Source organism: candidate division WOR-3 bacterium (assembly GCA_039803545.1).
GTDB lineage: Bacteria > Hydrothermota > Hydrothermia > UBA1063 > UBA1063 > UBA1063.
In genome coordinates this window covers 288,358-403,700 of sequence record JBDRYS010000001.1, presented here as the reverse complement: position 1 = coordinate 403,700, position 115,343 = coordinate 288,358, and the positions used below count along the sequence as shown (strand labels likewise).

Sequence of the window (115,343 nt, the reverse complement as noted above, 5' to 3'; positions counted from 1 at the left end):
AAAGACGTAAGCCAAATATCCCTTAACCTTTTTATCTTTGAAGATCTTTTTCATAACGTCAATATATCTCTTTATCTGATTCCTGTCCTCCGGCCGTGGATCACCGGTTTTGAAATCTATCACTTCAACCAAATCTCCGGAAACAATTATCCTGTCAACCCTTTCGAAACTTCCATCGGGTAAACCGATCTCCCTTTCTCTATAAAGTTCACCCCCCTCTCTCCTTGCAAGAAGCCTAAATCTTTCATCCTTAGTGAAATAATCTACTAAGATTTTTAAATTACCTTCCAACTCAGAAGGATCTAAGTAATACTTATTTGCAATAGCAGCCAATCGATCCCTATAACTAAACAGCTGTTCCGGCGTCTCAATAAAATCAATGGAGCGGAGAAACTCATGCACCGCATCACCAAACATGCTCGCTTTTAATCCCGAAATAACATCATAGGTATGAGCTTGCTCATACTGTTTTTCTCCGAAAAGCTTAATTTCGCTTTTCCTTTCCTTAAAACTCAAAGAAATTCTGGCAGGGGATTCTAAAACCGCTTCAACCTTTTCAGGAACCGCTTCACCGTATTCCTTTTCGTCGGCACCGACCTTCTTCAATAGACTGTGGAATAATTCACCTTCAACATATATGTTATACATCCTTTTTTGCGCCCGTGTTAAAGCAACATATATTGTGTTTATTTCCTGTACAAAATCGTCGATTAACTCATCAAAGTATCTGTTCATCATTTGTTTGGTGTAATTTTTCTTATCCTTCATCAAGTTACTATCAATGACCTTCAGATGGTCTTTCTTAATTTTGAAAGGATATAAAAGTCTTTTGCAATAATCCCTATCAAAGTACAGGTTTTCATGCTTACCTTTTGAATCTACAAAAACATTAACAACTACGGGGAAACCAAGCCCTTTGGCTTTGTGAAAGGTCATAACCTTTATAGCATTGATTTCGGTATTTTGCGGAATAGTTAAATCTTCATTTTGCGACTCACTGTTTCCGTTAAGAAATCGTGTAAAAACTCCCTCAATCTTGTCAATAGTAAGGTGACCTTCGCTCCCTTCCGCAGAATAGAGATAATTTAGAAACCTTAAAATACCACTTCGTGATTCATCCTCAGTTAAAAACTTAAATTCTCTTAAAAATTCCGAAAACAACCTCGCTAAAGACCCTTTTTCAACGTAACTGTGATAGCGCTTCCGCAGTTGATTAAGGAATTGAGCAAGCCCATTTTCTGCCTTGAATCCTTTTCCCTTAAACTCATAAAATTCCAGTAGAAGATCATCAGAGCTCTTTTTCAGAACCTTTTGGGCAATTTCACCTGTACTGAAAATAAGAGCAGACATCAGGTCACTTTCATCCTTCAAAAATTTTGCAAGGCAAAGGAGTTCCCACAATACTTTTTGACTCCTTATATCTAAGGACGAATAACAAACCACAGGCAGCTTTAGTTCAAGTTCAATAGTGCTCGCTATTTGAATTACCATATCATTATCCCGCGTAAGAATAGTTATATCGCCGGGACTAAACTCTTTAAGTAAATTTTGCACCAAATCTTTCAAGGTCGTGAGGGCGCTGTTAAGTTTTCCTTCCTTACTCTTTGTTTCTTCCGGCAAAGTTATTTTAATATTTTTAACGTATCCCCTATCAGGCTTTGCCACGTCCTGTTGAATAGGAATCCATATGTTCTTGTAAGTATTAACAATTTCTTGAACCTTAGAGTTGACTTTATCTTCACAAATTGTATTTTCGAGCTTTTTTCTTATTTCTTCCTTCAGAAATTCCACAAATTTATCCTGGCTAAATACAACCTCATTTACAAACTTGACAATAGCTTCCGCACTCCTGAAGTTTTTATCCTGACACCTTGGTACAAACGGGGCTACATTGAGATCATAGTTTTTATAGCCATCTTTGGTCATAAGATTGTACATAATTTTGTAATCAGCCTTTCTAAAGCCGTAAATCGCTTGCTTAACATCTCCCACTACGAAAAGCGTTCCTACAGAACTCAGCGGTTCTTTAATCAAGTAAAGCAGGATTTCCCATTGCTGTGGATCGGTATCCTGGAACTCATCAATCAAAACATGCCTTATATTGTAAAAAAATCGGATCAATCTATCGCTGTAAGATTCAGGTTTTGAGAGGTATTTCCTTATTATTCTACTGGTGTCCGAGATCGTCATAATTCCCATAGTATTGAGAATCTTTTCATACTCAGGCTTGTAAAAAGTGTCATAAAATTTCGCAACCTTCGTCTCAAGCTTATTGTAAGCCTCAAAAGCGCATAATAATCCCGATTGAACCTTTTCAATCAAATCCCCCTTTCCCAATAGCTCATTTGCAAATTTATATGCATTACCTCCAGAGGATAAGCGATCCAATAAGTAAGAATAACTTTCATTTGCTTGAAATCTCTTTCTTACACCCTTCACATTATTTAGAGCCCTCGCTACATCCTCCCCAATTCTAAAATCTTCACAATAAACTGAAGTAAAAAGTGGATGGGGTTTGATATCGTACAACAATTTATCTTCTTCTTCCTTCATATCCAACATCTTCTTATTGAAAGCGTTCAGCAAATCCCAAGCAAAGGTGTTACCACTTCTTGCCAATTCAATAACCAGTTCCTGAACCTCAGACAACCTCTCTGGAGAGTTTAGCAGATTTTCTACAGCAAGATTCAACACTTCCACATCAACATCATATTGAACCTTTATAGCGAATTTTAAGCCCAGTTCGTGGAGCAAGAGGCGCCTTAGCCTCTCCATAAAGCTATCAATGGTTCCAATCTGAAGTCGAGGGTAGTTCTCGAGGATGATCTGATAAACTTCACTAACTCTCTTTTGAACAAAATCTTCGTCAAAAACCTCCAATAAACCAGGAAATCTTTGATAGTTTTCTTTTCTTAAGTCATCCAGAATATTAAGCACTCTCCTCTTCATCTCCTTTGCTGCTTCTCTTGTAAAGGTAATGGCAAGGAATTTTCTAAGATCTTCCTTAGAATAGCACTCCCTTATAAGTAAATAGACCAACCTCTTTGCAAGGAGTTCCGTTTTTCCAGAACCTGCGGAAGTAGGAACAACTATAAAGGGAGCATCCTCGAAGTCCATCAATACAACAGACTCTAAGTCCTTGGGACTAATCTTCATAATAAAATAGCGTTAAATTTCATGTGCAAGTATAGAATTCTCATTAAGATCAACAAATTTCACATAATTCGAATATCTCTCAAGGAGATAATTTTTCACCTCTTCTTTGCAACTAAAGTACAAAATCTGCCAGCCTTCCTTAGAAATTGTTACGAGCAAATCCAATTCCCTTCTCAACCTTTCATGATCGCTTTTTACAAATGGGTCATCGAGCACAAAAAAGCCGCTTCTTCCTTCCAGTACCTTGATTCCAAGCCCGAGCCTTATAGCAAAAAATAGCTGATCTATGGTCCCGCCAGAAAGCTTAGAGACCCCTATAACATTCCCCTTTCGATCTTCCGCTTTTATAGTTCTCGCACCCAGATCATACCGGATACTCTTGTACCTACCACCGGTAATAAGTTCAAAAAATTCTGAAGTCTGCGTCAAATCGCTAAATAAGTCGTTAAATCTATTTTTACTTCTTTCAATCTCACCATCGAGAATTTTAACCAAAATCTTGCTAAGATTTATTCTCTTTTCCTGCTCTTCGATAAAATTTTCAAGACTCTTTTTACACTCAATAAGATCACTTATGCTTTTAACGTCAATAGGACTATACAGAATATTCTGCACCTCGTTCTCTATCTTTGCGAACTCTGCCCTCAAACTCTGTAGACTTTTTTCAACTTCTTCCTTAACTTGAATCAATTTCTTCCTTTTTTCTTCAACCTCCTCCAGATTCTGAAGACCATAATCACCCAGTGGCTCTTCCTCACCCCTCTGAATCCTCAAGTTCCTCAGCCTCTCCTGAAGTTTAGCGAAGAAGTCATTCTCGTCCTGGTAATCGCTAATCTCATCGTGCCATAAACCTTCTAACTCTTTGAAAAACTCCCTCATTTTACTTTCATTACTCTTCTTTTCTTTCAGCTTTTCCTCAAATTCGTTCAGACTTTTAATTTCAAATCTCTCATTCTCTACTTCGATTTTAGCCTCAATTTCGCCTCGCCTCCTCTCCAGATTTTTAAGCTCTTCCTCTTTTTGCTTTTTAACCTGCTCAAGGGTCTCTTTTTCTTTGTTTAATCCATCTAACTCTTTTTCCTTTTCGACCAACTCACTCTTTACCCTTTCTATCTCCTCAGAAAGCCCTTCTATTTCTGAGGACTTAAATCCCACACTCTTCGCTCTATCAAAAATTTCATTCTTTAAAAGGATAAAATCTTTCACAAAACCAAGGGCCTTAGAATATAAGTAAACAAAGAGAGAAGTAAGGGCAAAAAACAGAAAAGATACAATAAAAAGTAGGTTATTTTTTAGTATGGTGCTTCCCCCTAAGAAACCTACGAAAAGCAGGCCTGAAATTATGTACAAAATTTGCATCAGCTTTTTATTTTTGACATTTTTCTCATAATCGGGAAGCATTAACTTATATTTAACTATCTTTTCACTCAAAAGTTTTTCGGTCAGCTCAATCCTCTGGATTTCACTCTTGATTTTGTTGAGATTAACTAAGTTTTGAGTAAGCGAAGAAATTTTCTCTTCCAGGGATTTCAAATCCTTTTCTTTGATCGTTTCAATCCCTTTAATGACATCTTCCAGGTCTTTATGCAATTTTCTGTAGTTTTCTAACGCCTCTTCAGTGTAATTTCTATACATCTCATTCCGGGCCTTGTAATCGAAATATAAGTTCATTAATTCTTCTGTCCTTTCTGCTAATTTTTCTGACTTTTTTCTCTTTAAACCCTCTTCAATCTTCATCACTTTCTCGAGTTCGCGCTTCACCTCTCCCGCAATATATTCGAGCTCTTCGTAATTCTTACTCTCTATCTCCTTAAGAAGGTGTTCGATTTTTGGCAAAGCTTGTTTCGCCCTCTCATATCGATCTGCAAGATAATTATCCCCCTGCGTATTCTTTAAACTTAGGGTCTCCGTCAACTTGTTCATCTCCAAAAGTTTCTTTTTTACACTTTGCAGAATATCTATGTATGTACTGCTCAACCTATCCAGCGCAGAACGAAAAACTTCTTCATCCTTTGTATAACTTAGGGAACTATTTACAACAAAAAAGAGATTATAAATTTCACTTTTATTTAGGTTAAGCTTCAGAAGCCTCTTGAGAGCGTTACTATATATCTTTCCATTTTCTTCAAGTTCTATGATAACGCCTTCATTACATGAAGTCCGAAAGATCTTCTTGTCAAAACCCTTTTCACTTACATCAAGGGGAAGGCCGCAAAGAATAGCCTCTATTACAAGAGTCTTACCCTTCTCGTTCAATCCCCAAACCAGGGTAAAATCACCCGGCTCAATGGGGTTCTTTAAACTTAGTGGCCCAAAATTCTTTATATCGATCTTCGTTATTCTCATATTTTACCCTTTGGAGAATAAACCTGACTAAGGGCTGATAAAAACCACTGTTTTAAGGTTCTCTTATCTTCTTCACTAATATCATTATCATTAAGCCCGTCTATTTGCTCGAGTATACTCTGACTAAAGGGCTTATCCAGTAAAAAGCCAACATCTAAAACCAAAAACCAATTTTCTGAAAAAACCACTCTCCTCGTCCATTTCTCTTCGCAATATCTTTTTACCGCTTCCTTTAAATTTAACTCACTCATTCCTTGCTCTTTGCTACTAATGTACCCTTTCAGTTCTAATATTAGAGTTTTGCTTGGACTCATACTAAGAGAGCTTTCAATTTCGGATAAGACATAATTTTCTATGGACCCCCCACTTGTTGGTGTTAAATATATTTCAAGCTTTTCAAAGTAGAAAGTTTCTAAAGGATATTTGTTTAAAACCACTTTTTTAGTATCGGGGTCTACATCGTAAATTACCAGATATCTCGTTCCCAAATCGTTTCGTGTTATTGAAACGGGTGCTCCTGAATAAACTATTAATCTACTGCTATCGCCGATGGAAATAGGTTCACCGAAAGTATGATAATGTCCGGAAAGAACCAATTGCACCGATGGAAATTTCTGCAATACCTTTAATGAGAGCGAAAAGGCGGTTTCTTCTTCTGCACCTGCAATTTCCTTTCTGTGCTTAATCTTCTTTAGTACCTCATCAAGGTCACCGTGGAAAACAAAAATATTGAACCAAGAAGGATCAACGTTTTTAGAGATATACGCCAGCTTTTCGTAAAAATATTCATTTGTTGCTCCAACTAAGTACGGAACGGTAAAAAAGGAAATCCTATTGGAAGGATCACTATGGATGGGATCATTTTTAGAAAGCACCACAACATTATCACCTAAATCCCTTTCGGTTTCGAAGGCTAAGAAGTCATGGTTCCCCGGTATAACGATCGTCTTAAATGGTGATCCGGAAAAGTAACTTCTCAACTTAGCAATATTTTCATTAGCAGATGCAACATCATCAAATAAATCGCCAGCAATCACGAGATAATCTACCTTCTCACCCTTTGCCTTTTCCAGGACCAGTTTTAGTGCATCCCATCTTTCGGGATGTTCAGAATCAATGTGAAGGTCTGAAGTATGAGCAATTCTCATATTGTTATATTGTATAAAGGATGTTACGAAAAGTCAAGCATCAAGGATTTATGATGTTAGCAGGATTTGTCTTTGCAAGCCTGGCTTTCTAACTGAAGAGTAGAATGAGTTATATTAAGCTTTTCCTGTAAAAGTTTGTTTACTTTTTCAACAATTTCTTTTGTTTCTGAAACGTACATGTCGTCCACTTCCAGATGGGCCTCTAAATGAATCTTTCCATCCTTTAAACTCCAAATATGTACATGGTGAATCCCCCGAAGCCCCGGAACATCCTTGAGTAACTCAAAAATTTCTTCTTCATGTACGGGAAAGGGTGCAGCTTGAAGCATTATCCTAAGTGACTCTATTACAACCTGAATACCTTCTTTTAGAATTAATAATCCAATAAGAATCGCCATTAATCCATCTACCCAGAAAATTTTAAAGAATAGCATCAAAAAGCCACCCACAATTACACCAATCGAGGAAAGTGCATCACCCAGTAAATGAAGGTAAGTGGACTTTATGTTCAGACTCTCTTTGGAGTGGCTATGGAGTAAGGATAAAGAGAGCAGGTTGGCAAATAGCCCAATTATACTTACAGGCAATAGAATGGAAAGTTTAATCACTTCGGGGTTAAAAACCCTTTTAAAACCACTTACGATCATCAAAAAAGATAAGACAGAGACAATGGTTGCATTAATAAGAGCGGCAAGGATTTCGAACCTTGCGAAACCAAAAGTATACTTACTGGTTCTCCCTTTTTCACTCAAAATCAATGCAATTAGGGAAAACAACTGTGAAAGAGAGTCCTGGAAATTATGAAGTGCATCAGAAAGCAGAGAGTAACTTTTTGAGAAAACTCCACCAATGGTTTCAGATACAGCAATAAGTAAATTGAGTAAAAAGACAAAGCCCAATTTTCTTTTCATTTTTAATAATGTTAAAGGAACAAAGGCGTATTCAAAAGCAATTAAACTATAGCACTAATTGAATAAACACAAATATGGCTTCATATTTATAAAATAATGGAGGGGTGGCCGAGCGGCTGAAGGCGCACGATTCGAAATCGTGTATCCCCGTAACAGGGGATCGTGGGTTCAAATCCCACCCCCTCCGTAGCGATTATTATGAGGATATTTACAGCTTTTGAACTTCCGGAAAAAATCAAAGACGAAATCTACAAAATTGTAAGCGAGAAAAGCCCCAAAATTATCGGAGTAAAATGGGTAGAGAAAGAAAATCTCCACATCACATGCAAATTCCTGGGTGAAATTAACGAGAAACAACTGGAAGAGCTTATTTCCAAACTTCAGGAAAAACTAAACAGGGGCGAAAAAGTTAGGATCTCGATAACGAATTTTGGCTGTTTCCCAAATTTCAGGAATCCGAGGGTATTGTGGTTAGGAGTTCAGGGCGAAGTAGACAGGTTACAAAAAATATGGGCAACATTAGAAGAAATTTCAAAAAATTTAAAAATCGGTGAACGAGAAAAAGATTACGTGCCCCATGTAACCCTTGGTAGAGTAAAGTCGCAAATATCCTTGGATAAAGATTGGATAAAATACAGTTCAAAGGAGTTTGAAATTACCCACTTGACGGTATTCCAGAGCACATTGACGCCGTCAGGTCCAATTTATAAAAGCATTGCAAAAATTGGATTATGAAAGAAAAAATACTAAACAGAGCAAGGGAAATAATCGATATAGAACTTGAGGGATTAAAATCCCTGAAAGACTCCTTAGATGAGAGTTTTTATCGAGCTATAATACTCCTTCTCCAATGTAAAGGTAGAATTGTGGTTTCAGGAGTTGGAAAATCAGGGATCGTGGGGAGAAAAATCTCATCGACTCTCAACGGAGTGGGAATTCCATCAGTTTTCTTACACCCCTCTGAATCCCTCCATGGCGAATTGGGGATGATACAAAAGGATGACGTTTTCTTAGCAATATCGAAAAGTGGACAGTCTGAGGAATTTAGCATTATCCTTCCCTTTGTGAAAAGGATTAATATTCCAGTTATAGGAATGACCTCCAACCCGAATTCAGATTTAGCAAGGCAGTCAGATGTGGTTATTCTCGTAAAAGTCGATAAGGAGGCATGCCCCTACAATATTGTCCCTACAACATCTACCACTGCAATGATGGCACTTGGCGACGCCATAGCAATTATATTAGCAGAATTAAAAGGGCTAAAACTGGAACAACTTGCAACACTCCATCCAGGCGGTACTATTGGCAAAAAATACTGGCTCAAGGTTGAGGACATGATGCTTACTGGCCCCCAACATGTGCCAATCGTACATAAAGAAGCCCCAATGAAGGAAGTGATCCTCGAAATGACACAGAAAAGGGGCATAACAAGTGTAGTGGATGACGATGGAAGAGTGATAGGCGTTATAACTGATGGAGACCTTAGAAGACTGCTTGAAAAAACCCAGGATATATTTAACCTCAAAGCAAAGGAAGTTATGACCACGAACCCTAAAACCATTAAAAAGGACGAACTGGCAGCTGCTGCCGCGTCCAGGATGGAACATTACGGTATCACCGCACTAATTGTAGTTGACGACCAGAATAAGCCCATTGGAATAATCCACTTACACGACCTAATGAGAGCAAAAGTAATATGAAGCTTAGAAAAGCTATTCCACTTATTTTTTTAGCCTCCATAATTATGTCCTGTGCAAGAGAAAAGGATAAAACAATTCAAGAAGATACGTCTTCAGCCCCACAGCAAGAAACCTACAACATCCATTTGCAGGTAAAAGAATTTGAAGCTAAACGAATTGAAGTTTTTTCTGAAAAAGCCACCTACTCAGGAGATACCATCAACTTGATAAATTTCAAGGTCAACTTCTTTGATAAAGGCGAAGTAACTGCCACCATGGTGGGCGATACCGGAACCATCGTCGAGAACTCGGGTTTTATGGAGGCGCGCGGAAAGGTTAAATTAGTAAGCACCAGCGGTGATTCCCTAATTTCCAATGTCCTGATATGGAACCAAAAGTTAAATCTAATTTATAGCCCAACAGAATCCTACTTATACAAAGAAAACAAAATAATCCGCTCATCGGGACTCGAATCTGATCCGGGGCTAAAAACCATAAAATTCAAGGGAAAGGTCTATGTTGAATGAAGACTTAACCACAAAGACGCCATCCAATTTTGAAGAGAAAGAGCTTGATGAGTTCATAGACAAATTTTCTGAGAAAATTGTAAGCTTAAACCTTTCTGTAATAGCGGTAGTTACCCTTGAATCAATAAAGCCCCTTTCCTTCTTCGCAAGTCAGGCAATGGTTTTCCTCGAGCCCTTGGTAAAAGCCTTTTTCACTGCAAGAGATTATGATAAACTTTACAGAATTCTGGAAGACAGGAAGCTCTTGGAAAAGCTTATAACCACTATTGAAGAAAAAGCAAATAGGTAATGTTCTTTTCTACCATCCTTCTTTTAGGTTTCATCTTTCAGCCATTAAGAATCAAATACAACGGCGGTGGAGATTGGTACAACGATCCCGAAATTTTACCAAATCTTTGTAATGAACTTGCAAAAAGAGTACCGTCAGTAAAGGTTAAACCAGAAGAAGTTGTATTAACCTTTGAAGACGATAAGATTTTCAGATATCCTTTTCTTTTCATTACCGGTCACGGCAACATATCCTTAAGCCAATCCGAAATAGAAAATTTACGGAAATATGTTTTTAATGGAGGCTTCGTTTATATTGACGACGATTTTGGAATGGACGAATACTTTCGAAAAGAGTTTAAAAAATGGTTTCCAGAATACGAACTCAAAGAAGTCCCGCTCAACCATCCCATTTACAATCTTTATTACAAATTTCCGAAAGGGCTTCCTAAAATTCATGAGCACTATGAAGGAAGGCCCGTAGCTTTGGGACTTTTTATAGGAGGAAGACTCTCTTTACTTTACACTTACAACTCAAATATTTCTGATGGCTGGACAGACCGATACAACGACCCAGATTCTTTAAGAGAAGAGGCTTTTAAATTCGGAATTAACTTGATTCTTTACTCGCTACTCTATTGAAAATCAGGTTAAGACCCTGTATTTGAGGGCGCTGATTATGAGTTCCTTAACATCCTTACCGTCTTCCGGGTAATTGGAGATATAAAAACGCTTTGTAGCGAACATCTCGTCTATTTTTCCCTTAAGTCTGTTGAGTACCGCCTCGAGTCCATATTTATTTGTTTCAGGGAGAATGATAAAGATCCACCGATACCCAATAGAATACATATCGGACTCTCTTAACATCTTCTTAAAGATTTCTAGTATCTGGACTTTTTTGTCCTGAACAAGAATTTTATCGAACTCAATCAATATGATGGAGAACTCCCGTTGATATCTTTCTGATCTGGCTATTTCTTTTCTCATAAGGGCGAAGAAGGCTGGATAATTGGGTTCCTTAGAAATCTCCGCTAAGATATTCTGAACCTGCGTATCGGACAGCAAGAACTGGTATTTGCCTAAGAGGTACTTTTCGAGCCCTTCGTTTTTCATCCGCAATAGAAATTTCTTTGCATCATTAACTTTCCCGGCCTTAATGAGTTGATTAATAAATTCTCCATAATAAACAGCAGCCTTTTCATCGTTATTCAACTCCTTGTAAAGGCGGCCGAGAATTTCAAGGATTTCCATGTCATTGGGTGTAAGAGCTCTAATTTTCTCAGCTACAGAAATGGCCTGAGATTTCTTCCCCGCCTCGAGAAAGAGATTAAAAGCTTGACGGAGTTCCCCAACAGCAAGTTGCTTCATTCCCATGTTGAGATAAATGTCTGCTCCTATAAGCCTGAGAGAGGGGTCATCAGCCTGCTGATTCACGGCAATGTGATAAAATTCCATTGCCTCTTGAAAATTCTTTTTCTGGATTGCCCTAAAAAGACCTTTTTTAACATCCTGTAAGTTCAACATATTTATATTATACTCTCATACAATAGCCCAGTCAAGAACTCGGCGTTCCTCAAAATTAACCAACTTTATTTAGCACTTCTCTACGTTCTGTTTCCTGACTAAATTTCTGCATCTTTTAGGTTTCTCCTAATAGAATTTTAATAAAAGCCTTTAATGCTGGGTATTTTATTTTTGACAATGTCCCAAATGATCTCGGGTTCTATTCCGAAATATTCGTGAATTAATATATTCCGTTAATCCACTATTTTACGCCATTCGATATTTGAATATTGCTGTTTAAAATCTTCTGGTAATTGTCTAACTCCTTCACCGATTATCTCTAAACAACGTATTACTGCATAGTATCTCATATCATCTTTTACAAAGGCCTCATAGTCTATCCCATTAGTAAACTTCTCTAATTTCATTATTTCACTTAGTATGCTTTTTAAAATCACATTTACATCTCGTTTAGACATAAACAACCTCTTGCAAAATTGTATCTTTGAGTTCTTGTTTTAAGGCTCCTTTCATAATAAGGTCTACTTTTATTCCCAACAAATCCTCAAGAAAATATTTAAGTTCCATATAATTATCAAAAGTCTTACCTTCTTTCTCAAAATCAACTAAAATATCCAAATCACTGGTTGAGGTCACTTCTCCCCTTACATAAGAGCCAAAAATCCCAATTTCAGTTACTTTAAACCTCTCCTTCAGGATAGCTTTTTTATCTTCCAAAATTTTTTTTATGTGCTCTATGGTTTTCATGGCCTTTCCTGTGCCAATTTAATTGCTTTGCGAAAATAAATAAGATATATAACCAAATTAAGAGAAAAATTATACCACAAAGGCATCCAAGGGTTTAAAAACATAATTTAAACCATTGATTATTCACGCTATATATCTCCCGTTCGTCATACCAAATTTCACTTAACCAATTGGTTCTTATCCAATCATACAGCTTTCTATGTAGCCTTTCAATCTATCGGCGTTCCTCAAAATTAATCTACTCGAAATGGGATTGTTTCATCAAAAATAACAAAATAGTAAAACGGCGACCTTCAACTTTCTGTCGATGTGTGAGGATGCCAAAAGAGTAAATGAAAAAGCATCCAAATTCTCAATACTCTTTAAGCAATTATTAAACCTCAGTTACTCTTCTGCTTGTAAACTCTGAGATTATAAAACCCCAATTTTCTTAAAAAGTTTTTCGGGCCAGTTTGGGTCGTCTATGAATAAAACATTCATATTTTCAATTTCTTCTTTACTATAAAAATTCTTTTTCCCAACTCTCAAATCTTCGTACTTTGTCGCAGAAAGTAGAAAGCACTCTAACTTGATATTCTTTTGCCCTATTCCACTTAGTTTTTGTTCAATTTCTTTGATTCCGGATGAAGCAAATTTTATTTTTTGATCCCTATTTATATCTGCATGTACTAACCCATGTGGTTCAATGAAAACTATGGTTTGGTCAGTATTATTATTAACCTCTTTGACCCACAGGATAAAGTCAGGGAAAAATTGAGACCACTCGAGTTGAAAAACTTGTCAATATTTCGAAAAGTTCCTCAGAAGATAAATTTAATAGTAAGTAAGTTTCGTTTTGTTAGATTTAAAATAGTCTCTTAAGCACCTTATTAAATTTTTCTCCGCTTTCTACAAGCCATTTTTGGTGTAATCTTATCAATGATTAAATTCCCCCGAAAACGCCTTTTGAATATAGCCTAATGCTTCTTTTTCACTCTTCTCAATGGCAATCTCTACTGCTTTTTTTGCTACTTCCAATAATTCCTTCGCCTTCTTTCTTGCTTCGTGTGATTGCTGGACTAATGAGGCGATTTTTTGCTGGGTTGAGAGGGGAAGAAGTGGGACAATAACTTCTTTAAGGGTTTCTTGATTTAATCTTTGCTGGACACTCCCTCTACTATTTTTTATCATCAAATTTACACCTAAAGGGCTACCAAGAAATAGTGTAAGATAATATGAATTCAATTTTTGCTGATCAAACCTGAGCCTTATTAGATTATCACTAATTGTTCCTCCTTCACATTCTTTTGGAACCCTTGCTGATAAACCAATTGTTCCTACCCTCGTTACTACTACATCCCCTTCTTTTGCTTTTTTACTTTCAATTTGGTCTTCAGGAGAAATATAAACTAAATCGTCCGTGTTGATAGTTCCATTTTTCAAGTCAGTGCCTCTAATATAAGGCATTCCTTCTGACTCATCTACATATTTTTCTGAATATTGACCAGTAGTAACCTCAATGAAACTTAGTTTTTTAATCGGTTTTGCAGAAAAATTCTTTATAAGGTACTTTTCTACTTCCTCATATGCAGGCTGGAAATATTCCGCATCTATTCTATTAGCAGAGAATGTATCGGAAAGTTTAGCAGTATATGTTTTTTCATATTTCGGCTTAAAGTCTTTAAGTCCGAGTTCTTCTAAGAGGAAGTTTTCGGCTTGGGAGTAAAGTTCGCTCGAGGTTTCTATAAATTCAAAACTTTGCAAAACTAAATTTGCTATTTCATTTTGAACGTTATCATCAACTATCAATACAGGGAACTTCTCAAAATCTTCAGGGTAAATTTCTTCTTGATCTGAACCCCTAGCCCATCTATTAGTCCAATCTCTACCAATTTTTGATTGCAAAAATGTGCCTAGGTATAGCTGATTAATTTTTGATTTGTCAGCCCTTATAATATTTACATGATTACTCGCTATAGCTTCTATCGTTTTTGGATAAAATATATTTGCCCTTCCGATGTTTGCTCCTGTTGTATAAATTAAAACATCAAATGGTTTAATCTTTACTACCTGTGCTTGTTTTGAATTAAAAAAATCTTCCTCAACAAATGGTAAGTTATCTATATCTAAGAAATCTTCAAGTAAATTTTGACTTACTACTGCTCTATATTTTGTCGGTATATCACTATATTTTGGTTGAATACCTCGCCGATTGAAAATAATTAAATTTCCTAAGTAATCCCATTTTTTTCCTTTAATTTTATTTTCTAGATCAAAATAATAAGGATCGTAAAATTTCGCATCAAGTCTTTTTGTCCTTTCAAGTTCCGATAATTTTATAATGCTAAACACCGCCATTTTCTCATCTCCAAAAATCAAAATGATTATCACCTTTTGCCAACTGCTCTTTAGCAAATTTAATAAAAGCCTCTGCTATTTCGTCTAAATCATGGTTAATTACTGGTTGCCCATGTTCATCTAAAACAAAAGAGCCATCAGGATTTTTCTTATATCTATACTCCCCGCTTTCATCCTTTACTGGTTTCTCGTTAACAGCAAAGAAAATCGGATAATCCATTTCTTGCATTATTTTTCCATCAAGCCAGTATTTTTTGAAAGCTTCTGTAATCCTTTCATCATTTAAAACTAAACTTATCTGTCCTGCTAAAGTCCTTTGGGAGATTTCTTTGGTGAGTTTATTTATCTTATTTTGTAATGCCTTAATCTCTTTTATCAGTTCTGCTTTTCTTGTAGTACTGACATTTTTAAATTCTTCTTCTTCTTTTTCCTTTAAAGCTTCCTCTAATTCAATTTTTTCTTGAACCAAAATAGCAAGGGGTTTTTTTCTTTTGTTCTTTCTTTTGTTTTTTTCTTCTGCCTCTTCAGTTTCTTCAACTTCATCTTCAACTTCATCTTCAACTTCAGTTTCTTCTTGCTAATGATTTTTTAATCTCTTCTCTGCTTTCAAAATAGGTTTCCAGGAAAGAGTTTAATTCTTCTGGTATTTCTTCTTCATCTACCGGACTATCCCAGGTTAAATTTTGATATTTCTCTTTCAAGTTTTCCAAAAATTTTTCCCATTCCCCTTCATATTTTGCTCTAATTTGTTGGATTTGTTCTTTTTCTTCATCGGTGTATTTTCGTAAAAACAAAACGCTTGTTTTTGTTCCTGTGTGTGGCTTGAAAGTGTTGACATGCAAGCCAACTACTGCCAAAACCCTTGCTTCATCTATAATAAATCTTCGGATGTATTCAGCATTCGTGTTGTTTAATAGACCCTGAGGTAAAACAATGGCCATCCTTCCGCCTGGGCTTATAAATTGGAGTGAGCGCTCTAAGAAAAGAATATGTCTTCCTATTTTGTTTACCCATCTTCCGTTTTTCTCCGCCAGGTTATATAGTTTTAAAATATCCATTTCCCTTACCGTCCCTGCAAAGGGTGGATTGGTCATTAAAACATCAAAATCAAAGAATAGGAACTTGCTTTGATTTTCCCCGTCTTTTTTAGGATTATCAGGGAATCTTAAAAGCCTGTTTCTTAAACCTGATTTTGTTTCATCTTCCCATGTGTGAGGCGCTAATGAGTTGTCTTTATAGATATGGGATTTGCCGTCTCCTACAATAAGGTTTATTGCTTTGGCTATCTTTACTGCTTTTTTGGCTATGTCAATTCCGTAAATCTTCGTTTGAGCAAAGTTTCTTGCACTTTCAGGTAAAGGTTTTCCACTAATCACTTTGCCTGCAACCCACATCACCGAATGCAAAAGAAAACCAGCAGAGCCACAGGCAGGGTCAATAACGAATTCACTGGCTTTGGGATTGAGCATTTTAACGACCATATCTATTACAGGTCGGGGAGTAAAAAACTGCCCCTCTTTCTTCTTAGCGACTTGAGGTATTAGATATTCAAAAGCCTCATCTATGATGCGAAGATTGGAATTGAATAACTTTATTTTTTCTAAGAAAGATACGCAAACTTTTAAATGTTCGCTTCTCAATTCAATTCTATCCGTTGGCTCAAAAACTCCTTGCCATTCTCTCTTTGCCCCTTCTAAAAGGTTTGATATTTCTCTTTTTACCTGTTCTGAGCTTCTGTCTCCAACAAAGAATTCTAACTGATAGGACGGGTCATTAATCCCTCTCCATTCATCGTAGAGTTTAGCGTAGATTAACTTAAAAATTTCCTCAAATGGATCCACTCCCGCATTACCTAAAACAAGTTCCTCTAAGTCCAACAATATCTTTTTAAGTGTTGTCTTACCTTGCTTTAATTCATCATGCTCTTCAAGCCATTTAAGGGTCCATCTTTCAGTTAAAATATCCCTTAGTGTTTCTCCATTTTCTGGTATTCGAGGAATCTCTACAAAAATATTGGGATCTTCTCGGTGAAGCCTTATCATTTCGTTTCCATTAGACCATACACCAATCGGAGCTCCATCTGCATTACAATAACTCTTTAGTTGTTCTAATCCTGCGGTTCTTTGAGGCCTCTTTACTTCAAAGATTATGTATGGATGCTGAAGGTCTTCCTGTAGGACAACAATATCTGCTAAACCAGAATCTCTTGAGCCAAAATAAACCACTCTTTCAACATCTATCCTATCTTTCGGGTAGTTATATTTATTCAGCAATCTATAAATCCAAAGTTGCCTTACAATTTCTTCAGGTTTCGCAACTTTGTCCTTTTCTTTGATCTGGCATTTGATATAAAATTTTCCATCCCGTTCTATAATCATGTCTTCCACAGCTCTAATCTCATCATCAGTGAAGAGAGATAGGCCGTGTTTCACATCTGAAGCCGAAAAAATTTGGGTTATTTTTGTGGGGTCATTGTCTGGCATATTATTTACCCCCTTTAATTAGTAAGCTTTATTTTTAAAAGCCCACGCACTTAAAGATATGAAAAAAATTTGTCTAATTTTACTTAATTGGAAGTTGCGTAGCAATTTCATTATCACTTTTCCTTTTATATAACTAAACTTTCTTTCTCCCGTAAGCATAGCTTTGGGGTATTCTTCTAATTTGCCAAGAAACGAGCAAGTAAAAGCAGATTCAATTTTATTTCTCAGGTCTTCATTGATAAACTTGTCAACTTGTTTTCTCTTATAATTCAAAACACGATATATCCCATAACCTAAATCTGCACAGTCAAATTGAAAGATCTCTTTGAGCAATTTCTGAATTTTTTCCATAACTTCCATTCTGAACTTCCTCCTATGTTTTAACCCATCACATTACACGTTAAACTCTTCAAAGTTGTATTAAATTATAGCACATAAGAAACCTTGGTTCAATTTTACAGAGTCCATAAAAAAAAAATTCCAAATGGTCATAAAGAACTTTAGCAAAGAATCGTCTAAATAGACGACGTTATCCAACCCCTCCAATTTAAACTTCCACACTTCCCCCACCTTCCCTCTTTCATTGAATATCCGCCTACTCGATTTTAAAATTTACACAATGCGCCCGTAGCTCAACAGGATAGAGCGGCGGACTACGAATCCGTAGGCTGGGGGTTCAAGTCCCTCCGGGCGCATTTTAAAGGTTTTTGTAATGCTCAATTTAGAAAAATACTATTTTCAAGAGGCAATTCGGGAAGCAGAATCCGCCTTTAAGGAAGGTGAAGTCCCCGTAGGGTGTGTGATAGTCAAGGATGGGGAAATTATTGCTAAGGGACACAATCGAGTTGAAAGCCTTAACGACCCTACTGCCCATGCAGAAATTATTGCCATTGGCTCCGCAGGGGAGAAACTTAAAAATTGGAGACTTACAGGCTGTACTATGTATGTAACCTTAGAACCCTGTTTAATGTGCACAGGTGCTCTAATACTCTCAAGAATTGATAAAGTTGTATATCTTGTGGAAGATCCGAAATTTGGGACCTTTGAAAGTCAACTACAAATTGACGATCTATTCAAATTTAACCATAAATTTGAAGTCCAAAAGTATGAAGATCCCGAACTCCAGGAAAAAGTAAAGAATCTGATGCAGTCCTTCTTTAAATCTTTAAGAAAATAAAATGCTGATTTTCCTTCTTTCCCTTAATCTATTTATTCCGCCCTATGAACACCTTTATCTTAAAACGGGTTTGGAATCAAAAATAGACAAATATTTCGCTTCGGGTATGATCGATTCGGCAGAATACTACGCCCAAAAACTACTCAATACCTCCAAGGATCAAAAAACAAAGAGAAAAGCACTACTTTATCTATACAGGATTTACAAAACTTCAGGTAACGAAAAAGAGGCCTATAACACTCTACAGAAAATCCTAAAAGAGTCAGGCCATTCCGATTCCTTAACATTATACAGAGATTACTTTACATACCTTTACAACTCAAATAAATTGAATCAAATCATAGAGCTAAAAGATGAAATTCCCTCGGACGACACCCTCTATTTCATTATGGGGCTTACTCTGTTTAAATTGAACAAGCTGGACACTGCCCTTACTTTCCTTACAAAATGTCGTCTAAAAGAGGCCCTTTACCTTAGAGCTTTTTCTTTGTATAAGCTGGGAAACTACAGCGAAGCGGAATCTTTAAGCAAAGGCCTAAACTGGGGTGAGCTCACCCTTCTAACCTTCAGCCAAAAAGAACTTTGGGATTCTATTGTTTCATATATAGAGGAACAAAATATAGCCTTAAACGAGAAGCTACTCCCCTATTTCCGCGTCCTTTACATAGTAGCGTTAAAGAAGACGGGCAGAAAAGTACCCTTCACTTATTACAAGGAGTGGCTTACGACAAATAAAGGGCATCAACTCGAAGACTACGTATCTTTTTTATACGCAGAGGATCTGGCAGACCAGGGTGAGTGGTCAACAGCCATAGAAGCTTTAAATTCAATAGATACAGTGCATTTTTTTTCAAAATTTCCTTCATTTAAAGGCGAATATTTCTGGATAAAGGGAAAGGCCTTCTTTTACAGGGGAAGCAATTTGATTAACATTACAAAGCACTTATTGCAAGCCTCAAATTTGATACAGGATCCAATGATCAAGGACTCTTGTAATTACCTTTTGGGATTGACTTACTTGAAATTTGGACTTTACAAGAAAGCTGTTTTATATTTCCAGAGAGTGAGAGAAGACTCGAACCTTTACCTTGATGCCTCCTTCAATCTTATAACTGCTTATTATCAGCTTTCACAGTATGATGATGCCCTGGAAATCATTGAAAAAGTGCTAAAAAAACGAGATCTCCCCGTTGAACTAAAATTTAACTTACTCACCATCAAAGCAAAAATCCATGAAGCGCATAAAGATTACTCAAAGGCCATTACAACATATCAAACGATGCTACTATATGAGACCAGAAAACCGAAAATTTACGAAATTTACTACAATATTGAGATGCTGAAGTACAAAAAAGGTGATTACGAATCTCTCGACAAGGCTTATTATAGCTATATTAACAAGTTTCCTGACAGCCCTTATGTTCCACAACTTTATTACGATCTCCTTCTCAAGTATATCTATTCTAAGGACACTGAGAATGCAAGAAAGTTACTAAACTCGTTAATTGGCAAATTTCCAGAGAATTCAAAAACCCTTGATGCTATTGACCTGTACTTTAGTAGTCAAATCGCCACCCTGGAAGATACGACTATTTTGAAAGAATTGTTGTCTAAAAATCCAGATATTGAAGACTATGTCTATTTGACCCTTGGAAGATTTTACAAGAGGTTGAGACTTTACGATGTCGCACTAAAATCTCTCAGTACGGTCAAACAGGGAACCTACTACAATCAAGCCCAAGTTGAGATAATGGAAATTTATTTCTTACTCAATAAATACAATGAAGTAGAGATGCTCGGCACAGAGATTATGCCGGATGAAATCAAAGAGTACACCTCTTATCGTATCTTAGAACTCGTTCTAAAAGCGGTAAAGAATGAAGGCAAGGTATTAACATTTAACTCACTGGTTAACCGTTACGCCAATAAAGACTTCCCGTTCAAAAAGGATTTTTGTTTGATGGTATCGGACATTTACATTAAAGAAAAAGATACTACAAACGCGGTAAAATTTTTAAGAATGGCAAGAGATCTTGGAGCCACAGATCAAGAGATAGCAAACTATAATGTAGAACTATTAAAGCTTTCAAGGGAGATAGTTCGATGATTTTTGAAAAAAATCTAACCAGTGACTTCCCTTTCGAAAAATGTTCTTTTGTGGCACTTGATATAGAAGCCACTGGACTACGAATTAAGGAAGACAGGATACTTGAAATCGCCTTAGTGAAATGGGAATATAACGGGAAAAAGCAATATTTTGAAAGCCTTTTTAACCCCGGGGTTGAACCGACGCAGCATTCTATCAATATCCACGGGATTACAAAAGCAGAATTCCAGAATGCACCAGAGTTCAGACAACTAAAGAAAAAAATAGTGGATTTTATTGGTGACTCGATATTAATTGGGTTCAATATTCTCTCCTTAGACCTCTCCATTCTCAATAAAGAGTTGAGACTGCAAGGGGAGGCACCTTTATACAACTATATTATCGACGTCCAGGGGGTTGCTTCTAAGATTCTGGGAACTCCAAAGGAAAGATCTCTATACACTGTATCAAAGGAACTGGATATTTATCCTTCCCACTTTCACCGCGCCCTCCCCGACGCTGAGACGACCCTAAAAATTTGGATAAAACTCTTAGAACACTTTAGAGCGCAGGGATTCAGGACGCTTAAAGAGTTACACGAGAGAGGATACTTTAATATAAAATTGAATCCAGTAGCTCGGGATATCTTTTTACTTGGCAGGCAAAACCGTTATGTAGAAATCGTTTACAAGTCCCCAACCTCTCCAAAAACAAAAAGGACCATTGAACCTCTCGGAGTGAGAGGCTCAATGGTCGACGCTTTTTGTAATCTCAGATTGGACTTCAGAAGTTTTAATACTTCTTACATTCTAAGCTACAAGTAAGCTATTCTTCTTTCTTCTCCTTCTTTGCCTCTTCGATAATCTTCTTCGCAATCTCAGCAGGGACTTCATCGTAATGGGAAAACTTCATCGTATAAGTTCCTCTACCCTTTGTAATGGAACGTAAAGTTGAAGAATACTTATAAAGCTCTGCAAGAGGAACGAGAGCTCTTATAACCTGATACCTACCCTGAGAATCCATTCCCAGAATCTTTCCTCTTCTTGCGTTAATATCTCCTATCACATCGCCCATGAACTCCTCAGGAACAGTAACTTCGAGTTCATAAATAGGCTCAAGCAAATAAGGATCTGCTTTGGCCTGCGCATCTTTAAAGGCTAAGGAACCAGCAATTTCAAAGGCCAGGTTGGAGGAGTCCACTGGATGGTATTTACCATCGTAAAGTACAACTCTTACATCAACGACCTTTGCACCAGCCAGTACACCTGATTCCATCGCCTTTTTAACACCGGTTTCCACAGCGGGAATGAAGTTGTTCGGAATTGCACCACCGAATATCTGGTTCACAAACTCATAACCGCCGCCCCTTGGGAGTGGCTCGATTCTAATATTACAAATTCCATACTGGCCATGGCCACCGGTCTGTTTCACGTATTTTCCAAAACCTTCAGCTGTTTTCCTTATACTTTCCCTATAAGGGATCTTTGGCTTTTCCGTTCTAACATTTACGCCGTATTTTTCCTTCAATCTTGAAATAACCACATCAAGATGGATTTCACCTAAACCCCAGAGAAGGGTTTGTTTAAGTTCAGGATCATATTTGAAGTCAATGGCAGGATCCTCATTTCTCAACCTGTTGAGGCCTTCCGAAACCTTATCCTGGTCCTCTCTGCTTTCAGGTACAATTGCTATTGATACGAGCGGTTCCGGAAATACGATCTTCTCAACCTCAACGGGATAATCTTTATCACTTAGTGTATCATTTGTCTTTGTATCCTTTAGTTTCACGAGGGCTCCAATCATTCCCGCCGATAAGGTTGGGACCTCCTTCCTGTCTGCGCCCCTTACTATGTACATCTGGTTGACCTTCTCCGCCCTTTGTGTCCTTGAATTTAAGTACTCCTTGCCTGATTCGATCTTTCCTGAAAGCACCTTTATTATGCTCACTTCACCTAAGTGCGCCTCCTGGAAGGTCTTAAATACAAAGGCGACCGCTTTACCTTCTGGATCCGGCTTGATTTCAACATCGTTGCCAGAGAGTTTTCCAACTTCAGGCTTCACGTCAACGGGCGAAGCGGCAAAGGAAACAATACCGTTCAGAAGTTCAACAATACCAAGGGCTTCCTTCGCATCTCCATAAAATACGGGAATAATTTCCTGATTTAAAATAGACTTCTTCAGAACAGGCATCAACTCAGCATCAGAAATCTCCTCACCAGCCATGTATTTCTCAAGCAAATCTTCGGACGTTTCAATTATATTTTCCCTAAACTTTTCTCTTTCTTTCAATGCATAATCTTTAACATCCGGTGGGAGGGAATTCACATCACCCGTTACTAAATCAAACACCCCTTTAAAGTTTGCCCCTTTGCCAAGCGGAATCTGGAAGGGTGTCACATGGTGACCGAAGATCTGCTTCAGCTCTTCCCAGAGTTTGTCTAAATTGATCTCCTGTCCCGTCATCTTGTTTATGAACAGGAAGATTGGAATACCCTTCTTTTTCGCCATTTCAAAGTACTTCTCGGTACCTACCTCAATTCCTGAGGTTGCATCGATCACCACCAGGGCATTATCGGCAACTCTAATTCCCGCCGCAACTTCGCCTGCGAAATCAAGATATCCCGGAGTATCTATCAAATTGATGAAATACCCATTGTACTCGACATAACCAACAGCAAGCCGTATGGAAAACTTTCTTTTAATCTCCTCTTCATCGTAATCCATAACGGTATTGCCCTGCTCAATAGACCCCATTCGGCTGATCACGCCGGTTTTATAAAAGATTGCCTCACATAATGTAGTTTTTCCGCTTCCGCCGTGTCCAACAATTGTGACGTTTCTAATTTTCTCAACCATCAGCTTTACCTCCCCGAGTTTTTATTACAATATTTAACAACCTATCTTGAACAAAAACGACCTTTTCAATGTCATTGCCCTCAACGTAACTTTTTATTTTCTCAACCTCTAAGGCCCTTTTTAAAACCTCTTCCTGGCCTGCACCTTTGGGGACAGTAACTTTGCCCCTCACCTTCCCATTTATTTGTACTGGTATTTCAATCTCCTCAAAATGCAAGTACCTTTCATCATAATCGGGATACCTTTCGGCAAAAATTGTATCTTCAAATCCCATAGTATGCCATAATTCCTCCGCAATATGAGGGGCAAAGGGCGCAAGAAGCAAAGCAAAATCAACGCAGGCCTTTTTAAGGACAACAGAATCTTTCTTATTAAAATCTTGTAAATCATTCAAAAATTCCATCATCTTAGCAATAGCAGTATTAAAGTGGAACTGAGACGAATCTTCACGAACGGATTTTATGGTTTGCTGAAGCCTTATATACAAGTATTTCTCGCTTTCGTCAAGGTTATCAGGGTTAACGGAAATTCTTTGACCTTTAACAACCTGCCCATTTTCCTTATAAAATCTGAGAATTCTTACCAAAAATCTCTTTGCACCTTCTACACCTGCATCCGACCACACCATATCCTTTTCCGCAGGTCCAGCAAAGAGGATAGTAATTCTGGCCACATCAGCACCGTGCTCCTCAACAAATGGTGCCACAGGTACAATATTACCACGGGATTTGGACATCATTTCTGTAAGTACTTCAATTTTGTTCCCACATTTAACGTGAATTCCATCTATCACATCCTCATCCTCAACAACCTCGCCGCAGTGCCTGCAGTAATTGAAGCTCTTATGGACAAGGCCCTGGGCAAAGAGGTTTGCAAAGGGTTCCATTTGATTTACCAATCCTTCGTCGTAAAGGACCTTCTGAATAAACCTTGCATAAATGAGATGTTTGGTCGCATGCTCAACTCCGCCAATGTATTGATCCACCGGCATCCACCTGTTTACTTTATCAGGGTCAAAAATAGCCTTCGAATTTTTTGCGTCAATATATCTTAAGAAATACCAGCTGGAATCTACAAAAGTATCCATAGTATCGGGATCACGTTTAGCATCGGCACCACAAACGGGGCATTTGGTATTGATCCAATCTTCCACATCTTCAAGGGGTGACCTCCCCTTAGGTTTAAAATCTTTAATATTTTCAGGTAACAAAACCGGTAAATCCTCTTCTGGAACAGGTACTATACCACAGTGGGGGCAATGAATGACAGGAATAGGGGCACCCCAGTATCTCTGTCTCGAAATTAGCCAATCCTTAAGTCTATAAGACACTGCCTTACCACCAAGGCCAAGTTTTTCCAGTTCAACTTGAATAGCTTTAATACCCTCCTCGGAAGTTAATCCGGAAAATTTATCACTGTTCACCATTATTCCATACTCTTCAAAGGCATGGTCCATAGTCTCAACATCAAGTTCGCCATCCACAGGCTTGATAACTATTTTAATAGGAAGATTATTTTTCTTTGCAAACTCAAAGTCTCTCTGATCGTGAGCAGGCACGCCCATCACCACACCCGTTCCGTAATGAGCAAGAACATAATCACCTACCCAGATGGGAATCTTCTCACCAGTGAAGGGGTGTATGGCATATAGCCCAGTAAATACACCTGTCTTCTCCTTAGCACCAAATTCCCTTTCTACATCGCTCTTCTGCACCGCTTTTTCAACGTATTCCAGGATCTCCCGCGCATAAGGGGAATCCTGAATAAACTTTTTAACGAGTTCGTGTTCAGGGGCAACGGTTATAAAAGTAACACCAAAAAGGGTATCGGCCCTCGTGGTGAAAACAGGTATTTCGGTTCCATCCTTTTCATACTTGAAGACTATTTTTGTACCGTAAGACCTACCTATCCAGTTTTCCTGTTGCTTTATGACATTTTCAGGCCACCTTCCCTTCAAAAGTTCAAGGTCTTCAAGCAGCCTTTCCGCATAATCGGTAATCTTAAAAAACCACTGTTCTAATTGCTTCTTTACAACAGGCGTTTTACACCTTTCACACTTTCCGTCAACTACCTGCTCATTGGCAAGAACCGTTTTACAATTTGGGCACCAGTTCACGAACTCGTTCTTTCTGTAAGCAAGCCCTTTCTTGTATAAAAGGAGGAAAAGCCACTGGGTCCATTTGTAATAATCCGGGTCACAGGTTGCAAGTTCTTTGTCCCAGTCGTAGGAGATACCAAGCATTTTAAAAGTTTTCCTGAAATTTTCAATATTGTTATAGGTCCAGGTTTTTGGGTGAATTCCATGCTTGATGGCAGCATTTTCAGCAGGAAGTCCAAAGGCGTCCCAGCCGATAGGATGCAAAACGTCGTATCCCTCCATCATCCTCACTCTGCTTACCACATCGCCGATAACGTAGTTCTTCAGGTGGCCCATATGGAGGTCGCCGGAGGTGTAAGGGAACATCTCCAGTACATAATACTTTCTTGATGGAAATTCCTTTGTTTTGTACAGATTCTTTTCTTCCCAAAACTTCTGCCACTTCTTTTCAATCTCTCTCAAATTAAAATCCTCTGCCATACATTAGCTCCTCTTAGGAGTTTATAATTTTACTCTCAATTAATTGTAAAATCAATGCAAAGCCCTTAAAATTGTAATGATGTTATTCCTCTTGCTTTTCCTCTGCAATATAAGCCCCATAAAGGAAAATTTCAGTAATAGGAACTTCTGGCTGGTTTCAACTATGTGGCAAAACACTAAGGACACGGAAGACTCTGTTCTCGTTTTGATTTCTTGCAGAATCAACCTCAAAACAGAAAAGGCAATAAGTTATCTAAAAGATAATAATGTCTCCACCGATGTTCTTCTGGCCTACACCTCAAACCTTTTGCAGAGTAACAACTATGACTCCTTAGCTGTTTATAACCTGAAAATCCTCGCAGATTCAATCGCTGAATTAAAAGAATATTTCTACATGCGACTTGTTGAAAAACTGTTACATCTTGAAAAGCCGCAGGAAGCCTTATTTTATGTTAGAGAGATAAAGAATCCACGCTATCTGAAGGTTGCAATAAGGAATTTCGTAGACTACGTATGGAACAAGCAAAAAATAGAATTTGCTGATTCTCTGCTGACTTTAAGGCCAATTTCCCAAGAGACAAGAACCTTCCTGAACGCTTTAAAAGCCCTTAGTAAGTCTGATACTTTGAATGCACGAAATTTTGCAAAAGAACTTGTAAAAATCAAACCCGATTCCCCTTACGCAGTTAGATTGGTTTCGCTTTTAGATGATACTTTGCAGGCATTTGTTTACTACTCTGCCGGAAATTATGCAAAGGCAGACAGCATTTTTACAAAAATCAACACAACTCGCTACCCTTATGCCCAGATCCTGTCGGCTTACAGACTCAAGAACTACAACAAAACTATCCAAGTTTTTGAAAAACTCAGGGATAAGTTAAACGAAAGAGAAGAAAAAAGCCTGTTTTTATCTATAGGCTACTCCTACTGGAAAACGCAAAATCCACTTAAGGGACTTGAGTACATTCATTATTTAGCCAACCAGAGAAACGAAATTGCTGCAAGGCTTATAACCGATATCCTGATCAGAGAAAAGGATTCCATTTCCCAGTGTTACTTTAACAATGTGAATGTCCATTCACAGGAACTCTCCTACGCCTTAGCCCTGTTTAAAATGTACAAGGGAGATTCTACGAGCGCCGAAAGTCTCTTTATCAAGAGCCTCAATGGGAATAACTTACCAATAAAAATAAGGGCACGTTTCTTCTTAAAGAATTTAGGCCGTTACGTAGATGACGATTTAGATAACGAAACCAAATTTGACTACTTCTACATACTGGATAAAGGTTTAGTGGTCACCCGCGAACCCGAGCCTGAAATATCAGAGGAAACCTTTAAAAAACTAAAAATTGTCAAGTATCTTCTAATCTTAGGAGATCAATCGGAAGCCTTGAACTACGTGCCCTCTGAACCTAATGACCTTTACGGCGCTGTAAAATTGGCAGAACGCTATGGCAATGATTACATCAGGATAAAACTCGCATTGGACTATTACAACTCTTTGCCAGATAGAAAAGGTATCCCCCTTTACCTGTTAAAACACATCTTTCCCACAAACTATTACAAGCAAGTAAGCTCCATTGCCAATTTTTACAACGTAAAACCCGAAGTTGTAATTTCACTAATGAGAGAAGAGAGCCGATTCAATCCCACCGCTATAAGTCCAGCCGGTGCCATTGGCCTTATGCAGATTTTACCCTCAACAGGGAAAAGGATTATGCGGGAGGCTACACCCGATTCCCTTGGAGTACCTGACTTAAACATCACTATTGGAATCAAATATCTATCAATGTTGTCCGATTCATTCCCCAATCTAATTCACACCCTATGCGCCTACAACGCAGGGGAATCGAGAATTCGCGAATGGAAAAGCACTTATACAACTAACGACCAACTACTATTTCTCGAGTTAATTCCCTTCAAGGAGACAAGGGAGTATGTTCAGCGGATTTTGCGAAGTATAATTATATACCAGTACCTCTTAAGGAGTGAGAAAAAATGAACATACTTTTGCTGAGTTTATTGTTAGTTAAGGCGGAGATCTACAAGGTCTTCATAGAAGCACCTATCACACCTTCTATCTCGGAATACGTTTGCGATGCCATTGAAAGGGCTAACAAAGAAGATGCCAAGTTAATCGTCATTAAGATGGATACCCCTGGCGGGCTTGACGAAGCAATGCGTTCCATCAACAAGGCAATTCTTGCCTCCAAAATACCCGTGGTTACTTATATCTACCCTGAAGGCTCGAGGGCTGCATCTGCTGGAGCATTTATTGCAATGGCTTCCCACATCATTGCCATGGCACCCGGAACCAGTATCGGGGCTTGTCACCCCGTTGCCATCGGAACCCAGATGGATAGTATAATGGTAAAAAAGGTCGCAAACGATGCTGCAGCCTATCTAAAATCCCTTGCCGAACTCCGGGGTAGAAATACTAAGTGGGCTGAAATGGCTGTATATGAGGCCAAGTCTTCCTCCGCCACAGAAGCGCTAAAAGAAGGCGTTATAGACTACATAGCGTCAAGCCTTGAAGAACTCCTTGACAGCCTGAATGGAAAGAAGATTAAAATGGACGGAAATGAATATATCATAAGCCTGCAAAAACCATACGAAATAAAAGAATTAAAGATGAGCCTGAGGGAGAAACTGCTTACCATTCTAAGTAATCCAAATATTGCTTACATACTCCTTGTTCTTGGTTTTTACGGCCTATTTTTTGAACTCTCCAACCCTGGTTCGATATTTCCCGGGGTAGTAGGCTCCATCTGTCTTATCCTCGCCTTTTACTCTCTTCAAACCCTACCTGTCAATTACGCGGGGCTCGCCCTTATGATTCTCTCAATTATTCTTTTTGCCCTTGAGGCCTTTGTGCAATCCCACGGCATATTAGCCGCTGGAGGCATAGTTTCCTTCATTTTAGGCTCTTTAATGCTCTTTAAAGGAGGTCCCATGTTCCAGGTTTCAAAAGGTTTAATTGTCTCAACGGCGATAATATCAGCGGCTTTCTTCATCTGGGTAATTTCAAAGGGAGTTAAAACCTTCTTTATAAAGCCTGCTACAGGAAAAGAAGGACTCATTGGAGAAAAAGGAATCGCTCAAACCCCAATAGACTCGAAGGGGGGTATGTGCCTCGTCCATGGTGAACTCTGGAAAGCAAAGAGCGAAGAAAGAATAGAAAAAGGCGAAGAAATTGAAGTGGTAAAGGTAGAAGGCCTTACCCTGTTTGTAAAAAAATGTGAAAAATAGCTTTTAGCTGAGAAAATTCTTTCGCATTCTATCATGAGAATTTACAAAAACTTATAAAAGTTCGGATATCTTGTAAAAATACCTTCGCAGTGAACTAAGTAAAATTCCGCTAAAAATCGAGCCTTTCCCTTTGGCACAAATTTTGCCCCTTAACTAACAAAAGGAGGCTAATATGCTAAAGGCATTAATTTTGCTCACCTTAGTATCAAACACCATCTCCCTGGTCGATACACCCGACGATGTCCATCAACGTTATGCAGATTTTATAAGCGGAAGGTTCTCCTACAACACTCACACCCTTTCCGTACAATTTTATGTGGATAGGCTCTTTCAGAACTACTCAGGACCAATATATGTTTTCATCAACTCCGATGGAAACGATGCCACTGGATGGAACAACACAGGTTATATCTCGGAAGACGAATTTACACTCTATGGTGCAGATCTGATGCTCATAATAAACAAGACAAACCCTCAAAACTCGGCACTTTACCAATTAAGCAATGGTGGAGGTTATATGTTCCTATCCACGATCCCTTGCACAATCGTTCAAACCACATCAATACGTTCAAGGGTATTGTTTTCATTGGATAATCTTCCCGGCAATACCATATCTGTAAAATTGTTCATGAATGAAGAAGGCAACTGGGGTGACCTTTTCCCTAATACCTATCCCGTCATTTTAACGAATGATTACAACTTACCTAACCTCAGCCGCGACTAATTCACCCATGGCAGTAAGTCCAACAATTTTTTCAATCCTAACGCGGATAAACTCTCCCTCTTCAAAAACGCCTGGAACTACAACGGTTATATTGTTTTCTGTTTTGCCTTTGGAATATTTTGAACTTTTTTTGGAAGGGCCATAAATGAGGATTTCGTACTCCCTACCCAGCATCAGCTTACGCCTCTCATAGATATTTCTGTTAACCTCTGCTATTAATCGCCGGAGCCTCTTACCAGAGACCTCTTCATCAATTACTTTATCCTTGTACCGGAAATAGGCAGGTGAAGGATTTCTGGGCGAATAAATGAACATATAGGCGTTGTCAAACTTCACCTTTCTCACAACATCGAGCGTCTCTTCAAAATCTTCCTCCGTTTCTGTGGGAAAGCCTACCATCAGATCAGTTGTGATAGAAGCAGAAGGAATCTTTTCCCTTATATACTGCGTCAGTTCAAGGTATTCTTCCTTGGTATATCCCCTGTTCATATCCTTCAAGACCTTCGTAGAACCGGACTGAAGGGGGAGATGGAACCAGGGTTTTATGTGCCGAGCATTTTTAACAACCTCAATTACCTTCAAACTCATATCCCGTGGGTGTGAAGTAGTGAAATAGATTCTTGGGATATTAGTTCTCTCGTCAATGAACTTTAGCAAATCGGCAAAATCAATACCCTTGTAATAGTAAGAATTAACATTTTGTCCAAGAAGGGTTACCTCAAGGGCACCCCTTTCCTCAGCATACCTAAGTTCTTCTAATACCTCTTCTGGGGACCTTGAATATTCCCTTCCTCGTGTATATGGTACAACGCAATAGGAACAGAAATTATCACAACCTTCCTGAATCACCACGTATTCAAGGATTTTCCGTACGCTGCGCCCCTGAAAACTAAAGTTACAAGAGGTCTTAAGTTCGAGGAAGGATCTACCAGAAAAACTGTTTTTAATAGCCTCAGGAATTATCTGAAAATTCCTCGTACCCACCACAAGGTCCGATACTCCTAAAAGTTCTTCACCCTTCTGCTGGGCTGTGCAACCCATCAGAACAACGTATTTTCCTCTTTTTTTAAAATACTTTGCAACCTCAATTCCTTTTTGCTCAGGTTTCCCCCTAACAGAGCAAGTATTTATTATAACGATGTCAGCCTTCTCCGGCTTTTCAACGGAAATAAAACCTTCTTTCCGCATTAAATTATCCACTATGGCAGAGTCATATTCGTTCATCTGGCAGCCGAAGGTGATTATATGATAACTTTTCATAGTGCTTAATTTTAAACGACGGCATAAGGACTTGGAAGTTCCAGAGTCATAAATTACAATTAATCGATGGAGAAAAAGCCCGATTGGATACGAAGTAAATTCGTTGCAAACGACAAATTTGTCAGAGTTATTAAGACACTAAAGCAATTAAACTTACACACTGTCTGCGTGGAAGCAAAGTGTCCTAACTTAGGAGAATGCTGGGGGCACGGTACTGCTACCTTTTTGATACTGGGGGATATTTGCACAAGACACTGTAAATTCTGCGCCACGAAGACGGGGAACCCTCGTGGAATTATCGATTACGATGAACCTGAGAGAGTCCTAAAGGCCGTTGAAGAGATGAACCTCGACTATGTGGTAATCACTTCCGTTACGCGGGACGATTTAGAAGACCAAGGAGCAGAAATCTATGCAAAAACAGTGAGGCTGATAAAATCAAAGTACCCTAACATACTCGTCGAAGTCTTAGTTCCAGACCTAAGAGCCAATCCCGAACATATAAAGAAGATCGTCGACTCAGGTGTTGATGTTTTTGCCCACAACGTAGAGGTTGTTGAAAGACTAACCCCAGAAATTAGAGATCGCAGGGCGTCCTTCGAAACCTCCCTCAGGACCCTAAGGATTGCAAAGAGTATAAAAACAGATCTTTACACTAAATCCGGCTTTATGGTGGGACTCGGTGAAACAAAGGATGAGATCATTGATACAATGAAAAGATTACGAGAAATAAAGGTGAACTTTCTCACCATAGGCCAGTACCTCAGACCATCGATTAAACACGCCCCCGTTATCAAATATTACACGCCTGAAGAATTCAAAGAATTTGAGAAAATTGGACTATCAATGGGATTTGACTACGTTGCTTCAGGGCCCCTTGTAAGAAGTTCTTATCGTGCCGGTGAGTTTTATGTGAAAAGTTTAAGTGGGAAATCCAGCTGACCTCGCTACATCATTTCTTTAGTTTCTCAGAGTGAGTCAGTCCTTTTATCTAAGTTATATACTTAAGCATTTCTTGTAATCACCATGCCTACCTCCAATAATTAAACCTGCCCGCCGTTAAGCAATTTTTTGCGAGTTGACTGCTCAAAGAGTATAATTATATCAAGGAGGTAATTGATGAAGAGGTTTTTAGTAGTTTTTACAATTCTCTTTACATTTAACTTAGTTTATGCCTATCCCGCTGATGTGATTCCAATCCCTAATAGAGAATATGTACCTGCCCTTCACCAGGCGCTTCAGAGTGCTGAAAAAAGCATTAAGATCTTTATGTTTAGTGCCCGGTATTACCCCCAGTACAAAAACGATGCAAACTCCTTGATTCTAAATGACCTAATAAGTGCTGCACAGAGAGGAGTTTCTGTTGAAGTCATCCTCGATGCCTCCAATTGGAACCGAAGCAATACACTTGACAATAAAGAATTTGCGGACACTTTGCGCAAATGCGGCATCAAGGTATACTTTGATCCCCCCGATGTAACATCCCATGACAAGTTGATCATTGTTGACGGGAAAATAACAATCGTAGGATCAACTAACTGGAGCTACTACGCACTGGAGAGAAACAATGAAGCATCCGTACTCATCTACTCGCCTGAAGTAGCCGAATACTTTGAAAAATATTTTGAGAAAGTCAAAGAGCTTTCAACAGAAAAGATGCCCGAATGGTTCCTGGAGTAGAAAATGAAGTTAATCCTCCTATTAAGCTTACTATTTTCAGTAAAACCCGTTAAAATAGAAATTATCCATACCTCCAACATCGCCGGGAACTTTGGTAAATCAAAAGCCACCTGGATTAACCCCGACTTCCCGCCAACCCTTAGAGGTTTTGAAAGCCTATCGGAACTCCTTATTAGAGAAAGGCAAAGATGCGAAAAAAGTGGGACCCTTTTGCTTCTTATGGATGCGGGAAACTTTACCGGTGGATATATCACAGGAGACAATTTGTACGTCGATTCCATCGCCTATTACTTAAATTCTCTCCAATACGATTATATAAATATTGGCGTCAGGGAGCTTATCCTATTTCCTGAAAAAAGCAGGAATGAAGATTACTTGCCTCAACCCGCTACTCTTTTCGACTACTTAGCAAAAATAAAAGCAAAGTTTGTCTCCTCAAACATAATCTTCAGTGACCCAAGATACACAAACATCGTCCTACCTTACGACATTATCGAGTACAAGAGAATTAAAATAGGTATCTTTGGTCTTGTCAGTGAAAATACCCCCTCCTTCATGTATCAGGACATTGACCCATCTAAATGTGATGAGTCAATAAAAATCCTAAAAGAATACGAATCTGCAAGGAAAACGGTTGAAACCCTTAAAGCAAAAGGCTGTGATATTGTGATAATGTTATCCAGCATTGGATATTACCGGGAAAGATTTCTTGCGAGAGATGTCCCAGGAATTGACCTCATACTCGGGGGATTTGACGGCTTCGGTGAAAGACAAGCCTACGTAGATCCAGTTAACCACACGATAATACTCAGAAATTATGATTATCTGAGCCAGATAGGTAAAATCGTGCTCACCATAGACCCAAAGGCAAAAACCATCGTCGATTACGATTATACTGCTGTAACACCCTTCGAAGAAGAATTCACCCCATTAGCACCAGCAGAGGCAGAGGGGGAAGAGTAAAAAAGAAATACCAACTCAATCTAAAAATTGGCTACGAAAGGATTTTAAAGTATAACTGATCGTTGTTAGTACAGTAAACATTCCCCAGCCTCTTTTATGTTTAAGGGAAACTTTTGTTCTTTAATTATCGCAAGGGCAAAGTATAGCATTAATAAGACAACAGTTTATACTAAGATCAGAAGAATCGAATTTCTTTAATTTCAATACTCATTTAAAATGAGTTTTATCGGGACTCTATGAGTATACGTTCTGTTGTATTCACTAATCGATTCTAAAACTTCTGCGTCATAGTGCTTGCATATCAATACTAATTCAACCTCCCTAAAGTTGCTATTAGTAAGCCTAAGGACAAGATTCCTAAACTCCACATAAATAGAACGCATTTCTTCAATTGTCAAAGAACCTCTTTCAAAAATGCAAATATACCCCACACTGCCATCTATTCTTTTTCTCAAGATAAGATAATTCTTCTCTACATTCAGCTCTTGAACCTCTACGGAGAAATCGGTCTCTTTTGTGCAAATACCAAAGGCATAAGGGTCTTGTGCCAACGCCCTGAGAGGATTAGGTTCCTTTATTCTTCTATCAAATAACATAGTTAAAATCCGCCCATTTACCATTATTTATGGGCCTATATTGAAGTAAATGAATCCCATTATTCATCTTTTTTAGCCTCTCAACTGACTGTTTAAGTTTTTCTTGAAATCTCTGGCCGACAAGCACAACAAAAATTTTATCTTTCTCAGGGTTTATCCACGGCCTTTGCCATAGCAAATCTCTGTAGTATACTGCCTGTCTCAAAGCATTTTCATCGGCAACATCAGTCTTCACCTCAAACAAGACATGAATATCTCTCATTCTCGCATAAATATCAACTGATTTCCGCGTAGTTTGGGCTATGAAAAACTCATTTACAAAATCTAACTCTTTCCAATCCAATTCCCGCTTGTTTTCTATTTCGTTCAATATTTGAGATGGATTGTAAGCAAGTATGTACATTATTACTGCCTTTATCGCATTTTCAATATTTCCAACTTTGTATATGCAATCTTTAAGGTGTTTAACGGCATTTGGAGGGTTATATGGGGCAAATTCGAGTTTTTCTCGATTTTTTCTAAACTTAAAATCTCTGTGCAAGAGTGAAATTATTAATTTTGCGTCTTCAACCAGGATTTTCCTAACGCCCCTTGCTTCAATATTTTGCTCATTTTCTAAAGTCACCAAAGATTGAATCATGCCTCGATCAATAAATTCATATAAGGAATGTACCTCTATATTGGCATCATATTCTGCAATGTGAGCATAATTGGGATGTGGCTTGAACAAAAATCTATAGGGGAAAACTTCAACTTTATTATCCCAAATCCTCTCTTGGTCATCGAAATATGGCGTTTTTCGAACTTCATAAACACCGTGAATGGTCTGTTTACCGCGGATGTGAAAAAATACCAAATCACCCTCCCGCATAGAAATCAAATCCCTTATAATTGATAATTGCTGAGTATCTTTAAGCACATTTGAAGTTCCTTCTTTAAAAAACCTATTTCCATATATTCCCAACAATCTCGTTTTTTCCCAATCTTCTTCCGAAAGTGTACAGATAAATGCGCCCTTCATCTTTTGTACTTAGTCGGCTTGTCTCGAAATACAGTGTTATCAAAGAGAACACTTTCCAAAAGCTTACCTTCTTGAATTAATCTATTTTTTGCAATCTCACAGTAACCTTTGTCAATATCAATTCCTATTCCTCTTCTATTCAAAAGTGCACAAGCAACTAAGGTAGTTCCACTCCCAAGGAATGGATCTAAAACTGTATCCCCAACATAGGTAAACAACTTTATACACCTCTTTGGTAACTCAAGAGGGAAAGGAGCTGGATGGTTAACTCTTTTCTTACTCTCACCAGGGAAAGTCCAAATACCATTAGTCCACTCAATAAACTCTTCCTTTGTTATATCAGACTCTCCCATACCTTGTTTCTTCCATCTTTTTTTATATAAAACTGCAATCATTTCAACCGGTGCAATCACATAGGGTGCAGAGGGGGAAAGCCATGAACCCCATGCTGTCCTTCTTGAGATATTGCCTTCATTCCATACGATTGTTGAATGGTACTTCCACCCCACCTTCTTGGCAATTGTAATTATATCAGCATAAACACTCTGCTGACCACCCTTGTTTTTGTCCAAGGGAATATTCAAGCACATTCGCCCGTCATCTTTCATAAGTTTTAAAGCCTTTTCAAGCCACAGTTCTGTAAACTCCAAATATTTACTATAAGGAATTGTATCATCAAAAGAGTTATAGTGAATATCAACATTGTAGGGCGGTGATGTCACTATTAGGTCCACAGAACTTTCTTCAACAGATTGAGTTGTCAAAAAATCTTCGTTATATATGACAATATCTTTAGCCTTGAAATAGATTTTATCCTCACTCATTTCGTAATTTTCCCTCCAGACTCGATTTCTTTATAATCACTAATAAGCCACTTTTAACACACTAAAACTTTTTAACTTCTTTTAGACACTAGTAAATTTTAAACTTGAGCCTATATTTAAGCAAAAGGTTAAGTAGTGCTCAGTTTTGCGAAATTTTTTACACTTTATCTCCCTCCGCTATCGCTGTCATTAAAGCACCACATTCTCTTATTTTAACGAAAGTACCCGTAAAAATTTTGACAAATTAGTCGAGAAAAAAACTTTAGGCACCACTCTAAGATTTAATAATACAACATCGGGGCGAGAGGACTTGAACCTCCGACTTCCTGGTCCCGAACCAGGCGCGCTACCAAGCTGCGCTACGCCCCGATGCTAATAAGACTCCTCTCCCCGGAATAGACTCGATGCAAGTTCAACACAATTTTTACCCTTTCTCTTAGCTTCGAGAAGGGCGAAATCTGCTTCTCTCATTATTGTATCAAGGTCTTTACCCTTTTTAAGTTGAGTCAATCCTATGCTTGCCGTCACGATAAATTTCACATTCCCAAATTGGACTGGTTCCAAGCGGATCTTGTTTAAAATCTTTTCTGCGTGTAATTTTGCCTCATACTCATCTATGCCATCAAGATAGACAAGAAATTCATCGCCACCATACCTTGCTGCTACATCAACCTTTCTTATATTGCTTGCTATCACAAAACCAACATATTTTAAAACCTCATCACCTATCTTTACACCATAGTGTTGATTAATCTCTGCAAAGTCATCCAGATCTATGTGTAAGAGGGAAGAAGGCCGTTCGAGTCCCTTGTTTATCTTTTCCAATTCCCGCTCAAGGATACTTTTTAAGTATATGTAATTGAAGAGTCCTGTAAGTTCATCTTTTATGGACTTCTCTCTAATCTTCTCGTATAGTTTGACATTGTTGATTGCCACTGCTGCTTGCTCTGCCAAGAACTTCAGTATTTCAACCTCTTCTGGAGCAAAAGTGCGAGGCTTTTTGGAAAAGGTATATAGGACTCCTATTACCTTGTCAGAGTGAATAATAGGAACTCCCATAAAGGAGACTACACCGGACTCTTTCAAAAAAGGATGGTCACCAAATTCGCTCTGAGTTACATCGTTAACTACAAGGGGTTTTCTAGTCTTCACAATGGTGTAGGTGGCTCCCCTCTCCCTCACATATTTGTGAACATTTTCCCGGTGGAGTGGATCGGTCGTTGCCCCACGGGTCCACTGCATCGTCTCTTCATCAACAAGGATAATGCTGGAATAGCTTGTCGAAAGCAGTTTATCTGCAAGCTTAACTATCTGAATCAGGAGAAGGTCAAGGGGTTTCAGCGTATTGATATCCTGAGATATCTTTACTAAAGCCTTAAGTACTCTCTTGAATTGTTCCCTTTCCATAACTTTATATGATTATAAACACAAAGTCTCACATATTCAAAAAAGACTGTGAAAAAACAGGGGGGCGGGGCGCAAAGCGCCCCGCCCCCCATGTGGGTAGCCCTACTTTCCTCTTATTCTCACCCTATCGTCTTTCTCTATCCCTCTGCCTTTCTCTCATTAGCATCCTCATCCTTTCCCTCATCAATTCGCGCAGTTTATTTCTCTGTTCCTGAGTCAGAACTTTTCTCATCTCTCCAACTTCCATAAGCCTATTTATGCGCAACTCAGCCTCTAAATTGGCAATTTCCTTAACCAAGGGCTCAATTTGTTCCCTTGTGAAATCCTCAGATTCGATAATTTTGTTGAGGTCAATGGCCTTTTTCTGAATTTCAGCCCTGAGATCAACCACTTTCTTCGAATAATTATAGTGAATATCGGCGATTTTCTTCTGTTGATCAGAGGTCAATTTCAATTCGGAAACGACCCTCTTGTCCCTAAGCATGCCCCAGGACACATCCATAGGATCTTCCACAGGCCCACCCATAGGCGCCTGCGTTAAAAATATCAGAAGGATTAAAGGCTTTAACATTTTTTCACCTCCTTTCTACATCATTTGACGAAAATTTCAGGATAAAAGTTCAAAGTTAGATTGTTCGCACTGCTAACATTAAACTTAGGCCATGGCTTATAAGCACGTTGAACTATTGTTCGAACATCCAAGCAAATCCATATGGAAACTGGCAAGTCCTACTATTTTCGCCAATTTCGTTCAGATATTTTACAACTTAGTGGATGCCTTCTGGATTTCAACCCTTAAAAACTCTTCTCTTGGAATCGCGGGCATAGGGCTGGCACAACCTCTGAACTTTGCTGCCATGGCCATAGCCGGTGGAATCGGTGTAGGTACAAATTCTCTTATCTCAAGAAGTATCGGTGCAAAAGATTATGAAAGAGCAAATAAAGCTGCAGCCAACGGAATTTTCCTTTCCATAGTTATTTCCGTCATTGCTACTTTCACTTTATTAATTTTCTCAAAGCAAATATTTATATCTCTTGGTGCAGGAGAGGCCTTACCGCAGGCTCTTAAGTACGGAAAAATCATATTCCTCTCAATGCCTATTAGCTTTTTAGTGATGATCTTTAACTCCATATTCCGCGCTGAAGGAGATACTAAGCGCTCGATGATCGCTATGGTCACAGGGTCGGTTCTGAATATAATCCTCGACCCAATCTCCATTTTTATCTTTAAACTGGGTTTGGTAGGGGTTGCGGTAGCGACGGTTATTTCCCAAGTTGTCTCCCTTATACTCTTTATCTACTGGGCAATCTTTCAAAAGAGTACCTTTGTAAGAATCCGAGTTAGGAACTTCAAGCCCAATTGGCCCGTGATAAACGAAATAATAAAAGTCGGATTCCCCTTCGCACTTTCACAATTTCTGATTTCCTTCAGCCAGATGCTCTTCAACCACCTAACTTCAACCATTAGAGGTCCACAGGGAATTGCGATTTACAGCATAGGCATGAGACTCAATCAATTTGCGGTCTTACCATCCCTTGGGATCTCTGCTGCAACCATCTCAATTGTGGGTGCATGGTATGGGGCAAAAAGATATGACATGGTGAGAAAAAGCATAATCGAGGCCTGGAAACTCGGTATTAAAATCCAGGCGGTCATTGCAATTGTGATCTATGCCTTTGCGCCCCTCCTCGCTGGTTTATTTGCCAATGATGTCTCTATGAAAGTGTTAATGCCTGACATCATTAAATTCCTTAGAATAACTTCATTGACCTACATTTTCACACCTGTCGGCATGTATACCTCTTCAGCCTTTAACGGTATGGGGCAAGGTGTTAAATCTGCAATTTTGACTTTCTGCAGACTTCTTGTAATAGCCTACCCTACAGCAAGGCTCTTAGCGATAAACTTTAACATGGGGCTTAACGGCGTGTGGTGGGGGCTCAACATTGCACCATTGGGAGCGAGCATAATTGCAATTATCTGGCTAAAGGCAGAGAAAATTCTTTGATTTCTTATTCACTTTCCCCTCTCTCCGCCAAAAAGCCGATAGTGGAGCCTATCTGAATACCTGAAACCGTACTTTAGACAGAGGTCAACGACCTTCAAAGCCTTTTCCTCCAGTTGAGAAGAACTATTTGATAAGGGCATTAAAAAAATCCTTTGGGGGGCAATGTAATACTTTTTAACGATTTGCAAAACCTCTTCCATGTCATTCTCACCATCTATAACGAACTTGAAGTAAGCCTTTTCATAGTTCGAAAAGAACTCAAGGGAGTCGCTAATAATCCTCTCCCCTTCCTTGACCCCTGAATTGGAAAGTTTTACAGAAACATTATAGGAAATGTTAGGAATCTCAATGAGTTCCAAAGGTAAAATTGTTCCGTTGGTTTCAATCTCAATGGAAGGGAAAAAGGATTGCACTCTGCCGATGAGCTCTCTCAAAGCCTTTTGTTGAAGCAATGGCTCTCCACCCGTTATAACAAGGTTATAAACATTGCCCCGAACTTCATGGATTTTCTTAGTAACTTCGTCTATATCAAGGGTCAACCAGCTTCCGGAATTCTCTGGAAAAGAGGCGTAAGCGGTATCACAAAAAGTGCACCTCAGATTACATCCCCCAACCCTCACGAAAACCGAAGGGGTCCCGATATTGGGACCTTCTCCCTGGATTGATTTGAAAATTTCTGAAATTACGATTTTCATTCAAAAACCTCAAACTCTACCCTCTCCACCTCACCTCTTTCCATACTTACAAAACCACTTTGGGTTGGCGTTTCGAATACTTCCGCTTCAACCCAGCTCACATTTTCAAACTCTTGCATCACGATGGAACAGCAAAGTAGAGCAAGATTCTCTGCACTGGGGTTTCTGTCAAGGATTACTAACCTTTGACCTGCATTTTTTAACACCTCAACCAAAGGGTCCCTGCGATTCAAAATAACCTTATGATCAAGGAGGTTGTGTATCTTCTCTTTCAAAAGGCCAAAATCAACAAGCATGCCATCATCACCAACTTTTCCACCCATCCTGAGCCTTATCCTGTAACTATGACCATGGAGAAAAGCACACTTCTTTGCGTGCTCATACAAACGATGGGCCGAATCTACGATGGTTTCCCACCTAATTTCAAACATACTACACCTCCCAGAAGTTCTTATAATTTACACCCTTCTCAAAGAACCAACTGCAGGGTGTAAACTGCAACTTGCCAAAACTTGTAATCATTGATGCATTATTTTCTGGCAAAAACTGCGTATTAGTGGCTATGCCCTGCAGATAATGGTTGTATCTTTTTATAAAATCTTCTACCTCATCCATGGAACTAACTTCTATCACCTGAAGAGCGCGAGGCGCTGAAATGGGGACAAAATTTTCAGAAAAGACTAAAAAATAATCCTTGCCCCTTCTTACAGCGTTAAAATATTGAAAATTCCGGTACACTTCATATTCAGTCTCGTCGAATCGAAAATCACTCTCTGGCGTTAAAATTTCTGAAACCTCTTCAAAGGCATGGTACAATCCTTCCCTAATATCCCTATCAAAAGTAAAGAGAACGCTCAGGGAAAGGCAACCCTTAGTATCAAAGGCAAGGTTATCCCAGGCAATGCCTTCAAGCATTTCAGAAGTATATCCTTCTTTAAGAATACCTACAGAAAACTTCGGGCCGAAGAATTTTCCTGGCACTTTGATGGCTTCGAAAGCGAGCCTCAGATTCTCACCCCCAAACCCTATTACAAAATGGTAATTTTGGGCTTTTTCTAAAGCTTCAGTATGTTCAAGGTATGCTCCTTCTACCTTCAAATTCTCTTTAAGATGGGCATTTAAAACATAAAAAAAACTATCGTAAAACTGGTTCTCTCTTCGCGGGTACTTGAAAAAGACCTCTTCTACCCCACTCACAAGGAGCAAGGGTAAGAGCTGAAAAGGAACTACAGGAACATTACCTGGCAAAAAGACAAAAACTTTTTCAGGACCCTGAGGATATTCATTAAGGTTTTTAAAAAAATCGAGGCATCGGATATAATGCTCTATAAGAGAGGCAAGTAGTTCCCTTTGATATTGAACACGAGAAATAACTTTCCCCTTCTTAAACTTCTCTAAGAAATCGGACAGTCCTAAACTATACTTATCTAAAAGTGAAAGCACATCCCCTCTCATCTTCTTGAATCCTTCCCATTACATCGAAGCAATTACCCTTCACAACAACTCTGTCAGGAACAAGAAGAGCAGAGACCGTGTAAAGATTCGCAAAATCAAAAACCTTTAAGAGCCCTTCGCCCTCTGTTAGAACCCTAGCATAGGGATGCTCCCTATAGAGACCGTTACAAATAGAATAGAACTGGGAAAAGAGTTCTGTCATGCCATATTCCGTGTAAAATTCTGCCTTTTCAAAAACTTGCTTAGCGAGGGAATGTAATTCCTGCCTAACATACTTTTTCTGAAGCGCCTTGTAACCACCCGTTTCAATTATTACAAATCGTTTCTTTATCTTAACACCCGTCCCAATTAAATATTCAGAGGCCTTGAGAAGTTGACTGGATGTGAAAAAGAGAAGGGAGCCCTCTTCGGCCTCTTCAAGGCTTTTAACGGCCCCGTCGAGATTTTCAATCTCATAACTATCATTCAAATAGACCACCTCGTATTTTCCTTCAAAAATCTTAAGCATAAAGGCTAAAGATGAATGCCCGGCGATCCTAAAATCCGGTACAAAGGAATAGATCCTCTTCACCTTAAAATCTGGAAAGGACCTGAGGGCAGAAATTCTATAGAGTTCAAGAGAACGGGCATTAAAAAAAACTTTCGATCTATTTCCCGTCGTGCCACTGGATTCAAAGTAATTCTCTGGCTGACCTGCAAAAATCTCGTACTTTTTAAAAAACTCAACCGGAAAAAAGGGTAACTCAGAAATCTTCCTGACTTTGGTTATTCCATTTATTTCAAGAAACTTCGCATAAACCGGTATATACTGTCTTTGAAACTCAACAATTTCAAGAGCCAGTTCCTCATCAAACTCCTTTGAATTAGCGATATATTCCGCTACTCTTTCATGGAGTGTCATCGGCTTAAAACCCTTTGAAATTCACTAACAAAGTTATCAATAATCTCTTCTGTTATAACAACGGGAGGCGTTAGTTCAAGAACTTCACCCTCAGGACCGGAAGGCAGGGTTATAAATCCACGCTTTAATAGTTTCTTTGTGACTTCAAAGGCAGAAACCCCTTTAAGTTCCACACCTATAAGGAGACCCCATCCCCTCACATCCGCTATAACCTCTGGAAACTTCTCCTTAAGGTCCAGAAGCTTTTTTCGAAAATATCTCCCCTTTGACTCTGCTTCAAGCCAAAGTTTGTTCTCCTCTATGTACTCGATAACATTCCTTGCGACCTTTGAAATTAAGGGATGCCCTAAAAAGGTACTGGTATGGATGGCCTCACCTTCTGAGACTGGCCAGGCATCCATAACCTCTTCCCTCGCCATCATTACCGAAATGGGAAAGGACGAGGACAAAGCTTTACCGAGGATTATAATATCGGGCCTTACATCAAAATATTCAAAGGCAAAGAGCTTTCCAGACCTGCCGAATCCCGTAAAGATCTCATCAAAAGCAAGTAGAACACCAAAATCCTTAGCCAGTTTTGCAACTTCCTTAACGAACCCCAAAGGGAACATCCTAACACCGCCGCGAGCCTGGATAGGCTCAAGAAGAATCATCGCAACATTACCACTTTCTAAGTGTTTCTTTATGATCTCCAAAACTTCCTCCTCACTGTGCCTCAATCCAGGGAAAGGAACGGAAATACCCCAGGTAGGTATTACATCCCCAAAGGGCCGCTTAAATTTGGGATTGTGAGTAACAGACAAAGTGCCAATAGAAAGACCGTGATAGGCATTTTCAAAGGAGATAATCTTTCTCCTTCCTGTGTAAAGCCAGGCAGTCTTTATGGCAGACTCGACGGAATCGGCGCCATTCTGTGCAAGAATCCCCTTATAACCGCCGCCCAAGAGTGAGCTTATTTTCGCTAAGAGTTCAACCTTGGACACCGAGGGTAAAACATCGCCCATGCCGTTAATGATTTCTGCAGAATTCAAAGTTTCCCGAACGACGGGGTGATTGTGTCCTATGAAAGAAACTCCAAAAAAGGAAGTAAGGTCGATAAATCGATTCCCATCGACGTCCCACACATTCATCTTATAACTCTTATCAATAAATATGGGAAAATCATTAGAAATATAGGTGATGTTCCGGCACTCAAGGGATCTCAAATACCACATCAAAAGCTTCGAAACAGGCCCCGGAATCTCCGTTTTGATCAATGGAGCTTCAAATCCCTTCATTACATTGTATCGTAGATAAATTTTAAGACTTTTTCGACAAAATATTTGGGGGAGCCAGGGGTGTTATTCAACATCACCACGTAGATATAGTCCTCTCCACTCTTAGTCCTAATGTAACCTGCAATATTGGTAACCCCGGCAAGGGTCCCCGTTTTTCCACGGAAAACCCCGCGTAAATCCTTATAGTTTTTCGCAAGGGTCCCATCGACATTAGCTATGGCAAGGAGAGAGGCAAACTCCGGGAAGTAGTTCATATTTTTGTAGTGGTAATACAACAATTCTGCAAAGCCACGAGGAGTTGCCAGATTATACCTGGAAAGGCCCGAACCATCTGCTGGCTTGAAGTGGTCTGAAAGGTTTGCAACCTTCAGAAAACTATCAACCGCTGCAAGCCCCTTTTCATAACTACCTTTTCCACCGTAAAGCTCCCTTCCCAGGGTCTTCAAAAAGGCCTCTCCATAAATGTTCAAACTGTTCTTCATAAAGTCCATTAAAAGCACGTAGGCAGGTTTAGATTCGTAAACATAAAGGGTATCAAACCTCAATGGAGGCAAATCCCTCACAATTTCGATTCTTTTAACCTTTATCGACAAGATCTTAAGTAAAGAATCCACTTGTTCCCTGAAAAACTTTTCAGGAGAAACGATACTTCGATAGGCTGCAACCATCTTGCCAATGTCCCCTTCGAAGATGGTTACAACCGTATCCCCCTTCACTAAATCGTAAATCCGGTAAACTTTCCCTCCTCGTACAAATGACTTAAGGAAAACAGTTTGGGGAAATAGAGCAATGCGACCACCCATCCCATAAAAATTAAACACTGAAATTTTAACGATATTATTCTCCAAAATAAAGGAGCTTACGGGCGCCATATAACTTTTGGTTAAGTTATTAAATTGCCAGCCTGCCCCGTACATCACCGAATCGTAAGCCCAATCAACAAGGTAAAGGGTATCGAAACTTACAATGTTAGCGCTCTTAACAAAGGAGAAAATTTCAAAAAGGTCCTTTACCTTAAGAGATGGGTCACCACTGGCTAAGAGATAGAGATTGCCACTCTTTAAGTCTCTTAAAAGCCTCGTTTTAAAAGTGTAAGAGGGTCCAAGGAAATGGAGAAAGGCGGAAGTAATCAGGATTTTATTAAGGGAGGCAGGCACAAAATAGGCATCTCCATTGTAGCTAAAAACTTCCTGCCCTTTCCTGTCGAGGATTACGATTCCAGTAAACCCCCGTTTCGGTCTGTAATATTCAACGACATCCTTTAAACTCGTGAAAGTTTTCGGCTCGTAATAAAGGATTGAAAGCATCATAAGAAACTTAATCATTTCTCATCCTCCTCAAGATTTCCGTTGTGGAATAACCTCGAATGTAGGGGGCGATAACCACCTTCCCACCATAACTCTCCACAATATCTTTTCCAACCACTTCTTCAGGCTTGTAATCCCCTCCTTTCACTATAATATCAGGCCTCAACAATTTTATGACTTCGTAAGGCGTATCTTCATCAAAAGGCACTACATAGTCAACCATTTCCAGTGCCGCCAACACCGTCATTCTGTCTTCCAATTTGTTAATGGGTCTTCCCTCCCCTTTAAGCCTTTTAACAGAATCATCACTATTTACTGCAACAACGAGTAAATCTCCAAGACCTTTTGCAAAATAAAGATACTCTACATGCCCCCTATGAATTACGTCGAAACACCCGTTGGTAAACACAACTACCTTTTTCCCTCGTATTACATCTAAAAGCCTTGAGAGTTCTTCTCTTGTTTTTATTTTTCCAGATGCCATTGTGAAAGTTAAATTTTAAACCTCTCTAAGGAACCGATGTCTCTTCGGTAAAATAAATTTTCAAAGTGTATCTTCTCAATCTCGCTGTAAACCCTCTCCGCAGCTGAATTAAAATCTTTATCAAGAACTACAAGATTGAGGACCCTCCCCCCATCGGTATAAATCTTGCCATTCTCTTCCTTTGTACCAGCATGATAAAGGATAACATCCTGTGGCAATTTATTTAAACCGTGTATTACTTTCCCTTTTTCATAATGTACTGGATAACCACCACTGGCGATAACAACGCAAACCGCAACCCGATCATCAAATTCCACCTTTACCTCTCTTAGCCTATGTTCTCTTGCAGAAATTATGATATCTACAAGATCGTTCTTGAGCCTTGGAAGTATTACCTGTGCCTCTGGGTCACCGAGTCTCACGTTGAATTCCAGAACCTTTGGGCCCTTTGAAGTCCAAATAAGGCCAAAATAAAGGAAGCCCATGTAAGGAATGCCTTCCTTTTTCAGGCCATCTATAGTTGGCTTTATTACTGCCTCTCTCGTGATCGTTCTCATTTCTTCGTTTAAAAAGGGCACGGGGGAGACGGAACCCATTCCGCCCGTATTTGGACCTTTGTCCCCGTCGTATGCCCTCTTGTAATCCGAGGCGTCCCCGATCCAGACAAATTCCTCTCCATCGGTCACAACAAAGACGGAATATTCCACTCCAGAAAGGAACTCTTCAATTAAAACTCTCCTTGATGACTCACCAAATTTTAATTCCACCATGTATTCGTACAAAATTGAAAAGGCCTCAGCAGGGGTATAAGCTATCGAAACACCTTTGCCCTCTGCAAGACCATCGGCTTTAATGACAATGGGATAATTGCTAAGCCTTTTAACATACCCAAGGGCCTCTTCGTAATTTTCAAAGGACATGAAATCGGCCGTTGGGACTCCATTCCTCTTCATAAATTCCTTGGCACGAATCTTAGAGGCTTCAAGGAAAGAAGATTTAGCCGGTGGAGCAAAGACAAAGGCCTTTGAATTTGCCTCCAAAAAATCTTTAATCCCTTTGGAGATAGGAAGCTCAGGCCCCGGAACAACGATATCAATCCCCTCAGCATTTACAAAATCTAAAATCGATTTAAAATCATCGACCGCAAAATTTACATTCTGGGCATACCTTGCCGTTCCTGGATTTCCCGGAATAGCGTAAAGTTTATCAACCCTTGGAGACTTAGAAATTTTGTGAGCTATTGCGTCTTCCCTTCCACCTCTCCCAATAACTGCAATCTTCATTCACAAACTCCTTATTACCCTGCGAATTAATTTTTCCAGTTTTCGTCCGGCCTCGTTAGCCACCTGCAGTACCTCCTCATGGGTTGCAAGAGAAGGTGCGTAGGGATTTGCCACATTGGTAATTATAGAGAAGGCAAGGACTTTAATTCCCATATGCCTCACAACGATAACTTCAGGAGCGGTGGACATTCCAACGGCATCACCACCAATTGCTTTCACAAATAAATATTCCGAAGGGGTTTCAAGGGATGGCCCTTGCAAAGCCACATAAACACCCTCTCGTATAAATATGCCCTCTTCCACTGCACACTTCTTTGCAAGCCTTCTTAATTCTTCATCATAAGCATCATGCATCGAAGGGAACCTTGGGCCAAATTCTTCAAGATTTGGCCCGCGAAGCGGATTGTCGGGAATAAGATTGATATGATCCCGGATGAGCATAATGTCTCCAGGTTTCATCGAAGGTACTACACCTCCAGCGGCATTAGTCAGAATCAACACCTTCGCGTTTAAAGGTTTAAGAATCCTGAGAGGCAATGTCGCTTGTCTGGTGGAATATCCCTCGTAATAATGAAATCTTCCTTTGTAAACAAGTACTCGTTTTCCTTCCAATTCTCCGTAAATCAAAACCCCCTCATGCCCCTCGACGGTAGACACAGGAAAACCTTCGATCTCGTCGTACTTTACCCTGAAAATTTCTCTTACGCCATCCGCCAGTGGACCAAGCCCGGAACCAAGCACTATTGCAACATCAACTTTATCAAGGCCCTTAGACTTTAAGAGCTCTACAGCATTAAAAATAATTTCACTTTCCCTCAAAGTCCTGCACCTCCCTTGAGAGAAGTCTCAAATAATACTCCAATTCGCCTCTGAGTTTTTGAAGAATTTCATATTTCCTCTTTTCCAGTTTCTGGACTTCATCTTCGAGTTTAGACCTCTTCAGGGCGATTTCTGCAATCATCCTTTCCGCTTTAACCTGGGCTTCCTTTATTATATTCTGAGCCCTCTCCTGAGCATTCTCTATTACCTGCTCTGATGACTGCTGAGCGAGAAATAGAGCCTTCTTCAAACTCTCTTCAAGCTCTTCATACTCTGAAAGCTTCTTTTCCATAACCATTACTCTCTCTTTCAACCGCTCGTTCTCCTGAATTAATTTTTCGAATTCATTTGAAATCATCTCTAAGTAAGTGAGAACTTCCTCAGGGTCAAACCCCCTGAATTTCATCTTAAAGGTTGCCTTCCTTATCTCTAAAGGAGTAAGCCTCATCTATTTACCTCCCCAAAAATCCCCCTTCCAATCCTTAAAAGATTGGCACCTTCCATTATTGCATAGGGGTAATCTTCTGTCATTCCCATTGAAAGCCACTGAAGTTGAATTCCAAAATCCTTTTCAATCCTTTCTTTCAGCTCTCTTAGCTTAGAAAAGGCCTCCCTGCTTTTTTTCTCTTCAACGGGATAAGGGCCTATGGTCATAAGACCAGTCAGCACGAGTTTCTCCCTTCTTAGAACCTCTTCCACCAGGTTATTTACTTCCTCTAATTTGCAGCCTGTTTTTTGGGGTTCCATTGAAGTATTCACCTCAATGAAAATTTCAAGGGTCTTATCCAATCTCTTATCAAGGGCTTCAACAAGCTCCACTCTATCCACCGATTCGATTACCTTAAAAACCTTAAGGGCATGTTTAACTTTATTGGTTTGAAGATGACCCACCAAATGCCATTCAATATCAAGAGAAAGGAAAGGAATTTTGAGAAGGGCCTCCTGCACTCTGTTTTCACCCATTACTTTTATTCCAGCCTCATAAGCCCAAAGGATCCTTTCCGCGTCCACACCTTTGGTAACGGCCTCAATAACTATATCTCTTTCTATACCATAACGGGCTTTAATGTCTTCAATATTCTCCCTTAGCCTTTTTATATTTTCTTCAACTTTCTCCTTTGTCACCACCTTCAATCACTCCTTTTAAATACTCAAAGAGCTCATCTCTCAAACTCTCATCGTCGACTTGCAAAAAGAGACCACGAAAATTTTCAAGGGGTGTGCTCTTTTTAAAGGGGGAGAGAAAAAGGCCATACCTGTCCTTCAAGACCTTCTTATAATAACTAAGGTCTTTTTCGAGCACATAAAAAGGCTTCTTTATGTAAATTTTACCTTCCTCAATGCGGTAATGAGTCTTCGTATAAAATGGGAGAAGCACTAACGCAATCACCAGTAGTGAAAAAAGCCCCCAAAAGGTTCCAAAGGCAAACCAAAAAATGCCTACAGAAAGGGCGAACAAAAGGAGAAACTTTGTTCTTCTCTTCTTATCTCTTATAGGAAGTGAATACCACTCCTTTGGTTCTGGCATATTTAAACGTGATGGGCATGCCCGTGTTCCAGTTCCTCAGGTGAAGCATCTCTAACATTTACTATTTTTATGTGGAAATGAATCCTATGCCCAGCAAAAGGATGGTTAAAATCAATTGTTACATTACCGTCTTTAACGTCTTTCACATAAAAAGGTACTTCATTGCCATCTTCAAAGTGGGCATAGTACTGCATTCCAACAACTGGTTCCTCTTCGCCAAAGTATTCCTGTGGAATTACCTGAACCGCTTCAGGGTCGTATTCTCCAAAGGCGTCATCGGGTTCCAACACCACGTCTTTCTCTTCGCCTACCTTCATACCTTTCATTTCTTCTTCCAGTTTAGGGAAAATTTCACCAACGCCAAAAAGGAAAACAAACGGCTCTCCCTTTGTAGCGTCGATCAAACTCCCGTCATCCAGAGTCATCGTATACTCTATGGCTACTACTTTTTTGTTATCCACAGCCTCCATTATTTCCTCCCTTACAGGTTTTTATAATTATTAAGGCTCGAAGGCAAATTGTCAAAACTTTGGGCGGAAATTTACTTTCGCAATGCACCTCTCTCAATTTATAATTGACAATATGCAATTTGAGAAAATTATCAAAGAAGCCAAAAAGGTTATTAAAGGGCAAGACGAAATCATTAAGGCTGTTCTGACTGCAATTGTGGCCGATGGCCATGTGCTCCTTGAGGGACCCACCGGTGTCGGAAAAACAACCTTTGTACTTACTTTTGCAAAAATCTTTGGATTATCCTTCCGCCGTATCCAGTTTACCAGTGATGTTTTACCTTCTGATATCCTTGGAACAAATATTTACAACCTAAAAACAGGGAACTTTGAATTCCGGCCCGGACCAATATTTGCCAACTTTGTCCTCATTGACGAGATCAACAGGGCTTCTCCCAAGACCCAGAGCGCACTAATAGAAGTGATGGAGGAAAGGCAGGTCACCATTGAAGGAAAAACCTATGAACTTGAAAAACCTTTCATAGTTTTTGCAACCCAGAATCCTATGGATTATGCAGGAACCTTCCCCCTTCCAATAACCCAGACGGACAGATTTCTCATGAAGATCAACATTGACTACCCTTCAAAGGAGGTAGAACAGGAAATTTTAAAAACCGGAGACCCAAGGGAGTTAATTCCTTACTTAAATCAACAAATGACCAAGGATGAACTTCTAAAAATACAGCAAGAAGTTGCAAAGGTAACGGTCGATGATTCAATAATTGATTACATCTCGGAAATCGTTATCTCTACACGAAATAATCCCTCCATTAAGGAAGGCTTGAGTTCGAGGGCTTCCATACACCTATTAAAATGTGCACGGGCAAAGGCAATCATAGAAGGGCGCAATTATGTAATTCCTGAGGATGTGAAGGAAATATTCCCTTACATCGCAAGCCACAGGGTTATTTGCGACGTCCCCGAATGTGATGTGTCTATTTTCTTAAAAGATTTCATAGAAAAAATCCCAGTCCCAAGGTAAATGCCGAGAAAACCAAAACCCTTTGTTTCTTACGTAAAACTAAAGAAATGGGGAAGGTATTATGCGGCACTCACCCTTTTACTCGGCTTCGCAGCAGTTAACTCAGGAAATAACCTTCTCTACTTTTTCTTGGCCGCTTTGCTCTCCATTATGGCCCTTTCAGGTTTTATAAGTTATCTTAGCCTAAAATCCATCCAGCTTACTATAACGCCCCCAGAGGAACTGTACGCCAAAACCATTAATTATTTGAAAGTCAAAGTGAAAAATCGAGGCTTTCTCCCGCTATTCCTTATCTATGCAAAAAAATCAGACAAGGAAAGGGTTTTATTCGATGTAATCCCTCCATCGAGCTCCAAGGAGGGGCTTTTACCATATTTTTTCGAAAGAAGAGGATATAACAAGGTTGAATCAATTTTTGTAGGGACGACATTCCCGCTGAGTTTTACAATAAGAGAGATGTACTACCCATTGAATTTAAACCTCCTTGTTTTCCCACATATTCACAAAATTAAGAGAGAAGTAAAGGTCGAAAATCCCGAAAATACAGGCTGGGGTGTGGAATCGAGCAAAGAAGGCGCCATCGGTGACTTCATGGGGCTGAGAGAATACACCTTTCAGGACAAGATTTCCAGGATTCATTGGAAAAAAATTAAAGAAGAAAAACTCTATGTTAAAAAATTTGAGGATGAGAATTTCCAAGTTCTCAGCCTTGATATCAGTTCCAATGCAACAGAAGAAGAAATCGAAAAGGTTGCCTCCTTAGCGGTCCACTTTTTAGAACTCGGACACAGCGTAGGATTAAAAATTGATGGAAAAACTGCCATACCCCCCGATTCAGGAATCCAGCAAAAAATCAAGATACTGCAAAAACTCGCTCTTTTAGGCTATGAAAGTTGAGAAAAGAATAAAAACCATCGTCTATTTGCCCCTCACCGTTGCAATGGCAAGTTTAGCTCATGCCCTCTCACCAACAGGACTTTTTTTCTTAGCTATTCTTGTCATCGCCTTCTATTTGGACCTTACAAAGGAATTTTATATATCGGGAAAAATTTTAACGGCTCTGGGTATTCTTTTGACCCTCTTCTTTTTTACTTTAGCCCTGAGAACGCCCTTTGAGGCTATTGCCTACTGGATAATGTCCCTGAGCATTATAAAGATTCTCGGTAAAAAGGCTATGAGGGACTTGAAACAGATTGTAGCCCTTTCCTTTTTCAACTTTGTAGACAGTGCCATATTTCACTACTCCTTCGTCTTCTTAATTTACCTCGTACTTTACATTGTCTCAGCCTCTATAGCCCTTTTAATCATCACCTTTTTAGATGACAAAAAGGAGACAAGCCTCCGGGTTGACCTACTAAATACCCTGCGAAATTTTGGAATCGGTTTTGGTATTGCCACTACTCTAATGTCACTATTCTTCTTCATTATACTACCCCGTTCTCCCTATGTACTCCTTAGGGCTCAAATCTATTCACCCACTCGGAGGGAAGGTTTCGGTAACGAACTACAAATGGGCAGAGTGGAATATATGAATAGGCGGGATCAAATCTTGATGAGAGTTAAACCCCTTATGAAGAGGCGCGATGAGTTCCTCTACATTCGTGGGAATGTTTATAATGTTTATAAAAAGGAAACATGGATAAGGGATCCCGAAAATTTAACGGGATGGAACTACAAAGGCAAAGAGAATTACAAAAGCAAGACCTTTGCCTTTCAAATTACCCTTGAGCCAATGTCTACAAAGGCTCTCTATGTTCCAAACTACCCTGAATATATCGACGTCAGAGGAATTCCCTACACTGAGTCCTGGGGAAAAGTTTTCTTAACAAGAGAGTCTGAAATTGCAAGGAAAGTACAGTATAAGGCTTTTTCGTCATCTGCCCCAGATGAAACTTACCCCAAAGGCGTTGATTTCCTCTCTGTTCCCGAGAAATATACTTCCCTCATCGATTCTCTCATCGAAATAGAAAATCTGAAAGCGGCTACGCCCCTTGAAACAGCACAAAAAATAAAAGTATACTTTTTGAAAAACTTCCAATATTCATTGGAAATTGCCGGCGATACGAATTGGGTCAATCGGTTCTTAAAAACCCGCAAAGGGCATTGTGAGTATTTTGCAACCCTTGCAGCGTTAATCTTAAGAAGACAGGGGATCCCTTCAAGGATCGTAGCAGGCTACCTTACAAAGGAATGGAACCTCTTCGGGAATTACTTCATCGTCCGGACAAAACACGCCCATACCTGGGTTGAATACTACTTCAACAACCAGTGGCTCTCCCTTGATCCAACCCCTCCCTTTGAGGAAAAGCCGGGTGTTTTGAGCAAACTAAGTGAATATATTGATTACCTCTCTTACCTCTGGACTACCCAGGTTCTCGAGTTTAGCTTTTCAAATCAAATTAGAATATTCAATGCCCTTCAAAGTTCAATGAAGAAACTTTTCAGGAAAAATGTGCTTTTCCTTCTCGGATACCTGCTTGCGCTATTTATCCTAACTGCAGCCATAACATTTCTCATTAAACGCTCAAAAGAAAGGCTTCATCCTGCCACATTCTATTACAGAAAGTTCGAAAAAATATTGAAAAGTAAAGGCTATAAAATCACGCCTGCAATGACGTCTAAAGAAATAGCAAATCTTATCAAATCCTTAGAAGCAATCGATTTTCTCGATGAATACAATAAGTGCAGATTTTCTGGTAACTGTGATTTAGAGCAACTTAAAAGGAAATTCGAAAACTTTAGACGGAGTATTTCTTAACCAAAAGTGAAGCGTTGTGGCCACCAAACCCAAAGGAATTGGAAAGCGCATAATTTACGGTAAGTTCTCTGTAAGTTCCTGGTACATAATCGAGGTCACACTCAGGATCAGGAAATTCGTAATTCCGAGTAGGGTGTATTTTATCAGTGTAAACACTCATTACCGTTGCGATGAATTCAACCGCTCCAGCGGCCCCCAGTAAGTGCCCGGTCATTGACTTAGTAGAAGATACTGGTATCTTGTAAGCGTATTCACCGAACAGCTTTTTGATCGCCTTTGTCTCCGCAGCGTCATTAAGCTGGGTAGAGGTACCATGAGCGTTTATGTAACTTACTTCTTCAGGCGAAATTCCAGCCTCTTCTATAGCAAGTCTCATGGAATTAACAGCACCTTCACCTTCAGGATGAGGTGCCGTTATGTGATAGGCATCGGCAGTGGCACCGTAGCCGACAACCTCGGCATAGATTTTAGCCCCTCTCTTCAACGCATGTTCAAGCTCCTCCAGAACAACGACCCCTGCCCCTTCTGCCATTACAAAGCCATCACGTTCCTTATCAAAAGGCCTCGAGGCTTTTTCTGGCTCGTCATTCCTTGTAGAAAGGGCCCTCATGCTGCAAAATCCTGCAAGCCCGATTGGGGTAATCGATGCCTCTGATCCACCTGCAATCACTATATCAGCATCTCCGTACTTAATCAACCTATATGCATCACCGATAGCATGGGATGAAGATGCACAGGCAGAAACAATGGAATAATTGGGACCTTTAAAACCGTACCTCATTGCGATGTGGCCAGGCGTAATATCCACAATCATCATAGGAACGAGAAAAGGACTTACCCTGCGCGGTCCCTGTTCCTTGAGTTTAATCACTTCTTCTTCAAGGGTCTTGATACCCCCTATACCCGATGAAAAAATCACGCCAGCTCTGTAGGGATCAAATTTATCCTCTGATAGACCCGCATCAAGGATGGCTTCATGAGTAGCATACAAAGCATACTGAGTTACAAGGTCCATTCTCTTAAGTTCTTTAGGATCTATCCTCTCTTCGGGATGAAAATCGTCAATTAAACCAGCAATTTTTGTAGGAAATAGGGAGACATCAAATCTATCAATCAATTTAATTCCGTTCTTTGCAGATAAGAGAGCCTCCCAAAACTCTTTTACGCTTTTACCAACAGGGGATACCACCCCCATCCCTGTAACTACAACGCGTCTTTTCATAATAAAAAACCAAATTTAAGGGCCTAAAAATGGTAATAATCCTACTACCTTATGAGCCTATTTTAGCCTTTATATAATTAATTGCATCCTGTACTGTTCTGATTTTTTCTGCATCTTCATCAGGCACCTCAATACCAAACTTCTCTTCAATAGCCATTACGAGTTCTACCACATCGAGGGAGTCGGCACCCAGGTCCTCCATAAACCTGGATTCTGGTTTTATCTGATCCTCCGAGACTGAAAGCTTATCTACGATTATTTCTTTGAGTGTTGCGTATATGTCCATAATACCCTCCTTTTATCTTTGTTTTTTTCGATTTATGCCGAGGGCGGGATTTGAACCCGCACGGGCCGAACACCCACTGCCTCCTGAGGGCAGCGCGTCTGCCAAGTTCCGCCACCTCGGCGATGTGTTAATTCTAAGGAAAGATTAAGGAAAAGTCAAACATGCGGCGTTCCTCAAAATTAATCTACTCGAAATGGGATTGTTTCATCAAAAATAACTGAGGAATACAAACGGCGACCATACTGCATCCTTATTATATTATTTTTCCTAAGCTTGCTTGAACTTCAAGGGTCTCATCGGTACATTTAGTTGCCTCTTACTATAAACATTTATTCAAAAGATTTATGCAGTTTCTTTCGGATGGTATCCTAAGCAACTTTTAGCTTTTTTACGGCCTTCACTTTTATCAACGGGTATTATGTCACTGAATTTCAAATCATTAATTCCTCCATAACAAACTGCTTTCCGTTGTCCTTGTAAGATTCCTATTCTTTTGCTTATTATTCTCCACACTTTTCAACTGAAAAAAGTCAAACAATTGAGCTTTTAAAGAACACTCGCACAAACTCCGCTCAGCATGAGCAACGCCACCATTTGTTTTTCTCAAAGAGAACATTAAAATATTCTGAGTTAAGGAGGCGTTATGAGACTTGTAAAATTCTTGATAACAACCTTATCAATTGGGCTCCTCTTTGCAGGGGTTGAGTACAAAGATGGTAAAGTGATTTTCACTCTAAGGGAACCACAGGCTAAGGACGTAGTTGTAACCGGTACCTTCTCCAACTGGAATCCAACCGGAATTAAAATGACCAAGAAAGACAACACCTGGGTTGCGGAAGTAGACCTTAAACCGGGCACCTATGAGTATAAGTTCATCATCGACGGTGTATGGAAAGAAGATCCAGACAATCCCTGGAAGGTTCCGGATGGCTTTGGTGGTTCAAATTCAAAATTCACTCTAACCGATAAGGGGGAAATCCTCTTTTCAGAGGCGCCACAGCTCGGTGTCAGTGCACTAAAATCCTTAGAATACATAAATGGAAAAGTTATTTTTAGATTCTACGATAAAGAGGCCAAGGAAGTTTATCTTGCGGGAACCTTCAACAACTGGAATCCAACCGCTCAGAAGATGGAAAACAAAGGTGCGTACTTCGAAACCTCATTGGAACTGAAGCCCGGAGTTTACGAATACAAATTCGTAATCAACGGTAACACATGGAAAGAAGACCCCTTTAATTCAAGAAAAGTTCCGGATGGATTCGGCGGGTTTAATTCTCAGTTTGAACTAACCCCAGACGGAAAAATCCTTTACACACCGGCATCTGTAAAACCAGCAGAAACAGAGATAAAATTCGACTGGAAAGGTCCCGAATACACCCCTGAAGGAGTTTTGTTCAGATTTTACGCACCCGATGCCCAGGTGGTTTACCTTGCAGGCACCTTTAATAACTGGGCGCCAACGGGGTTGCCAATGACAAAGGATGAAAAAGGAATCTGGAGTGTTAAAGTAAAACTCATACCGGGCAACTATCAGTACAAGTTCGTTATAAACGGTGTTCAGTGGAAAGAAGACCCCACAAATCCTGCAAAGGTAGACGATGGATTTGGAGGATTCAACTCCGCCTTCAGACTCACCGATGACGGTAAAATTATTCTTGAGGCGGTAAGCCCCTCAACCCTCCCTCAGGAACCAATAATTAAATCCTTGAAAAAACAGGGGACACCAATCTATCTCGCCATTGTGTGGCATCAGCATCAGCCAAGATACTACAAGGACTTACAGACGGGGGAGTCCTTCGCACCGTGGGTCAGGCTTCACGGGATAAAGGACTATTACGATATGGCAGCAATTCTCTATCAGTATCCCAAAATAAGATTCACAATTAACCTCACCCCTGTTCTGCTCATGCAGCTTCAGGATGATATCAGACTTTACGACGAAGGGAAGTCTCCTGATGTGGATTTTAGAATGACCTTAAAGAATGCGGACTCACTTACCTACGAGGATAAAAAATATCTACTCGCCAACTTTTTCAGTGCGAACTGGGATAATATGATCGATATTTTCCCAAGATACAAAGAACTTAGAACAAAGAGGGTTTGGAATCCCGACGGTACCATCAACTTTGACGAATCCATTAAAAGATACACCACCCAGGATTTTCGAGACCTCCAGGTCTATTTCAACCTCTGCTGGTTCGATCCAGACTTCCGAAATGGGGAGGTAACACTTCCAACAGGGGAAAAGGTAAGCGTAAAGAAATTTGTAGAAAAAGGACAAAATTTTACAGAGAAGGACAAAAGAGAAATCTTAGACATACAGATGAAAATTTTGAAGGCGATAATTCCTGTTCATAAAGACTTACTTTCAAAGGGTCAGATTGAAGTTATCACAACACCATACTATCATCCCATTCTGCCACTCATTTACGACACAGAATCTGCCCGTGAAGCAATGCCCAATGCAAAACTCCCAGAGAGGTTCTCCTGGCCCGAAGACGCTCTATGGCACGTAAAACAAGCGGTAGCTAAGTACGAAGAAATCTTCGGAAGAAAACCTGCAGGAATGTGGCCTGCAGAAGGCTCAGTATCCCACGATATTGTTCCCATCGTAAAGCAGGGCGGATTCATCTGGATGTGCTCTGACGGGCATGTCCTCGCCCGTTCTCTCAAAAAGGCAGATTTTGGTGATGACGACCTTTACAGGCCTTATGCGGTGGTTAATGGAAAGGACACCATTTATATGGTCTTCAGAGATACCGATCTATCAGACAGAATAGGCTTCAGGTATAAATCCCTCTCGGGGGTACAGGCAGCAAACGACCTTATTATGAGACTTTATGAAATTCACCAAAAGTTTGCAAAGGACCCTGAGCCTCATTTAGTCACTATAATCCTCGACGGCGAAAACGCCTGGGAATGGTACAAAAACGATGCAAAGGATTTCTTCCATTCCTTGTATTCTCAGCTCAGCGAAGCGGACTGGATAGTGACCACTACGCCCACCGACTTTATAAAACAGTTCCCTCCAAAGAGAGTGATTACCCACCTTTTCGCTGGGTCCTGGATCAACGCAGACTTCTCTACCTGGATAGGTGAAGATGAAGAGAACTTAGCCTGGAACTATTTGGGCTATGTGAGAAAAGATTTCGAAAATTTCAAAAAATCCGGTCAATACGACGAAAAAACTTTAGAAAAAGCCTTCTTTGAACTGGCTTCCGCAGAAGGTAGCGACTGGTTCTGGTTCTTTGGAGCGGATCAGAATGCAGGCGATGACCGCTGGACTGACATCATGTTCAGAAGGACATTGAAAAATGTATACGAAATCCTCGGTAAGCCCTATCCTGACTTCCTTGATAAATCTATTCTTGAAGAGGCAAAGAAAGGCTCCTACGGAGGATCAGTAATGGCGAAAAATGATCCACGCCTTTCCGCTAAAAAGATCTTTGAAATTCCAGATATTGAAGGTGACGATTATGGCCCTGGCTATTACCTTTATCCTTCCAACGGGGTATTTAAGAAGGGCATTTTTGACATCAAAGGTTTAAAAATATTTGAAACGGAAAATAGCTACATCTTCTCTATAAAAGTCGGAGAATTGGATAACCCCTGGAATGCACCCTACGGATTTTCACAGCAGATTTTCTTCCTCTATATTGATAACAGGGATGGAGGCAAAACAGATCCAATCAAAACTTCTCTTAATTATCAAACGGAAAACCCATGGGATGTCGCCATTATGATCTCCGGGTGGGACAATGCCTGCGGAGTCTACAACCCATCAATGGAACTTCTTGAAAATCCCGATATTTACGTGGATTACGAAAACAAAGAAGTTGTCTTCACTGTTTCCAAAAAGTTCGCAGGCAACTTAAAAGGGGCAAAAATTTCGCTCACTCTCTACTCTTACGATGGTTATGGAAAAGATAACCTAAGGGCCTTACAATCTACAAGAGGCGAATGGGAATTTGGAGGGGCAAAGTCCCAGATGGCACCGAGGGTAATTGACCTTCTATACCCAGAAACTGGAGTACAGGAAAAAGTTTTGAGCGTCTATGAAACAAACGCGCCGGTTAAAATCCCCTCTATCAATGTGAAGTAGAGAGGAATTTCTTCTGCAATTCGTTTTTTAGGTTTTTGAGACGATTAACTGTCTCGAAGCCGTAGTATATTACTGGGAAAACGGAGTTATTTGTTAGGAGCGGGTCGTACAGTTTATACTGCTCAATCACTTGATTTCCCAATGGAGTCCCTGGTATAGGTGAGAACTCCGAGAGTGAAACTCTGATGCCAAATTCTGAAATAATCTTGATATTTTCTTCAACCTCCTCTGGGGGTTGGCCAGGCAAGGCAAGAAATATATAGGCCGTTACTTTATCCCCGGTAAAACCTGCCTCCTTAAGGTTCTCCACCGCCCTTTCAAAATCCGCAAAGGAAAGCTTCCACCCGACCTTCTTCAGAAGCTCTGGATTGACGGTTTCAACCCCAAGGAATATGGTTTCAAATCCCATCTCTTTAAGAAGATAAGCCGTCTCCCTGGTAATTTTTCTCACGTGAAGGGCATTGGGAGTATGAAAACGAATCTTACCAAGTAATTTTTTCTCTTTTAGACCGTCTCTAAAAGGCAAAAGTCCACCTTCTAAATTGTAGAGCAAGGCATCGTCATAAAACACGAAATCCCTGATGGACCGTGATAGGTAAAGCTTCTCAACCAATTTTACTAAATTAGAAACGTCTATGGTTTTAAACTTGGGCTTAAGCAGGAAAGAGGCGCAGTAAGAACACCTCAAAGGGCAGCCTTCATTAATTCGGATAACCGCATATTTCAGGTCTTCGTAAACATCATAATAGGGAAGTTCCTCAACGGGATTTAAATAAAAATTATTTTGCCAAAAACTCTCCCAATTATCACCTACAACGACCTCATCGGCACCAAGAGAGATATAAAAGTCCGGAGTCAATGTGGCTGCAACTCCACCAACGACAACCTTTGCCTTGAGCCATCTTTCCTTAGAAATTTCAATTACTTCCTTCACCCCAAGGTACCAGTAAGTCATACCCGTTGTGATAAAAATGTACTCGTACTCCTTAGAAAAGGTCTCTTCCAGGAAAACTCTTTGAGGCAATCCGTATCTCTTAAACTTCCGTGGAACGAAGGATATCACATCCGGTTTTTTTACCTCCTCAAAGTAAAACTTACCCCTGCCGTACTCATCGGTCTTAAGGTCAAGGTTTCTGTAAAAAGGATGGCCCCTATCTAAAAAATCAAAAAAATCAAATTCTATACCTTCTCTTTTCAATGCCGATGCTATTCGCAGAAGCCCATAGGGTTTCAGCCAATAATCATGGAGTGCAAAGTCATAAACTGGAGGATTAACGAGTAAAATTCTCATTTTTACTTCAAAACGGCAACTTTCTTAATCCTCACCGAGTTTAATTCGCTTCTTTCTATTCCGAACCTTTCCTTTAAGACCTTGTAAAGAGAATTCTGGCTCAAATCTACTGTAAATTCTTCCGATTCACCATCCTTTTCTAACTTGAATCTGGCGATGCTAAACCTACTCCAATCCGGCTTTTTATCCACAGGGATAATTGAAAGGAATTCTAGCCCTGGAATGGTTCTTAGATTCAGCCTACTAATCAAATCCTTAAAACTCTCTATAGTTTCCGCCTCAAAGTAGAAATATTCCTCCTCACTTTCAACGCCCAGGGGCAATGGATTAGGCATAGAAATCCTCGGATGGGGGACATACCCTTGAGAGTACTTAAGCTTTACCCCGCATACCCTAAGCATATTCACTATTACTTTTGTAAGGTCTCTCTGTGAAATAAACCTCGACATCTCCCTAACTTTGTAAGTCAGCAAATATCCACTCGTTTTAGCAGGAATTTTTTCTTGAATTGGTCTCCCAGAAAGTTGAACTCTTTCAACCTTCTTAATACCCGTTTTGCATAGCTCGTATCCTTCCTTAATCCACACTCCGCAGCCCTGACACCCCCTTGCCATGCAGTCCGCAGTGTAAGTAATCTCTTGAGATTTAGAAAACTCATGTCTCAAATACTTCGGGTACACTCCAGTATCAATGATTTCCCAGGGCAATTGTTCCGAAGGATCCCGACGGCGAGTATATGCAAAGGGATCTATTCCATTTTTCTCAAAGGCCTTTAAATATTTGTTAAAATCAAAAAATTCGCTTCTCGAATCAAAAATTGCCCCCTCTTTGTAAGCATCCAGCAATACTGATGAAAGGGCACTATCGCCCCTACCGAAGATACCCTCAATCAAGCTCATCTTGGGATCGTGAAAGGTTAAAGTAAAATTCTTTAAACTTTTTGTGGACTTTCGAAGATAATCAATTTTTGAATAGATTTCGTCAGGCGTCTCTTGCCGTGCGAATTGAAAGGGGGTATGAGGTCGAGGTACAAAGGGGGAGATGGAAGCCTTAAACTCTATTTTCCTGTAACGAATCGAAAGTTCTTTAAGAAATTTAACCATCACTTCAAGGTCTTCTGCTGTTTCGCCAGGAACCCCGATCATCAGATACAATTTTACATGGCGAAAATTAAATTTAAGGGCGATGTCAAGGGTTCTAAATATACTTTCTAAGGGAACATTTTTATTGATCACCTTTCGCAACTTCTCTGAGGCAACCTCAGGTGCCAAGGTGATGCCAAAACGTCTGAGTTCTTCAAACTCAACGAGTAAACTTTCATCCAAAGAGTCAATGGGAAGACTGGGCAAAGAAATGTGCGTATTTTCAAAACGTTCTTTAAAAGCCCTGATAAGTTCGCTTAAGTAGGGGTAATCAGAAATAGAAAAGGCAAGAAGTCCAACTTCATCAAAGCCCGTCTTGCTCAAGCCATCATTCACGATCTTTAACACTTCTTCTGGTTCCCTTAACCTTAATGGCCTGTAGTTAAAGCCACCCTGACAGAAGCGACACCCCCTTGTACATCCCCTCATCACCTCAACAACATAGCGATGGTGCACGATCTCCGTCGTGGGGACAATTTGATCTACAGGAAAGTCTTCTGTATTAAAATAGGCCACAGCCCGTTTCGCTTTCTTTGATACTTCAGGGATATAAATACCTTCAAGTTTTGCAATTTCTGAATAAAACTCGTTGTTAGAGAGCCTTCCCCTTTTGTAATCCAAAAGGTACGGAATCAATTTCTTGACAACACCTTCTCCTTCTCCAACAACAAAGAAATCAACGAAGGGTTCTAAGGGAAGGGGATTAAAACTGGAAGGCCCACCCACAACAACGAGGGGATATTTACCATTGACCCTTTCTTCCCTTAGGAGCGGTATATGAGAGAGATCTAAGGCCAAAAGTAAATTTGTGTAGTTTAGCTCCGTATGGAGTGAAATACCAAGCATATCAAGATTTTTCACCGGTGTATAGCTTTCAAGGGTAAAAAGAGGTATCTCTCTTTCTCTCATATATTCAATGGCATCAATCCATGGCAGAAAGATCCGTTCAGCGTACACATCAGGATGGCTGTTGAATATGTGATAGATAATCTTTAAACCTAAATTGGACATCCCAATTTCATAAATTTCGGGGTATAAGAGGCCTATGTGTAAAACAACCTTATCAAGGGGCTTCCTAACAGCATTAAATTCCCCACCTATATAGCGTGCTGGTCTCTCAAGGTTCAAGAGGTAATCCCCAAAGGGGTGATTCATACAGAGAACCTTATGAGGAGAATATCCCCATCCTTTACGATGTAATCTTTACCCTCCAGCCTGTAAAGTCCAAGCTCCTTCGCCTTCTTTTCACTTCCAGCCCTTTCAAGGTCTTCTATATGGATAACCTCAGCTCTTATAAATCCTCTCTCGAAGTCACTGTGAATTTTGCCTGCCGCTTCCTTTGCAGTAGCGCCTTTCCTTACAGCCCAAACCCTCGCTTCAGTTTTACTGGCTGTGTAAAAGAAAGTTAACCCAAGGACGTCTTTTATAACTGAGGAAATTGCCGTCTTTATGTCTTCCTCTATCCCGAATTCCTTAAGAATTTCCAGTTTTTCTATCCTCTCAAGGCCTATTAGCTCCTCTTCAACCTTTAGAGAGGTTATAAAAAATGGGGAATTCCTCTCTTTAATCCTATTAATGAGGTCTGAAGGAAGCTCCCCACCCAGTTTCGATTCCTCTCGATTTATTACAAAAATTTGAGGAAGCATAGAAAGGAAAACGTAACCTTTTATCAGGTCTTTTTCTTTCTCTGTAAGTTCAAGGGAATGCAAAGGCTTTTCAGCGGAGAGCCAGGAATCAATTTTTTCGAGCAAGGCTATCTCCTCTTCATTAACCTTCTTTTTAATCCTTTCCTTCTTCAGAGTTTCGATTCGCCTTTCGACGAAATCTAAGTCTGTAAGGAGAAGCTTGTATTCCAGATTGTAGAAAGAATCCTTTAAGGCAACCTCCTGAAAATCAGAAACAACACAAATCAGGGCATCAAAATTTGAGAGTTCGTTTTTAATTTCCCCTCTCTTTTCGTCCTTCCACAATTTTCCAAGCCCCTCAAAATCATAAAGCTCTACATGAAGAGGGGTCTTTTTGTCCGAATTATAAAGCTCGAAAAGATAGTCAAGATTAGGGTCTTCAAGGATAAAAGTGCCCACGCCTGATATATATCCAGAACCACGGGAAAAAGTGTTATCGGTAAGCACCTTTAAGAGTGTCGTCTTACCCGTCAGAGCCTCGCCAACAATTGCAAGCTTCATTAGAAAAGACCCGTTATCTTACCGTTCTCGTCTATATCAATAAACTCAGCAGATGGCACCTTGGGTAAGCCTGGCATAGTCATGATTTCACCGGCGATTGGAACTACAAAACCAGCACCGGCGCTCAATCTTACCTCTCTAATATGGAGAGAAAAGTCTCTGGGTCTCCCTAAAAGCTTTGGGTCTCCGGAAAGGGAAAGCTGTGTCTTGGCAATGCACACATATAAGTTACCAAAGCCTTGCTTTTCAAGATTCTTTATGTCCTGTTCAGCATCCCTATCAATAATAACCTCTTTAGCTCCGTAAATACGCTTTGCAACTTTTTCAATCTTAACGGGAATAGGATCTTCTATGTCATAAACGAAATTAAGATTCCCGTCTGCCTTTTTGACAGCTTCAATTACTTTTTTTGCGAGATCGATGCCACCCTCAGACCCCTTGGCCCAAACCTCGGTTATAGCAACTTCTCTCCCTTTTGACTGCACATAGTTTACAACCAGTTCCAGCTCTCTCTCCATATCTGTAGGAAACCTATTTAAAGCAACTACAAAGGGAATATTGTAGAAGTCGAGATTTTCCATATGTTTATCAAGATTTTCAAGGCCTTTTTTCAAAGCCTCAATATTCTCCGTTGAAAGTTCCTGTCTCTTCGCACCTCCATGGTGTTTAAGGGCCCTTACAGAGGTCACAAGAACCGCAGCCTTTGGTCTTAAATTTCCAACGCGAGATACAATGTCTACAAATTTTTCCCCACCAAGGTCAGTTCCAAAGCCAGCCTCAGTGACCACAAAATCGGCAAGTTTCAAAGCAAGCTTCGTAGCAATCAGAGAATTGGTACCATGGGCGATATTGGAGAAGGGGCCTGTGTGGATAAGAGCAGGATTATTTTCCAGTGACTGAACAAGGTTCGGCTTAAAGGCATCCCTCAGAAGGGCTCCAACAGCGCCCTGAACTTTAAGGTCTCTAACCTTTATAGGTTCATCCTGTTTATTGTAACCGATTACTATGTTTGAAATTCTCTCTTTTAGGTCTTTATAGTTCAATGATAGACCGAGAATGGCCATGATTTCGGAAGCAGCTGTTATATCGAAACCATCTTCCCTGGGAAAACCATTGGTAGGGCCTCCCAAACCTATAATAATTTTCCTGAGAGCCCTATCATTGAGATCAACAACCCTTTTCCAGGTTATTTTTCTAAGGTCAATCCCCAATTCATTACCCTGGTGGATGTGATTATCAATAATCGCTGAAATCAAATTATGTGCTATAGAAACAGCGTGAAAATCACCCGTAAAATGAAGGTTGATGTCCTCCATCGGAACTACTTGAGCATATCCTCCACCTGCTGCCCCACCCTTAATCCCAAAGACCGGGCCCATCGATGGTTCTCGTAATGTCACAATAGATTTATAGCCAAGTTTATTCAAAGCATCAGAAAGACCTATGGAGACCGTAGTTTTACCCTCACCGTAGGGTGTTGGAGTTGTTGCAGTAACGAGGATCAGGTTGCCTTCTTTTTTCTTCAAAAATTCTTCGGTTTCAAGAATTTTGGGATTGATCTTAGCTTTAAAGTCTCCACAATGGGTAATGAACTGGCAATCAATGCCAAGCTTTGCAGCGATGTGATCTATACTCAAAAGTTTAACACTACTTGCGATTTCAATGTCGCTTTTCATTTCTAAAAATCACTCCTTTTATTAAATTTCTAAAAATCATAACATCCGTGACCGAGCCAACCCCACCAGGTACAGGGGTTATGTATCCACTTTTTTCTTTAACTTCATCAAATTTGACGTCTCCAACAACCTTGTCATTTACCTGGTTTATTCCAACGTCAATCACAAAAGCCCCTTCCTTAACCATATCGGCGCCAATAAAGTTGGCACGTCCAATAGCAACAACAAGGATGTCGGCTTCTCGTGTATAAATGCTTATATCCTTGGTAGAAGAGTGACACACGGTGCAGGTTGCATCCTCATTCATAAGCATTATTGCAATGGGAAGCCCTGAGCGGAAGCTTCTTCCAAGAATGCATGCATTTTTTCCGCGAATTTCATAGCCCGTTTCTTTTATTATTCTGATAACGGCATCAGCAGTGGCGGGTCTTAATCCTTTGTCTTTCCTTATTAGCTTCCCAAGGTTTTCAGGACTTGCACCATCTACATCCTTTTCGGGAACAATAAAAGAAGTGTAGTATAAATAATCTTTTTTGTCCTCTATCTGCAGCATAATTCCATCGACAGATTCATCTTCATTGTAAGCATAAATAGCGCTTTTTAACGATTCAAGGTCTCCAAAAGTTTTTACCTCCACTTCTATATCGAGCTTTTTTGCTACCCTTTTGAGTGAATGAGCATAAAGTTCATCGGGAACCTGAGGCTTATACTGAAAAATGGCTAATTTCAAGGGCCTTTGAAGATTCAAACAGGCAATTTGTTCCTTTAATTCTTCCAATACCTTTTCCCTGATAAGTCTTCCATCAATAACCTTAGCTGACATGGGATAATTTTAAACTGGGAATTATGGAAATTAAAAGAATGGCGGCGGAGGGAGTCGAACCCCCGACACGAGGATTATGATTCCTCTGCTCTGCCAGCTGAGCTACACCGCCAGGAGTAAGACAGTAGCGGGGGCTGGATTTGAACCAGCGACCTTCGGGTTATGAGCCCGACGAGCTACCGGACTGCTCCACCCCGCGTTAGTGTTATTATTATAATATAATCTTACTGTTCAGTCAAGAGTTCGGCTTTCCTCAAAATTAATCTACTCGAAATGGGGTTGTTTCATCAAAAATAACAACATAATAAAGCGGCGACGGTATTGCATTCTTTTATTCAGTAAGCGAGTAGCAATACTGCGTGGTCTTAGCAAAGGAAGTGGTTTGGGGAAAACAGAAAAAGTAAAAAGCAAAGAAGCATGAGATAGCACGCCTCTAAACAGCGTTTTAAGAGTCAAAGGTGTAAGTGAAGAAGTAAAAAGAGGGGGTTATGAATTTGAGAGATAACATAAAGATAGTAAAATTAACACACGCGACAATCATGTTGCAAAGCGAGCTTGACACGGCTTACAACAAGAAAAGGGGGGCCGAATGGGCATCAGAACTACAATAGAGAATAGTTCAAGTAGATTAATTTTGAGGAAGTGCGTATTTCGAGTAATCTCTGAAAACATTGGCATTAAGCTTTGAAAAAATAACAAGACTCACTAATATAGAAACTAAACCCAGAACGACACTTGACAACCTGCCAAATTTATCCGCAAGAATCCCAGATAATGCCGAGAGAAAAACAGCGAAGTTTAAAGTGGAATTCAAAAATCCAAAGGCAGTTGCTCTTTCATTTTCCCTTGATAGCCTTGTGACCGCGGAGTAAAGGGCAATATACATAAAATTCCAAAGAGGTAGAATCCAGAAAAAGGCCATTAAATATCCCTTCGCAAGAGCCAAAATAGCGATATTAACAAAATAAGCAGCAGAAAGTAGTACTAAACTTCTCCAGGGAGTGAGTTTTTTAACAACCTCACCATAAAATTTGCTCACCAATGCAGATAAAAATGCGGGTATTGAAGCCCATACTATTCCATAGAGGAATTTTGACTTTCCCAAAACCTCATAAAGTTTCACTGACAAAATCCCGTAAGAGGTTACAATCCCAAATTCCAAGAAAAAGGTCCCAACAGCCAAAAATATTAACCCCCTTTCAAAATGAACCTTGAAAAGGGAAGTCGACGGGGAACCAAAATTAAGATTATCAGTATAAATTTGGTAAAAAACGATTATACCAATAGCCCAGGCTATTCCACTAATTATATAACCGAGTTTGAAAAGCCCTGGGTCCTTAGAGAAATAACCCATAATAGAGCCACTGAGAGTCCAACCAAGGGCCTCTGCCAATAAATAAAGGGCGAATGCTCCCTCTGTATCCTCACTGTAGGAGAACATACTGTTGATGACTGGAATGGCGATGGAAGCAAAAATACTTAATAGAAGCAGAAAAAGGAGTAACGTATATATTTGATTCGAAAATCCGAGAAGTAATACAAAGATCCCTCCGAGGCTGCTTAATAAAAGAAATAGCCTTCGTGAGATCACATCGGCTAATCTACCCCAAAATACTGAGGTCAAGGCAACAAAGGCAGGCAAACTGTCAATCAGCAATATTTGAAAATAACTCGCTCCAAGGTCAACAAATCTTGGCCTCAATAGGATATAATAAGAGCCATAGCCAAAATAAAAAAGAATTGTAGCAATTATCTTCAGCATCATATCGGCGAGTGTTAAATTTTAATGTTCAACATACGAACAAAAGGGCGATGAGCTGAATAGTGTCAAGGCGTTCAGTCCATAGGTGATTCAAACTCGCATACAATTTAAAAACCTGTAAAAATATAATGCACTTGTACAAATTCTTCTTAAAAGCTATACTTGCTTAACATCGTACTTTCTAAAACCGAATCTGCAGAGAAAGAGCTTCATAATAGTTCCACTGTTCCTTGAGGTCATTTTGAGTTATAAACTTCGACGAACTCGAACAAAGGCTAACGACAATTTTAACATAAGTAGAGCATCGTCGAATTTACAAAATACCTCATGCTTCTCCCTTTGCGCTCTTAACTCACAATGGGCCTTTAAAGTTCAATGAAAAACAAGAATGATTGTCCTACATTATTCTTGCTATCGTGGACTCACATTATTTCGAGCAATCTTCTTAAAATCACAAGGCTTGACATACTATACATCGACTCGCTATAACTTAAAAGGATTCATTTGATATAAAGGATTTAAATGACAAGGCTCAAAGGCCTGAAAAGTACATTAATGAGAGATGAATCACCGTTATTGAGGAAGCTAGGTTTATTTTAAGAAAATTTCCCAAAAGGTCGAAATTAAAAAAAATCGGCTTATTTTGATATCCGCTCCTTTAATGCAAAGAACTTTAGAAACTTACCCGGTGTTCTTTAAGCCAAGGCGAGCATTTCTGCCTCCGGAACTTAGGAAAGAATAGTCCCGTTCCGACCTAAGTTATGTTATTAACGCCGATCGTTTGAAAAACCGCAGGTTTATTTTTATAATTTTAACAATGCGCTGCTAGCTCAACAGGCAGAGCAACGGATTCTTAATCCGTGGGTTGCAGGTTCGAGTCCTGCGCAGCGCAGTTTTTTAATTTAGGCAAAATTTACTATTCCCGTTCCCCTCAAAATTATATATGATCTTGATCCGCAAACAACCGCTACGAGATAGAAGGTTCGATTAGGTTCCCTCCAAAATTATATGTGATCTTCAACTTACGATTCTGCTTGTGGCAATTAAGTTCCGCTTGCTTTGGGACTCACCTCATCTTATAATAAAGCCATGGCAGAATATATTCAGGTCTTCACAACCACTAATGTTAGGGAAGTTGCTGAAAAAATCACTGAAACCTTAGTTCAAAAGAGACTTGCTGCTTGTGTGCAGATCTTAGGGCCAATAACGAGTCAATATTGGTGGGAGAACAAAATCACAAAAGATACAGAGTATCTCATCATAGCTAAAACAAGAGCCGATTACTACCCTGAACTGGAGAAGGCCATAAAGGAAGTTCACAACTACGCGGTTCCTGAAATCCTGGCAATCCCGGTAATTGCAGGAAATAGCGACTATCTGAATTGGCTGGATGAAGAGCTTAAAAAATCCACGAATGAAAAGAAGTAATTACCTGATTTTTGCTATCCTTACCCTCTCCTGTGCTAAACACTCTTTAATCAGAGATGTTAGAGAAATTTCTGCAAAGGAGCTTTATAAGCTCCTTTCTCACAATAAAATGGAGATCACAGTGGTAGACGTTAGAACACCTGAAGAGTTCTTACAAGGACATATACCCTCCGCAATTAACATTGACTACTTCTCACCAAAACTCGACTCTTTGTTAATGACTCTCCCTAAAAATAACACTATAATACTCTACTGCTCACACGGAATGAGAAGTAAAAATGTTGCGATAAGATTAATCAACATGGGTTATAGAAATGTATTTAGTTTGAAAGGCGGATTAAAGGACTGGATTAACAGAGGATTACCCATTGAGAAAGGACAGAATTAAAATTTCCAAAAATTCCCAGTTGGTTTATCCCGATGCAGCTTAGAAAAGGCCTGGACTTCAATAAACTCGCATACATTGAGGGATGGATATCCATCGTTTTAAATTCAATACTTTTTGTAGCCAAATACATCATTGGGCTTAAGATAAACTCTGTCTCACTCCAGGCGGACGCTTGGCATACCCTTTCTGACTCTTTAACGTCTATGATGCTGGTTGTTGGGATTTATCTTTCAGCAAAACCCGCCGATGAGGAACACCCTTTTGGGCATGGTAGAATTGAAAAGATAACAAGCTTGTTAATTGGCATAATGCTAATTCTCGTGGCAATCAACTTCCTCAAAGAATCCCTAATAAGAATCACATCTCGAAAGGTCATAACCTTCACCTTAGCGAGCGTATTAGTTCAGGCTGTCTGTGCCACTTTAAAACAAGCCCTCGCACTCTTTGCCTTTTGGGCTGGTAAAAAATCAAAAATACAGGCAATTACTGCAGATGGTTGGCATCACCAATCGGACATGATCACAAGCGTTTTGTTTTTGATAGGAGTTGCTCTTAACAAGCAGATACCACTCGTTGACGGATACCTCGGCCTATTAATATCCTTAGCAATTGCTGTAACTGCTTTTGACATTGTAAAATCAAGTGTTTCCCCTCTCATAGGCGAAAAAGTCCCTGACGAGATAATAAAGAAAGTCACTGATGAAGTAGAAAAAGCGGACCCGAGGATAACCGGTCTTCATCATCTTCATATGCACAGGTATGGCAATCACATCGAACTAACTTTTCACATAAGGCTTCCTAAGGAGATAAGCCTTGAGGAAGCCCATGAAATTACAAAGAAAATTGAAGATGCTTTAATGAAAGAAAATATTGATGCTACCATACATGTTGAACCTTACACAGAAAGCAAAGACTAAATAAAAATTTTAAAGTAAGGAGAGGTGCAATGGTACAAAAAACAATTTGCCAGAGCTGTGGAACTCCAATAGTATCCGAAGAGGAATTCGGAACAAACGCAGACGGAAGCCTGAACTATGAATACTGCAGGAAGTGCTACCAAAATGGCAAATTTACAGAGCCAAACATTACAATGGAGGAAATGATACAAAAGGTTGCAACGGAAATGATAGAAGTTGAAAAAATACCACCCAAATATGCCTTCAAAATTGCAAAAGAATATATACCTGATCTTAAGAGGTGGCGCTCGGGTTCGAAATCATAAACAAGCAATCGCCTCTATTTCAATTAGGGCGTTTTTAGGCAGGGCTTTAACAAAGATTGTAGAACGAGCCGGGTAAGGCTCTGAGAAAAAACTGGCGTAAATCTCATTAACCTTTGAGAAATCTTCGGGATTTATGAGAAAAATAGTAGTTTTGATTACATTATTCATTGAAAGGCCGTAGGATTCAAGGATAGACTTTAAATTTTCCATAACTCTTCTGGCCTGTGCTTCTAAGCCCACCTCCAGTTCCCCCGTTTCAGGATTTATACCCAATTGCCCTGAAATGAAAAAGAGTTTACCACATTCTGCTCCTCTTATTAGGCTGTATGGTCCTATGGCCTTTGGTCCCATTTATTCCTCCTCCTTCTTGTCTTAAAATTATATAACAAACTAAGGGAATGATTATCACGATTGAGGGCAAACCTGCATCGGGAAAAACTACCACCTGCATCAAGTTAATTGAAAAAATTAAAGAAAAAGGGAAACATTATTTATGTGGATTCACTACGAAAGAAATAAGGGATCATACTGGCAAAAGGACGGGCTTCGAAATTATAACAATACAGGGTAGACGCGCAATCCTTGCAGATGTAATCTACAAAACCCCTTTTAGGGTCGGAAAATACTATGTAAAGGTCGATAATTTCGAAAAAATTGCTTTAGACGAGGTTGGGAAGTTCTTCAAGGGTGAATGCAACATATTAATAATCGATGAAATCGGCAAAATGGAGATGCTCTCAAAGAAATTCAGGGAATCTATTGAGAAATTACTAAGCGTGGAGAAAGGTATTATAGTGTGCACACTTCCAGTTGTTGATTTCCATCCCCTCGTTTCTGCCTTCAGGCAAAGAGCAGACAAAAGATTTCTCTTAGAAAGTGGAAGCTACAAATCCGATGAAGTCGCAGAGGAGATTCTTCAAATTGTTCTAAAGAAACCTCTACAAAATCAATCTACGTAAAGATACCTTTTTATCTTATTGGTAGGCGTTTTTTCAAAGGGTTCAGGATATTCGTACAGTTCAGACAACCTCGAGTAAGAGGGCAACTGCTCATTGACTTCATCTCTAACCTTTTTGAGAATCTCTCTTATAATTTTTTCCCTCTCGGAATCCGATTTTCCTTCCAGTTCTTCAGCCAGTTCCTCATAGTTTAGATAAACCTTAGCAACGATTCTCCCTTCCCTTTCATAGACCACTGACTCTTGAATCAAGGGGTGCATATTGAGCTTTTCTTCAATGTTTTCAGGGTAAATGTTCTCTCCAGCCGAGGTAAGTATCATGTTCTTAGAGCGACCCCTTATATAAATGTAGTTATCTTTATCCACATAGCCAAGATCACCCGTCTTAAGCCATCCATCCTCTGTAAGTACTTCCCTTGTAAGATTCTCGTTTTTGTAATATCCCTTCATAATGTTGGGGCCCCTGAGCCATATTTCCCCAACTCCAGTATGGGGATCAGGATCAACTATTCTAACTTCAATATCCGGTGCTACCTTACCCGCTGAGCCAAGCCTCGTTTCTGTTGGTAAAGAACCACTAACGAGCGGAGAGGCTTCCGTAAGTCCATATCCCATCGCATAAGGGAAATTAATCGTCCTTAAAAATTTCTCCACTTCAAGGGAAAGAGGAGCTCCCCCTAAGGTTATGCATCTCAACTCACCACCAAAAAATTCAAGGAGAGATTTCCTTATCTTCGAATAGATAAGATTTTTGACAAAAGGAATTTTTGTAACAGTTTTGATCGCCTTCTTTTCTTCCAGAAGCTTTTTAACCTTAGATTTATAAACCTTCTCGACCAAAAGGGGAACAGCAGGTATTATAGTCGGTTTTACTCTCTCACATGCCTCATGTACTAAAGCAGGGGTAGGCTTTTTCCCGATGTAATAGATACAAGCACCTACCGATAAAGAATACAATAGGCCCAAGGTAAACTCATAAGAATGAGCAAGTGGCAAAATGGATAAGACTCTGTCGTTCTGGTTCAAATCGAATATTCTGGCAACCTGCGTAACATTGGAAACAATATTTTTATGAGTAAGCATTACACCCTTGGAATTTCCCGTTGTCCCCGAAGTGTAAATTATCGCAGCAACATCGTCAGGCTCAATCTCATCGCTTATTAATCCTATCTTTTCTGCTAATTGTAATGCAAAATTTTTAGCCTTCTCATAAATAGATGAAATGCGGCTCACTTCAACCTCAAGGGTTTCTGGAGCAAAATCATCTAAGGTAATCAAAAATCGAACATTGCCAAGGTCATAACCTTTTAGCCTTTGAAGGTTAATCTTGCTCACGAATAGCCCCGTAGACTCAGAATGTTTTAAAATATTGGAAATATCACCCGGATGAAAATCCGTTAGGATTGGAACCGCAATGCCACCCAGAAAAACCGTTGAAAGATATGCAATAACCCAGTTGGGTGAATTTTCGCCCAGAATTGCAACTTTGGTTCCTTTTCTAACACCGTACTCCTTAAGCTGATGAGATAGTGAGATTATCCTCCTCATTAACTCGCCATAGGTAAAAGGCTCTTCAAAGTAAAACCCCATTGCAGGTCGGGCTGCATGAAGTTCAACGATCTTTTTTACGAGTTCGGGAATTGTATATTTAGTTAAATTTCTCCAGGCGTCCATGTGAACATTATAAACCAAAGATTAGAAAAAAAGAAAATGCAAACTTTAAAAAGAAAAGTGCCGCCCTCTTGACAAACCACCCTTGGAGAATTAAACTTTAGTGGTAAAAGGTGGGGAAAAGTGGAAAAAAAGAGAATTAACAGACTACACCATATAGACGAGAAAGGCCGCATTGCTATCCCCGTAAATTTGAGAAAGGAAATGAAGTATGGTGAAAAATTGATCCTAACAAAGGGGATAGAAAAATGCATTTATGTCTTCACCGAAGAGGAATGGAGAAAATTTGAAGAGAGAATTAGAGAATTCCCACTTTGGGATGAAGAAAAGAGAAAAGCTGTCAGGTACCTTTTAGGAGAATCGGAAGAAACAGAAATTGATGCTCAGGGAAGAATATTAATACCCGGTAATCTCATGGCTTACGCCAACATATCTAAAGTGTGCATTTTTATCAAAATGCCGAGATGGTTTGAGATATGGAACCCTGACCTATATGCCGAACTCCATAAAGTAGAAGAACTCAACTTTAAAGAAATCCCGCTATGAAATTTCATAAACCTTGCCAGGTTGAAAAAATTCTACAATTCTTACAAGAGTTTAAGTGTAAATTTGTGGTGGACTGCACAGCAGGGGAAGGCGGGCACTCTATAGCTTTAGCCACATTAGTGGGGGAAAGTGGTAGAGTAATCGCCATGGAAGTAGATCCCACTTACTTCCAGCAACTTTTGGAAAATACAAAAGATTTTTCCAATATTACTTGCTTAAACGAAAGTTATACTAACATAAGAAGCGTGCTTACCGATACAGACATCAAAAGGGTCGATGCCATTCTCTTTGACTTTGGATTGTCTTCATATCACTTAGAAGGCTCAGAAAGAGGCTTTTCCTATAGAAAAGAAGAGGTTCTCGATATGCGCTTCAACCCCGCTGCAGGTGAACCTCTTTACGAGAAAATTCAAAAATTAACAGAGCATGAAATTGAATTAATTCTGAAAGAATTTGGTGAAGTAAGATTTGCAAGAACTCTCGCCCGAAATATTTATTCAAACAAAAATAGAATAAAATACACCTCTGACTTGGTCGAGATCGTTAAAAGTTCTATTCCTTATCGATTTCTTAACGATGAACTACCCAAAATATTCCAGGCCTTCCGAATTTTCACAAACAATGAATTTCTAAATATGGCCACGGGAATTAAAGAGGCAATTTTGGCCCTTTCAAAGGGCGGCATATTAATTACCCTTTCATATCACTCTATTGAAGACCGGCTTTGCAAAAACGTAAAAAACATTAGGGGAATGAAAGCGATAACTAAAAAACCACTCCCCCCCGACCTAAATGAGTCTTTAGAAAATCCCAGGTGTAGAAGTTCTAAACTAAGGGTCTTTCAAAAGGAGGAAGTAGATGAAAAGAGCCTTGTTGATTGGTATAAGTTTAATCTTTCTCTTTTCCCCTCCCCTTTGCTTGGCAAGTAGAAATGTAGTAAAGGGTAGAAAAAATGCCGAAATGTACAGTTATATAGAAAAAATCTCGAGAGAACTTCTTATTGAAGAAGCTAAAATACAAACACTCCGTTCCTTCGATAAGCTGGGCATGGTCCTTAAATGAGAGCTAAGACTATTTTTCTTAACGTCTTACTGATTTCAGTTTATGCATTTTTCATACTCTACATATTCCTCCTTCAAACCACGCCCTTGGGTTCAAAATACAGAGAACTGGGTGAAGAGCAGACTTTAATTTCTCTGCCAATACAAGGAGAAAGAGGTATAATATACGACCGAAATGGGAACCCACTCGTCGTTAATGTACCGACATTGAAAATTTACAAAGTAAAGCCAAAACTCACCCCTTACGCGGTAAAGATCCTCTATAAATACCAGGGTAATGGTGCTCAAATATACGCATCCAAATTGCAAAACAGGAAAATGCATACAAAAATTGCTGACTTTAAATTTTGTTCAACCACTCTTCAGGAGTTTCAAAATAGTTCCGAAGTTCTGCAGAGAATTGTCAAAGACCGATACTATCCCTACGGGGAGGCACTGGCGCCGCTTACAGGATGCATCGGAGAAGACGAAAATCCACTGGGTGGCCTCGAATTGGTTTTGGATTCTTACATAAGAGGAAAACCTGGTAAAATACTTTACATCCGGGATGCGAAAGGTAACCTCATTAAACTTAATAAAAATCAGGACAAGGACCCTGAAAGTGGCAAAAGTATCGTTACAACAATTAACTTAACTCTTCAAGAGTTTTGCTACTATGCCTTGAAACAGCGTATTCAAGAAACGGGCGCATCAAAAGGATTCGTAGTCGTAACTAATCCACAAACAGGTGAAATACTTGCATTGGCAGTTTATCCAAGTGCAAATCCTAATGACAAGATACCATCAAAAAACATAGCAATAGAGGACCCCTACGAGCCAGGATCTACCTTTAAACTAATAACCTATGCATCAGCTTTAGAAAATAAGATAGTAAAACTTTCAGACACGATAAACACGGAAAACGGCAAGTATTCATATTACAACCATCTCATTACCGATGAACATCCCCACCCACAATTAAGTGTAAGAGAAGCCTTTGCCTATTCTTCCAATATTGCGGCAGCTAAAATAGGGATAATGCTTGGGCCACAAAAACTTTATAGGACTGCTCAAAAATTCGGAATCGGTTGTCCCACAGGAATTAACCTCCCAGGAGAATCAGCACCGCCTATATTAAAACCCTCTAAATGGAGCAACCTTCGAACCGCAAATTTCGCTTATGGATATGGTGTGATGGTAAACGGAATACAGATGGCAATGGCCTACGGGGCTGTTGCCAACGGCGGGCTCTTGTTGTTACCAAGAATCATAAAGCAAGGAAAACCAATAGTGGTGCGCCATGCCATTAATAAAGAGCTTGCCGATACCCTCAAAGAAATGATGCGGGATGTCGTAGTTTACGGAACTGGCAAAAAAGCAGAAGTTCCAGGGCTTGATGTGTGTGGGAAGACTGGAACGGCAAAAAATCTGGACCCCGAAACCGGTAATTACACATCTGATGCCATGACCAGCTCCTTCATTGGATTTTTCCCGAAAGATAATCCAAAATATTTAATCTACGTAGTAATTTTTGAGCCAAAGGGGCCTTTATACCTGAGGTACGGTGGTGAAGTTGCAGCTCCACTCTTTAGAAAGATAGCAGAATTTATAGCAGGGGGAAGCGATGCTACTTTCGCAACTTGCACACGGTTTTAAAATGGTTGGAAAAGATGTTGATGTGAAAGGAATTACATACAACTCTAAGAAAGTAAAACCTGGAGACCTTTTCATTGCCTTAAAAGGTAGAAACACAGACGGGCATTTATTTGTTGAAGAAGCAGTAAAAAATGGGGCTGTCGCCCTAATGGTTCAGGAGGAAAAGGATTACCCCGTGCCATACATTTATGTTGAAAACACGAGAAAATATTTAGGAATTATAGCGGCCCGATTTTTTGATAACCCATCACAAAAGCTAAAAACCATAGGGGTGACAGGAACCAATGGAAAGACTACAACCACTTTTATGATAAGGGAAATGCTCGAAGCGCAAGGTGAAAAGACAGGATTACTCGGCACAATTTACTACTGCATCGGGAACAATTGTGTGGAGGCGGGAAGAACAACCCCGGAATCATCTGATATTCAGGAATTCATGTATAAAGCACTTCAAGAAGGTGCAAAATATTTCATTATGGAAGTCTCTTCAGCAGGCATCGAAGAATACAGAATAGAAGGGACCCATTTCTACGTAGGCTGTTTTACGAATTTTTCCAGAGAACACATGGAATATCACGGCACAATGGAGAATTATCTAAAGGCAAAACTAAAACTATTCCAGATCTACAAGCCAGAATTCGCTGTGATCAACCTTGATGACCCTTACTCAAAATATTTCTTAGAAGCAACAAAGGAACCACTTACTTTCGGTATAAAAGAAAATGCTTCTCTTAAGGCAGAAATTGTCAAAACAGGACTGGATGGCTCCATTGTGAACCTTTATGGAGTTATAAACGAGAGAAATCTTTACATCCCCTTACCAGGAAAGTTCAATGTGTACAATTTTTTGTGCGCCGCTCTTGTTCTACACACGCTTAATAAAGCCCAAAATCTTAAGGAGTTGGCAATTAACATAAAACCTGTGCCGGGCAGATTCCAAAAAGTAGATAATAACTGTGGAATCAATGTATTCATCGACTACGCCCATACACCAGAGGCAATGAGAAACCTCTTGGAAAATGTGAAACAGTACAGAAAAGGGAGAATTATAACCGTGTTTGGCGCGGGTGGCGATAGAGATCCCGGGAAAAGACCTTTATTTGGACAAATATCCGAAGAATTATCAGACATACAAATTATCACATCAGATAACCCAAGGTCAGAACCACCCGAAAGGATAATACAAGATATTTTAAGCGGTATGAAAGGTGATAGAGCAAAGGTCATACCTGATCGAAGAGAAGCGATTTTCACAGCAATTAAACTGGCAGAGAAAGATGACATTGTTCTCATCATAGGGAAAGGGCACGAAAATTATCAGGAGATAAAAGGGGTTCGTTATCCCTTTTCAGACTACGATGTTGCGTTAGAAGCTTTAAAGGAGAAGGGATGTTTACAGTAAGGGAAATCGCTTTCATTACCGGCGGGAAAGCAAAAAACGTAGATCTTGATTTAATGGTGAAAGACTTTTCCATCGATTCACGTCTGATTAAACCGGATTCAGCCTTTTTCTGCATCAAAGGTGAAAAATTTGACGGAGCAGATTTTGCAGAAGAAGCAATATCTAAAGGCTCAGTCGTAGCCATAGCACCTTTTTCATCCCAAATAGCTCCTCATCTCCCTGTAATTCTCGTAGATGACACTGTCCTTGCAATGGCAAGGCTTGCAAAAGAAAAATTAAAAAGGATGAAGGCAAAGGTCATTGGCGTTACAGGGTCCGTGGGAAAGACTACCACCAAGGAACTAATTTACACTATTCTCTCAACACGTTACAAAGTTTTTAAATCAAGGAAAAGTTTTAACAACCATATTGGCTTGCCCCTAACCATCCTGGAAGCACCTTTCCATACTGACTACCTGATTCTCGAGTACGGAACAAATCATCCAGGTGAAATTAGGTACTTGACCTCCATAGCAAGGCCGAACTACCCAATAATAACGAAAATAGGAACTGCCCATATCGAGTTCTTCGGCACCAAAGAAAACATCGCTTTCGAAAAGGGTACTCTATTCAAGGAAATGGATTACAGCGGCCATGCCTTTCTAAATGCCTCTACCGATTTCTTTGATATTCTAAAATCCATGATACCATACACAGCCGGTAAGACTACCTTTGGGCTTGATACAGGAGATGTGAAGCCAGAAAAATATGGACTTGAAGAATTCTCCAGTTCCTTTTCTTACAAAGGCAAAGAGTTTTACTTCCCACTCCCTGGAAGAGGGATGCTAGAAAATGTAATGGGGGCGATAGCGATAGGAGAACATCTTGGCATTCCCCTCGAAGACATGCAAGAAGTCCTAAAAGATTTTAAAGGCGAAAAGATGCGAATGGAAAAGAAAGTTCTAAAAGATATAACTATTATCAACGATGCCTATAATTCGAATCCCGACTCTCTTACCGAGCTTTTAAGAACTTTTAAAGAAAACGGCAAAAGGCTAATCTTTGTCCTCGGTGATATGTTAGAACTGGGAGAAAGGGCAGAAGAAGAGCACCGAAAAATAGGCAGAATCTTCAAAGAACTCGGGCATAAAATTCTTGTTACCGTAGGAGAGCTTTCAAAGTTCATCTCAGAAGAAGCTAAAAAAGAAGGTATAACTGAGGTCTACCACTTTAACAACAAGGAAGAGGTTGTAAGCTTTCTCAGAGATTACTTAAAGCCAGGGGACTGGCTGATATTAAAGGCTTCAAGAGGATTAACACTCGAAGAAATAGTAAACAAATTGGAGGAAATTTTATGATTTATGAGTGGCTGTATCCGCTAAAGGGCAGCATTAAGCTTTTCAATTTGCTTAGGTACATAACCTTCAGGGCGGGGCTTGCTTTAACTTTTTCCCTCATCTTAACCCTTTTGCTGATGCCCCTCTATCTAAAGCTAACGAAATACAAAGAAAGGATTTCCGAGTATGTTCCATCAACTCATAAGAAAAAAGAAGGAACCCCATCGGCAGGTGGTATTGTCTTTGTTAGCATCACAATAATTTCAACCATTCTGTTTTCCAGATTCAACACCCCTTTCCCTATGGTTGCTTTGATAGCGACCTTCTTCATGTTTATAATTGGACTTTTCGACGATATTAAGAAGCTTAAAGGAGCTAAAAAGGGCGGCCTTACCAAATGGGAAAAGTTGTTCCTCCAATTTCTCCTTGCAGCTTTCATAGTAATTGCGGTAAATATGTTTTATCCAGCTGAAATAGCAAAAAGGACTCAATTTTTGTTTTTTAAGAACATAAACCTCTATCTCGGAAACCTTTATATTCTTTTGGTTATACTGGTATTCCTCGGTTTTACAAATGCTGTTAATTTAACGGATGGACTTGATGGCTTAGCGGCTGGGAGTGCAATCCCACCCCTTACCGTAATTCTACTCTTGGCCTATTTCCAGGGTAATAAGATACTATCTACTTACCTTCACCTCTTCTACATCCCGGGGATCGAAGAGCTAACAATCCTTGAGTCATCAATGATAGGCGCATTGATCGGATTTCTATGGTACAACTCTTACCCAGCCCAGGTTTTCATGGGGGATACAGGCTCCCAGACCATTGGAGGAATAATTGCCGTTAGCTCCGTCCTTTTAAAACAGGAAATATTGATCATCATTGCAGGTGGACTCTTTGTTATCGAGGCACTTTCCGTTTTGATACAGGTAATTTATTTCAGAACCACCGGTGGGAAAAGGGTTTTCAGGAGGGCACCCTATCATCACCACTTTGAGGAAATGGGCATGCACGAGGCTAAAATTACCGTAAGGTTCTGGATAATTTCACTAATTTGCTCACTTATAGCTTTGGGGATGGTGAAGATAAAATGAAAGAAAAAATAACCATAGAAAAGTTTGAGGGTAAAAAAATTTCAATCCTTGGCTGCGGGAAAAGTGGACTTGAAGCCGCGTTAGCCCTTTCAAAATGTAATGCGAAAATTTTTGTTTCCGATATCGCTGAAATTAAAGAAGAATATAAGAGCGTTCTGATTGAAAACCACATAGAATTCGAAGAAAAAGGGCATACCGATAAGGTTCTCAACTCAGACCTGATAGTGGTCAGTCCAGGTGTGAAACCCGACATTGATATATTACAAAGGGCAAGGGATAGAAAAATAGAAGTACTCAGTGAACTAGAAGTAGGCTATCAGCTTACAGCAGGTAAATATATTGCCATCACAGGGACCAACGGGAAAAGCACGGTGACTGAACTCACTTATACACTGATAAAAGACTTCGATAAAAACAGCTACATCGCTGGAAATATAGGAGACCCACTAAGCATGTATGCCTTCGAGTACGGTACATTTGTCTTAGAGGTATCAAGTTTTCAATTAAAGATGATAAGAGAATTTAAACCAGATATAGCTGCAATCTTAAACATCGACCAGGATCATTTGGACTGGCATCCAAGTTTTGAGGATTATGTTAACTCAAAAGCACGGATCTTTGAGAACCAGGATGAAAATGACCTATTAATCCTCAATTACGATGATCCCGTGGTTCGTCCACTGAAAAATCGTGCCAAATCAAAAGTCGTATTCGTAAGCCTTGAAGAAAAGATAGAGGAAGGGGCTTATTTCGATAAAAACAGTGGACGGGTAATTTTAACGGAGCAAGGGAGGGAAAAGCCGCTCTTTCATGTAGATGACCTCAAAATAAGGGGAATACACAACGTATTCAACGCAGCGGTATCAACAGTATTTGCATATTATTATGGCATTCCCATTGAAATGATAAGAGAAAAACTTAGAGAGTTTAAAGGTCTACCCCACAGAATTGAGTTTGTTTTGGAAAAAAACGGCATTAAATTCTATGACGACTCAAAGGGTACAAACCCACACGCAGTAGAGTGGGCATTAAGGGGATTTAAGGAGCCCGTTATTCTCATCATGGGAGGCGAGGACAAGGATTTGGACTTCAAACCCTTAATCAACACCGTAAAATCTCACTGTAAACACATTATCGCCATTGGAAAGGCTAAGCCCAAGGTAGTATCTACCTTTTCTTCTCACCTTCCTGTAACTGAAGCATCAGACATGAAGGATGCCGTTGAAAAAAGCTTCAAGCTTGCCGAACCCGGTGATGTAGTTCTCCTCTCTCCCGGTTGTGCCAGCTTTGATATGTTTAAAAATTACAAGGAGCGCGGTGATGTATTTCAGTACTGGGTCAGAAAACTCGCCGAGGAAAATTGATTTCACACTTATAGTGAGTACACTGGCACTTGTAATCTTTGGAATGTTGATGGTTTATTCCGCAACCATCTATCGCCATGAATTATATGGCATTTCCAGGTTCAGATCATTAATTAAAGAATTGATTAGAATTGCCGTTGGACTTACAGCTTTCTTCATAGCTTCAGGGATAGATCCTAAGCTATACAGAAAGCATATAAGATTGGCAATGTATATCACCACTGGTATTCTTGGCCTACTTTTCTTAGTAGGACTTCGAAACTATGGCGCAGTGAGGTGGCTGAGGTTTGGACTCTTAAGCTTTCAGCCCTCAGAACTGGCAAAGCTCGTCACCATTTTCTACCTTGCAGGTGAGCTTTCTCAAGAGAAATCAGCACTAAAAAACACTCTAAAGCTTTTGAAAATCTTAATTTTACCTTTCATCAACATACTTTTGGTCGCTCTTCAACCCAACCTTTCTTCTGCAATCATCCTTGGGATGATTATATTGGCAACCCTATTTTTTGCAGGTGTGAGGGTAATGTACCTACTTGTTCCTTCCATTGCTTCAATAGTTCTCGCATTAGGGCTACTCTTAGCATTCCCACGAAATTTTAGGCATGTTCAAAAAAGATTAGAAACTTTCGTGAGTGGAGAAAAACACTACCAGGTGAAACAGGCCTTAATAGCAGTAGCACAGGGCGGCATCGCGGGGAAAGGGATTGGGAAGGGCACACAAAAATATCTCTATCTACCTATGGCCGAAAATGACTTTATCTTTGCGGTTATAGTAGAAGAATTAGGGCTTTTCGGTGCGGCCCTAATTATATTGTGTTATATTGTAATAATTTTTCGAGGAATTCAAGTTTCGACAAGGCATTTCAACGCAAATTATTATTACGCAGTCCTCGGAGCTGGAATAACCTTTATGATCTTTTTCACTTCTGCCATCCATATAGGGGTAAACCTTGGCCTACTCCCTCCAACAGGGCAGACTCTACCTTTAATAAGCCTTGGTGGTAGCTCTTTAATAGTAAATCTCTTTGCCTTAGGTACCCTTGAGTTCCTTTCTGAAAAAGTTGAGGAATATGAAAGAATTTGACATTTTAATAGCAACAGGTGGAACGGGAGGGCATATCTTTCCAGCCTTAAGTTGTGGTGAATTCTTCGAAAAAAATGGCAAAAAAGTACTGTACCTTCTCTCGGGAAGCAAAATAGGGACCATTGATAAAGCGAACGTAATCTATTGGAAATCCTATCATTTTCAAAAAAACCCCTTACAATTCGCAAAAGCCTTATTCTCTCTAAAATTAAACACAATAAAAAGTCTCTTCACCCTAAAGCAAAAAAGTCCTTGCGTAATTCTTGCCACAGGAAGTTACGCAGTGGTGCCCGTCCTTATCGCATCTATACTTTTGAAAAAACCCTTCTTTTTAATGGAACAAAATGTCATCCCCGGCTTAGTTAATAAAATCTTTGCAAGATTTGCAAGGGCAAACTTCGTCGCCTTCGATGAGACTAAAAAACACCTTAAGGGAAACGTAATTGTTACAGGACTTCCCATCCGAGAAGAAGCCAAGAGGAGATACTCAAAAGAGGAAGCGAGACGACTCTTGAACCTTCCTGAAGATAAAATGGTCATTCTGGTAATCGGTGGAAGTCTGGGAGCCCGCGGAATGGTCGAAAAAATAGTCCCCTTTGCAGGAAAATTTAGTGAATATCTTTTCATCACCCAAACAGGTGCCCGAAATTTTGATTACATAAACTCCTTAGTGCAAACATTAAATCTCAAAAATTGCATAACATTGCCTTTTATCAAAGAAATGGGTCTATACTACTCAGCAGCAGATATAGTTATTTCGAGGGCAGGTGCAAGTTCGTGCATGGAGATAGCATACCACGGGAAACCAGCAATCCTCATACCTTACCCCTACTCCCGAGACAAACATCAGTATTACAATGCTCGTGAACTCGAAAAAACTGGAAATGTCGTTGTGATCGCAGAGAACGACATTCCTGAGAAGTTTGAAAACTACCTGAAGGACCTGAGTTGGGCTTATAAGAAGGAATTTGCAAAAAAATTGTCAATAGAAAACGCTGAAGAAATCATTTACAAGGAGATTTTTAAAGATGCAATTTGCTAAAAAGTTCAAGAAAATCCATTTTGTGGGAATCGGCGGCTCTGGGATGAGTGGTATTGCTGAGGTCCTCCACAACCTTGGCTTCATTGTGACTGGCTCAGATCTTGCCTCTAATGAAGTTACCAAACACTTACAAGAAATAGGAATTAAGATCAATTATGGCCACAGACCGGAGAATATTAATGACGCAGACCTCCTTGTGATTTCAACAGCCGTAAAAGATGATAATGTTGAAGTGATAGCTGCAAAGGAAAAAGGAATTCCCGTTATAAGAAGAGCCTTAATGCTGGCAGAATTAACACGCATAAAATATACGATTGCGGTATCTGGTGCCCACGGAAAAACGACTACAACCTCAATGATAGGTACTGTTTTGCAGGTAGCAGGTTTCGATCCTACAATTATTGTCGGGGGAATCATAAAAGGCTTAAAGTCTGGAGCAAAACTTGGGCAATCCGATTATCTCGTGGTTGAAGCCGATGAAAGTGATATGTCCTTTCTCCATCTCTTCCCCACTATTGTTGTAATAACCAACATCGACGAAGAGCACTTAGATTACTATGGCAACCTCGAGAATATTAAAAAGGCATTTATTGAATTTGCGAGCAAAGTCCCCTTTTATGGTGCAGTTTGCGCCAATATCGATGACAGGAATACCATCGAGATCTTACCCTTTGTAGAAAGGAATAAAATCACTTACGGACTGGCATCGAATGCAGATCTAAACGCAAGGAATATCCAGGTTTACAACGATCATATCAAGTTCTCAGCATATTATCGAAAAAACAAAGTTGGAGATGTAACTCTAAACATCCCAGGGGTACATAATGTTAAAAATGCGCTGGCTGCCTTTGCAGTTGGAATGGAAATTGGAATAAAAGAAAATGAAATAATTGAGGGAATCGCAGAATTTAAAGGCGTAGCAAGGAGATTTGAACTCAAGGGTACAGTATACGGAATTAAGGTAGTAGACGATTATGGACATCATCCACGAGAAATTATTGAAACTCTTAAAACCGCAAGAGAATATCATGACGGCAGGATAATTGCAGTTTTTCAGCCCCACCGGTATACTCGCACCTACCACTTGTACGATCGATTCGGTACAGCCTTTTTTGATGCCGATAAAGTAATTGTTACAGAAATTTACCCCGCAGGAGAAAAGCCCATTGAAGGGGTAACAGCAAAGCTAATCTATGACTCCTTGAAAAAATATGGGCACAAAGACGCAATGTACATCAAAGAATTTGAAGAGATAATTGAATACTTGAAAAAGGAACTGAAGCCCGGCGACCTTTTAATAACCATTGGGGCGGGAAACGTTTATAAGATAGGAGAGGCTATACTTCAACAACTATGAAAATTAAAAAACAGGAGCTTCTCAAAAACCATAGCTACATAAGGATTGGTGGACCGGCTCACATATTTGTTGAGGCTGAATCTACAGAAGATCTTTTAAATGCCATCAAAATGGCAAAGGATTTTAACCTACCCTACTATATTATTGGGGGTGGAAGTAACATTCTGTTTCCCGATGAAGGATACCATGGAGTAATTATTAAAACAACCGGGCTCAACGATATAACAATCTATGGTACAAAGGTCAAAGTGAAAGCAGGGACCCGGTTGCCCTACCTCGTAAATGAACTTTTAAGAGCAGAACTCTCTGGTATGGAACAACTCTGCGAAATTCCTGGAACCATTGGTGGAGCGATTTCAGGGAATGCGGGCGCCTTCGGGAGAGAAATTGGAGAACTATTTATAGAAGGGGTTGTTCTGACCCCAGATGGTCACATTGTAAAAGTAACTCAAAAAGACCTGAACTTTAGCTACAGAAGGAGTGACTTAAAGAAAATTGGTATATTAATTGAAGCAACATTGCAGCTTGTTCCTTCCACATCCGATAAAATAAAGTCAGCGATGGAGGAATTCAAAAGTCGCAGGAGAGAAACGCAACCAGTAGGAGAGTTAACCTTAGGCTCGGTGTTTAAAAATCCCGAAGGGATAAGTGCAGGATACCTTTTAGACAGGGCTGGACTTAAAGGTTTCACTGTAGGTGGGGCAAAGTTTTCAGAAAAACACGCTAATTTTATCGTAAATTTCAATAATGCAACCTATCAAGATGTTTTGGAACTAATAAAAATCGGGTTCGAAAAAGTTAAGGAAATGTTCAATATTGAACTGGAAAGGGAAATAATTGTTTTGGAACCCAATGGCCACTTTTTCAGGGAGGATAAAGATGGCAGAAACCTTTATGGTAGTTGATTTTTGCTCATCAAAAGTTGTAACTTTCATCGCCGAAGTGAGCAATGAACTCGTACTAAAGCATTGGGATTTGGAACCTGTGGATTCCGACACTATAAGACAGGGCCAGGTTTATAACCTCGAAAATGTTGCAAACAAAGTAAGAAAATCCATCGAGGAATATACAAAAAAATCAAAATTCGAACCAGCTCACGTTTTCATTGGATTTAGCGATCCGGAGATAGAATTTATAACTTCCATCGGGATGGCTGCCTGTGGCACTCCGGAAAACCCTGCAGAAATCACGGAAAAGCATATAGAACAAGCTATAAAAAATTCTCACACGATCAAAATCGAAGAAGGTCGTTCAATAGCCCAGGCGATACCAGTCAGGTTCAATGTGGACTCAAAAACCGATATAAAAAACCCAAAGGGTATGCTTGGGGTAAGACTTGAAGTACAGTCAGCCCTTATAACTGCAAAAAAATCGTCTCTGCTCAATTACAAAAAAGCACTTGAAAAGGCGGGGATAATTGCAGAGAGTCTTATTTATCAAATTATAGCAGAACTGTACGAACTAACAACTAAGGAAGAAAGGGAAAATGGTATCTTATTCATAGACATAGGTCGTGACCTTACCAACTACGGTGTAATGTCTGAAGACCAACTCCTCTTTGCTGAAACTGTCCCCGTTGGTGGCATAAACATCAACAAAGACCTTAGGCACTATTTCAACATAACCCTTGACAAGGCAGAAGAGTTAAAAAAGTTTTATAGCAGAAAGGATTACACCGACGAAGAAGAAAGGGAATTTTTAAATTCAATATCTTCACCAGGTAAACCATCGCAAATAAGGGGAGAACTGGTAGTTCAATATATCACTGATAGACTTACGGACATCTTCGAATACATAAAAGAAAGGCTCCATCAGAACGATTTAAAAGACAAGATTACTTTTGTAAAAATCACAGGTGGAACCAGCGAAATAGAGTACATTGACAAGATCGCGGAGAAGGTATTCAACATTACATCCGAGGTTTATAAACCCGACGAGAAACTTGAAAAAGTCTTTAGCAATAATGAACTGTTGCTGACCAACAGATTATCCTCTTCCCTCGCCGTGTTACTCTTTGCCCACAGAAAATTAACTTCTAATAAAGAACTGTCAGAGACAAAAATTATGGGTAGTGTAAAGGGGATCTTTAAAAGACTTTTTAGCAGCTAAAGGGGGCCTCTATGATTACGGCCTATAAAAAGAACGACATGACGAGCTTTAAAATAAAAGTAGTAGGGGTTGGAGGGGCAGGAGGTAATATTGTTCAAAAAATTTATTTAAGTGGGCTTGGCTGCGAGACAATTATATTGAATACAGACAGTCAGGCGATTTCAAGACATCGAGCACATCACCTCATCACAATTGGAAAGACGGTTACGAGAGGAGGAGGCGCCGGGGCAGATCCAGACCTTGGGAAGAAGGCAGCAGAAGAGTCTATTCATGAAATCCTCTTAAAAATTCAAAATGCAGATTTACTGATTCTTGTTGCAGGTCTTGGAAATGGGACAGGCTCAGGAGCATCACCAGTCATTGCCAAATACGCAAGAGAGAAAAATATACTTACCGTTGGCGTCTTTACCCTGCCCTTTGAAGCCGAGGGCAAAAAAGATGTAGCATTCAAAGCCATCGCGGAAATGGAAAAATACCTAAACACCATGGTAATTATAGACAACAACGTGATCTCAGAACTCGTAAGCATGGAATCGAGTGTAAAAGATGCCTTTGACCTTGTAGACCGGGTAGTTAAGAACTGCGTAGAATCAATTATAAGTATTGTCCAAGAGGCCAGCGATGTTAATGTAGATTTTAACGACCTTAAATCTTTAATTTCAAGAGGGGGACTTGGATATTTTGCCAAAGGTATTGCAGAAAAGCCAGAGGATGTGGATAAGGCTATAGAGAGCGTCGTTTTTAATCCTCTACTTACAGGGGTTACTATAAGTGATGTTAAAGGTGCCCTAATAAATATTAAAAGTAACGGCGAGCTCACAATGAACCACTTCCGAGAAATTCTTGACAAAATAAGAGCCCATCTTCCTGAGAAAGCCCCCATTAAATACGGGCTTCAGAAGGAAGGGGACAATCGAGTAGACTCCTACGCGGAAATCTATTTAATCGGAACCACTGGAAAGAGAACAACGGATGAGGTCATAGACAAAATAACGAGCAAACAAACAAATTGGAAAAACTTCGAAATACCTCCGGGAGTGCGGAAACATAAGAAATAGCACTTCACATATCACCTGGTATACAAAGTTCGTACATTCTGAGACAAAGTGCGCAATTGTATTCCCTGGCACCATTTCTAATTGCACTTCAAACTTGGCGGTCCATACCCTTTATCGGCTACTTTCTAAGGAATTCTTTACTGACATTTTTACTTCTGAAAACTTAACAGGACTGAGAACTGGCCTCAAACTTCAGGATTTCGATTTTCTCTTCTTCACCATAGATTACGAACCTAATTACTTAGAGGCATTAAAGATCATCACAAAAATAGGAGTTGAACCCCTCTCTTCAAAAAGAACACGTCCAATTTTAATTGCAGGAGGCGCAGCGGTTTCTTCAAACCCCTTTCCCCTTCTCCCTTTCTTTGACTTACTCTGCATCGGAGAGGCCGAAGTAATAATACCTGAAATCGTTGAGAACTTCGACAATTTTGACCTCGAGGCCTTTAAGGAAAAAACCTGGGCTATAATGGAAAACAAAAAAGAAGGAGAAAGAGTATACTTAAATAACCTGAATTTAAGCGAATCTTTCAGTGCCTTTTACTCTCCAGATTCCACCTTCAAAATGAACCTTGTAGAGCTTTCAAGAAGCTGCCCGTCAAAGTGCCGATTTTGCCTATTAAGTTACAATAACCTTCCTCCGAGGTGGTTACCAGTTCAAAAGTATAAAGAGATAATTGAACAATTTCCTGAAAATTCTGACATTGGATTGGTGGGCGGTTCGGTTTTAGACCATCCACAAATCAGAGAAATCATTAATATTAGCCAGAAATTCAAAATCATAAATCCCTCCTCGATAAAAATCGATATTAAAATAATCGATGTTCTTGAACACTTAAAAAAGAAAGGGCTCAACAGCATCACGATCGCACCAGAAACGGGAAGTGAACAATTAAGGAAAAGGATCAACAAAAAAATCACAAATGGAGAGATAATCGAATTTGTAAAAGCAATAGAGGCCTTAAAATTCAAAAACCTCAAAATGTATTTCATGATAGGCTTGCCCTTGGAAACGGAAGAAGACATTAAGGAAACCAACAGTTTAATTGAGCAAATCAGACAGCACTTCACTGGAAAAATTGAGTTAACTTTTAGTATTTTTGTCCCGAAACCCCATACCCCTTTCCAATACGAGCCCTATATAGAAAAAGAAGAGCTAAACAAACGACTTAGACTTTTAAAAATCCCGGAAGGTGTTAAGGTGCATATAGGCAACTACAAAGGCGCCCTAATTCAAACTATTTTTTCCAGAGGCGGGGAAGAACTGGGATTTGCAATGTTGGAAAGTTTGCTAAAGGGAAAGGATATCCTCAAGATATTCGATTATAAAAATTTGCTATTCGATGAGCGGACAGTAAAGTCATTGCCTTTCAACAGAATAGATTCTGGTGTTAACCAAAACTTTCTTTCAAGGGAACTGGAAAAGGCCCAAAAGGGGATTTTAACACCTTACTGTAATCCAGAAATTTGCAGAGCTTGTGGTATCTGCAAAGATCTTCAGAACTTTAGAAGTTCCCAAAAAGTAGAATAAAACTTCTCCTTCAAAACAACGATATCAAACTCTTCGGCCCATTTCCTCGCACCTTCGGAAAGCCTTTCACGGAGATCATCCTTGGTAATAATCTCATAGGCCTTTTCCGCCAGTGAGGAAATATCACCGAAGGGGACAACAAATCCACTAATACCATTTTTAACCGCCTCTCTTAGCCCGGGAGAATCAAAGACAATAGCGGGCGTCCCTGAAGCTTGGGCCTCCATTACTACAATACCCCAACCTTCCTTGGGAGAGGTGTTAATAATGAGCCAAGCCGAGCGCAATTTTTCTGCTTTAACCTCTTCTGAAACAAAACCGGTAAATTTGATTACATCGTCAAGTCCATATTTTCTAACAAGATTTTCGAGGTCCTTTCTGGCATCACCATCCCCCACAATCTCAACCCTTAAGGGTCCAGCATAGTATTTTTCTCTCAAAACTTTGATGGCTTCTACGAATAAGTCGATCCTCTTGTATTTTTTAAGCCTCCCGAGATAAATGATAAAAGGGATTTCCGACTTTTCACCCGGTTTAAAAAAATCAAGTCTTACCGCATTGTAAACCACTCTCACCGTGGCTTGTGGGATTCCCTGCTTAACCATTTCCTCCTTGGTGCTTTCTGAAACCGTTATTATTGGAAGTCCCTTGTATAATTTAAAGAACAACTTCTCAAAAAGATACACATAAAGGCCAAAAATGGGGTTGGTCTCCTGAAAAATCACCTTTCCAAAAAAGTGATGGGTCACAACTATTATAGGCTTTTTAACAACAAACCTTAAAAAAAATGGAATTTTGTTCACATCTTCAACGATGACATCAAAATCTTCGCTCTTCAATAGAGACCGCACATAAAAAGGCACGAGAAAATTAAACAAGAACCTATTTCCTCTTCTTATTATCCGGATACCGTCCCTTTCATCAAACTCACTGAGCCCCTTGAAAGATGAGCAGAGTAAAGTTACGGAATGCCCCTTTTCAATGAAATAGGAAAAGAACTGATGAAGATGGACCTCAGCTCCACCACTCAATGGATGGGCCAGGTCTTGCCAATTTATTACCAAAATTTTCATTAGGTTAAGGGAAGAACACGTAAAAACTTTCTTTTACCAACCTTGATAACGATATTACCGTCGGGTTTAACGACCTCAAATTCGCTCTCTACCACTCTATTTCCAATTTTCACCGCCCTTTGGGCAACCAACCTCCTCACCTCTGATTTACTTGAAACAATTCCGGACTGTGCAAGTATCTCAAGGATAGGCATCCCATCCTGTGGAATCCTGAACTCCGGTATTTCATCAGGTGCTTCTCTTAATTTAAAAACTCGATCAAACTCTTCCCTTGCCCTTTTGGCTTCACTATTTCCCCAGAAAATTTCCACAATTTTTTCAGCTAAATCGGCTTTACACTCTCTTGGATTTTCCCTCATTTTCTTCTCAACTTCCTTCATCTGTTGATCATCGTAGTAAAGGACAAGTCTGTAGTATTTTAGGACCAATTCATCGGGAATGGACATGACCTTACCAAACATCTCTGACGGAGGTTCTGTTAACCCAATGTAATTATCATAGGACTTCGACATCTTAAGCTTCCCATCAGTACCTTCAAGTATTGGAACTGTTAGAATCACTTGCGGTTCAAGACCGTAAGCTTTCTGTACCTCACGCCCTACGAGAAAATTAAACTTTTGATCAGTTCCCCCGACCTCGATATCCGCTTTGATAGCAACGGAATCGTAAGCCTGGAACAATGGGTAGAGGAACTCGTGAATCGATATCGGGACGTTATTTTTAAATCTCTCCTTGAAATCGTCCCTTTCCAGCATTCTTGACACAGTATAGGTAGCCGACAGTTCGATAATGTCAATTGCGGTTAATTTAGATAGCCACTCTGAATTGTATCTGATCTCCGTCTTTTCGGGGTCAAGGACTTTAAAAACCTGTTCAAAATAGGTTCTGGAATTTTCCTGTACTTCCTCTCGAGATAGTCTCGGCCTCGTTTTAGATCGACCTGAGGGATCTCCGATCATTGCAGTAAAATCGCCAACAATGAAGATTATATGGTGTCCAAGATCTTGCAAATCCTTAAGTTTCTTCAAGCAAACATAATGACCTAAATGGAGATCAGGCCTTGACGGGTCCGCACCGTATTTGATTCTGAGGGGTCTGCCAGTCTTTAATTTCTCAATAAGTTCCTCTTCTGGCAAAAGGTCTATTGTATTGAACTTTATAACTCTTAGATGATCTTCTAACCTCATTTGGTCCAATAAACATAAATTCCACAGTTTGGACAGGTTTCTAATGCCTTATTTTTAACTGGCCTTGAAACCAGTGCCGAGGGAAATTCCATAAAACAGTTTGAACAGGTACCATTTATAACAGGAGCCACTCCTCTACCGTACTTGCTTCTAAGCTTTTCATACCTTTTAAATACAGGCACGGGTATCTTTTTCACAATTTCCTCTCTCAATTTTTTGAGCTTTTCCACCTGCTTCGCAAACGCATTCTCATCAGTCCCTTGGGTTATGCTTATGGATTTAATGTAATCCTCTGATTCAAAATCATCCAATTGTGCGTCAAGACTTTCAAGGGCAATGAGTAGCTCAAGTACCGGATCCATTAACCCTCCCTGTATATCTTAAGAAGGTAATCTACCAATTCCTTAGGAGTCTCAAAATTCAGGTATTCCTTAGAAGATACGATCTTTCTTACTACATTGGCAATTTCGCCAAGGGTGATAAGATATCTGGCACCAAGGTCCTGAGGCGGTGCTATCAGTAGGAAAAATAGATGCACAGGTTTACCATCGAGGGCCTGGAAATCTATACCTTCCTTTGAAACTCCAACTACTAAATGGACATCATCGACAACTACACTTCTGGCATGAGGTATAGCAACACCCTTTCCAACTCCAGTCGAACCGATAGCTTCTCTTTTTTTCAACTGTTCAAGCACAAGTTTTTCCTGTTCGGGTTTCAGGTTCAAGACGCTAAGGAGTTCCTGCAAAGCGGAATCCTTGTCTTTTGCCTTCATATCGATTATAACTCTATCCTCTCTCAAAAGTTGTGCAAACATATTTACCTCCTTTCAAATTCAATCGTTATAGTTTAATCCCAAAACCTTACAAAATCAAATAAAGCCTGCACAAGTTTATTCCTTTACCGCACCTTGGGTAATTCCTTCAATGAAATATCTCTGGGCAATAAAGAAGAGGACCATTATTGGTAAAAGCGAAACGGTTGAAGCGGCCATCTTTAGAGCATATGCCTCTTCATGGGCACTCTTAAACATGGCAAGCCCAACTGGTACAGTGTACATGGACTCTGTTTGAGCTATGAGCAATTGCCACAAAAAGTTGGCCCAATGGAACTGAAAGTTGAGTAAAAACACAGTAGCAATAATAGGTAAGGCAAGGGGCACAACAATCTTTGTAAAGATCTTTAACTCAGAAGCGCCATCAATCCTCGCACTCTCAAGTAGTGAATCGGGCAAGTCTTTTAAGAACTGTGTGATAAGAAACATTCCGAAAACATTTGCCAAATGGGGAACTATCATGCCTTCGTACCTATTAATCCAGCGAAACTGATAAACGATGAGAAATTGAGGTATCACATATAAAAGTCCCGGAACCATCATAGACGACATAAAAAACCAAAAGAGAAAGTTTTTGAAAGGAAATTCCTTTTTTGCAAAGGCGTAAGCTGCGAGGGAGGCAAGAATAGTGGAAAGGATAGCGGATGTTAAGGCAACGATAAGGCTGTTAATGAAATACCTGTAAAAACGATACTGAAAAAGAATCTTCCTATAATTTTCAAAAGTAATTTTCTTAGGCAAAGATAGGAGCAAGGCCTCGCCTTCGGGTTTTAGAGATGTGATAAGCATCCAGAAAAACGGAAAAAGGCACACTATAAGGAGCAATGTTACAATAAAATATCTCCAGAAAGACGTTCTCTTCATTCTCTAACCAACCTCGAATAAATTATTGAAATTGCAAGAGTTAGAATAAGCAACAAGAAAGATGTTGCAGAGGCAATCCCGAGCCTTAAATTTGCAATATGATTATAAAGATAATAACCCGAGACCTTCGTGGCACCAAGGGGAACTCCCCACTTATAGACTATGGGGCCGCCACCGGTCATTGCAAAAAATTCGGAAAAAGCCGAAAATGCACCAATAATACCGGTAATCACAAGAAAGGTTGTAGTATGGCTAACCAGTGGAAAGGTGATTTTGAAAAACTTTTTAAGCCCTGAAGCCCCGTCAATCTTGGCTGCATCTTCAATATCTGGTGAAATATTATTCAACGCCGCCGTATAAAGAACCGTTCCAAATCCAATGTTCTTCAGGCAAATCGCTACCACTACCGCCAACATCGCGGTATTTGGATTTCCAAGAAATCCAGTATTATAAAGAGAGGCAGGAAGCAAGGGCTTCAGCAAATTTACAAGGAGTCCATACCTACCCGCGTACATGATAGTCCAGACGACCCCCACCACAAAGGCGTCAAGAACGAAGGGCATAAAGAAAAGGGTGCGATACAACCTATTAATTTTAAGGTCACCTTTAAGGAGTAGAGCCAAGGTGATGGAGAGAAAGATATTCAAAGGAATTAGCATCAAGCCATACTTCAGGGAGAGCCATACGGAGTAAAGAAATTCTTTATCCTTAAGGACATACAAATAGTTCCGCAAACCTACGAACCTAAGGTTAGCAAAGATATTCGAAAGGTCTGTAACCTTAAAAAAACTCAAATACAAAGCGTAGAAGAAAGGAAAGAGCAGAAAAACGAAGAATATTAAAGTGAAAGGTAAAACGAACAAAAAGTTTTTTAAACTACTCCTTCCCATTCAAAATAAAAGGGCGAGGGCTTCGCCCTCGCCCAAATCAACTACAACATCTCTCACTTTGCAACAATAAATTTGGAAGTACCGAGTTTCCCTTCCCTTACTAAGTAAAGGCCCGGTTTGAGGTTGAAGGTTACATCTGCACGTCCATTCAGCGTAACCTTTCTGGTGAGAACCTTTTTGCCATCAACGGTGTAAACTTCAAGGATGTAACTACCAGAACCTGTTACTCTTACGCCATTAAGAATAGGCTGCATACTAAACTTTACATTCCCTTCCCTCACATTAAGGGTAAAATAGGTAGTAATTGTGTCCCAATCTGTCCATTCCTCAACACCAGTAAGCAAGACCGTTGAGTCATAGGGCAAAATATCCACAGCAGAGCTGTTATCACCGCCGACTATATAGGCACAGGATTTTATTTGAGTGGGATTCCCTATCGCAGCAAGAGGAATAGCAACTTCTAATGTTTGTAGTCCAGAAGCACCACCGTAGCCTGCTGCAAAATTGAACCCGCTGAAATTATAGTCCCAACTGCCGTTATTATACCTATTAAGGTTTTGGGAAGTGATTGATTGGCTCCCACCACTATACCAGAAATATACCTGGTAATCAGGATTCCAGGATGGGAAGTAGAGCTGCCTTCCCCATGAGTCTTTTACATTACTGTCTGGATTACCAGTGTATCCCCCATCCGTTACATCCAGTACAAAGCCATAAGCAACATCCCACGCCGCTGAATTCTGAGTTGTTATCGCAAGGTATAGGGAATCGTTAGCAATAGCATAATAAAATGCAAGAAGATCTGCACCCGCTTTATCTGTATTGGTAGGATTTTCGGCTACAAGGATGTACCCTTCGGCATTGGGGTCGACATTTCCATCCACAACAGGTGCAGCACTTACCATTGCTACTCCCAGAAGTAGCAGTAACCAAACTCTCCTCATACACACCTCCTTTCTTTCAAATAGAATAATGCTTTATATACGTTTTGTCAAGTATTTTTCAGGCTTCTTCCTTCAACAGCTCACCAAGCCTCTTTATACCTTCAACAATCAGATCTTCTCTCATATTGGAGAAGTTGAGTCTCATCGTATTTTTACCCTCTTCGGGATCAGGATAGAAGGCATTCCCGGGTACAAAGGCAACCTTCCTCTCTACAGCCTTTTCAAGAAGCTTCACACTGTCAATCTTTTCCGGCATGATCACCCACAGGAAAAGACCACCCTGCGGTCTGGTCCAGTGAAAACCCTCCTTCGGGAAATATTTTTCCATAGCATCAAGCATAATATCCCGCCTTCTTCTGTAGACCTCTCTGATTTTGTCAAGATGACTCTCTATTAGATCCTGTGCGCAAAGATGGGCAGCAAGGTATTGAACATAAGTGGAGGTGTGCAGATCAGTGCCTTGTTTTGCCTGAACAAGCTTCGCTATGACCTCCTTTGGAGCTACTATCCAACCCAAACGGAACCCTGGGGCAAGGACCTTAGAAAAGGTGCCGAGGTATATCACTCTCTCACGAGAGTAGGCCGCCAACGGGGGTATATCCTTACCTTCGAACCTGAGTCTCGAGTAAGGATCATCTTCAACTATAAATGTATCATACTTTTCAGCAAGTTCTAGCAGTTTTTTCCTCCTATCTTCAGGCATTGTTACACCTGCGGGGTTATGGAATGTAGAGATCACATACATAAATTTTGGCTTGTGCCTTTTTAGAACCTTTTCAACCTCCTCGGGAATAAGCCCATCGTCATCCATTACAGAACCTATATATTGGGGTCCATAAGAATTGAAAGCCTGAAGAGCACCGAGATAGGTGGGTTTAGAGACAAAGATCAGATCTCCCTCATTAATGAAGATTTTCCCGATAAGATCAAGGGCCTGCTGAGAACCACTGGTAGGAAGGATCTCTTGGGGTGTACACTGTACTCCCATCTTTCCCATATATTTCGCAATTTGCTCATTAAGAAGAGGATAACCTTCTGTGGGTCCATATTGAAGCATCTTTTGCCCATCTTTTTCAAGAAGCTCTATACTGGCTTTTTTTATGGCCTCAATTGGGAAAAGCTCAGGGGCGGGAAGCCCTCCAGCAAAGGAAATTACTTCAGGTTGTTGGGTAAACTTCAGAAGCTCTCTTATGATACTGCTCTTTATCCACTTCGTTCTTTCTGCAAAAAAATTTTCCCATTGGGGAACTGTAAAATGGGAACTCATGACACCTCCTCGGATTAAGCATTTGTAAGTAAATATAATTCACAAAATCTGTCTTTTCAAATCAAAAAGCACGGCTTTTGTAAAAGCGCAGAAATCTTAAGCTGACATCCGAGCCAGTAGCATTAACCTTAATATATGATCAAAAACAAAACAACCCTTCTGCGAGATGATATATCCTCTCCCCTATACGAAGCAAGAAAAGTTCTCATTGAAGCGTTAAATTACGCCTTCGAAAGGTGCAGCTTAGATTTAATTCTCAAAAATTACACAAACCAAATGGGCGAAAATCCCTATATCGTATCCATCGGTAAGGCTGCTTACACAATGCTAAAGCCCTTTGTGAAATCAACGGAAATAAGAGGTGGAATTCTTGTTACAAATGTAAAAATACCCGAAAAGTTAAACAATATAAAGTACTTCAAAGGCGGACATCCTTACCCCAACAGGGCGAGCATCAAATCCGCGGAATATCTCCTTACCATTCTTAAAACAAAACCACCTGAAAAACTTCTTTTTCTCGTCTCTGGGGGCGGATCGTCGATGTTTGAACTCCCAAGAATTCCATTGAAAGACCTCATAACCATCAATAAACTCCTCTTATCAAGTGGAGCAAACATCGAGGAAATTAACACAGTGAGGAAACATCTTTCAAAAATTAAGGGTGGTCAACTGATAAATTATTTCAAAAACAAAGCTTACGCTCTTTTGATGTCCGATGTCATAAATGATAGAATTGATTTAATCGCCTCAGGCCTTACCACCTGTGATCCGTCAACCTTTCTTGATGCCCTTGAAGTATTAAATAAATATGATCTATGGGATAAGGCGCCTCAAAGCGTAAAAGAGGTAATCAGCGCAGGAATTAAAGGCGATATTCCTGAAACATTAAAGGATTGCAAACTGGCAGAGGGGAAAATTGAAAACACCATAATTCTAAAAAATGCTGACTTTCTCGCCCACTCAGAAGATTACTTAAAGTCTTTGGGCTTTGCCGTTTTTAACCTTGGCAGTGATTTTCACTTAAATATTGAGAATATGGTTCAAATCCTTGTTAAAAAAGCACAGGAATTAACTTTACAAAGTCCTCACAAACCAATAGCCATTGTTGCAGGGGGTGAAGTATACCTTAAGGTTATAGGGAAAGGGAAGGGAGGAAGGAACCAAGAACTCGTGCTTAGAATGGCCGTTGAAATGTCAAAATTTAGCAAAACCTTTGTTTTTACCTCCCTTGGTACCGATGGAATCGACGGAATAACAGATGCAGCAGGAGCCATCTGTGATAGTGAAACGATGAAAAGGGCAAAAATACTAAACTTAGACCCTGAAAAGTATTTGAAGAGAAACGACTCTTATAACTTTTTCAAAAAAATCGAAGATCTAATTCTTACAGGACCTACTGGCATCAATGTTAAAGACGTTTATTGCCTCCTTTTGTTAAATCAGCAAAACCCGATTAATACGTTATAATTAACTGCAGGCAAAAATGCTTTCCCTTGAACTTTTTGATTACAATTTGCCAGCTGAGTTGATCGCTCAAAAACCATTGAAAGAGAGAGACAAAGCTCGTCTCTTGGTAATAAATTTAAAGGACGACGAAATTATTCATTCTCACTTTTACGAACTTCCAAAATTTCTAAAACCCGGTGATGTTATTGTAGTGAACAAGACGAAAGTGATAAAGGCAAGGTTATTTGCGCACGCTAAGGACACTGGTGGGAAATTGGAGATTTTCTTTGTGAATTACATTAATGACAAAGAATTTAAAGCCCTCGTCTCCAGCAGAAAAAAGGCTAAAGACGGAAGAATCTTTGTGGTTGGAGACCACGAAATTATAGTCCAGGGCCAGGAAGGCGAAAAAATAATCTTTAAAATTCTCTCAGATATTAATGTAACTCAACTTCTGGAACTTTATGGCCAGGTTCCTTTGCCACACTATATCAAACGGGAGCCCGAGAAGGAAGACGAAGAGTATTATCAAACCATTTTCGCTGAAAAGGGATATTCAGTAGCCGCACCAACAGCTGGCCTCCACTTCACCGAAAGGACGATTAACGAACTGAAAGATAAAGGTGTCAAAATCGTGCCCGTAATTCTCAATGTTGGTCCCGGAACCTTTAAACCTGTCAAAACGGAAGATGTCACAAAGCACAAAATGGATGAAGAATATTACGAGATTCCCGAAGACTCAGCGAATATCATAATTGAGGCAAAGAGGAACGGGCATAGAATAATTGCCTGTGGAACCACCAGTGTACGTACATTAGAATCCTGGAAATTTGACAATCAAAAATTGAGAGGAAACACAGACTTATTCATATACCCTGGATTTAAATTCGACGTTATAGACGGGCTTATTACCAATTTTCACCTCCCAAAATCGACCCCTCTCATCCTTGTCAGTGCCTTTGCAGGTAGAGAAAAAGTTCTGAAAGCTTACGAAGAGGCTATAAGGCAAGGTTATCGATTTTTAAGTTACGGAGACGCAATGTTGATTCTTCCTGAAATTGAAAAAACCTCATTTTAACTTGATACTTAAACCATGGCCGACGTTGTAATTGGGCTCCAATGGGGCGATGAGGCAAAAGGAAGGTTCGTTGATTACATTGCGAAGGACTACGATCTTATATGCCGGTTCCAGGGGGGAGCTAACGCAGGTCATACAATTGTAGTGAATAATACTAAACTCGTACTCCATTTACTTCCGTCAGGAATAATAAGGCCTGAAAAAAAGAATCTTATAACCGCAGGTGTTTTGATTGACCCCGATGTATTCAAACAGGAAGTTGAAGAAATTTCAAGTTTAACAGGTTCACTAAATGGTAGGCTTTTTGTAGATGAGCGCGCGACAATCGTTCTCCCCTTTCACAAAGAAGAAGATGCCCTCGAAGAAGAATCAAGAGGAGGCATTGGAAGCACAAAGCGGGGTATCGCTTACGCATACAGAGACCTATACCAAAGAATTGCCATACGGGTGGGAGATTTATTTCATGAGAAAACCCTTAACAGAAAGGTAAAAGACATTACCGATTTTAACAACCAAATTATCGCAGCACGCTTTGGCCATCCGCCCTTTGATTATAAAAAAATCCTCGAAGACTTGAAGGAGTTTGCTCAATTCATTAAGCCATTCACCACTGACGGATTTGAATTCATTCACAAAATGGAAAGAGAAGGCAAGAGAATTCTTTTTGAAGGAGCCCAGGGAAGTTTACTGGATATCATATACGGGAGCTACCCCTACGTGACTTCTTCCCATACGATTTCATCCGGGGCTCTTGTTTTCTCAGGACTTCCTCCTCAAAAAATCGAAAGAGTTTACGGCGTTTTCAAGGCTTACACCACGAGGGTTGGCAAAGGCCCATTTCCCACGGAAATTAAAGATAAAGAAGGTGAACTGATTAGAGAGAAAGGACAGGAATTTGGTGCTACCACAGGAAGGCCTCGTAGATGTGGATGGCTGGACCTGGTAATTCTAAAATATTCTGTACTAATGAATGGAGTTACCCACTTGGTAATGACAAAGCTCGATGTTTTGAGCGGATTGAATCCCGTTAAAGTAGCTACAAGATACAAAAAAGATGGTAAAATAATGGAATTACCCCCTCCAATGTCCGAAGATTTAGAAGCCGTTGAGCCTGTGTACGAAGAATTTGCAGGCTTTGAACTTTCTTTAAAAGAAGAGAGATACGAAGAACTTCACGAAAATGCCCGAAAGTATATTGAATTCATTGAAAGCCAATTAGGACTTGATATTAACTATATCTCAGTAGGCCCCGAACGAGAAAAGCTAATCAGAAAAACCTATTAAATTGAAGCTCCAACTTTAAAAGCTTCAGCCTCTATTTCAAAATATTTCTCGGGAACATTTTCTTTTAAGGCTGCGATAGCTTCCTTTTCAGTGAAGAAATCCCTTAGATACCTGGAAACATAACCAAAAGCCACAATGTTTAACAGAAAACCCGAGTTGAATTTCTCGTAACATAACCTGGTAAATGGGATCTTTTCTAATCTAAATTTGGACTTCAGTTCCCCCTCATCTTGCTCAATTAGGACTATCTCATCTACAATTATAATACTCCCTTCCTTGGCAGATTTTAGATAATAACTTAGCGACTCCGAGGTGAGGGCAACAAGGATATCGGAATACTCAACGTAAGGAAAAGCAACCCAGTCTTTACTCAAAACCACATCGGCTGAAGTGATACCACCTCTAACCTGAGCACCGTAATAAGAACCCTGAGTCGCATAGTTTCCGGCCTTTACCGCAGCATCTGCGGTTAGAACACCCAGCAGAATTATACCCTGCCCTCCAGTTCCAGCATACCTAACCTGCAAGGTTCCCATTTTAGAATTCTCCTATTGTGATTTTATTCCGAATTTCGTCCGTTTCTTTAACATTTTTTATATTGACAGAATTTTTTTTGAGGTAATCAAGATACTCATATGGATCCTGGGATATGTTCCTTCTGCCAAAGTGGGTGGGACAGGAACTGATCGCCTGTACGAAGGAAAAACCGGGTGTTGTAATAGCCTTCTTAATGGCGTTAACCAGTTGTGGAAAATGGGCAACGGTATACCTTGCGACATAAGAAGCCCCAGCAGCCTTAACCATGTAGGCCACATCAAAAGGCGGTTCAACATGACCTTTTCGTGAGGTGGTGGTCTTTGCCCCTTGAGGTGTAGTGGGAGAGTACTGGCCGCCTGTCATCCCGTAATTGTTGTTGTCAGCCATTATACATGTGATATCTATATTTCTCCGCGCTGCATGAATTAAATGATTTCCACCGATAGAGGCAATGTCCCCATCGCCCCCAACAACGATAACAGTTAAATCAGGTCGTGCAAGTTTAACACCCGTTGCAAAGGCAAGTGCTCTACCATGAGTTGTATGTATAGAATCGGCTTTAATATATGGGCTTGGAATCCATCCGGAACAACCAATACCCGAAACAAAAACCACTTCCTCTCTCTTGAACTCCAACTCTGTTAAAGCCTTTGCAATGGCCTTTAAAATAATGCCGTGCCCGCATCCGGCACAAAAGGCAGTGGGAAAGTAGTCTGTTCTAATCCAATCCATGTAATTTTTCATAGACGGGCCTCCACTTCTTTAACAATGGTTTCTGGAGTTATTATATTAGTACCAAGCTCTGATATTGAGATTACCTCACCATTAACCAGTCTTTCTAATTCTCGCGATAAGTGGCCTGCATTCATCTCTGGAACAAAAATCTTCTTTATTCCTGAAAGCCTCTCCCTCACGTACTTCTCCCAAAGAGGCCAGATGACTTTAAATCTGAAAAATCCCACTTTAAGGCCTTTTTCCCTTAGCCTTTTCACCGCTTCGAACCCACTCCTTGCAGAAATGCCATAGGATGCAATTACGATCTCTGCATCCTCTATGAATTCTTCGTGTGATTCAAAAATATCAGAAACGTTATGTTGAATCTTTCCTATAAGGTGTTTAACAATTTTCCTATGAATTTCAGGGTCTTGTGTTACCCGCTTTCCGGCCTCCGTATGGGTGGAACCGGTGATCAAAAGCGCCTTTCCATCACCAATAAGGGGCATTGGACCTGCATCCCTTTCATCAAAACTAAAAGGAGGAGCATCTGGATCGTGCTCCCGGTCAAACACATCTATCTCTTCAGGATAAACAACGGGTTCCCTTAAATGCCCTACAGCCTCGTCCGTCAAAATAATGACTGGGACTCGGTACCTTTCAGCCAAATTAAAGGCCCTTATTCCAAACTCAAATAGCTCCTGACAGGACCAGGGAGTAAGAACAATAATCTCATAATCGCCATGGGTTGCATATCTCACCTGATGATAGTCCCCCTGGGAAGGTCTTGCCGCCTGACCCGTTGATGGACCTGCCCTTTGAACATCAACAATAACAAGGGGAGTCTCAGTAAAAATCGCATATCCTAAGTTCTCCACCATAAGGTCAAAACCCGGCCCACTGGTTGCCGTCATCGCCTTTACACCGGTCCAAGAAGCACCAATACAAGCTGCTATCGAGGCTATTTCATCCTCACCCTGAAAGTAAACACCCTCTCCTGATTCTTCGAATCGCTCCTGAACCCTTGTTATTACCTCACTGGCAGGGGTTATCGGATATCCAGCATAAAATCTCATCCCAGCGCAAAAAGCGCCATCGGCAACAGCTTCGTCACCTTGTACCAAGAATCTTCCAGGTTTAATCGGTAACTTTATCCTCTTCCACGGCATCTTTTAGCTCCTTCACCTCAATTGCAAAATCAGGGCAGAAGTTTTCACACATCAAGCACCCGATACAATCCTCTACTCTGGATGGTACTACCTCTCTAAATCCCCTAAAACTCTCCTTTTCCGCGATATCAAAAACATTCTTAGGACAAATTTTAACACAAATGTAGCAAGCCTTACACCAGTCGTGATTAATCTCTATTTCAAAGCGTTTATTCATACAACCCCCATCTCCCTAAACCTTAGGTAATCCTCCTCGGTATAACCAATCTCCAAGAGGATCTCCTTCGTATGCTCTCCAAGAAGTGGAGGGTGTCTATAAATATCCAATTCAATATCCCCGAAGTGAATTGGGTTTTTCATTAACCTGATCTTGCCTGCCGTTGGATGGTCAATTTCCTGAATGAATTTTCTATAAACAACCTGTTCATCATTAATAGCCTTGTCAACGGTATTTATGGGACCTGCTGGAATATGGGCCTCATCCAGCTTCTCAAGCCAGTACTTGCTTTCCTTCTTTGAGATTATTTCTTCAATAATGGGAATTAAAATATGTCTATTTTCAAGCCGTTTTGCGTTGGTTTCGAACCTTGGATCCGTAGCCAAATCTTCCCTTTCGATTACTTTACAAAACCGTTTCCACTGTTCCTCATTTCCCACTCCTATGATTATATAATCATCGCTGGCCTTAAAAACCTGGTAAGGCACTATGTTGGGATGGGCATTACCGTATCTCTTAGGAATAATTCCTCCAATTAAATAGTTGTTCGCCACATTTACAAGGCTTGCAATAGATGATTCCAACAAGGAATTATCGATCATTGCACCTTCTCCAGTTTGACTTCGCCTAATTAGGGCAGCTTCGATAGCGATTACCGTGTAGAGGGCAGTAAGTACATCACAGATGGCTACTCCAACCTTCATCGGTTCGCCATCAGGTTCACCAGTAATACTCATTAGTCCACTGATGCCCTGAATCAGAACATCATAGCCAGGCTTATTAGCCTTCGGACCAGTGAGTCCAAAACCCGTTATAGAGGCCCAAATAATGTCAGGTTTGATTTTTCTAACTTCTTCATAGGTCAAGTGGAGACTTTCAAGCACATCGGGTAAGAAGTTTAATATCATAACATCGCTACGTTTTATTAACTTCTCAAGAATTTCCCTACCGGCCTCAGACTTTAGATCAAGGGTCATTCCTCTCTTATTTTTGTTTGCACACATGTAATAGGCACTTTCACCGCCTGCGAAAGGTGGCCCCCAGCCCCGGGTTTCATCACCGACTCCGGGCCTTTCTACCTTTATCACATCGGCGCCAAGATCCCCGAGGATCATCCCAACAGTGGGACCTGCAAGAACCCTCGAGAGATCAAGGACCTTAACGCCTTCAAGTGGTTTCATTGATTCTCCTTCTTTAATATAACCCTTTCAATGAAAGTCACAAAAAGAATTGATAATAGCGCTATTCCAAGTGCCCAGAGGTTCTTGTCAAAATTGAAAGTGGGTTTATAATACTTAATGATAGGAAAGGCAACGGCAACAACGGTTCCAAGAATCATTGCAACATTGGCAGCATTTGAAGTAGGAATTCTTTTGCCTTTAACAACCCAGTAGACGCCAGCAAGGACTATGATGGCAGCGGCGCCCCTAATGGCATAAGAGATATAACCAGTATCAAGGACATAACCTTGAAGATAAACCGCAAGGGGAATAAGGAGTAACCCCACAATAAAGGTAAACCACCGAGAAACCTTTAAAAGCCTTTGTTCATCAGCTTCCTTGTGAATAAGGTTGTGGTATATGTCCTTTACAAGAATTGTAGAAATTGCAAACATCACCGGTGCGACGGTAGAAAGGATAGCTGCAAGAATACCTGCAAGAGCAATCCCACCAAACCAGGCAGGAACAAAATTTGTTGACATTAAAAGGCTCGGAAGTGCCTGCTTTGGATTTGATACATTAACAAATTTACCTGTCGCCGCAATCATTCCAAGGGTTGCGGTAAGGATTCCAGTGGGAAAGATTAATAATGCGCTTAAAAGGGAAGCGTTCTTTGCAGTCCTTTCATCCTTTGCGGCGAAGACTGGCTGGATTGAAGCCTGAGCAGCAAAGGCACCAAACATACCGCCAATTATCCATCCCAGTACCTGATTTGTACCCACTCCAAAGGGACTCTTGTAAATTGCGGGGTTTTTACCCACTTCTGCAAGTGCCTTAAATAAACCTGAATATCCACCTATCTTAATAAGCCCAATGATAAAGGTCGAAATGATTGAAAAATATAAGAACAATGTGTGAATGACGTTCGTTAATGTAATAGACCAATAGCCACCTGCAGTCACGTAAATAGTTACCAAAAGCCCCCCTAATATTACACCATCGGTGAACTTCATATTAAGGCTTGATGCAAGAACAGAACCAACAGTTTGAACCTGGGCATACCCGAGAATTATATAAGCAAAAAGAAAAGCGATTGCTGAAACCGTTCTTACATTTTTGTTGTAGAGCTTCTCAATCATCTCCGATACGGTATATACGTTGTTTCTCCTATAATGCTTCGCCAAAAGAAAGCCAAACAGCGCCATTCCAATTGAAGTGGAAATGTTGTACCAGGCAGAGGAAATCCCACTTACGTATGCCCTTTCGGATACACCAATAGTACTCATCCCACCAAGCCATTCCCCGACAACCACAGCGGTACAGAGCCACAATCCGAGGTTTCTTCCGGCAATCAGATAGTCAGTACCTGACTTGGCAAGCTTCTGGGCGAGAAGACCGACAATGAGCACGACCACAAAATAAAGGAACACAATTATAAATTGTATTGACAAGTGCATGTGCTTCTCCTTTTGTGGTAAATTATATTTCAGCAGATTTATACTATCAAACGAGCATGCTAAAAGTAGAACAAATACCTTATTTTAAGGACACCTTGAAGAGGTTTCCCATGTGGACTATCTGAGGCAAAATCCTTCGAGATCACGAGGTAGATCCAGCTCTTAGGCCTGAAATTATAAGATACTAAAAGGTTAACATTTTTGCTTTCTGTCTCCTTCGACAGAATGAGTTTAGCGTATTGACCGTAAATATTGATAAGCAAATCTTTATTCACTGCGTATTGAAATCTTGGAAGGATCGAAAGGGTGTATTCCTCCAATTTTGACGATGGATCAAATTCCAGCCACCCTCTTAAATTTAACTCCAAATCATATCTCGAATCCCCGTGTATCCTCAACCTTGCTCTGTGAGAAACCATCAAGCCTACGTAGTCACGATAATAGTTATAGCCTTCTTCAAATCCAATACCTCCATTCAATTCAAGCCTTCCATTGGGCGAAGACCAGCCATCAACATCAATCTCATAGTTGTTCACGTAATTGTTTATATATTCGCGGCCTGCCGAGAAGTGGAATTCAATTCCTGCTCCATTTTTATAGTTCAAATTAGAATGGAAAAATACAAAATTCTGACTTTTCATGCCCTCGAAAGCTTCTGCTTTATTGTTGTATCCGACCGAAAAAGTGGCATTCTGCAACTTCTCCCCATTAATTTCAAAATCGGGCCCTCCAAGTATCGAAATCCTCCGTAACCCCACCCATGGTGTGAAGCCTATTTCCGAAACATTGTACAGGGAATCTATATTCATAAAAGAGAACATAAAATGATGAGTTTCCTCGAGCATAGCAACATGGAAGGCAAAGGCATTTCCTATGTGATTCTCATAGAGTGAACTAGAAAAAGTTCCGGTCAATTCTGTACTTTGGACAAAATAGTGAAAATTCACACCAATAGCATGGTTTTCCGCAATATTACTCTGCGTTGCTTTACCAGAATAAATAAATCCTAAATTTGAGTTTCCAGAAAATTGCTTCCCGAAAGATATTACATTGTAAAGTGCTTTTTCTTCCCTTAATGTATCACCGTAATCGTAAACATAAAAGGCATCACCTGTTAGAGCGGTAAGCAATCCTCCTTCAAAACCACGAGATTTGTAAAAGCCCTTTAACCCGAAAATCAGTGGTACAACTACCTCAGAGGATAAAGCCTTCCCAATTCTCCTGGAATAGAACGGATTTATAGAAGGCCCAAACCCAAAAGAGTAGGGATTTGATCTAAATCTAAATACTTCACTACCTTCAACAAAAAATGGCCTTTTCTCCTCCATGTACTCTTCGTACTTACCCAAATTTAACGTAAAAGGATCAGCCTCTACCTGTGAAAAATCAGGATACAGAGTCAAATTAAGTGTAAATTTATTGGAAGGGCACCATTTGGAGTCTAAACCCGCCTTGATTTTAATATCTGTGCTGTCCTTTTGAACTAATAAGACAGGCATAAGTTCAAATCCAAAGGAACTTTCCGGCAATTGTAGTTTAAGTTCTATTGGAAAATCTAAGGGATTCAAACCCCACTCCCTCTTATACTTACCAATATAGAGCCTCTCATTGTTCTTAGAGATAAATCTTGTCGCTTCCATTCGGAAAACGGGGTTTTTAATATCATACTGTAGAGTCTTAAAAGGAATCTTCATTTCAACAACATATGAACCATCGGAAACCCGTGTTGCAGATAACCATACACCGTCCCAGCTGTCATCTTCAACCTTACCTCCACCGGTAATAATACGATCTGTCTGAACACCTGCCGTATTAACACCGAAGAAATAGACGCTGCTACCTTTTCCAAAGGTATCAAGATATATCCCAACGTAGTCACCCTCTCCTTTGTCCCTAAGTCCCACTAAACTTCTGATCTGATCTTGCTCACACTTAAAGGCGAAGTAAAGGGAGTTATCTGATTGTAAAACATAGAGAGTCGTTCTAAAAGATGGTATTTCTCTATCCGATGGTTCAAAAACACTGAATTTGCTAAACACCAGAGCAGAATCCCACAAAGGTTCAAGAAAGCCATCCAGTTTAATATCATCCTTAACTACGGGAACTTTGAAAGTAATAGACGCAAGAATAGCAGCTAAAATAAGCATAAGTCCTCCCTTTGTTCGTGTTGCTAACAATTATAAGGTACACAATGCGAACAATTGGAAATGATAAGAGCCGTCAATTTATATGAATGTATTAACCCAAAATTGTGAAAAATTCGAAAAATCAACTTCCCAATTTAGAGCGAAAAGTCCTATTGCCTTTCCCTTTCTATAGGTTCTACAAAGAAGCGAATCACCCTGCTCCATTATCTCAACATTCTCAAAACTTTTGAGCTCGCCTAATACTGCAACACTGAAATTTTTAGTCTTTGTTAGCGAGAAAAAGATATCGCCAGGGAATGGGACTTTTAAACCTGCCATATTCAGACCAGCGTAATGACCTGTTTTCCACGCAACTGAGTTCAGGTGTATGTATTTAAACTCCCCCGTAAAGCTATCTTTAACCTTCACCGCGTCACCACCTGAAAAGATTCCTTCATACTGGGTTTCCATAAATTCATTTATTTCAAGATCCGAAATAATAGGACTTGCAACAGTACCCTTTGCCACAATCAAGGCATCGCAAGGAATGTGGCTTCCATCCTTCATATAAACGTAGTTCTCATCGTAAGATTTTATATCATTTTCAAAAATAAGTTTGGCAAATCTTTCAAAATAGCTTGACAGCTTGCTCCCCAATTCATTGTAAACCAAGGTACTTAATGGATACCATGAAGATGAAACAACTGTAGTTTCTATGCCATAGGAAAAAAGAATATCCAAAAGTTCCAAGGTCACCATTCCAAAGCCATATATAACTGCAGTTTTAACCTTCCCACTTAAGATCAATTCTCTTAATCTCAGCATTGAATTGAAGTCACCAGGATAAAAAGCGTTCTCAAAAGAGACAGTCCGGTGGCGGGAACCTGTCCCGATAAACAGTTTGCCATATTTCCATTCCTTACTTGAAGAAAAAACCACCCCTCTTTCAACGTCAACACCTTCGATTCTCTGATTAAACTCAAATTCAATTCCCTCAAGTGGAGTTTTAATCAAATTAGAAGGCTCTATCTCTTTTCTCAAAGCAGAAGGTGCCGCCATTTTTGCAAAGATAAAAGGGGCCTCTGTAATTACTTTAATTTTAGATTCGGGCTTTAATTTCCTTAAAGTCAATGCGCAATTAATGGACGCAGGGCCAGAGCCAATTAATACAAAATCATTCAATCCCAAGTTCCCTTAACTTATTGAACTCAGGCCACCCCTCTTGGTTCCAACCCCTCTTCTCGTAGTAGAGGTTGAGTAGCCTCTCAAACTCTGACTTATCATAGGCTTCACCAGAAGAAGGTCCACTTTTTACAGGGAGGCTAAAGATCCTTTCAGGCAAAGTATCGTGTACTCTTGAAATGCCGGCTTTCCTGTTATAAAGATTCTCAATGTTCCACACCCTTTCCCCTGCCCTGTAGAGATCCTCTGGACCTATCGATATACCCCAGAGAGATTCAATTAAAGTACTATAGTCCTCCAGTTCGTAATATCCTCCTACAAAGGCACAAACACCAAGAGAATCTTGTAATGCTCTCATATTTTGATTATGTATGAGGAAATCTACCTTTTCGTCGGTATATTTCAATCTATACTCTGGGTCGGGGGCATTGTAAACCTCTTGTGAGGTGTTGAACCCTCTCAAATGGCAGGCGCCACGGGTCGAAGTAGCATACCCGATACCCATTCCCTTGATGCCTCTTGGATCGTAAGCGGGAATCTCCTGCCCCTTTACACTCATCGAATACTCCGGATGTCCAAAATGGGACGCTAATTTTAATGAACCCTCTTTTATTAACGCGCCTATGCCCTCATTCTTACCTGCAAGCTCTATGAGTTTCACCATTGCTTCACCATCTCCGAACTTAGCCTCGAAAGGCAAATCTTTTACATGACCATCCTCGTAAAGATCCATTATACAGGCAATCGTTGAACCAAGGGAAATACCATCGAAACCGTACTCGTTGGCAAGGTGGTGGGCCAAAATTACATACTTTAAATCCGTTACGCCTGTAGCACCTCCGAAAGACCATAGGGTCTCATATTCCGGTCCACTTACCAAATACACTTTACCATCATATTCAACCTTGGTTATCCTATTGCAACTTACAGGACATTGGGCACAGGCACCTGCTTTCACCAAATATAGCCTGTTTACTTCAGTTCCATTTATATTTTCGTAACCTTCGAGGTAAGAATTCCTGAAATTCCTTGTAGGAAAAGATCCCGCAAGGTTTATTGTCCTCACATTCCCTGTGGTTCCAAAGGCTTTAAAACGTATAAGACCCTCTGATTGTCTTAAGTAACCGTAAAGTTTATTAATTAAATCCTTATATTTCTGCGGGTTTCCTTTAAATCCAATTTTCGACTTACCAAGAATCGCAATACCCTTTAGCTTTTTACTGCCCATCACCCCACCGGCACCGCCTCTTCCAAGGGCTCTGTGACCATCCACGAATATTCCAGCAATAGGAGACAAGTTCTCCCCTGCGGGACCGATAACAAGGGTCTTACTCTTAGGATGGGTAAGTTTTTTCAGTAAGGTATCCGACTCCGATGTGGTCTTTCCCCACAATTTAGAAGCATCTCCAAATATCACTTCATCACCTTTAACAAAAAGGTAAACAGGAGAATCAGAGGCTCCCTCAATTATGATTACATGGTAATCATCTAAAGCCATCTCCATCCCAAAGTGTCCGCCCGCATTGGTACTGGTTATAGTGCCTGTCAATGGACTCTTGGTTACCGCTGAAAGTCTTGCTGCTCCAGGAACCGTTGTACCAGAGAAGGGACCCGTAGCAAAAACCAGTTTGTTCTCAGACGAATATGGATCTATAGCAGGATTCACTTCCTTGTAAAGAATGTAATCACCTATTCCCCTACCAAGGAGAAACTTCTTAAAGACCTCTTCACTCAACTCCTCAACATAGAAAGTTCTATTAGATAAATTCACCCTCAAAATTCTGAAACTCATCTTCCACCTTCCATCTTATTTACATTTGAAAATTGCTTTATATCGGCACCTTCTTCAACATCGACAAAGGTAATGGCATCCTGCAAACAAACCTTTACACATTCGGGATCGCCTCCGCATAAATCACACTTTATAATAAATTGCATTTCAGGGTCTGGATAAATAAGCCCCCAGGGACAGGCAAAGGTGCACTGTCGACACAGGATACATTTATTCCTGTCGTAATGAACGAGATTGAATTTTTTCTCTAAAGCGCCTGTTGGACAGGCCCTTACACAATAGGCATCGCCACACTGGGTGCAAAATTGAGGGTAGAAGTGGAAAAAAGTCTTGCCCTTTAAGACTCTAATCCTGGAGAACCAGTAGCTGAAGAGTGTGAAATGGCCTAAACTGCAGGCCATTTCACAAAGCCTGCATCCTGTACACTTTTCATAATTTACATTTAGCACTCTCATAATGATATATTTTACACTCCTAAAATCGGAACAAACTCTTTGAAGAAGATGCCTTCAGGGGAGACCTTCGTAGTAAAGGCCAATATATAGTCCGCCTTTTTAAGAACATCGAGATAATTCCTGCCAAAGTCTTCATCCATTTCAAAGTTAGCTGACATATACTTTGCATCTTCTCGCTGAATCACAAAAACAAGCCCCTTTTTACCAGGCCATTGCAGAAGGGTCTTCAAATGCTTGGCACCCCTTATTGTCGGTGCATCGGGGAATAAACCTACCGAATTTTTGACCAAAGTGCAAGATTTAACTTCAATTAGAATTTCATTATTGATAAGAAAGTCGAAACGTGAATCAAGAAAAGTAAACTCACGCTTGATCTCTTTTGCAGTAAAGGGCATTTTTTCGATATTTTCCAAGAACAGATCGTTGGCAAGGTGGGCATTTATAGAAACGAAAATGTTACCATACTTTGCAAGAACTGCCTCGTACTTCGTTTTTCTGTTAGCATTGCCCTTAGAAGCAACATAAACCTCTGCTCCCGGGTAAATAAGTTCTCCAAGCCTACCGGAATTTGGCAAGTACGCCAATTCCAGATTTCCGTTAACTTCGACATAAAGCCTGAATCTTTTCTCCCTTTTAATGACTCTAACTGGAATTAAATCCTGAAAGAACATGCAAAAATTTTAAACGAAAAAACAAGGATAACCGTTAAAACACAGACATTGACCAAAAACTATTGACTGCGACTTCAAATAGAATTAAAATTTCCCAATACAAGGAGGTTAAAATGTTGCTATTGTTAATGTTGTTCTCGTTAAATCAGGCAATCACTGTCACTCGTGCCGAAAATGGCGACTATCTCGAGGCATACAACCTTTGCATGTATGATGATTCAACTTCCTTTCTTGCCTTAGGAATTTACAACCAATCTGATATCTCATCAATCTACGTGTTAAAATATGTTAATACCGACTGGGCCGATGCTCAATTTTGCACGGGGGTGCCTGGACATATCACCGGACTCGATATATTTACTTACCAGGACTCAATCTACTTAGTGGTCTCGGGGGATTCAGGCTATATAAATCTCATCGTTTTATCTGTTCAAAATATCCACCAGGGAAGGAGTGAACAAATTGAAGGTCCATTCCATGTGATAAGATCGGTTAAAACAGACATATATCGGGAAAATGACACTACATATGGCTTTTTGGTATTCTCTTATCCTGGTTCAAACGGTGACGATTCTGTAAAAATAGATAAAGTAAACATGACTGCCGGTTCACATCAAAGGTGGTATATGGTATCCTTTACTCCAACTTACCCAATGGACATAGGATTTAATTCATTCCCTGGAATTTCCCTTTATCACTTTTACTTCTTATATGTGCCACAAAGCGATCCAAACACTTTTTACCCTCACATAGTTACTTACACAAACAATGGCCCCTACAGCGAGCACTATCCCTTCTCCTTAGTAGATGCCCAGCTTCCCTCCTTTGCAGCTACTTCTAACTATGTTATAGATTTCGCAAATCGCATAGATTACCCTGATTCCTTTCTCTACGAGTATAGCGCGACCAGTGGCAGCTCCTGGCAAGGACCTGTAAGAGGCATTGGATTATCCCATTTTTATGTCGAAGGATTTACAATCCAGGATACTTCTTACTTCCCACACCTTTACGTAATAAACGGCAAAATATTCCATAGAATATTTAAATTTCCAGCGGGAAATACAGAACCGTTAATTTCCGAAGAAATGCAAATTTCTGACACCGCCAATTTTGCCGACTTTCCACTCGTCTCAACTTACCATAGCGCCCTCAGGAATTTTTACAGGCCTCTAATGAAATACTCACCATCAAAAAGTTCCATGTGCGCCGTTTGGCACCAAGATTTCTGGCACTATCTTTCGACCCCGCCTTATCTACCTGTCTTAGATAGCACCATTTTGTGGATGGATGTTAATAAAAGTCAAGGAGTGCCAGAAAATATTGCAGGATTCAAAATGAAATGGGACATAAAGGAAGGCCTTCTCACCATAAACTCGAGCAAGCAAGAAGATTACAGCGTTGAAGCCTACAATGTAATGGGCAAATTGGTGCTGAAGACAAAAGCAAAATCTAATGTCCCTACACCATTAAGCCTTTTAAAGAAAGGCATTTACTTCGTCAAGGCCTCGTCTGGAAGTGGAGTAAACAAGGTAATTAAGATACTCAACCCATGAGATGGCAAAGGTTAAAGAAAGGATATCGTACGAAGAGGCACGGAAGATAGTTGAAAAAATTAAAGAAATTCTTAGTAAATATGGCATCACCCACGAAATCTATGGTTCTTTCATAAGAAAAGAAGAGACAATAGGTGATTTGGACTTGCTTCTTCATGAAAAGGACTGCAAAAGGGCAAAAAATCTGCTTAAAGATTTCGACTTTTACTCTCGAATAGAATTCTACTGTATTCCCGATGAATACAAAGAGAGCTGGGAAAGTTTTGCCCTCTATCTAACTGGTTCTGGAGAATTTAACGTATGGATGAGATCGATCGCCAAAAATAAGGGTTATCTTTTAAGCCAGTATGGTCTCTATGATAGAGAAACGGGAAAACTGATTACAAACAAAGAAAAAGAAATCTTTTCGCATCTTGGATTGAAGTACATCCCGCCGGAAAAGAGAATTGCGAAGTTTAGAAAAGAATGGAGAATGTATTTTAAAAGGAGCTAAGAGCCCTGCAATCAATTCTTAAAACTCCCTCAGTTACCGGGAGGACAAGCCTGCGGGTTAAAAATCATATTAATCTAATAACAAACTCAAATACAAGAATTGGTCCTATTAACGAGATACTATACCACCTATGCCTTAGCGTTTTCCCAAATTTTTGAAAAATCTTAAGCTATTGCTCTCTCTTAAGGGTAAAGGTCTATCAATTTAAAAAATATCCACAATCCTAATAATGATCCTGCTACTTGACACATGAAACCTGCCGCATCTGGAAACCTTTCTCGTATAAAATAGCCGATGGCCAGCAATATTAAAACTGCAACCAACACCGCCTTACTTTTTTTATCTTTTCCCATATTTTCGCTAATACCTCTATGTTTCACCTTCTGGTTAATGTTCAAATTGTAAAGGGCAAATAGGTGAGCAAGAGAAAAAAAACAAACTTTCCTTTCAGAAACTTCCACAATGTTCAAAATGTCTGAGTAGACCTTCTGATGGGAACCTTATCTACTTTTTCTCCGTTAAAAGATAACTCTGTCCCTCTTCCACCGGAATGCCGAGTTCCTCAATAATCTCTTTTCTTATTTCCTGAAGCATCTTCTTGTCATCTACAAAAAGGAGATCAACTCTTTCGCCATTCAGCCGC

At 40.0% G+C, this 115,343-nt stretch carries 106 protein-coding genes, 7 tRNA genes and 1 pseudogene (2 of these 114 only partly in view); 47 read left to right on the top strand and 67 right to left on the bottom strand.

The genetic code is table 11. The features are described from left to right. The 4 genes in view from ABIM45_01855 to ABIM45_01840 are tightly spaced (at most 56 nt apart) and all read right to left on the bottom strand, a layout consistent with a single transcriptional unit that may run on beyond the window. A protein-coding gene (locus ABIM45_01855; GenBank protein MEO0238653.1) for a UvrD-helicase domain-containing protein crosses the window boundary here: on the bottom strand, positions 1-3,156 show its 5' portion. Its footprint begins 27 nt before the window's first position; the window shows 3,156 of its 3,183 coding nt (coding positions 1-3,156); the start codon lies at positions 3,154-3,156; its stop codon lies beyond the left edge, outside the window. Positions 3,157-3,168: 12 nt separating this feature from the next. Next, complete coding sequence (locus ABIM45_01850; GenBank protein MEO0238652.1) at positions 3,169-5,502, bottom strand: hypothetical protein; 2,334 nt, start codon at positions 5,500-5,502, stop codon at positions 3,169-3,171. Continuing rightward, positions 5,499-6,650 carry a DNA repair exonuclease gene (locus tag ABIM45_01845; protein MEO0238651.1) on the bottom strand — a complete coding sequence of 384 codons (1,152 nt, stop codon included), beginning with the start codon at positions 6,648-6,650 and terminating at the stop codon, positions 5,499-5,501. The genes ABIM45_01850 and ABIM45_01845 overlap by 4 nt, the downstream gene beginning before the upstream one ends. Positions 6,651-6,706: 56 nt before the next feature. Next, positions 6,707-7,561: a cation diffusion facilitator family transporter gene (locus ABIM45_01840; GenBank protein ID MEO0238650.1), complete on the bottom strand. Its 855-nt coding sequence runs from the start codon at positions 7,559-7,561 to the stop codon at positions 6,707-6,709. Between the two features lie 98 nt (positions 7,562-7,659). On the opposite strand from ABIM45_01840, the gene ABIM45_01835 reads away from it, so the two are divergent. The 6 genes from ABIM45_01835 to ABIM45_01810 all read left to right on the top strand — a co-directional run bounded on the left by ABIM45_01835 (position 7,660) and on the right by ABIM45_01810 (position 10,676). Next, positions 7,660-7,748: transfer RNA gene (locus ABIM45_01835), tRNA-Ser, on the top strand. An 11-nt stretch (positions 7,749-7,759) separates the two neighbouring features. Continuing rightward, the gene (gene thpR, locus ABIM45_01830; protein MEO0238649.1) at positions 7,760-8,296 is read left to right on the top strand and encodes an RNA 2',3'-cyclic phosphodiesterase; all 537 of its coding nucleotides are present in this window, start codon (positions 7,760-7,762) and stop codon (positions 8,294-8,296) included. Continuing rightward, positions 8,293-9,261 (top strand): KpsF/GutQ family sugar-phosphate isomerase, encoded by a 969-nt coding sequence (locus ABIM45_01825; protein ID MEO0238648.1) that lies wholly within the window; start codon positions 8,293-8,295, stop codon positions 9,259-9,261. The genes thpR and ABIM45_01825 overlap by 4 nt, the downstream gene beginning before the upstream one ends. Beyond that, positions 9,258-9,767, top strand: a complete 510-nt coding sequence (lptC, locus tag ABIM45_01820) for an LPS export ABC transporter periplasmic protein LptC (GenBank protein MEO0238647.1) — start codon at positions 9,258-9,260, stop codon at positions 9,765-9,767. Before ABIM45_01825 ends, lptC begins: the two co-directional genes overlap by 4 nt. Then, positions 9,757-10,056 carry a hypothetical protein gene (locus ABIM45_01815; protein ID MEO0238646.1) on the top strand — a complete coding sequence of 100 codons (300 nt, stop codon included), beginning with the start codon at positions 9,757-9,759 and terminating at the stop codon, positions 10,054-10,056. The genes lptC and ABIM45_01815 overlap by 11 nt, the downstream gene beginning before the upstream one ends. Next, positions 10,056-10,676, top strand: a complete 621-nt coding sequence (locus ABIM45_01810) for a DUF4159 domain-containing protein (protein MEO0238645.1) — start codon at positions 10,056-10,058, stop codon at positions 10,674-10,676. The genes ABIM45_01815 and ABIM45_01810 overlap by 1 nt, the downstream gene beginning before the upstream one ends. 3 nt (positions 10,677-10,679) lie before the next feature. On the opposite strand, the gene ABIM45_01805 is transcribed toward ABIM45_01810, so the two are convergent. The 7 genes and pseudogenes from ABIM45_01805 to ABIM45_01775 all read right to left on the bottom strand — a co-directional run bounded on the left by ABIM45_01805 (position 10,680) and on the right by ABIM45_01775 (position 17,485). Beyond that, positions 10,680-11,558 (bottom strand): hypothetical protein, encoded by an 879-nt coding sequence (locus ABIM45_01805; GenBank protein MEO0238644.1) that lies wholly within the window; start codon positions 11,556-11,558, stop codon positions 10,680-10,682. A gap of 137 nt (positions 11,559-11,695) precedes the next feature. After that, positions 11,696-12,016 (bottom strand): annotated as a pseudogene (locus ABIM45_01800) (DUF86 domain-containing protein). Next, complete coding sequence (locus ABIM45_01795) at positions 12,009-12,305, bottom strand: nucleotidyltransferase family protein (GenBank protein MEO0238643.1); 297 nt, start codon at positions 12,303-12,305, stop codon at positions 12,009-12,011. The pseudogene ABIM45_01800 and the gene ABIM45_01795 overlap by 8 nt, the downstream one beginning before the upstream one ends. A 915-nt stretch (positions 12,306-13,220) precedes the next feature. Continuing rightward, entirely contained in the window at positions 13,221-14,642 is a 1,422-nt protein-coding gene (locus ABIM45_01790) for a restriction endonuclease subunit S (protein MEO0238642.1), read from the bottom strand. A gap of 4 nt (positions 14,643-14,646) precedes the next feature. Then, on the bottom strand, positions 14,647-15,111 hold the full coding sequence (locus ABIM45_01785) for a hypothetical protein (protein ID MEO0238641.1): 465 nt from the start codon (positions 15,109-15,111) through the stop codon (positions 14,647-14,649). A gap of 94 nt (positions 15,112-15,205) precedes the next feature. Beyond that, positions 15,206-17,125: an N-6 DNA methylase gene (locus ABIM45_01780; protein MEO0238640.1), complete on the bottom strand. Its 1,920-nt coding sequence runs from the start codon at positions 17,123-17,125 to the stop codon at positions 15,206-15,208. A gap of 18 nt (positions 17,126-17,143) precedes the next feature. Beyond that, positions 17,144-17,485, bottom strand: coding sequence for a hypothetical protein (locus ABIM45_01775; protein ID MEO0238639.1), 342 nt, complete (start codon positions 17,483-17,485; stop codon positions 17,144-17,146). A 261-nt stretch (positions 17,486-17,746) separates the two neighbouring features. On the opposite strand from ABIM45_01775, the gene ABIM45_01770 reads away from it, so the two are divergent. From ABIM45_01770 to ABIM45_01755, 4 genes are all read left to right on the top strand, one after another. After that, positions 17,747-17,820: transfer RNA gene (locus ABIM45_01770), tRNA-Arg, on the top strand. A 17-nt stretch (positions 17,821-17,837) separates the two neighbouring features. Next, a complete protein-coding gene (locus ABIM45_01765) occupies positions 17,838-18,302 on the top strand; it encodes a nucleoside deaminase (GenBank protein ID MEO0238638.1) in 465 nt (154 codons plus the stop codon). 1 nt (position 18,303) lies between these two features. Then, on the top strand, positions 18,304-20,409 hold the full coding sequence (locus ABIM45_01760) for a tetratricopeptide repeat protein (GenBank protein ID MEO0238637.1): 2,106 nt from the start codon (positions 18,304-18,306) through the stop codon (positions 20,407-20,409). Next, complete coding sequence (locus tag ABIM45_01755; GenBank protein MEO0238636.1) at positions 20,406-21,212, top strand: exonuclease domain-containing protein; 807 nt, start codon at positions 20,406-20,408, stop codon at positions 21,210-21,212. The genes ABIM45_01760 and ABIM45_01755 overlap by 4 nt, the downstream gene beginning before the upstream one ends. Position 21,213: 1 nt before the next feature. Here ABIM45_01755 and fusA read toward each other — a convergent pair whose 3' ends face one another. After that, the gene (gene fusA / locus ABIM45_01750) at positions 21,214-23,244 is read right to left on the bottom strand and encodes an elongation factor G (GenBank protein ID MEO0238635.1); all 2,031 of its coding nucleotides are present in this window, start codon (positions 23,242-23,244) and stop codon (positions 21,214-21,216) included. Next, positions 23,237-25,822, bottom strand: a complete 2,586-nt coding sequence (gene leuS / locus ABIM45_01745; GenBank protein ID MEO0238634.1) for a leucine--tRNA ligase — start codon at positions 25,820-25,822, stop codon at positions 23,237-23,239. The genes fusA and leuS overlap by 8 nt, the downstream gene beginning before the upstream one ends. Before the next feature lie 79 nt (positions 25,823-25,901). Between leuS and ABIM45_01740 the strand changes: the two genes are divergently transcribed. The 3 genes from ABIM45_01740 to ABIM45_01730 all read left to right on the top strand — a co-directional run bounded on the left by ABIM45_01740 (position 25,902) and on the right by ABIM45_01730 (position 29,795). Beyond that, entirely contained in the window at positions 25,902-27,824 is a 1,923-nt protein-coding gene (locus tag ABIM45_01740) for a lytic transglycosylase domain-containing protein (GenBank protein MEO0238633.1), read from the top strand. Further along, positions 27,821-29,071 (top strand): nodulation protein NfeD, encoded by a 1,251-nt coding sequence (locus tag ABIM45_01735; protein MEO0238632.1) that lies wholly within the window; start codon positions 27,821-27,823, stop codon positions 29,069-29,071. The genes ABIM45_01740 and ABIM45_01735 overlap by 4 nt, the downstream gene beginning before the upstream one ends. 172 nt (positions 29,072-29,243) lie before the next feature. Beyond that, complete coding sequence (locus ABIM45_01730) at positions 29,244-29,795, top strand: hypothetical protein (GenBank protein MEO0238631.1); 552 nt, start codon at positions 29,244-29,246, stop codon at positions 29,793-29,795. Here the strand turns inward: ABIM45_01730 and miaB are convergent. After that, on the bottom strand, positions 29,772-31,055 hold the full coding sequence (gene miaB / locus ABIM45_01725) for a tRNA (N6-isopentenyl adenosine(37)-C2)-methylthiotransferase MiaB (protein ID MEO0238630.1): 1,284 nt from the start codon (positions 31,053-31,055) through the stop codon (positions 29,772-29,774). The genes ABIM45_01730 and miaB overlap by 24 nt on opposite strands. A gap of 66 nt (positions 31,056-31,121) precedes the next feature. Between miaB and lipA the strand changes: the two genes are divergently transcribed. From lipA to ABIM45_01710, 3 genes are all read left to right on the top strand, one after another. Then, complete coding sequence (gene lipA, locus ABIM45_01720) at positions 31,122-31,997, top strand: lipoyl synthase (GenBank protein MEO0238629.1); 876 nt, start codon at positions 31,122-31,124, stop codon at positions 31,995-31,997. A 177-nt stretch (positions 31,998-32,174) separates the two neighbouring features. Then, the gene (locus ABIM45_01715; GenBank protein ID MEO0238628.1) at positions 32,175-32,735 is read left to right on the top strand and encodes a phospholipase D-like domain-containing protein; all 561 of its coding nucleotides are present in this window, start codon (positions 32,175-32,177) and stop codon (positions 32,733-32,735) included. 3 nt (positions 32,736-32,738) lie between these two features. Next, positions 32,739-33,698 (top strand): hypothetical protein, encoded by a 960-nt coding sequence (locus ABIM45_01710; protein MEO0238627.1) that lies wholly within the window; start codon positions 32,739-32,741, stop codon positions 33,696-33,698. Between the two features lie 200 nt (positions 33,699-33,898). Here ABIM45_01710 and ABIM45_01705 read toward each other — a convergent pair whose 3' ends face one another. The 6 genes from ABIM45_01705 to ABIM45_01680 form a co-directional block, all read right to left on the bottom strand. Further along, positions 33,899-34,294: a hypothetical protein gene (locus tag ABIM45_01705; GenBank protein ID MEO0238626.1), complete on the bottom strand. Its 396-nt coding sequence runs from the start codon at positions 34,292-34,294 to the stop codon at positions 33,899-33,901. Then, entirely contained in the window at positions 34,284-35,315 is a 1,032-nt protein-coding gene (locus ABIM45_01700) for a hypothetical protein (GenBank protein ID MEO0238625.1), read from the bottom strand. Before ABIM45_01700 ends, ABIM45_01705 begins: the two co-directional genes overlap by 11 nt. Further along, on the bottom strand, positions 35,312-36,139 hold the full coding sequence (locus ABIM45_01695; protein MEO0238624.1) for a site-specific DNA-methyltransferase: 828 nt from the start codon (positions 36,137-36,139) through the stop codon (positions 35,312-35,314). Before ABIM45_01695 ends, ABIM45_01700 begins: the two co-directional genes overlap by 4 nt. Before the next feature lie 295 nt (positions 36,140-36,434). Continuing rightward, positions 36,435-36,508, bottom strand: a tRNA-Pro gene (locus ABIM45_01690). 3 nt (positions 36,509-36,511) lie between these two features. Next, positions 36,512-37,546 (bottom strand): sensor domain-containing diguanylate cyclase, encoded by a 1,035-nt coding sequence (locus ABIM45_01685; GenBank protein MEO0238623.1) that lies wholly within the window; start codon positions 37,544-37,546, stop codon positions 36,512-36,514. Positions 37,547-37,670: 124 nt separating this feature from the next. Continuing rightward, positions 37,671-38,117 (bottom strand): periplasmic heavy metal sensor, encoded by a 447-nt coding sequence (locus ABIM45_01680; protein ID MEO0238622.1) that lies wholly within the window; start codon positions 38,115-38,117, stop codon positions 37,671-37,673. Positions 38,118-38,208: 91 nt separating this feature from the next. On the opposite strand from ABIM45_01680, the gene ABIM45_01675 reads away from it, so the two are divergent. Further along, on the top strand, positions 38,209-39,555 hold the full coding sequence (locus ABIM45_01675) for an MATE family efflux transporter (GenBank protein MEO0238621.1): 1,347 nt from the start codon (positions 38,209-38,211) through the stop codon (positions 39,553-39,555). An 8-nt stretch (positions 39,556-39,563) separates the two neighbouring features. Here ABIM45_01675 and ABIM45_01670 read toward each other — a convergent pair whose 3' ends face one another. The 13 genes from ABIM45_01670 to ABIM45_01610 are packed head-to-tail and all read right to left on the bottom strand — an operon-like array spanning position 39,564 to position 49,774. Continuing rightward, positions 39,564-40,250, bottom strand: a complete 687-nt coding sequence (locus tag ABIM45_01670; protein MEO0238620.1) for a 7-carboxy-7-deazaguanine synthase QueE — start codon at positions 40,248-40,250, stop codon at positions 39,564-39,566. Further along, on the bottom strand, positions 40,247-40,681 hold the full coding sequence (locus ABIM45_01665) for a 6-pyruvoyl tetrahydropterin synthase family protein (protein MEO0238619.1): 435 nt from the start codon (positions 40,679-40,681) through the stop codon (positions 40,247-40,249). The genes ABIM45_01670 and ABIM45_01665 overlap by 4 nt, the downstream gene beginning before the upstream one ends. A gap of 1 nt (position 40,682) precedes the next feature. Then, entirely contained in the window at positions 40,683-41,693 is a 1,011-nt protein-coding gene (locus ABIM45_01660; protein ID MEO0238618.1) for an acyl-CoA reductase, read from the bottom strand. Beyond that, on the bottom strand, positions 41,674-42,606 hold the full coding sequence (locus tag ABIM45_01655) for a hypothetical protein (GenBank protein ID MEO0238617.1): 933 nt from the start codon (positions 42,604-42,606) through the stop codon (positions 41,674-41,676). The genes ABIM45_01660 and ABIM45_01655 overlap by 20 nt, the downstream gene beginning before the upstream one ends. Then, positions 42,603-43,883, bottom strand: a complete 1,281-nt coding sequence (locus ABIM45_01650; protein MEO0238616.1) for an aspartate aminotransferase family protein — start codon at positions 43,881-43,883, stop codon at positions 42,603-42,605. The genes ABIM45_01655 and ABIM45_01650 overlap by 4 nt, the downstream gene beginning before the upstream one ends. Further along, positions 43,883-45,208, bottom strand: coding sequence for a D-alanyl-D-alanine carboxypeptidase/D-alanyl-D-alanine-endopeptidase (gene dacB / locus ABIM45_01645; GenBank protein ID MEO0238615.1), 1,326 nt, complete (start codon positions 45,206-45,208; stop codon positions 43,883-43,885). The genes ABIM45_01650 and dacB overlap by 1 nt, the downstream gene beginning before the upstream one ends. Beyond that, on the bottom strand, positions 45,201-45,674 hold the full coding sequence (rfaE2, locus tag ABIM45_01640; protein ID MEO0238614.1) for a D-glycero-beta-D-manno-heptose 1-phosphate adenylyltransferase: 474 nt from the start codon (positions 45,672-45,674) through the stop codon (positions 45,201-45,203). The genes dacB and rfaE2 overlap by 8 nt, the downstream gene beginning before the upstream one ends. A gap of 8 nt (positions 45,675-45,682) precedes the next feature. Further along, positions 45,683-46,957 (bottom strand): phosphoribosylamine--glycine ligase, encoded by a 1,275-nt coding sequence (purD, locus tag ABIM45_01635; protein MEO0238613.1) that lies wholly within the window; start codon positions 46,955-46,957, stop codon positions 45,683-45,685. Further along, positions 46,958-47,776, bottom strand: a complete 819-nt coding sequence (locus ABIM45_01630; GenBank protein MEO0238612.1) for a purine-nucleoside phosphorylase — start codon at positions 47,774-47,776, stop codon at positions 46,958-46,960. Further along, positions 47,763-48,224, bottom strand: a complete 462-nt coding sequence (locus ABIM45_01625) for a DivIVA domain-containing protein (GenBank protein ID MEO0238611.1) — start codon at positions 48,222-48,224, stop codon at positions 47,763-47,765. The genes ABIM45_01630 and ABIM45_01625 overlap by 14 nt, the downstream gene beginning before the upstream one ends. Beyond that, complete coding sequence (locus tag ABIM45_01620; GenBank protein ID MEO0238610.1) at positions 48,221-48,904, bottom strand: YggS family pyridoxal phosphate-dependent enzyme; 684 nt, start codon at positions 48,902-48,904, stop codon at positions 48,221-48,223. Before ABIM45_01620 ends, ABIM45_01625 begins: the two co-directional genes overlap by 4 nt. Further along, on the bottom strand, positions 48,882-49,304 hold the full coding sequence (locus ABIM45_01615) for a hypothetical protein (GenBank protein ID MEO0238609.1): 423 nt from the start codon (positions 49,302-49,304) through the stop codon (positions 48,882-48,884). The genes ABIM45_01620 and ABIM45_01615 overlap by 23 nt, the downstream gene beginning before the upstream one ends. A 2-nt stretch (positions 49,305-49,306) precedes the next feature. Then, the gene (locus tag ABIM45_01610) at positions 49,307-49,774 is read right to left on the bottom strand and encodes a peptidylprolyl isomerase (GenBank protein MEO0238608.1); all 468 of its coding nucleotides are present in this window, start codon (positions 49,772-49,774) and stop codon (positions 49,307-49,309) included. Between the two features lie 82 nt (positions 49,775-49,856). On the opposite strand from ABIM45_01610, the gene ABIM45_01605 reads away from it, so the two are divergent. The 3 genes from ABIM45_01605 to ABIM45_01595 are packed head-to-tail and all read left to right on the top strand — an operon-like array spanning position 49,857 to position 53,553. Continuing rightward, positions 49,857-50,795, top strand: coding sequence for a MoxR family ATPase (locus tag ABIM45_01605; GenBank protein ID MEO0238607.1), 939 nt, complete (start codon positions 49,857-49,859; stop codon positions 50,793-50,795). Next, positions 50,796-51,692 carry a DUF58 domain-containing protein gene (locus ABIM45_01600; GenBank protein ID MEO0238606.1) on the top strand — a complete coding sequence of 299 codons (897 nt, stop codon included), beginning with the start codon at positions 50,796-50,798 and terminating at the stop codon, positions 51,690-51,692. It abuts the gene before it with no gap. Then, positions 51,682-53,553: a DUF3488 and transglutaminase-like domain-containing protein gene (locus tag ABIM45_01595; protein MEO0238605.1), complete on the top strand. Its 1,872-nt coding sequence runs from the start codon at positions 51,682-51,684 to the stop codon at positions 53,551-53,553. The genes ABIM45_01600 and ABIM45_01595 overlap by 11 nt, the downstream gene beginning before the upstream one ends. Here ABIM45_01595 and fabF read toward each other — a convergent pair. The 3 genes from fabF to ABIM45_01580 form a co-directional block, all read right to left on the bottom strand. Next, complete coding sequence (gene fabF, locus ABIM45_01590) at positions 53,534-54,775, bottom strand: beta-ketoacyl-ACP synthase II (protein MEO0238604.1); 1,242 nt, start codon at positions 54,773-54,775, stop codon at positions 53,534-53,536. The two genes, ABIM45_01595 and fabF, sit on opposite strands and share 20 nt — an antisense overlap. Positions 54,776-54,824: 49 nt before the next feature. Next, a complete protein-coding gene (gene acpP, locus ABIM45_01585) occupies positions 54,825-55,061 on the bottom strand; it encodes an acyl carrier protein (protein MEO0238603.1) in 237 nt (78 codons plus the stop codon). A gap of 35 nt (positions 55,062-55,096) precedes the next feature. Further along, a tRNA-Leu gene (locus ABIM45_01580) sits at positions 55,097-55,182 on the bottom strand. A 522-nt stretch (positions 55,183-55,704) separates the two neighbouring features. Between ABIM45_01580 and ABIM45_01575 the strand changes: the two genes are divergently transcribed. Then, on the top strand, positions 55,705-59,163 hold the full coding sequence (locus ABIM45_01575; protein MEO0238602.1) for a glucodextranase DOMON-like domain-containing protein: 3,459 nt from the start codon (positions 55,705-55,707) through the stop codon (positions 59,161-59,163). On the opposite strand, the gene ABIM45_01570 is transcribed toward ABIM45_01575, so the two are convergent. From ABIM45_01570 to ABIM45_01540, 7 genes are all read right to left on the bottom strand, one after another. Beyond that, complete coding sequence (locus tag ABIM45_01570) at positions 59,150-60,454, bottom strand: B12-binding domain-containing radical SAM protein (protein MEO0238601.1); 1,305 nt, start codon at positions 60,452-60,454, stop codon at positions 59,150-59,152. The two genes, ABIM45_01575 and ABIM45_01570, sit on opposite strands and share 14 nt — an antisense overlap. Before the next feature lie 2 nt (positions 60,455-60,456). After that, the gene (locus tag ABIM45_01565) at positions 60,457-62,751 is read right to left on the bottom strand and encodes a TIGR03936 family radical SAM-associated protein (protein MEO0238600.1); all 2,295 of its coding nucleotides are present in this window, start codon (positions 62,749-62,751) and stop codon (positions 60,457-60,459) included. Next, the gene (locus ABIM45_01560; GenBank protein MEO0238599.1) at positions 62,748-63,782 is read right to left on the bottom strand and encodes a DUF933 domain-containing protein; all 1,035 of its coding nucleotides are present in this window, start codon (positions 63,780-63,782) and stop codon (positions 62,748-62,750) included. The genes ABIM45_01565 and ABIM45_01560 overlap by 4 nt, the downstream gene beginning before the upstream one ends. Then, positions 63,782-65,458, bottom strand: coding sequence for a formate--tetrahydrofolate ligase (locus ABIM45_01555; GenBank protein ID MEO0238598.1), 1,677 nt, complete (start codon positions 65,456-65,458; stop codon positions 63,782-63,784). Before ABIM45_01555 ends, ABIM45_01560 begins: the two co-directional genes overlap by 1 nt. Beyond that, a complete protein-coding gene (locus ABIM45_01550) occupies positions 65,442-66,281 on the bottom strand; it encodes a bifunctional 5,10-methylenetetrahydrofolate dehydrogenase/5,10-methenyltetrahydrofolate cyclohydrolase (GenBank protein ID MEO0238597.1) in 840 nt (279 codons plus the stop codon). Before ABIM45_01550 ends, ABIM45_01555 begins: the two co-directional genes overlap by 17 nt. Before the next feature lie 39 nt (positions 66,282-66,320). Continuing rightward, positions 66,321-66,393: transfer RNA gene (locus tag ABIM45_01545), tRNA-Met, on the bottom strand. 13 nt (positions 66,394-66,406) lie between these two features. Continuing rightward, positions 66,407-66,480, bottom strand: a tRNA-Met gene (locus ABIM45_01540). 289 nt (positions 66,481-66,769) lie between these two features. On the opposite strand from ABIM45_01540, the gene ABIM45_01535 reads away from it, so the two are divergent. After that, complete coding sequence (locus tag ABIM45_01535) at positions 66,770-66,892, top strand: hypothetical protein (GenBank protein MEO0238596.1); 123 nt, start codon at positions 66,770-66,772, stop codon at positions 66,890-66,892. A gap of 17 nt (positions 66,893-66,909) precedes the next feature. Here the strand turns inward: ABIM45_01535 and ABIM45_01530 are convergent, their stop codons facing one another. Further along, complete coding sequence (locus ABIM45_01530; GenBank protein MEO0238595.1) at positions 66,910-68,046, bottom strand: MFS transporter; 1,137 nt, start codon at positions 68,044-68,046, stop codon at positions 66,910-66,912. A gap of 816 nt (positions 68,047-68,862) precedes the next feature. Here ABIM45_01530 and ABIM45_01525 point away from each other — a divergent pair. From ABIM45_01525 to ABIM45_01505, 5 genes are all read left to right on the top strand, one after another. Beyond that, positions 68,863-68,935 (top strand) — tRNA-Lys (locus ABIM45_01525). 197 nt (positions 68,936-69,132) lie between these two features. Beyond that, positions 69,133-69,471 carry a divalent-cation tolerance protein CutA gene (cutA, locus tag ABIM45_01520; GenBank protein ID MEO0238594.1) on the top strand — a complete coding sequence of 113 codons (339 nt, stop codon included), beginning with the start codon at positions 69,133-69,135 and terminating at the stop codon, positions 69,469-69,471. Next, on the top strand, positions 69,458-69,859 hold the full coding sequence (locus ABIM45_01515) for a rhodanese-like domain-containing protein (GenBank protein MEO0238593.1): 402 nt from the start codon (positions 69,458-69,460) through the stop codon (positions 69,857-69,859). Before cutA ends, ABIM45_01515 begins: the two co-directional genes overlap by 14 nt. Before the next feature lie 32 nt (positions 69,860-69,891). Beyond that, positions 69,892-70,776 (top strand): cation diffusion facilitator family transporter, encoded by an 885-nt coding sequence (locus ABIM45_01510; GenBank protein MEO0238592.1) that lies wholly within the window; start codon positions 69,892-69,894, stop codon positions 70,774-70,776. A gap of 29 nt (positions 70,777-70,805) precedes the next feature. Further along, positions 70,806-71,081 carry a zinc ribbon domain-containing protein gene (locus tag ABIM45_01505; protein ID MEO0238591.1) on the top strand — a complete coding sequence of 92 codons (276 nt, stop codon included), beginning with the start codon at positions 70,806-70,808 and terminating at the stop codon, positions 71,079-71,081. On the opposite strand, the gene ABIM45_01500 is transcribed toward ABIM45_01505, so the two are convergent. Beyond that, entirely contained in the window at positions 71,076-71,432 is a 357-nt protein-coding gene (locus tag ABIM45_01500) for a Rid family detoxifying hydrolase (GenBank protein MEO0238590.1), read from the bottom strand. The genes ABIM45_01505 and ABIM45_01500 overlap by 6 nt on opposite strands. Positions 71,433-71,479: 47 nt before the next feature. Here ABIM45_01500 and ABIM45_01495 point away from each other — a divergent pair, with 47 nt between their 5' ends. After that, positions 71,480-72,040 (top strand): nucleoside-triphosphatase, encoded by a 561-nt coding sequence (locus tag ABIM45_01495; GenBank protein ID MEO0238589.1) that lies wholly within the window; start codon positions 71,480-71,482, stop codon positions 72,038-72,040. On the opposite strand, the gene ABIM45_01490 is transcribed toward ABIM45_01495, so the two are convergent. Then, positions 72,028-73,713: an AMP-binding protein gene (locus ABIM45_01490; GenBank protein ID MEO0238588.1), complete on the bottom strand. Its 1,686-nt coding sequence runs from the start codon at positions 73,711-73,713 to the stop codon at positions 72,028-72,030. The two genes, ABIM45_01495 and ABIM45_01490, sit on opposite strands and share 13 nt — an antisense overlap. 120 nt (positions 73,714-73,833) lie before the next feature. Here ABIM45_01490 and ABIM45_01485 point away from each other — a divergent pair, with 120 nt between their 5' ends. The 14 genes from ABIM45_01485 to ABIM45_01420 all read left to right on the top strand — a co-directional run bounded on the left by ABIM45_01485 (position 73,834) and on the right by ABIM45_01420 (position 90,306). Then, entirely contained in the window at positions 73,834-74,256 is a 423-nt protein-coding gene (locus ABIM45_01485) for a division/cell wall cluster transcriptional repressor MraZ (protein MEO0238587.1), read from the top strand. Then, a complete protein-coding gene (gene rsmH, locus ABIM45_01480) occupies positions 74,253-75,185 on the top strand; it encodes a 16S rRNA (cytosine(1402)-N(4))-methyltransferase RsmH (GenBank protein ID MEO0238586.1) in 933 nt (310 codons plus the stop codon). Before ABIM45_01485 ends, rsmH begins: the two co-directional genes overlap by 4 nt. Before the next feature lie 129 nt (positions 75,186-75,314). Beyond that, positions 75,315-76,952, top strand: a complete 1,638-nt coding sequence (locus ABIM45_01475) for a penicillin-binding protein 2 (protein MEO0238585.1) — start codon at positions 75,315-75,317, stop codon at positions 76,950-76,952. After that, on the top strand, positions 76,921-78,354 hold the full coding sequence (locus tag ABIM45_01470) for a UDP-N-acetylmuramoyl-L-alanyl-D-glutamate--2,6-diaminopimelate ligase (protein MEO0238584.1): 1,434 nt from the start codon (positions 76,921-76,923) through the stop codon (positions 78,352-78,354). Before ABIM45_01475 ends, ABIM45_01470 begins: the two co-directional genes overlap by 32 nt. Then, positions 78,342-79,691, top strand: coding sequence for a UDP-N-acetylmuramoyl-tripeptide--D-alanyl-D-alanine ligase (gene murF / locus ABIM45_01465; protein MEO0238583.1), 1,350 nt, complete (start codon positions 78,342-78,344; stop codon positions 79,689-79,691). Before ABIM45_01470 ends, murF begins: the two co-directional genes overlap by 13 nt. Continuing rightward, positions 79,688-80,764: a phospho-N-acetylmuramoyl-pentapeptide-transferase gene (mraY, locus tag ABIM45_01460; protein MEO0238582.1), complete on the top strand. Its 1,077-nt coding sequence runs from the start codon at positions 79,688-79,690 to the stop codon at positions 80,762-80,764. Before murF ends, mraY begins: the two co-directional genes overlap by 4 nt. Continuing rightward, a complete protein-coding gene (gene murD / locus ABIM45_01455; protein MEO0238581.1) occupies positions 80,761-82,128 on the top strand; it encodes a UDP-N-acetylmuramoyl-L-alanine--D-glutamate ligase in 1,368 nt (455 codons plus the stop codon). Before mraY ends, murD begins: the two co-directional genes overlap by 4 nt. Beyond that, positions 82,085-83,209 (top strand): FtsW/RodA/SpoVE family cell cycle protein, encoded by a 1,125-nt coding sequence (locus tag ABIM45_01450; protein ID MEO0238580.1) that lies wholly within the window; start codon positions 82,085-82,087, stop codon positions 83,207-83,209. The genes murD and ABIM45_01450 overlap by 44 nt, the downstream gene beginning before the upstream one ends. Continuing rightward, positions 83,196-84,251, top strand: coding sequence for a UDP-N-acetylglucosamine--N-acetylmuramyl-(pentapeptide) pyrophosphoryl-undecaprenol N-acetylglucosamine transferase (locus ABIM45_01445; protein ID MEO0238579.1), 1,056 nt, complete (start codon positions 83,196-83,198; stop codon positions 84,249-84,251). Before ABIM45_01450 ends, ABIM45_01445 begins: the two co-directional genes overlap by 14 nt. Continuing rightward, positions 84,238-85,608, top strand: a complete 1,371-nt coding sequence (gene murC / locus ABIM45_01440; protein MEO0238578.1) for a UDP-N-acetylmuramate--L-alanine ligase — start codon at positions 84,238-84,240, stop codon at positions 85,606-85,608. Before ABIM45_01445 ends, murC begins: the two co-directional genes overlap by 14 nt. Next, positions 85,605-86,513, top strand: coding sequence for a UDP-N-acetylmuramate dehydrogenase (gene murB, locus ABIM45_01435; protein ID MEO0238577.1), 909 nt, complete (start codon positions 85,605-85,607; stop codon positions 86,511-86,513). Before murC ends, murB begins: the two co-directional genes overlap by 4 nt. After that, on the top strand, positions 86,488-87,717 hold the full coding sequence (gene ftsA, locus ABIM45_01430) for a cell division protein FtsA (GenBank protein MEO0238576.1): 1,230 nt from the start codon (positions 86,488-86,490) through the stop codon (positions 87,715-87,717). The genes murB and ftsA overlap by 26 nt, the downstream gene beginning before the upstream one ends. A gap of 11 nt (positions 87,718-87,728) precedes the next feature. Continuing rightward, positions 87,729-88,775 (top strand): cell division protein FtsZ, encoded by a 1,047-nt coding sequence (locus tag ABIM45_01425; protein MEO0238575.1) that lies wholly within the window; start codon positions 87,729-87,731, stop codon positions 88,773-88,775. Positions 88,776-88,869: 94 nt separating this feature from the next. Continuing rightward, on the top strand, positions 88,870-90,306 hold the full coding sequence (locus ABIM45_01420; GenBank protein MEO0238574.1) for a radical SAM protein: 1,437 nt from the start codon (positions 88,870-88,872) through the stop codon (positions 90,304-90,306). On the opposite strand, the gene ABIM45_01415 is transcribed toward ABIM45_01420, so the two are convergent. The 8 genes from ABIM45_01415 to ABIM45_01380 form a co-directional block, all read right to left on the bottom strand. After that, positions 90,273-91,379: a glycosyltransferase family 4 protein gene (locus ABIM45_01415; protein MEO0238573.1), complete on the bottom strand. Its 1,107-nt coding sequence runs from the start codon at positions 91,377-91,379 to the stop codon at positions 90,273-90,275. The genes ABIM45_01420 and ABIM45_01415 overlap by 34 nt on opposite strands. After that, on the bottom strand, positions 91,379-92,566 hold the full coding sequence (gene tyrS, locus ABIM45_01410) for a tyrosine--tRNA ligase (protein MEO0238572.1): 1,188 nt from the start codon (positions 92,564-92,566) through the stop codon (positions 91,379-91,381). The genes ABIM45_01415 and tyrS overlap by 1 nt, the downstream gene beginning before the upstream one ends. Beyond that, a complete protein-coding gene (locus ABIM45_01405) occupies positions 92,563-92,928 on the bottom strand; it encodes a hypothetical protein (protein ID MEO0238571.1) in 366 nt (121 codons plus the stop codon). The genes tyrS and ABIM45_01405 overlap by 4 nt, the downstream gene beginning before the upstream one ends. Continuing rightward, positions 92,928-93,383, bottom strand: a complete 456-nt coding sequence (locus tag ABIM45_01400; protein ID MEO0238570.1) for a PTS sugar transporter subunit IIA — start codon at positions 93,381-93,383, stop codon at positions 92,928-92,930. Before ABIM45_01400 ends, ABIM45_01405 begins: the two co-directional genes overlap by 1 nt. Before the next feature lie 75 nt (positions 93,384-93,458). Further along, a complete protein-coding gene (locus ABIM45_01395) occupies positions 93,459-94,265 on the bottom strand; it encodes a carbohydrate ABC transporter permease (protein ID MEO0238569.1) in 807 nt (268 codons plus the stop codon). Beyond that, positions 94,262-95,128, bottom strand: coding sequence for a sugar ABC transporter permease (locus ABIM45_01390; protein ID MEO0238568.1), 867 nt, complete (start codon positions 95,126-95,128; stop codon positions 94,262-94,264). Before ABIM45_01390 ends, ABIM45_01395 begins: the two co-directional genes overlap by 4 nt. 80 nt (positions 95,129-95,208) lie before the next feature. Beyond that, positions 95,209-96,099 (bottom strand): T9SS type A sorting domain-containing protein, encoded by an 891-nt coding sequence (locus ABIM45_01385; GenBank protein ID MEO0238567.1) that lies wholly within the window; start codon positions 96,097-96,099, stop codon positions 95,209-95,211. 58 nt (positions 96,100-96,157) lie between these two features. Beyond that, positions 96,158-97,366: a PLP-dependent aminotransferase family protein gene (locus ABIM45_01380; GenBank protein ID MEO0238566.1), complete on the bottom strand. Its 1,209-nt coding sequence runs from the start codon at positions 97,364-97,366 to the stop codon at positions 96,158-96,160. 135 nt (positions 97,367-97,501) lie between these two features. On the opposite strand from ABIM45_01380, the gene ABIM45_01375 reads away from it, so the two are divergent. The 3 genes from ABIM45_01375 to ABIM45_01365 are packed head-to-tail and all read left to right on the top strand — an operon-like array spanning position 97,502 to position 101,174. Continuing rightward, the gene (locus tag ABIM45_01375; protein MEO0238565.1) at positions 97,502-98,833 is read left to right on the top strand and encodes a DUF4147 domain-containing protein; all 1,332 of its coding nucleotides are present in this window, start codon (positions 97,502-97,504) and stop codon (positions 98,831-98,833) included. Between the two features lie 16 nt (positions 98,834-98,849). Beyond that, positions 98,850-99,890 carry a tRNA preQ1(34) S-adenosylmethionine ribosyltransferase-isomerase QueA gene (gene queA / locus ABIM45_01370; protein ID MEO0238564.1) on the top strand — a complete coding sequence of 347 codons (1,041 nt, stop codon included), beginning with the start codon at positions 98,850-98,852 and terminating at the stop codon, positions 99,888-99,890. Between the two features lie 15 nt (positions 99,891-99,905). Next, positions 99,906-101,174, top strand: a complete 1,269-nt coding sequence (locus ABIM45_01365) for an adenylosuccinate synthase (protein ID MEO0238563.1) — start codon at positions 99,906-99,908, stop codon at positions 101,172-101,174. Here the strand turns inward: ABIM45_01365 and ABIM45_01360 are convergent. The 11 genes from ABIM45_01360 to sfsA form a co-directional block, all read right to left on the bottom strand. Continuing rightward, complete coding sequence (locus ABIM45_01360) at positions 101,171-101,710, bottom strand: 2-oxoacid:acceptor oxidoreductase family protein (protein ID MEO0238562.1); 540 nt, start codon at positions 101,708-101,710, stop codon at positions 101,171-101,173. The genes ABIM45_01365 and ABIM45_01360 overlap by 4 nt on opposite strands. A gap of 1 nt (position 101,711) precedes the next feature. Then, complete coding sequence (locus ABIM45_01355; protein MEO0238561.1) at positions 101,712-102,455, bottom strand: thiamine pyrophosphate-dependent enzyme; 744 nt, start codon at positions 102,453-102,455, stop codon at positions 101,712-101,714. Next, positions 102,452-103,594, bottom strand: coding sequence for a 2-oxoacid:acceptor oxidoreductase subunit alpha (locus ABIM45_01350; GenBank protein ID MEO0238560.1), 1,143 nt, complete (start codon positions 103,592-103,594; stop codon positions 102,452-102,454). Before ABIM45_01350 ends, ABIM45_01355 begins: the two co-directional genes overlap by 4 nt. After that, entirely contained in the window at positions 103,563-103,811 is a 249-nt protein-coding gene (locus ABIM45_01345) for a 4Fe-4S dicluster domain-containing protein (protein MEO0238559.1), read from the bottom strand. The genes ABIM45_01350 and ABIM45_01345 overlap by 32 nt, the downstream gene beginning before the upstream one ends. Then, positions 103,808-104,992 carry a CoA transferase gene (locus ABIM45_01340; protein ID MEO0238558.1) on the bottom strand — a complete coding sequence of 395 codons (1,185 nt, stop codon included), beginning with the start codon at positions 104,990-104,992 and terminating at the stop codon, positions 103,808-103,810. The genes ABIM45_01345 and ABIM45_01340 overlap by 4 nt, the downstream gene beginning before the upstream one ends. Continuing rightward, entirely contained in the window at positions 104,989-106,428 is a 1,440-nt protein-coding gene (locus ABIM45_01335; GenBank protein ID MEO0238557.1) for a sodium:solute symporter family protein, read from the bottom strand. Before ABIM45_01335 ends, ABIM45_01340 begins: the two co-directional genes overlap by 4 nt. Positions 106,429-106,487: 59 nt before the next feature. Then, complete coding sequence (locus ABIM45_01330; protein ID MEO0238556.1) at positions 106,488-108,575, bottom strand: DUF5916 domain-containing protein; 2,088 nt, start codon at positions 108,573-108,575, stop codon at positions 106,488-106,490. A 78-nt stretch (positions 108,576-108,653) separates the two neighbouring features. Continuing rightward, entirely contained in the window at positions 108,654-109,736 is a 1,083-nt protein-coding gene (locus ABIM45_01325) for an FAD/NAD(P)-binding oxidoreductase (protein MEO0238555.1), read from the bottom strand. Continuing rightward, the gene (locus ABIM45_01320) at positions 109,729-111,528 is read right to left on the bottom strand and encodes an aldehyde ferredoxin oxidoreductase family protein (protein MEO0238554.1); all 1,800 of its coding nucleotides are present in this window, start codon (positions 111,526-111,528) and stop codon (positions 109,729-109,731) included. The genes ABIM45_01325 and ABIM45_01320 overlap by 8 nt, the downstream gene beginning before the upstream one ends. Further along, positions 111,525-111,983: a 4Fe-4S dicluster domain-containing protein gene (locus tag ABIM45_01315; GenBank protein ID MEO0238553.1), complete on the bottom strand. Its 459-nt coding sequence runs from the start codon at positions 111,981-111,983 to the stop codon at positions 111,525-111,527. Before ABIM45_01315 ends, ABIM45_01320 begins: the two co-directional genes overlap by 4 nt. Positions 111,984-111,994: 11 nt before the next feature. Then, positions 111,995-112,654 (bottom strand): DNA/RNA nuclease SfsA, encoded by a 660-nt coding sequence (gene sfsA / locus ABIM45_01310; protein ID MEO0238552.1) that lies wholly within the window; start codon positions 112,652-112,654, stop codon positions 111,995-111,997. A 113-nt stretch (positions 112,655-112,767) separates the two neighbouring features. On the opposite strand from sfsA, the gene ABIM45_01305 reads away from it, so the two are divergent. Next, positions 112,768-114,207: a T9SS type A sorting domain-containing protein gene (locus ABIM45_01305; GenBank protein MEO0238551.1), complete on the top strand. Its 1,440-nt coding sequence runs from the start codon at positions 112,768-112,770 to the stop codon at positions 114,205-114,207. 1 nt (position 114,208) lies between these two features. Beyond that, complete coding sequence (locus tag ABIM45_01300; protein ID MEO0238550.1) at positions 114,209-114,700, top strand: hypothetical protein; 492 nt, start codon at positions 114,209-114,211, stop codon at positions 114,698-114,700. Between the two features lie 182 nt (positions 114,701-114,882). Here the strand turns inward: ABIM45_01300 and ABIM45_01295 are convergent, their stop codons facing one another. Further along, a complete protein-coding gene (locus ABIM45_01295; GenBank protein ID MEO0238549.1) occupies positions 114,883-115,053 on the bottom strand; it encodes a hypothetical protein in 171 nt (56 codons plus the stop codon). 151 nt (positions 115,054-115,204) lie between these two features. Next, positions 115,205-115,343, bottom strand: the 3' end of a protein-coding gene (locus ABIM45_01290) for a flavodoxin family protein (protein ID MEO0238548.1). 563 nt of this gene lie beyond the right edge of the window; the window shows 139 of its 702 coding nt (coding positions 564-702); the start codon falls outside the window, past its right edge — the gene reads right to left on this strand; the stop codon is at positions 115,205-115,207.

Coding starts and splice junctions, on each gene's coding strand:
- ABIM45_01850 (MEO0238652.1), bottom strand. CDS start 5,502: ATGAGAATAACGAAGATCGATATAAAGAATTTTGGGCCACTAAGTTTA.
- ABIM45_01845 (MEO0238651.1), bottom strand. CDS start 6,650: ATGAGAATTGCTCATACTTCAGACCTTCACATTGATTCTGAACATCCC.
- ABIM45_01840 (MEO0238650.1), bottom strand. CDS start 7,561: ATGAAAAGAAAATTGGGCTTTGTCTTTTTACTCAATTTACTTATTGCT.
- thpR (MEO0238649.1), top strand. CDS start 7,760: ATGAGGATATTTACAGCTTTTGAACTTCCGGAAAAAATCAAAGACGAA.
- ABIM45_01825 (MEO0238648.1), top strand. CDS start 8,293: ATGAAAGAAAAAATACTAAACAGAGCAAGGGAAATAATCGATATAGAA.
- lptC (MEO0238647.1), top strand. CDS start 9,258: ATGAAGCTTAGAAAAGCTATTCCACTTATTTTTTTAGCCTCCATAATT.
- ABIM45_01815 (MEO0238646.1), top strand. CDS start 9,757: ATGTTGAATGAAGACTTAACCACAAAGACGCCATCCAATTTTGAAGAG.
- ABIM45_01810 (MEO0238645.1), top strand. CDS start 10,056: ATGTTCTTTTCTACCATCCTTCTTTTAGGTTTCATCTTTCAGCCATTA.
- ABIM45_01805 (MEO0238644.1), bottom strand. CDS start 11,558: ATGTTGAACTTACAGGATGTTAAAAAAGGTCTTTTTAGGGCAATCCAG.
- ABIM45_01795 (MEO0238643.1), bottom strand. CDS start 12,305: ATGAAAACCATAGAGCACATAAAAAAAATTTTGGAAGATAAAAAAGCT.
- ABIM45_01790 (MEO0238642.1), bottom strand. CDS start 14,642: ATGGCGGTGTTTAGCATTATAAAATTATCGGAACTTGAAAGGACAAAA.
- ABIM45_01780 (MEO0238640.1), bottom strand. CDS start 17,125: ATGCCAGACAATGACCCCACAAAAATAACCCAAATTTTTTCGGCTTCA.
- ABIM45_01775 (MEO0238639.1), bottom strand. CDS start 17,485: ATGGAAGTTATGGAAAAAATTCAGAAATTGCTCAAAGAGATCTTTCAA.
- ABIM45_01765 (MEO0238638.1), top strand. CDS start 17,838: ATGCTCAATTTAGAAAAATACTATTTTCAAGAGGCAATTCGGGAAGCA.
- ABIM45_01760 (MEO0238637.1), top strand. CDS start 18,304: ATGCTGATTTTCCTTCTTTCCCTTAATCTATTTATTCCGCCCTATGAA.
- ABIM45_01755 (MEO0238636.1), top strand. CDS start 20,406: ATGATTTTTGAAAAAAATCTAACCAGTGACTTCCCTTTCGAAAAATGT.
- fusA (MEO0238635.1), bottom strand. CDS start 23,244: ATGGTTGAGAAAATTAGAAACGTCACAATTGTTGGACACGGCGGAAGC.
- leuS (MEO0238634.1), bottom strand. CDS start 25,822: ATGGCAGAGGATTTTAATTTGAGAGAGATTGAAAAGAAGTGGCAGAAG.
- ABIM45_01740 (MEO0238633.1), top strand. CDS start 25,902: ATGTTATTCCTCTTGCTTTTCCTCTGCAATATAAGCCCCATAAAGGAA.
- ABIM45_01735 (MEO0238632.1), top strand. CDS start 27,821: ATGAACATACTTTTGCTGAGTTTATTGTTAGTTAAGGCGGAGATCTAC.
- ABIM45_01730 (MEO0238631.1), top strand. CDS start 29,244: ATGCTAAAGGCATTAATTTTGCTCACCTTAGTATCAAACACCATCTCC.
- miaB (MEO0238630.1), bottom strand. CDS start 31,055: ATGAAAAGTTATCATATAATCACCTTCGGCTGCCAGATGAACGAATAT.
- lipA (MEO0238629.1), top strand. CDS start 31,122: ATGGAGAAAAAGCCCGATTGGATACGAAGTAAATTCGTTGCAAACGAC.
- ABIM45_01715 (MEO0238628.1), top strand. CDS start 32,175: ATGAAGAGGTTTTTAGTAGTTTTTACAATTCTCTTTACATTTAACTTA.
- ABIM45_01710 (MEO0238627.1), top strand. CDS start 32,739: ATGAAGTTAATCCTCCTATTAAGCTTACTATTTTCAGTAAAACCCGTT.
- ABIM45_01705 (MEO0238626.1), bottom strand. CDS start 34,294: ATGTTATTTGATAGAAGAATAAAGGAACCTAATCCTCTCAGGGCGTTG.
- ABIM45_01700 (MEO0238625.1), bottom strand. CDS start 35,315: ATGAAGGGCGCATTTATCTGTACACTTTCGGAAGAAGATTGGGAAAAA.
- ABIM45_01695 (MEO0238624.1), bottom strand. CDS start 36,139: ATGAGTGAGGATAAAATCTATTTCAAGGCTAAAGATATTGTCATATAT.
- ABIM45_01685 (MEO0238623.1), bottom strand. CDS start 37,546: ATGGAAAGGGAACAATTCAAGAGAGTACTTAAGGCTTTAGTAAAGATA.
- ABIM45_01680 (MEO0238622.1), bottom strand. CDS start 38,117: ATGTTAAAGCCTTTAATCCTTCTGATATTTTTAACGCAGGCGCCTATG.
- ABIM45_01675 (MEO0238621.1), top strand. CDS start 38,209: ATGGCTTATAAGCACGTTGAACTATTGTTCGAACATCCAAGCAAATCC.
- ABIM45_01670 (MEO0238620.1), bottom strand. CDS start 40,250: ATGAAAATCGTAATTTCAGAAATTTTCAAATCAATCCAGGGAGAAGGT.
- ABIM45_01665 (MEO0238619.1), bottom strand. CDS start 40,681: ATGTTTGAAATTAGGTGGGAAACCATCGTAGATTCGGCCCATCGTTTG.
- ABIM45_01655 (MEO0238617.1), bottom strand. CDS start 42,606: ATGACACTCCATGAAAGAGTAGCGGAATATATCGCTAATTCAAAGGAG.
- ABIM45_01650 (MEO0238616.1), bottom strand. CDS start 43,883: ATGAAGGGATTTGAAGCTCCATTGATCAAAACGGAGATTCCGGGGCCT.
- dacB (MEO0238615.1), bottom strand. CDS start 45,208: ATGATTAAGTTTCTTATGATGCTTTCAATCCTTTATTACGAGCCGAAA.
- rfaE2 (MEO0238614.1), bottom strand. CDS start 45,674: ATGGCATCTGGAAAAATAAAAACAAGAGAAGAACTCTCAAGGCTTTTA.
- purD (MEO0238613.1), bottom strand. CDS start 46,957: ATGAAGATTGCAGTTATTGGGAGAGGTGGAAGGGAAGACGCAATAGCT.
- ABIM45_01625 (MEO0238611.1), bottom strand. CDS start 48,224: ATGAGGCTTACTCCTTTAGAGATAAGGAAGGCAACCTTTAAGATGAAA.
- ABIM45_01615 (MEO0238609.1), bottom strand. CDS start 49,304: ATGCCAGAACCAAAGGAGTGGTATTCACTTCCTATAAGAGATAAGAAG.
- ABIM45_01610 (MEO0238608.1), bottom strand. CDS start 49,774: ATGGAGGCTGTGGATAACAAAAAAGTAGTAGCCATAGAGTATACGATG.
- ABIM45_01605 (MEO0238607.1), top strand. CDS start 49,857: ATGCACCTCTCTCAATTTATAATTGACAATATGCAATTTGAGAAAATT.
- ABIM45_01600 (MEO0238606.1), top strand. CDS start 50,796: ATGCCGAGAAAACCAAAACCCTTTGTTTCTTACGTAAAACTAAAGAAA.
- ABIM45_01595 (MEO0238605.1), top strand. CDS start 51,682: ATGAAAGTTGAGAAAAGAATAAAAACCATCGTCTATTTGCCCCTCACC.
- fabF (MEO0238604.1), bottom strand. CDS start 54,775: ATGAAAAGACGCGTTGTAGTTACAGGGATGGGGGTGGTATCCCCTGTT.
- acpP (MEO0238603.1), bottom strand. CDS start 55,061: ATGGACATATACGCAACACTCAAAGAAATAATCGTAGATAAGCTTTCA.
- ABIM45_01575 (MEO0238602.1), top strand. CDS start 55,705: ATGAGACTTGTAAAATTCTTGATAACAACCTTATCAATTGGGCTCCTC.
- ABIM45_01570 (MEO0238601.1), bottom strand. CDS start 60,454: ATGAGAATTTTACTCGTTAATCCTCCAGTTTATGACTTTGCACTCCAT.
- ABIM45_01565 (MEO0238600.1), bottom strand. CDS start 62,751: ATGAATCACCCCTTTGGGGATTACCTCTTGAACCTTGAGAGACCAGCA.
- ABIM45_01560 (MEO0238599.1), bottom strand. CDS start 63,782: ATGAAGCTTGCAATTGTTGGCGAGGCTCTGACGGGTAAGACGACACTC.
- ABIM45_01555 (MEO0238598.1), bottom strand. CDS start 65,458: ATGAAAAGCGACATTGAAATCGCAAGTAGTGTTAAACTTTTGAGTATA.
- ABIM45_01550 (MEO0238597.1), bottom strand. CDS start 66,281: ATGTCAGCTAAGGTTATTGATGGAAGACTTATCAGGGAAAAGGTATTG.
- ABIM45_01535 (MEO0238596.1), top strand. CDS start 66,770: ATGAATTTGAGAGATAACATAAAGATAGTAAAATTAACACACGCGACA.
- ABIM45_01530 (MEO0238595.1), bottom strand. CDS start 68,046: ATGATGCTGAAGATAATTGCTACAATTCTTTTTTATTTTGGCTATGGC.
- cutA (MEO0238594.1), top strand. CDS start 69,133: ATGGCAGAATATATTCAGGTCTTCACAACCACTAATGTTAGGGAAGTT.
- ABIM45_01515 (MEO0238593.1), top strand. CDS start 69,458: ATGAAAAGAAGTAATTACCTGATTTTTGCTATCCTTACCCTCTCCTGT.
- ABIM45_01510 (MEO0238592.1), top strand. CDS start 69,892: ATGCAGCTTAGAAAAGGCCTGGACTTCAATAAACTCGCATACATTGAG.
- ABIM45_01505 (MEO0238591.1), top strand. CDS start 70,806: ATGGTACAAAAAACAATTTGCCAGAGCTGTGGAACTCCAATAGTATCC.
- ABIM45_01500 (MEO0238590.1), bottom strand. CDS start 71,432: ATGGGACCAAAGGCCATAGGACCATACAGCCTAATAAGAGGAGCAGAA.
- ABIM45_01495 (MEO0238589.1), top strand. CDS start 71,480: ATGATTATCACGATTGAGGGCAAACCTGCATCGGGAAAAACTACCACC.
- ABIM45_01490 (MEO0238588.1), bottom strand. CDS start 73,713: ATGGACGCCTGGAGAAATTTAACTAAATATACAATTCCCGAACTCGTA.
- rsmH (MEO0238586.1), top strand. CDS start 74,253: ATGAAATTTCATAAACCTTGCCAGGTTGAAAAAATTCTACAATTCTTA.
- ABIM45_01475 (MEO0238585.1), top strand. CDS start 75,315: ATGAGAGCTAAGACTATTTTTCTTAACGTCTTACTGATTTCAGTTTAT.
- ABIM45_01470 (MEO0238584.1), top strand. CDS start 76,921: ATGCTACTTTCGCAACTTGCACACGGTTTTAAAATGGTTGGAAAAGAT.
- murF (MEO0238583.1), top strand. CDS start 78,342: ATGTTTACAGTAAGGGAAATCGCTTTCATTACCGGCGGGAAAGCAAAA.
- mraY (MEO0238582.1), top strand. CDS start 79,688: ATGATTTATGAGTGGCTGTATCCGCTAAAGGGCAGCATTAAGCTTTTC.
- murD (MEO0238581.1), top strand. CDS start 80,761: ATGAAAGAAAAAATAACCATAGAAAAGTTTGAGGGTAAAAAAATTTCA.
- ABIM45_01450 (MEO0238580.1), top strand. CDS start 82,085: ATGTATTTCAGTACTGGGTCAGAAAACTCGCCGAGGAAAATTGATTTC.
- ABIM45_01445 (MEO0238579.1), top strand. CDS start 83,196: ATGAAAGAATTTGACATTTTAATAGCAACAGGTGGAACGGGAGGGCAT.
- murC (MEO0238578.1), top strand. CDS start 84,238: ATGCAATTTGCTAAAAAGTTCAAGAAAATCCATTTTGTGGGAATCGGC.
- murB (MEO0238577.1), top strand. CDS start 85,605: ATGAAAATTAAAAAACAGGAGCTTCTCAAAAACCATAGCTACATAAGG.
- ftsA (MEO0238576.1), top strand. CDS start 86,488: ATGGCAGAAACCTTTATGGTAGTTGATTTTTGCTCATCAAAAGTTGTA.
- ABIM45_01425 (MEO0238575.1), top strand. CDS start 87,729: ATGATTACGGCCTATAAAAAGAACGACATGACGAGCTTTAAAATAAAA.
- ABIM45_01415 (MEO0238573.1), bottom strand. CDS start 91,379: ATGAAAATTTTGGTAATAAATTGGCAAGACCTGGCCCATCCATTGAGT.
- tyrS (MEO0238572.1), bottom strand. CDS start 92,566: ATGAGGTTAGAAGATCATCTAAGAGTTATAAAGTTCAATACAATAGAC.
- ABIM45_01405 (MEO0238571.1), bottom strand. CDS start 92,928: ATGGATCCGGTACTTGAGCTACTCATTGCCCTTGAAAGTCTTGACGCA.
- ABIM45_01400 (MEO0238570.1), bottom strand. CDS start 93,383: ATGTTTGCACAACTTTTGAGAGAGGATAGAGTTATAATCGATATGAAG.
- ABIM45_01395 (MEO0238569.1), bottom strand. CDS start 94,265: ATGAAGAGAACGTCTTTCTGGAGATATTTTATTGTAACATTGCTCCTT.
- ABIM45_01385 (MEO0238567.1), bottom strand. CDS start 96,099: ATGAGGAGAGTTTGGTTACTGCTACTTCTGGGAGTAGCAATGGTAAGT.
- ABIM45_01380 (MEO0238566.1), bottom strand. CDS start 97,366: ATGAGTTCCCATTTTACAGTTCCCCAATGGGAAAATTTTTTTGCAGAA.
- ABIM45_01375 (MEO0238565.1), top strand. CDS start 97,502: ATGATCAAAAACAAAACAACCCTTCTGCGAGATGATATATCCTCTCCC.
- queA (MEO0238564.1), top strand. CDS start 98,850: ATGCTTTCCCTTGAACTTTTTGATTACAATTTGCCAGCTGAGTTGATC.
- ABIM45_01365 (MEO0238563.1), top strand. CDS start 99,906: ATGGCCGACGTTGTAATTGGGCTCCAATGGGGCGATGAGGCAAAAGGA.
- ABIM45_01360 (MEO0238562.1), bottom strand. CDS start 101,710: ATGGGAACCTTGCAGGTTAGGTATGCTGGAACTGGAGGGCAGGGTATA.
- ABIM45_01355 (MEO0238561.1), bottom strand. CDS start 102,455: ATGAAAAATTACATGGATTGGATTAGAACAGACTACTTTCCCACTGCC.
- ABIM45_01350 (MEO0238560.1), bottom strand. CDS start 103,594: ATGCCGTGGAAGAGGATAAAGTTACCGATTAAACCTGGAAGATTCTTG.
- ABIM45_01345 (MEO0238559.1), bottom strand. CDS start 103,811: ATGAATAAACGCTTTGAAATAGAGATTAATCACGACTGGTGTAAGGCT.
- ABIM45_01340 (MEO0238558.1), bottom strand. CDS start 104,992: ATGAAACCACTTGAAGGCGTTAAGGTCCTTGATCTCTCGAGGGTTCTT.
- ABIM45_01335 (MEO0238557.1), bottom strand. CDS start 106,428: ATGCACTTGTCAATACAATTTATAATTGTGTTCCTTTATTTTGTGGTC.
- ABIM45_01330 (MEO0238556.1), bottom strand. CDS start 108,575: ATGCTTATTTTAGCTGCTATTCTTGCGTCTATTACTTTCAAAGTTCCC.
- ABIM45_01320 (MEO0238554.1), bottom strand. CDS start 111,528: ATGAGTTTCAGAATTTTGAGGGTGAATTTATCTAATAGAACTTTCTAT.
- ABIM45_01315 (MEO0238553.1), bottom strand. CDS start 111,983: ATGAGAGTGCTAAATGTAAATTATGAAAAGTGTACAGGATGCAGGCTT.
- sfsA (MEO0238552.1), bottom strand. CDS start 112,654: ATGTTCTTTCAGGATTTAATTCCAGTTAGAGTCATTAAAAGGGAGAAA.
- ABIM45_01305 (MEO0238551.1), top strand. CDS start 112,768: ATGTTGCTATTGTTAATGTTGTTCTCGTTAAATCAGGCAATCACTGTC.
- ABIM45_01300 (MEO0238550.1), top strand. CDS start 114,209: ATGGCAAAGGTTAAAGAAAGGATATCGTACGAAGAGGCACGGAAGATA.
- ABIM45_01295 (MEO0238549.1), bottom strand. CDS start 115,053: ATGGGAAAAGATAAAAAAAGTAAGGCGGTGTTGGTTGCAGTTTTAATA.